The sequence below is a fragment of the Xanthomonas albilineans genome, from assembly GCF_009931595.1.
Classification (GTDB): domain Bacteria; phylum Pseudomonadota; class Gammaproteobacteria; order Xanthomonadales; family Xanthomonadaceae; genus Xanthomonas_A; species Xanthomonas_A albilineans.
In genome coordinates this window covers 441,289-554,117 of record NZ_CP046570.1, presented here as the reverse complement: position 1 = coordinate 554,117, position 112,829 = coordinate 441,289, and the positions used below count along the sequence as shown (strand labels likewise).

The following is a 112,829-nucleotide window of genomic DNA, read 5'->3' as shown; positions in this document are numbered from 1 at the left end:
CGCTGATCGCGACCAACCGCATCAATATGCCCGACGTGGCCGAACACATCCTCGCCAGCGGCGGCGCCGATATGGTCTCGCTGGCGCGTCCATTGCTGGCCGACCCGGAATGGGTCAACAAGGCGCGGCATGGTCAGGCGCAGGCGATCAACACCTGCATCGCCTGCAACCAGGCTTGCCTGGATCACGTGTTCGAGAACAAGACCGCCAGTTGCCTGGTCAATCCGCGCGCGGCCGCCGAAACCGAACTGAACTACGTGCCGACCCGCACGCCCAAGCGCATCGCCGTGGTCGGCGCTGGCCCGGCCGGCTTGGCCTGTGCCACCGTGGCCGCCGAGCGCGGGCACCGCGTCACCCTGTTCGACAGCGCCGCCGAGATCGGCGGCCAGTTCAACCTGGCCAAGCGGATCCCCGGCAAGGAAGAATTCCATGAGACCCTGCGCTACTTCCGCCACAAACTGGACACCACCGGGGTAGAACTGCGTCTGCATACCACCGCCGATGCGGCGCGGTTGGCTGGCTTCGACGACGTGGTACTGGCCACCGGCATCGTGCCGCGCAAGGTAGATTTCCCCAGCGCCGACCATCCCAATGTGGTGGGCTATCTGGATGTGCTGCTGGGACGGGTGCAGGTGGCAGACAAGGTCGCAATCATCGGGGCCGGCGGCATCGGTTTCGATGTCGGCGCATTCCTCGTACATGCCGGTGCATCGACTGCACTGGACCCGGCACGCTGGATGGCCGAATGGGGCGTGGATCCGCAGTTCGAGGGACGCGGCGCACTGTGCAAGCCGCACCCGGAACCGCCGGTGCGCAAGGTGTGGCTGTTGCAACGCAGCCCAGGCCGTCCCGGTGCGCGGCTGGGCAAGACCACTGGCTGGATCCATCGCGCCGCATTGAAGGCCAAGGGCGTGACCATGCTCGGTGGGGTCGAGTATCTGAGCATGGACGACACCGGCCTGCGGATCCGGGTGAACGGCACCGAACAGCTGCTGCCGGTCGGCACCGTCGTGGTCTGCGCCGGCCAGGAGCCGCGCCGCGAGCTGCAGACACCGCTGCTAGCCGCCGGATGCACCCCGCACCTGATCGGCGGCGCCGACCTTGCAACGGAACTGGACGCCAAGCGCGCCATCGCCCAGGGCAGTTGGCTGGCGGCGCGCCTGTAGGCACGCACCTGTCGCAATGGCCGTGAGGCCTGTTGCTATGCCGAACGATGGCGACGGCCCTATTCATGCAGGGCTCGCCGGGCCTGCTGCTCAGGCGAAAAAGGCACGCTGCAATGGCATCAGTGCCGCACCCAGGGTGACCGCATCGCCGACCGTGCGCGCAATGCACACCTGCGGCAGCGGTGGCGACAGACCATGCCGATTGGGTGCGCGCGGGATGCGGATGCGCTCGATCAGGCGCGTGCCAATCACCGCCGGTAGCCGTCCTCCAATGACGATGGCCTGCGGATCCAAGGTATAGGCGAGATAAGCGCACAGTTGCGCGAACGGCGCCTCGGCCATGTCCAGCCAGGCGTCCACGCCCGGCGTATGCGCATCGATCGCGCCCAGCATCTGCTCCACCCCGATGTAGTCCTGACCCGCCGCGCGCACCAGCGCCAACAACGCGTCCAGGTTCGGATAGGCCATGCCGCCAACAGTCCAGATACCGCCGAACTCGCCGGCATTGCCGCGATGGCCACGGAACAGACGGCCATCGGCGATGATCCCGCCACCAAAACCGTTCGTCAGGTGCAGATAGACGAAATCGCGGCAGTCCCGGCCGACCCCGTACAGGCTCTCGGCCACCGCCGCCGCCGCGCCATCGTTCTCGACGATGACCGCGTAACCCAACGCTTCTTCCAGAATGGGGGCCAGTTCCACCTGGGTCCAATCCTCCAGGGTCGGCGGTCCGACCATCTGCTGGCCCCGCCCGGTGAAGAATGCCGAAATCGCCATGCCCGCACCGACGATCCGCCTCGGGTCCACCCCGGTCTCGGCCAGAAGTTCCGCGCGGAACCGCAGCAAGTGCGCCAGCACCGATCCGCGACGCATGTCCGCCAGAGCGATCCGCCGTTGGCTGCGCACGCCACCAGCGAAATCGACCAGTGCCAGCGCCACCACGTCGCCCATCAGGCCGATGCCGAACGCGTAGGCGTAATCCGGCGCCAGACGCACGTCCACGCTGGGATTGCCTGGTCCGCCAGCAACGCGAGCGCTGAGCAGAACCATGCGTTCCTGGACGAAGCCCTGCAGCAAGCGCGCCACAGTGGGCTGCGACAAATCCAGATCCCGGCTCAACGCCGCTTGCGTCTGCACCCCGGTCTTGAACACACGATTGAGCAACTGGCGGCCGCCAGCGCTGACGCGCGGCGGGAAATCGGGATGCAGCATGGACAGACAACACAGGACGGCGCGTGCGCGAATCGAACCACGCTAGCATGTCGACATACAAGTTTCATACATGGTAAATAGTATTACCCCCATATACATCCAATGGGGGTTTCATGCGTTCCACTCATCTGCACCCGAGCCTGCTGGCCCTGGCGCTCGCATCCATTCTTTCCGCCGCTCCTGCCGTGCATGCCGAAGTGTCGGCGGCACCGCCAACCGACAGCACCACCACACTGGACCAGATCGTGGTCACCGGTACGCCGCAAGGCCAGTCGCAGAAAGACGCGCCGTTCGCGATCAGCGTGCTGTCCAAGGAGCGACTGGACCGCAGCACGCCGGCCAGCAGCGTGGACATGCTGCGCGCGGTGCCCGGCTTCTCGGCCGAACCCTCTGGTGGGCAGGGAGGGGGGCAGAACCTCTACGTGCGCGGCCTGCCTGCCGGTGGCTGGTATTACGTGCAATACCAAGAAGACGGCATGACCCTGTTCGACGAGCCACAGGAAAGCTTCTTCAACGTCGACACGCTGTTCGCGCTGGACATGATGACCGAGCGCCTGGAAGTGGTCCGCGGTGGCACCTCGCCGCTGTTCGCGACCAACGCACCGGGCGGCACGGTCAACGCCATCACCCGCCACGGTACCGCCACACCCGAAGGCGCGGTGCGCATGACCGTCGGCAGCGACGGCCTGCGCCGCGAGGATGCCTACAGCTCCGGCCCACTCAGCGAGAACGTGCTGTACAGCATCGGCGGCTACCACCGCAGCGACGACGGCCTGCGCCGCACCGGCTATACCGCCGACCAGGGCGGCCAGTTGCGCGGAAACCTAACCTTTTTGATGGACGATGCGGTCTTGGACGTCGATGCCAAATACCTCAACGACCACACCGCGTTTTATAACCCGATCCCGCTCGCCGACCCACGCAATCCCTCGCAGTCGCTGTCCGCCCTGATCGATCCGCTGGACGGCACTCTGCTGTCGGACGACCTGCGCCACACCACCGCGCTGACCTTCAACGGCAACAACACCCTGGCACGCAACCTGGATCTGGCAGACGGCATCCACAACAAGGTCAAACAACTCGGCACGCACCTGGAGTGGAACCTGACCGATAGCGTGACATTGAATAACCGGATGCGCTTCGTCGATGCGCAAGTGGACTACACCTCACTGTTTTCCGGTGCGGCGCCTTACGATGCGAACGCCTATCTGGCCACCCAACTCGGTCGCGCGCGCAACGGGTTCGGCAATCGCGTCGCCCAGGCCGGCTATGTGCTCGACCGCAACGGTGCCCCCTACGACCCCGCCACAGCCGACGGCCTAGTGCTGGAAAGCGGACTGTGGAACGCACGTACCCATCTGCGCACGCTCTCCGACGATCTGCGCTTGAGCAAAGCGTTCGACGAGTCGGCACTGGGCAAGCACACCCTCACTGCCGGCATCAACGTACAGCACTTCGAGTACGCCCAGGACCGGCTCCAGAATACCGTGCTCACCACATTGCAGAACAACGCACAGCGGCTGGATGTGCTGGCCTACGACGCGGCGGGCAACGTGGTCGGCTCGGTCACCCAGAACGGCTTCGTGCGCTACGGCAACGGCGTCACCCGCGGCTTCGCCAACGGCACCTACCTGTCGCCGTACCTGTGGGACTCGGTCCGCCTTGGCCGCCTCGGCCTGGATGCCGGCGTGCGCTACACCCGCTACAACGCCGGCGGCGGCGTATACGCCAATACCACCCGTAACCTGGGCGATCCGACCACGTTGGCCGATGACAATGTCGGTGGCCTCAGCGGTGCGTTCAACGCGCGCACAGACCACCGCCATGCCACGCAGTGGACGCTCGGCGCCGAATTCGCGCTGACCCCGCAATTGCAAACGTTCGCACGTTATACCGAATCGCAACGCCTGCCACGGCTGCAGAACGTCTATCAGACTCAGAACGCGGCGGTCACCGACATCGACCAGGCCGAGGCCGGCCTGCGCGGCAGTTTCGGCGATACCTTCTCGTTCTCGACAGTGGGCTTCTGGAGCCGCTTCAACGCGCTGTCGATCAGCGCGATCGTGCTCAACGATGCAGGCGCGGTACAGAATCTGGCCCTGGTCGGCAAGACCCGCACCGTCGGTCTGGAATCGGAGTTCACCTGGCGTCCGTTACCCCTGTTCGGCATCACCGGGTCGGTCACGCTACAAGACCCGCAGACCCGCGGCCTGAGCAATGCCACCACCGGCATCAGCTACGGCAATTTGGACGGCAAGCAGATCTCGCGCATTCCCAAGTTCATGGCCTCGCTCAGCCCGACGCTGTACTTCGACATCGCCGGTCGTCCACTGCAAGTGTCAGCCACCGCGTACCGCATGGGCCAACGCTACGTCGACTACACCAATGCCACCGCCCTGCCCGCCTACACCACCTACGACCTGGGCGTGTTCGCGCAACTGAGCGACCATCTGGAACTGCAACTGCACGCGGCCAACGTCGGTAACGACCTCGGCCTGACCGAAGGCAACGCACGCGTGGACACGCTGTCCGGGCAAGGCACCGCCAATGCGATCTACGCGCGACCGATCTTCGGCCGCAACTACAACGCCTCACTGACCTGGAGATGGTGAACATGCACTATCGAAAACTCCTGATGAGCGCGGCGATTTCGCTACCAATGCTGGCCCTCGCAGCGACGCCGAGCCTGCCCGATCGCCTGCGCGATCCGCATGGCGAAGCCTTGGTGGTGTCGCATCGCGCCTGCTGGAAGTTCGCCTCGGAGAACACGCTGGACGGCATCGCCGCGTGCATCGCGCGTGGCGTGGACATGGTCGAGATCGATGTCCGCACCACGCGCGACGGTGCGCTGGTGCTGATGCACGACGAGACCGTGGACCGCACCACCGACGGCCACGGCGCGGTGGCCGACCTGGACGCGGCACAGATTGCCGCGCTGCACGTGCGCAGCCAGGGCGGCGGTAGCGCCAGCACCCTGACCGAACGGCATCCACCGACGCTGACCCAGGCGCTGGCACTGGCGCACGGACACGTCCTGGTGAACCTGGACGTCAAAGCCGCGTCGCTGGACCAGATCATGGATGAAGTCGAGGCCGCCGGAGCGCAGCGCGATGTGTTGTTGAACGTGCCGCTGGACGTACCAGAGGCCGTCCTGCAACGCGCACACAAAGCCGACATCGCGGTGCAGGCGCTGTACTCACAGCGCGACTCGGCATTGTCGCCGCAGCAGGCGTTGCGCCACGCCGCGGCACTGCGACCGGCAGTGGTACAGCTGATGTTCGACGACCCCGCAGTGCTGGGCATCGCTCAGCGCGAACTGGCGCAACACGCGCGCCTGTTCGTCAACACGATGACCAGCGACATCGCCAGCGGTCGGCCAATGCGCTTGTCGGCCCACTACACCGACCAAGGCGCGCTGCGCGATCCGGCCAGCGTCTGGGGTGCACTGCGCAACTACGGTGTCAGCATGATCCAGACCGACGAAGTCCTGGCACTCCAACACTACCTGCACGCAACAGACACCACACGGTAGTTAATCGGCCCACATCCTGGCGATGCCCGTGCAGCACTCAAGCGCGGCGCCGCCAGGAATTGGGCACTATCAGCACAGCAAACACCGCGCCGCTGCAAACTGCGGCAATACCGACGATTCCATCCTGCTGGACATCGCCCGGCGCGAACTTGCTTAGCGTACGCGCCTGTACGTCAACACGCTGGCAATGACATCGCCAACGGCAGGCCAACGCATATATCTACACACGACACCTGCCAGCGCGCGCTGCCCGATACCGACAACGTGTTGAACACACTGCGCACGCATCGCGCATGCGTGGCGCATATATGATCCAAACGACGAACGGTGCGCCACCTGCACGTAACTGACACGTAACTGTCGTCAGCATCTGCCCCAATACTGACGATACCGCGCGATAGCCGCGCACAACGTCTTATCAGACGGGTGGCATGCAACACCGGGACGACACCCGTCACTTCGAGCAATCCGCCACAAACGATGACGCACGAACGATTGCGGCGGCGTTGTGCTTGTTTCACTTCATTCCATCAACCCATGAACGGAAGAGAATCAATGAAACTGCTCAGAAATTCCTTGAAAACCCTCAGCTTGACGTTCGGCTTCGCGTCCTTGGCAGCGCTGCCCGGCCTAGCATCGGCTGACAACGACTGGAATCCGCAATTCATTCTCAGCGTAATGATGAACCCCTATGCAACCCCTGAATCGCACAGTCCCAATATCGTCGTGATCTCGCATCGTGGGGTGATCCGTAGAGGCTGCCCGGAAAATTCCATCTGCTCGATCATTAATACCTACAGGCACGACGTCGAAGCGATCGAATTGGACGTCAAGCAGAATGCCGACGGCCAACTCTGGCTGTTTCACGACCAGAACGCCGGCCGTGTCGTCGACCACAATCCGAACTTCAACATCTTCCAGCCGGCGACCAATCCAGTCGGCTGGGATCCCGACATCCGCACCATGCACAACGAAGATTTGGACTATGCGTACTTGCGCGACAGGTTCTTTAACGTTACCCACTTCCATCCAACATCGCTAGAAACAGCGTTGAATACTGTCTTAAACGGCGCCAACCACATGGTGGTGGTGCTTGACCTGAAGACCTTGGACGATGTCTCGCGCGCGGCAGACATCATCAAGGCCTTTCACATGGAAAACCAGGTGGTGCTGAAATTCAGCGCATCGCTGGTGGCAGCGACTCCCTACGGCATCGAAAACTACACCAAGGGCGTGCGGTTCGCGCCGACCATCTACGCCCGCGACATGGACAACATCGCCGACGGCGGTTACCTCGGTTTATGCGGGTCGATCACACCCAACACACCGTTCTGCCGCGTCAACGCCTGGATCGACGAAGCGAAAGGTACTAACAATGGCGGCTTCGCTTGGCTGGAGATCGGTAACAAGCAGCCGCGCCGTGGCGACCCGACCGCCGAACTGCTGGCCGATAAGCAAGCGCAACGATATGCAATCGGCGCATTCTCGCCAGTGCCGGAGTACCGCTTCCGCAACCACGATGGTCGCCACTACGTGCGTACCAACGGTACCTGCTGCGCGTCGCTGGACGACTACCTGTCGACCACCAAGTACTTCGGCAATGAGATCGCGGACGATCGTCCCAATTTCCGGGCGCAGGTGGTCTCAGGCTTCACCAGCATCATCACCGACGATCCGCTCGGCGTGATCGCTGCCAACTTGAACCGCAACACCTCGTTGTACCACTGACCCTTGCATGGTCGCGTCGGGGAGCGTCGCTTCCCGACACTGCACGGCGCCCCTGCGCCGTGCAGCCCTCCTATTCCTTCCAGGAGCATCCCCCGATGCGTTCCGTTTTCCGCCCCCGTTATCTGTTGCTCGCACTGCTGATCGCTGGCGTCAGCCTGCCGTTACTGCAACGCGCGGCGACCGCGCACAGTCCACAGAGCGCCACCGCACCCTCCCGCGGTGCGATACGCCAACCCGTCAGCGCCGATACAAGACAGATGAATGCACCAGCACCCACGTCATCCACCACCAGCGGCACCGTGCCAGGCCCTGCGGCGCGCGATGTCATCGCTGCGGCGCAAGCACTGCCATCCGACTTCCAGGCCGACGTGCTGCTGCGCATCGCCACCGCCACCGACGTGCCAGTGGATGCCAGCGGTAACCGCACTGCCGCGACACAGCGGCTGGTACAACAGGCATCCATCCTTGCCGAACGCGCGCAACGGCGTCTGCCCGGCTTGGCCAGCGTCGGCTACATCAGGGAAGAGCACGCCGATGAACTGCACGCGCCGTTTACCGCTGGTCTGGACCGCTTGTCGCTGCAGACGCGAGCGGCACAACTGGCACCGCCGGCGCAACCAGAAACGCTATTCGCCGCCCTTCCAAAACCACAGGCCGGCAGCTGCGATGCACCCTACCTGGACGACCCCAGTCCGACCTATGCGCTGGCCAGCGCATTGCTACCGGCGCAGGCAGCGGCGCGCGCGGCAGCACTGGCCAAGCGCGTGGACGCAGCGCAACACGAAACCGACGTGGCTCCAGCACTGAAGATGATCCTCGCAAGCGCGGTGCTGGAGAAAGCCGAACAAGCGCAGCTCGCCGACAATCTGGCGCGCATGTTCGACCGCATTCGCAACGACGATCCAGGCTTCACCGCCACCGAACTGAGCATCGCCGGCGACGTACCGCTGCTGCTGCAACAACTGCAAGACCCAGCATTGCGCGAGCGACTGCAGCGTGCCTACCGTGGCTATGTTGCGGCACATCTGGCGCAGAACCGCTGCCCGACCAGCGTGCAGGGCAACCACTGGATGCTGGAGCAACTCTACGTCGCCGAACTGCCCGACGAGCGCATCGTGGACGCACCGCCGGCCGCCGCGCCGTCGCTCGACGATCAAGCGGTCTCGCTGATCCGCCAGGCAGGCCACAACATCCGCACGCAACTACTGGATCCCTCGGTCCACGGGAACGATGCCGATGTGGAAAAGGCATCGATGGAATTCCTCGACCAGCTCGACCACGGCGTACTTCAGCAAACTGCGAGCAACGACGATAGCGGTCGCGTGCAGCGCGCGCGCCTGCGCGAGTTACTGCGCTATCTCGAGTACGCGCCCGCCAGCGCCGCACGCGACCGTGGCATGGGCATTCTCGCGCCGCTGCTGTCAGGCCCTTACTACGCGCGCGACCACGACACCTGGTTCGGTGATCTGCGCATGGTCGCCGACCAACTGCAACGCTGGCCGGATCGCGATCAGCGGCTCGCGCAACTGGTCGAACACGCCGATCCGGTGGTCAAGGTGTACGCCATGCTGATGCAACGTCGGCAATTTCCCTGAGCCCATCGCGCCGCATCGTGGCGCTAACGCCCACCGCCGCCCGGCGCGGCGGCGGCTTCACTCCAGAAAACCCAACTCCTGTCAAGCACCAAAGTTCAGTTGCGATTGGGGAGCTGCCCCCTATTGTGCGCGCCACTTCCGATCCGCCCGCTGTGGCGGATCCGCCGGACTTCGAATACTTCGAATGACGCCGGCACCCGGGCGGCCCGTGACAGGCCGCCTCCCCATGACGCCAAGTCATCGCTCTTGCTGTGCCAACCGGCGCAGCAATGCGACGACCCATACGGAGCAAGGAGTAATATGAAACTGGCCTGGATTCTCTGGCTGTCGCAATTGTTACCGCAAACTGCCGCCGACTCGTTGTGCCTGAGTACCACCGTGTATCTGGAAGCACGTGATCAGACCTTGCGCGGGCAGCAAGCCGTCGCCGAAGTCGCGCTGCGCCGCTTGGACAGTGGCCTATGGGGCGATTCGATGTGCCAGGTGGTGACTGCACGCAAGCAGTTCGCGCCGACGCTGGTGAAGCCAGGCACCGAACTAAAGAACACCGACGCCTGGGCCGACGCGGTCAAGATCGCTTTCGCCGCAGAGCGCAACTGGGCCCTGCCGCAAGGCCAGCGCAAGGAAATCGTGCCCGGCGCCAGCCATTTCGCCGCGAATGCGATTGCTAGCCCGAGTTGGCGCAATGCCTATCAGGTCGCGACCATCGGCGACCATACGTTCTACCGCGTTCAAAAGTTACGACGGCGCAACGCGTCCTAGTCTTCAGCATGGTTACACGCCGTAGATCGCAGGCTCTGCGTCCTGACAGGATGTGCTTGCGGCCATCGCCAAGTACCCCGCGCTGCGGGTAGGCTCTTGCCTCCCGATAACCTTGCGGAGTTCTGCAATGAAACTGTATGCCAAGCCCGGCGCCTGTTCGCTGGCCGATCACATCGTCCTGCGCTGGGCGGGATTGCCGTTCGAACTGCAACTGCTCGATGCCGCCGCGATGAAGGCACCCGCCTATCTGGCCATCAATCCCGCAGGTGCGGTGCCGGCGCTGCAGATGGACGACTGGGTGCTCACCCAGAATTCGGCGATCCTCAACTACATCGCCGATTTAGCTCCCGACGCACACTTGGCCGGCGACGGCAGCCCGCGCGGACGCGCCGAAGTGCAACGCTGGCTGGCTTTCCTCAACGCCGATCTGCATATGGCCTTCCCTCCTCTGTTCGGTAGCACGCGTTACCTGGACGACCCGGCAGCGATCGCACGTACTCAGGAGCATGCGCGCGAGCGCGTGCGCACGCTGTACGCGCGCGTGGACGCGGCACTGGAGCAGAAAACCTGGCTGGGCAGCATGCGGCGCTCGATTGCCGACGCCTACCTATTCGTCACCATGCGTTGGGCGCGTGCGCAGCAGATTCCGCTCGGCGCCAACCTGCAACTGCATTTCGAGCGCATGTCCGCCGATCCGCAGGTGCAGGCCGCACTGCAGGCCGAGGGCCTGAGCTGAGCCCACGGCACGGCGGCGCCGCTGCGCATCAGCCGTCCAGCGCGCGGCGGATCTTCTCCAGCGCGGCACAGGGTCAGGAACAAGCGCGCGGTGCGCGGGCAGAGGCGGGTGGATTGCGTTGTCGCACACGTGAATCAGGCCACCGACAAGCCCGTGCGGGAACGAAACGGTAACGGGCGGCGCAACAACACCGCCCGTCCTGTGCAGATGGATGATTACTTGGCCTTGACCGCCGCCGCACGCGGCGGCGCATGCTTCACGTAATGGTCGAACCACGCCAGCATTTCCGCCACCACGTCCTCGTTCGACTCGCGCGCGGTGTACCAGTGCGGCTCGAACGGCAACAGCACCAGCCGCGCGGTACCGCCGTTGCCGCGGATCGCCTGGAACAGGCGTGGCGCCTGGGTGGTCTCGGTACCGGGGTTCGCATCGTCCATGCCATGCACGATCAACAGCGGCTCATCGATCTTGTCGGCATGGAAAAATGCCGAGGCCTGCGCATAGACCTGCGGCGCGGCCCAGAACGAACGGCGCTCGTTCTGGAAACCGAACGGCGTCAGAGTCTTGTTGTAGCTGCCGCTGGTGGCCACGCCGGCACGGAACAGATCGGTATGCGCCAGCAGATTGACCGTCATCAGCGCACCATGGCTGTGGCCGGTCACCCCGATCCGGTCGCGGTCCACCACTCCCAGCGCCACCGCCTTGTCCACCGCTGCCTGGGCGTTTTCCACCAATTGCTGCAGATAAGTGTCATAGGCGTTCTTGGGGTCGCCGACGATCGGGAACGCGGCATCGTCGATGATCGCGTAGCCAGCCAGCAACAACAGTTGGTAGGAATGCAGGCGGGTGAAATCGCGCGCCTCGGCGCCACTGACCTGGCCGGCCTTGGAGGCATCGGCGTAGTCCAGCGGATAGGCATACAGGATCGCCGGCACCCGCGTGCCCTCCTTGTAGCCGGGCGGCGTATACAGAGTGAACGACAGTTCCACGCCGTCCTTGCGGGTATACGTCACCAATCGCTTCTTGATCTGCCGTACCAACGGCGTGGGGTCGGGGAAATGGGTGACCGGCACGAGGCTGGAGGCGTACGCCATCTCACCCGCCGCCACAGTCGGTTGCGCCTGGCCCAGCGTGCGCAGATATACATTCGGCGGATCCACCGGCGACTGCCGCCAGGTCAGCAGCCGAGTGGTGTCGTCACCGGCAAAGCCGTCGAATATCTCGTCCACGTCCGCATCGCTGCGGAACAGACGCTGGGTCTTGCCGGTCGCCAGGTCGTAGCGGTCCAGGAATGGGCGATCACCGGACGGCGTGGCACCATTGCCGCTCAAAAACAGGGCGCCGTGGTCTTCGTGCAACACCGGCTCGCCGTTGGCCAACAGACGCATGACCGGGCTACCGGGATCGGCGTACAGATCGTCGGTGGACAGGTCGAACAATACACGCCCGGGGCTGCCGGGATGGTCGGCATCCAGCAGCGTGGTGCGGCGCCAGTGGCGGTTCTGATCGTATTCGTCCAGCAGCGCCTGCCCGCCCTGCGCGAACCAGCTCAAACCGGCATAGCGCTGGGTCACACGCACCCATTCGCGTGGCTTGCCGGTGAACGGTGCCGCCAGGGTCAACAGCTTGTCGCGCGCCGGGACATTGGCCTTCCAGTCGCCGCCATCCAGGGCCTCGGCCCAGATCAGGGTGGCCGGCTGGTTGGCACGCCAGGAATAAGCGCGCGGCCCGGTCGGTACGCCTTGCACCGGCACCCGATCGGCCACCGGCAATTGCGCCAGCACCCGCTCACTGCCGTCGCTTAGGTCCAGGACCGCCACGTCGTGGGCAAAACGGCCATAGGTGGTGACATAAGAGTAGGGCCGCTGCAGGCGCGCCACGAGGACGTGGCGACCGTCCGGCGCGCCATCGACCGCCGAATACAACGCCGGCACAGCGACCTTGCGCTGACGCCCGCTGGCCACATCGACGGTCATCAATTGCGAGGTGGCGTAATAGGTGAACTGTGCTTCGTCCTCGGGACTGGAGAGCGTGTCGCGCGCCTCGTAGGTGCTGCTCTCGCCCTTGCCACGGATCGTCTCCTTCACCTCCGGCCCCGGCGGCACCATCGCCTTGACCGGCGCCGGCCCCAGATCCTGCGGCACCGTCAGCACCAGCAACGTCTGGCTGCCACCGAGCCACTGGATCTCGCCACCCAGCACTGGATTGAGCTGCACGCCGTCGATGCGATGCACCGCGCCGGTGGCAACCTCGCCCACCCAAAGTTCGACACGATCAGCGGCGGTGTTGTTGAAAGCGAAGCGGCGGCCATCCGGCGACCACACCGGTTGCGCCGGGCAGGCACCGGCAGGCAAGTTGACCGCGGTCTGGCGACCAGTGGCCACGTCGACCAGACTAAAGCCATCCAAGCATGCGCGGATCCCGTAGCCACTGGACATGTCGTGACGACTGTGGGTACGCGGCTCCACGCGTACCCCGGCCAGTTTGAGATACGGCTCGGCAACGCGGGCGATCGGCGGATACGCCTGGCGCTGTACGAGCAACAGCGTCGTGCCGGTCGGGTCCAACCGCGGCGAGGGATTGAGCGGCGCGCGCATCACGCTCAACAGCGGCTCGGGCGGTTGTCGATAGCCGCCATCGGCGGCATGGGCGACGACGGCAGGCAACGCACTGGCAAGCGCCAACACACCGATCCAACGCAACGGCATGAGCATGATCCGATTCCCCTCAGAAATGGCGCCGGCAACGTAGCACATCAATTCGCAACCGCGATACGCACCAACGACATCCCCGCGCTGCACGTTGTCCCAAAACGCGCAACGCCGGGCAATGCCCGGCGTTCAGTGCCACCACCATCGCGACAGCGATCAGCCCAACAGGTGGGCCACGCCGCTGCGCTCTTCTTCCAGCTCGGCCAGCGTCTTGTCGATGTAGGTGCGACTGAATGCATCGATCGGCAGATCCTTGACCAAGGTGTACTCGCCATTGACGGTGGTGACCGGGAAGCCAAACATCACCCCTTCCGGGATGCCATAAGACCCATCGGACGGCACCCCCATGGTCACCCACTTGCCGTGGCTGCCCAGCACCCAATCGCGCACATGATCGATGGCAGCATTGGCCGCCGAGGCCGCCGAGGACGAGCCGCGTGCTTCGATGATCGCCGCGCCGCGCTTGCCCACGGTGGGGATGAAGGTCCCAGCATTCCATTCCTGATCGTTGATCGCCTCCGCAATCGAAGCGCCGTCGGCGGTGGCGAAACGGTAGTCCGGGTACATGGTTGGACTATGGTTGCCCCACACCACCAGCTTCTCGATGCCACCGACCGGCTTGCCGAGCTTGGCCGAGAGTTGGCTCAACGCGCGGTTGTGGTCCAGGCGCAGCATGGCGGTGAAGTTCTTCGGATTCAGATCGGGGGCCGACTTCATGGCGATGTAGGCGTTGGTGTTGGCCGGGTTGCCGACCACCAGCACCTTGACGTTGCGCTTGGCGACCTTGTTCAGCGCGGCGCCCTGCGCGGTGAAGATCTTCGCGTTCTCCAGCAACAGATCCTTTCGCTCCATGCCCGGACCACGCGGACGCGCACCCACCAGCAGGGCGATGTCGGCATCCTTGAACGCAACTTCGGCGTCATCGGTACCGACCATGCCGGCCAACAGCGGGAACGCGCAATCTTCCAGCTCCATCATCACGCCCTTCAGCGCGGCCTGGGCCTTCTCCATCGGCAATTCGAGCAACTGCAAGATCACCGGCTGGTCCTTACCGAGCATTTCACCGGAAGCAATGCGGAACAACAGGGCATAGCCGATTTGGCCGGCAGCGCCGGTCACGGCAACACGGACGGGTGCTTTCATGTGGGGTCCTCTGCTAAGAAAGTAATAGTGATGGGGTCAGGGGAGATAGGAGCACGAGACGCGGGTAACGCAACGACGACAGCCGCAGGCTCAGGGCCGCGACGGCACCATCTTCGACCGTGTGCTGAACGACCTCTGTGATCGGCACGCCTTCGCGGCCGAGCGCAGCGAGGATGCAGCGCCCGACCTCATATTCCATGCCTGGGTTCACGTGACGGACCTGAGCGCGCGTGCGCGCCGTCTGCTGGCAGCGGCAATCCCCGCACCAGTGGGCTGCAAACATGCCGATGCCGGCGAGGCTTGTCAGTTGATGATATGTCTCGACAACCACCGGCACTGGCGCCTGCGGGGCCGACGTACCATCCGCCCCGGAGTGCGCACCATTGCCGATAGACAGCAGCGACAAGCACAACACTAAGGGACGCATCGTCATCGGCAGCCGGGGGCGGGTCAACCGATAAATGGTAACACGCAGGCCCGATGCGACCGGCCACAGAGCCGGCCGCGCGGTCCGCGACGGATCAGGCGCTGAGCAGGCGGTTCCACTCGGCAACACGATCGGCCTTGGCCGCCAGCACCGCCTCGGCATCGCCTTCAATGGTGATCGTGTTGATCACGTCGCCCTGGGCGACGCTGTCCACCACTTCCAGACCCTCAAGCACCTTACCGAACACGGTGTGCTTACCATCCAACCACGGAGTGGCGACATGGGTGATGAAGAACTGGCTGCCGTTGGTGCTGGGACCAGCGTTGGCCATCGACAACACGCCACGCTCGTGACGCACACCGTTGTCGGTCTCGTCCTCGAAACGGTAGCCAGGGCCGCCGCGACCCGAACCCTCCGGGCAACCGCCCTGGATCATGAAGTCGGCGATCACGCGATGGAAATTCAGCCCGTTGTAGAAGCCGCGCTTGGCGAGGTTGACGAAATTAGCCACGGTCAGCGGCGCCTTGTCGGGATACAACTCGATCTTGATCGTGCCGCGGGCGGTGTCGAAATGGGCAATCAGAGACATGGGGTTCCTTTAGGAAACGGGGACATCATGAAGGTGGTATAGGATACACGCCCGTCCGTTAGGACTCTGCGCGTAGGTGCGACCGCCGCGCGAACGCCCCCCACCCGGCCAACCGCCACAGCGCACCGGCAGCCGCGACGGGATGCAGGTATACTCGCCAACTTCCTTTCCTCCCTATTCTGGCGCCGGCTGGCCCCCTTTCGCATGTCCATCGAAAATCTCCGCAATATCGCCATCGTCGCCCACGTCGACCATGGCAAAACCACCCTCGTCGACTGCCTGCTAAAACAGTCTGGCACCCTGTCCGAGCGCACGGTACTCGCCGAGCGGGTGATGGACAGCAACGACCAGGAAAAGGAACGCGGCATCACCATCCTGGCCAAGAACACCGCCATCACTTGGCGCGGCAATCGCATCAACATCGTCGACACTCCGGGACACGCCGACTTCGGCGGCGAGGTGGAGCGTGTGCTGTCGATGGTGGACACCGTGCTGATCCTGGTCGATGCGATGGACGGGCCAATGCCACAGACCCGCTTCGTGACCCAAAAAGCATTCGCGATGGGCTTCAAGCCCATCGTGGTGGTCAACAAGATCGACCGCCCCGGCGCGCGCCCGGACTGGGTGATCGACCAGGTGTTCGACTTGTTCGACAAGCTCGGCGCGACCAACGAGCAGTTGGACTTCCCGATCGTCTATACCTCGGCACTGAACGGTTATGCTGGCCTGGAAGACAGCGTGCGCGACGGCGACATGACCCCTCTGTACGAAGCGATCATGCGCCATGCGCCCAAGCCGGAAGTGGACCCGGACGGCCCGTTCCAGATGCGCATCAGCCAATTGGATTACAACAATTTCGTCGGCGTGATCGGCATCGGCCGCATCCAGCGCGGCGTACTGAAGAAAAACATGCCGGTGTCGGTGATCGACCGCGAAGGCAAGAAACGCCAGGGCAAGGTACTTCAGGTGCTGGGCTTCCTGGGCCTGGAGCGCATCGAGCAAGACAGCGCGCAAGCCGGCGACATCGTCGCCATCTCCGGCATCCAGGAGCTGACCATCTCCGACACCGTGTGCGCGCTCGATACCCCAGAAGCGCTGCCGCCGCTGACCGTGGACGAGCCGACCATCTCGATGACCTTCCAGGTCAATAATTCGCCATTCGCCGGCAACAAGGATCTGTCCGGTGGCAAGTTCCTCACCAGCCGCCAGCTCAAGGATCGTCTGGAACGCGAAACCGTGCACAACGTGGCACTGAAGGTGCAACAGCTCGAAGACGCCGATAAATTCCTGGTGTCCGGTCGTGGCGAACTGCATCTGTCGGTACTGATCGAGAACATGCGCCGCGAAGGATTCGAACTGGCGGTGTCGCGCCCGGAAGTGATCATCAAGGAAATCGATGGCAAGCTGATGGAGCCGGTCGAGCAGTTGGTGGTCGACATCGAAGAGCAGCACCAAGGTGGCGTAATGGAAAAGCTGGGTATCCGCAAGGGTCAGCTGAAGAACATGGAGCCAGATGGCAAGGGCCGCGTGCGCCTGGATTACATGATTCCGGCGCGTGGCCTGATCGGCTTCCAGAACGAATTCCGCACCCTGACCCAGGGCTCGGGCCTGTTGTTCCATGTGTTCGACCATTACGGCCCGAAGGAACAGGGCGCAATCGCCAAGCGCCAGAACGGCGTGATGATCGCCAACGCCCCCGGCGCCACTCCCGCCTACGCGCTGGGACCGCTGGAAGAACGCGGCCGCCTGTTCGCTGCCGAAGGCGACAACGTGTACGAAGGCCAGCTAGTCGGCATCCACTCCAAAGACAACGACCTGACGGTCAACGCGATCAAAACCAAACCGCTGACCAACATGCGCGCCTCGGGCAAGGACGACACGATCAAACTGACGCCGGCGATCAAGTACACATTGGAACAGGCGCTGGACTTCATCGAAGACGACGAACTGGTCGAAGTCACGCCAAAGGAGATCCGCCTGCGCAAGAAGCACCTGACCGAGAACGAGCGCAAGCGCGCCGGTCGCGCTGGCTGACCACCCCGCTCCCATGGCCGCCAATAAAGCGTACAACCCGGATCCACACGCGCACCCGGGCCTGCACGTGATCGCACTGCTGGAGGCCGGCAAAGGTCTGCTCGCGGTACTCGCGGCCACGGGGCTGGAACTACTGGGCCCACTCCCCCTGCGCGCGGGGGTGGACCGGCTGATCGTGCGCTTCAGCTTGGACCCGGAGCACGGCGCACTGCCGTCGCTGCTGAACATGATCAGCCCCGGCGCAGTGCATCTGGCCGCCGCCGGCATGCTCGCCTACGGTGCGCTGCACATCATCGAAGCCTGGGGTCTGTGGCGCGCCAAGGCCTGGGCCTCCTTGTTGGGCTGCATCTCCGCCGCCATCTACCTGCCGTTCGACGTCTACGCAATCGTGCGGCATCCCGGCTGGGCCTCGTGGGCGGTGCTTGCGATCAACCTCGCCGTGGTCGGCATCCTGGCGCGCGATCTGGTCCGACGGCGGCGGCGCCCCACGACATGATCCCCAGCGCCGCGCCGGCGCCTGGTCTGGTGTATCGCCGAAATGCGCTACATGGCATGGGCGATGCACGCATCTGCGCGCGAAGGCTCCGCCTGCTCCACAGCACACCAGTCAAACATCGCTGTACCACGCTCAGATCCACGCTGCGTCGCAGAGTCTGAGATGCGCTTGCCGTGCCACTGCGCCACTGTCAGACCGACAGCGACGGCATGCTACGTCCGTTCTGCTTGCGTACGATCGCCAGCGCGATCTCCAGCGACTGCTCGTAGTTCAGGCGCGGGTCCACGCTGGAGCGGTAAGCACGTTCCAGGTCGCGCTCGGTCAGTTCGCGCGCGCCGCCGATGCATTCGGTGACATCTTCGCCGGTCAATTCCAGATGCACGCCACCCAGACGGGTTCCCGCCGCAGCATGGATGTCGAACGACTGTTCCACCTCGTCCAGCACGTTCTGGTAGCGCCGGGTCTTGTAGCCGTTACTGGTGCTTTCGGTATTGCCGTGCATCGCATCGCATACCCACAACACGCGGCGTCCATCGCGACGGACCGCATCCAGCAGTGACGGCAGCTTTTCGGCGATCTGCGCCGCGCCCATGCGATGGATGAAGGTCAATCGGCCCGGCTCGTCCTCCGGGTTGAGCACGTCGATCAGGCGCAGCAACTGATCCGGCTGCGCCGACGGACCAACCTTGATCGCGATCGGATTGCGAATGCCACGGAAATACTCCACATGCGCGCCATCCAGCGCCGCGGTCCGCATGCCTATCCAGGGATAATGCGTACTCAAATTGAACCAACCCCACTGCCGCGGCACTTCGCGGGTCAAGGCCTCTTCGTAGGGCAGCAGCAACGCCTCGTGCGAGGTGTAGAAATCGACCCGGTTGAGGTTGTACAGCTGCGCGCCGGACAGCGTCTCCATGAAACGCACCGCGTCGCCAATCGAGGCCACCATCTTTTGGTACTCCTCGGCCAGCGGCGAACAGCCGACCCAACTCAGGTTCCAGTACTCGGGATGGTGCAGGTCGGCGAAACCGCCATCGATCAGCGCACGCACGAAGTTCATCGTCATCGCCGAGCGGGAGTGCGCGGTGATCATGCGTCGCGGGTCCGGCACCCGCGCCTGCGCGGTGAATTCCGGCGCATTGACCACATCGCCGCGGTAGCTGGGCAAGCTCACGCCATCGCGGGTCTCGGTGTCGGCCGAACGTGGCTTGGCATACTGACCAGCGTAACGACCCACGCGCACCACCGGCAGACGCAGACCGTGCACCAGCACCAGACTCATCTGCAGCAGCACCTTGAGCCGGTTGGAGATGGTGCTGGACTCACAGTCGCTGAAGTTCTCCGCGCAATCGCCCCCCTGCAGCAGGAAGCGCTTGCCTTCCTGCGCCTCGGCCAACTGCTTTTTCAAGGCAAAGATTTCCCACGATGTCACCAGCGGCGGCAATTCGCGCAGTTCCCCGAGCGTCTCCTCCAATGCCTGCGGATCCGGATACACCGGCATCTGCAGCGCAGGCTTGCCACGCCAACTCACGGGTGACCAGGGCGATGTGGCGGATTCGGACAATGCGGCGGAGGCGGACAGCGTCATGAAAAGGCTCCTTGTAAGCATGCGATGTTCGCAGAGCCAGGGCGCGACGCATAGCGCGACGCGCGCCTGAGTACGACAAAAGCACCACTGACATGAACAATACGTAACACAACGGTTACCACCATGACTTCCGGCTGACGCAAGCACCGCGCAGAACATTGAATGTTATCTAGTAACATCTCCTTTACTTATCCCTCTGGTCAGCCTTGTCATGACACCACACGCTCTCTCCACTGCTGTTGCTCTGGTCCTACTGGCGTCCCCGGGACTCACCCTCGCTGCCGACGCCTCCAACAGGGCTATCGACCTCGACCCGGTCACCGTCACCGCCAAACTCGAAGCCGCGCGCAACGCGCTATCGCCGGACATCGGCAGCAGTCAGTACGCGATCACCGCCGCAGACATCGATCGTCTGCCGCTGGGTGCCTCCACGCCGCTCAACCAGGTGCTGCTGCAAGCGCCGGGCGTGGTCCAGGACTCCTATGGTGGGATCCATGTGCGCGGCGACCACGCCAATCTGCAATACCGCATCAATGGCGTGATGATTCCCGAATCCATCTCCGGCTTCGGCCAGAGCCTGGACCCACGCACGATCAAGAACATCCGCCTGCTCGACGGCGCGCTGCCGGCGCAGTTCGGCGACCGCACCGCCGCGGTCATCGACATCACCACCAAGAACGGCGTGGAATTGGGTAACGGCGGCAGCGTCGGCATCACCGCCGGCTCGTACGGCACGCTCAACCCGAATGCCTCCTGGTGGGGCAGCGAAGGCCGCCTCAGCTGGTTCGGCAGCGGCAACTACCTGCAAAACCGGATCGGCCTGGAAAACCCGACCAACAGCAGCAATCCATACCACGATAAAACCCACCAGGGCAAAGCCTTCGCCGATCTCAACTACCTGATCAACGAAAGCACCCGGCTCAGCCTGATGGTCGGCTATGCCAACAACCGCTTCCAGATCCCCAATAACCCTGGGCAAACGCCCGCGTTCACCTATCTGGGCAACAGCGACTTCGATTCCTCGCAACTCAACGAGAACCAGCGCGAGAACACCCGCTTCGGCAACTTGATACTGCAAGGTGAGCTAGGTACCACCAGCTACCAGTTGTCGGCCGGTCAACGCTACAGCAGCGTCGCGTTCTCCCCCGATATCGCCGGCGACCTGATCTTCAATGGCGTCGCCTCGCAGGTCCAGCGCAGCAACCGCGCCAACACCGTGCAGGCCGATTTCTCCACCCCGTGGGGCGGATCGCACACCCTGCGCTACGGCGTGTATGGCAGTTTCGAACACGTCATCGCCAGCAACAACGCTTACGTCTTCCCGGCCAACGACGACGGCAGCCAGAGCAGCGATGTGCCACTGTTCATTCCCGATGCCAGCCGCTTCCACGCCAGTACCTACGCGGTCTACCTGCAGGACGAGTGGCAGCCCAGCGACGCCTGGACCATCAACTACGGCGTGCGTGGCGATCGTTACAAAGCCTTCGGCATCACCGAGGGCCAGCTCAGCCCACGCCTGGGCGTGGTCTGGCATGCCAGCGACACCACCACCTTGCATGCCGGCTATGCCCGCTACTTCACCCCGCCGGCCAGCGAGCTGATCTCCACCAGCGACATCGCCTTGTACGACGGCACCACCAATCAGCAATCGGCCGCAGGCGGCCCGACCACGCCACTGAGCGAACGCAGCAACTACTTCGACCTCGGGATCTCGCAGGCCGTTGGCGATCACCTCACACTGGGCCTGGACACCTACTACCGCAAGGCCGATCGCTTGCAAGACGAAGGCCAGTTCGGTGCCGCCTACGTCTACTCCACCTTCAACTACCGCTACGGCCGTATCCGCGGCGCCGAATTCAGCGCCGACTACACCAATGGCCCGGTCAACGCCTACTTCAACGCGGCCTACAGCAAGGCGATGGGCAAGCGGGTGATGACCAGCCTGTACAACTTCGACCCGGATGCGCTGGCCTATGTCTACGACCACTGGATCCATCTCGACCACGACCAGAAGCTGACGTCTTCCGGCGGCCTCACCTACGCGCTGACCGACGATAGCCGGATCGGCGCGAACTACCTGTTCGGCAGTGGCCTGCGCACCGATGCCAACGGTGTCCCCAACGGCGGCACGGTCGCGTCCTACTTCCAGTTGAACCTCAGCGCCGGGCACGACTTCGGCCTCGGCAGCGGCCACCCGCTGCATGCGCAGTTAGCCGTGCTCAATGTGCTCGACCGCCACTATCAGCTACGCGATGGCGGCGGCATCGGCGTCTTCGCACCCCAATGGGCGCCGCGCCGCGGCATCTACCTGAGCCTGCAGCAGGATTTCTAAACAGGGCGAAACCTACTAGGCCGCGCCCGAGCCGGGCCGGCCTGGCGGGAAGAGGGAGAAACGGCGGCAGGCAGCTCCAGGTACCTGCCGCTACAGCGCCGGGAGCGAGATCGGCTCCCGCGCTGACTGTGACCGACGACATCGGCGAGGAATGACCTCAGATAGCTTCTACGCGGGCAAGCGCAGTCCAATGGCCATCTGCAAACTCAGTGCAGCGAGCGCCGCCTGGCCTTGAAACCTGCATACAACGCGAACATACCCAACAACACGAAACAGATCAGGCACCACATCGGCATCGACAGGCCCAGAAAACGCCAATCGATATTGCCGCAATCGCCGGTGCCGGTCAGCACCCGCCGCATCACCTCGAACGGCCCCAGCGTCTGCCGCAGAAAGCTCAGCGGCGGACCACAAGATGCCATCGGATCGGGAAACACCTGCACGTAGACATGTTTAGCGGCGATACCCGCCCCTACGCCCGCCGCCAGGAATGCCAGTACACCGTAGACCTTACGACCTCCGCTGCGTACCGGTCCGTGCAATGCACCGATCAGGAACAGCAAGCCCAGCGCAGCGAATGCGATCCTTTGGAAGATACACAGCGGACACGGCTCGATCCCCAATTGCAACTGCACAAAAATCGCATAACCAAGCAATGCGGCGCAGCTTAGGAAGCCTAGCAAAAACTGTGCTCGGAAACGCCAGCGGAACAGGTTCATTGGAATCGGACTCGCAGCGACGATCCAATCATTATCCCCCATCCACTCGCTTACCATGCACCATCCATCGGTGGGAATTCAGATCGTGACGACTCACGACACGTTCTGGCAGAAGAGACACGCACGCACAAACGCAAAAAAGCCCGGATATTCCGGGCTTTTTGCTACTTCCGTTGGAAACAGACTTAGAGTAGCTAACAAAACAACTGCGTCGCCGCCGGATGGGCGCGGGCAGTGCCCGGAATCCTCATGCACCTATGTACACCGCAGTTCCTGCGCGCTGTCCGCACCCACCCGACAGCGACTCGCGACGTTTTGTCAACCACGCTTACTCGGCGACGGCCTCGGCCACGAGCGGGCGATCAACCAGCTCGACATACGCCATCGGCGCATTATCACCGGCGCGGAAACCGCACTTGAGGACGCGTAGGTAGCCGCCCGGACGCGATTGGTAACGCGGGCCAAGTTCGACGAACAGCTTGCCCACCGCTTCCTTGTCGCGCAGACGGGCGAAGGCCAGACGGCGGTTGGCGACGCCATCGACCTTGGCGATGGTGATCAACGGCTCTGCGACACGGCGCAGCTCCTTGGCCTTCGGCAGGGTGGTCTTGATCAACTCGTGCTTGAACAAGGACGCCGCCATATTGGAGAACATCGCCTGGCGATGCGCACTGGTGCGGCTGAACTTGCGACCGGATTTCTGGTGACGCATGGGTTTGGATTCCTATGAAAGATTGGAACTATTGGAGATCGCTGTCGCCGTCCTGGCGTTGAACAATGGACTGCGGATGGTCCGAGCCGGCCGTCCTTGACCGGGCGACGCCGCAGGCATGGCGACCCGTCGGCGGAATGATGCAGTGGTACAGGCCGTGGTATGCATGCAGCGGCTCAGGGATTAGCTGACGCTGCGGCATCACGCGACAGAATCTTTACCGGCGCTCCATCGCCACGTCCACATCTGGATCACGACCGCTGTCTTACGACAGCGATCGGATCCGAGGGACTTAGCCGAGCATGCCGTGCTGGGCGACACCAGCCGGCGGCCAGTTCTCCAGCTTCATCCCCAGCGACAGGCCCCGTTGCGCCAGAACTTCCTTGATCTCGGTGAGCGACTTCTTGCCAAGATTCGGGGTCTTGAGCAACTCCACTTCGGTTTTCTGGATCAGATCGCCGATGTAGTAGATGCTCTCGGCCTTCAGGCAGTTGGCCGAACGCACCGTGAGCTCCAGATCGTCGATCGGACGCAGCAGCACCGGATCGACACCGTTGCTCGCCGGCTTGACCGCGCCACGATCGCGATGAGTAAAGTCGCCGAATACCGACAACTGATCGCTGAGGATGTCGGCGGCGGTCCGCACGGCTTCCTCGGCATCGATCGTGCCGTTGGTTTCGATGTCCAGAACCAGCTTGTCCAAGTCGGTACGCTGTTCCACACGTGCGGACTCGACGGCATAGGCGACGCGACGCACGGGCGAGAACGACGCATCCAGGACCAGCCGGCCGATGGTGCGGGTTTCTTCGTCCGGACGGCGCCGCGCGGCGGCAGGCTGGTAACCGAAGCCACGCTCGATCTTCAGACGCATGTTGAGTGCCGTGTCCTTGGTCAGGTGGCAGATCACATGATCGCTGTTGAGGATCTCGACGTTATGGTCGGTCTTGATGTCGGTGGCAGTGACCGTGCCCGGCCCCTGCTTGGACAGCGACAAGGTGGCGCTGTCACCGGTATGCATCCGGATGGCAACGTCCTTGAGGTTGAGCAGGACTTCCAACACGTCCTCCTGCAGCCCTTCGACCGTGGTGTACTCGTGCAAAACGTTGTCGATTTCGACTTCGGTGATCGCGAAGCCGGGAATCGAGGACAGCAGCACGCGACGCAGGGCGTTGCCCAGCGTGTGCCCGTAACCACGTTCCAAAGGTTCGATCACGACCTTGGCGCGGTTGTCGGTAAGGCGTTCGATCTGCGGCCCACGCGGACGCAAGACCTGGTTGGCGGTAACCGTCATGTTGCGGGTTCTCCTGACGAGCTTCCGCACGGGAAGCTCTCCAATGTGATTACTTCGAATACAACTCGACGATCAGCGCTTCGTTGATGTCGGCAGGCAAATCCGCACGATCCGGTACGGCCTTGAAGATGCCGCTGAACTTCTTCGAATCGACCTCGACCCAAGAAGGGGTCAGATCGTGCGTGTCGGCAACGCTCAGCGCTTCCTGTACACGCAGCTGCTTCTGTGCTTTTTCCGACAGCGCGATCGCGTCGCCGGCCTTGACCTGGTAAGACGCCAGATTCACCGACTTGCCGTTGACCAGCACCCCGCGGTGCGACACTAACTGACGCGCCGCAGGACGAGTGACAGCAAAACCCATGCGGTAGACAACGTTGTCCAGACGGGTTTCCAACAACTGCAGCAGGTTCTCGCCGGTGTTGCCCTTCTTGGTCGAGGCCTTCTTGTAGTAGTTGCGGAACTGACGCTCCAACAGACAATAGATACGCTTGACCTTCTGCTTTTCACGCAGCTGAGTGGCGTAGTCGGACAGCTTGCCCTTGCGCGCAGTCGCGCCGTGCTGGCCGGGCTTCTGCTCGAGCTTGCACTTGGAATCCAGCGCACGCGCCGGGCTCTTGAGGGAAAGATCGGCGCCTTCGCGGCGCGCGAGCTTACAGGTAGGACCGATATAACGAGCCATTTCTTATCGCTCCTTTAGACGCGACGTTTCTTCGGCGGACGGCACCCGTTATGCGGGATTGGCGTCACGTCGATGATGTTGGTGATCTTGTATCCGACGTTGTTCAACGAACGGACGGCGGACTCGCGACCCGGACCCGGGCCCTTGATGCGCACTTCCAGCGACTTCACGCCGTAGTCGAGCGCGGCACGCCCGGCCTTCTCGGCGGCCACCTGCGCCGCGAACGGCGTGGACTTGCGCGAACCGCGGAAACCGGCACCACCGGAGGTCGCCCAGGACAATGCATTGCCCTGCCGATCGGTGATGGTCACGATGGTGTTGTTGAACGAGGCGTGGACGTGGGCGACGCCATCGGTGACGACGCGCTTGATCTTCTTTTTGGTCTTTGCTGCTGCGGGCTTAGCCATGTCTGTCCCTTACTTCTTGATCGCCTTGCGCGGACCCTTGCGGGTGCGGGCGTTGGTCCGGGTGCGCTGACCGCGCAGGGGCAGGCCACGACGATGACGCAGGCCGCGGTAGCAGCCCAGGTCCATCAATCGTTTGATAGCGATGCCGATTTCACGACGCAGATCGCCCTCGACGATGTACTTGCCGACTTCGAGACGCAGGCGCTCGATTTCCGGCTCGGACAGATCGCGGATCTTGGTAGTCGAGGTCACGCCTGCGGCTTCGCAGACCTTCTTCGAACGGGTACGGCCGATGCCGTAGATGCTTTGCAACCCGACCCAGACGTGCTTCTGGGCTGGCAGGTTGACGCCTGCAATACGCGCCATGACGCGGTTCTCCAACTGAGTGATGGCCCGACAGTGCAGCATGGCACTACCCGGCAGGATGGATCAAAAAGTGAACTTGTAAGTCTAGCAAGGTCTCGGGTTACATGGAAGCCTGCGGAACGTTTTGGTTCCGCAAGCCCGGCATGGGGAGTGTGCCCATGCTCCGGCGCCGGACATCGTTGACGAGCGCGCAATTTGCGCCCCGCCGCCCGCGCGACTCCAGCGCAGGACAACGACATCTCACCCGCGCACGAGACCGCTGCACGGGCCGCCCTTCAAGTCGCAAGAGCGCTCCAAGAAATGGAGCGTCTTCGCGGAAGGATTCATACAGTATAACAATCACCCGCGGGCAAAACCGCCGCCGCGTGCGCCACCCTTTAAGTTGGCCTTCTTCAAAAGGCTTTCGTATTGGTGCGACATCAAGTGCGCCTGGATCTGCGCGATGAAGTCCATCACCACTACCACCGCAATCAGTAGCGAGGTGCCGCCGAAGTGGAAAGTGGTACCGAATTGGGCACGCATCACCTCAGGCAGCAGACACACGATCACCAAGTACAGCGAGCCGGCCGCAGTCAATCGAGTCAAAACGGAATCGACGTAGTCGGCGGTGGCCTTGCCCGGACGGATGCCCGGAATCAGCGCACCGGACTTCTTCAGGTTGTCCGCCGTTTCCTGCGAGTTGAACACCAGTGCCGTGTAAAAGAACGCAAAACCGATGATCAACGCAGCGAACACCATCATGTGTACCGGCTCGCCTGGGCCAAGCGCATTGGCGATACGCTGCAACATACTGCCGAAGGTGGTATTGGAGGCCGCCTGACCCGACCACATCGATAACGTCGCGGGGAAGGCAAGAATGCTGGAGGCGAAGATCGGCGGGATAACGCCGGCCATATTCAACTTGAGCGGCAGGAACGAAGTCTGGTTCATGTACGCATTGCGACCGCCTTGGCGCCGTGCGTAATTGACCGTGATCCGACGCTGCCCGCGCTCGACGAACACCACGAACAAGGTGAAAGCCAGAATAGTCAGCACGATCAGCAACAGCGAGATAAAGCTCATGTTGCCGTCGCGATAGGCTTCCAAGGTATGGATCGCCGCCGCCGGCAAGCCGGCGACGATGCCAGCGAAGATAACCAGCGACACGCCATTGCCGATGCCACGCTCGGTCACCTGTTCGCCAACCCACATCAGGAAAATGGTACCTGCGGTCAACGCGATCACGGCCGTGAGTACGAAGCCTATGCCGGGCGCGTAGACCACCGGCGCGCCACCTGGCGCCGTCTGATGTTGCAGCGCCAGGGCAATGCTGCCGCCCTGCACGACAGCCAGCAATACTGCACCGATGCGCGAATACTGGGTGATCTTGCGCCGCCCGGACTCACCTTCCTTCTGCATCGCCTTGAACGACGGGAAGATGTGCGTGGCCAGCTGGATCACGATCGATGCCGAGATGTACGGCATCACGTTCAACGCAAAGATACTGAAACGGTGCAAGGCGCCGCCCGAGAACATGTTGAACATGTCCACGATACCGCCGCCCTGCGCCTGCATCAGCGCCAGCATGGCTTCGGGATTGACCCCCGGCACCGGCACATAGCAACCGATGCGGTAGACGATCAATGCGCCGATGACGAACAACAGGCGCTGGCGAAGTTCAGTGAACTTGCCAAGCCCGCCGCCGAGTTGCCCCATGCCCGCTTGCGCCATTTGCGTGTTACTCCTGCACGCTGCCGCCGGCAGCTTCGATTGCCGCTTTGGCACCGGCAGTCGCCGCAACGCCCTTCAGTACGAACTTCTTGGTCAGCTCGCCCTTCAGCACCACCTTGGCCTTCTTCGCAGTGCTCGGAACCAGCTTGGCGGCGCGCAGCGCGGCGAAATCGATCTCGCCTTCCTGCAGGTTATCGAGCTGGTAGGACAGCACTTCGGCCGTGTCCTTGGCCAGCTTGGAGCGGAAGCCGATCTTCGGCAGACGGCGCTGCATGGGAGTCTGCCCGCCTTCGAAACCGGCCTTGATCTTGCCGCCACCCTTGCGCGCGAACGAGCCCTTATGGCCGCGACCGCAGGTCTTACCCAAGCCCGAACCAATGCCACGACCGACGCGGGTGCGCTCGGTCCGGGCGCCGTCGGCGGGCTTCAGATCATTCAGATGCAACGTCATGGTCGATTACTCCTCAACCTGAACGAGGTACTGAACCTTGTTGATCAGGCCGCGCACTTGCGGGCTGTCCTTCAGTTCACGCACATCGTTGAGTTTATTCAGGCCCAGCGCACGCACCGACAAACGGTGACGCGACTGAGTCCCACGCAGGCCGCGCACCAGGCGCACCTTCACTGTTTTGCTGGACGCATCAGCCATGGGTGAGATCCTCCACCTTCTTGCCGCGCTTGGCCGCGATACGGGCCGGCGACTGCATATCTTCCAGGCCGCGCAGCGTGGCGCGCACCAGGTTGATCGGGTTACGCGAACCGACCGCCTTGGCCAGCACGTTCTTCACACCAACCGCTTCGAGCACCGCGCGCATAGCACCGCCGGCGATCACGCCGGTACCTTCGGAGGCCGGCATCATGAACACGCGCGCCGCACCGTGGCCAGACTTCACCGTGTGCCACAGGGTACCATTGTTCAGATCGATGTTGAGCATCCCCTTCCGCGCATATTCCATCGACTTCTGGATCGCGACCGGCACTTCGCGCGCCTTGCCGTAACCGAACCCGATCTTGCCATTGCCATCGCCGACCACGGTCAGCGCGGTGAAGGTGAACTGACGACCGCCCTTGACCGTCTTACTGACGCGATTGACCGCGACCAGCTTCTCGATCATGCCATCGTCGACTTTTTCTTCGCGGTTGCGGTCGCGTTCACGACCCCGCGGTGCACGCTGTTCTTCAGCCATTGTGATGCCCTTGATGATGGAAAAATTGACGGCTCGCATGCCGCTTATCGTTGTGGTATGGAACGGAACGCCCCAGGTGCGTGCAGAAGACGCACCTGGATCCGATGCAACCCGCATCGGCAGGACGGGCGCGGCAACGCCGCACCCACAAGGATCAGAATTGCAGGCCGCCTTCGCGTGCCGCTTCAGCCAATGCCTTGATACGGCCGTGATAACGGTAGCCCGAGCGGTCGAAGGCGACCTTCTCGATGCCTGCGGCCTTGGCACGTTCGGCGATCAGCTTGCCGACCTTTGCTGCGGCGTCGCTATTCTTACCGTTCTTCAGGCCATCCTTGACGTCGGCCTGCAAGGTATTCGCCGCAGCGAGTACCTTCGCGCCATCGGCAGTAAAGACCTGCGCGTACAAATGTTGCCCAGTGCGCAGCACCGACAGGCGGGCAACGCCGAGATCGCGGATATGGGCGCGGGTCGACTTGGCACGACGCAGGCGGGCAATGTTCTTGTTGATGCTCATGGTTATGTGTCCTACGGAAGCGGATCGACATTGGGCGAGGCATCTGTCGGAACCCGGTCATGGCAGACCGCATTCCGAGCAGAAGAAAACCTGCCTTATGCCTTCTTGGCTTCCTTGCGAATGATGGCTTCACCGGCGTACTTCACACCTTTACCCTTGTAGGGCTCTGGCGGACGGAAACCGCGGATCTTGGCGGCGACTTCGCCAACAAGTTGCTTGTCGGCGCCTTGCACCAGAATTTCGGTCTGGGTCGGGGCCGCAAGGGTAATGCCTTCAGGTGCCTGGAACACAATCGGGTGCGAGAAACCGAGCGCCAGGCTCAGATCCTTGCCCTGCATCGTGGCACGGTAACCGACGCCCACCAGTTCGAGCTTGCGCTCGAAACCGGCGGAGACGCCGTGCACCATGTTCGCCAGGATGGCACGCACGGTACCGGTGATGGCAATGTGCGAGTCGGCATTCGCCGACAGGGTGGCGACACCGTTTTCCTGCTTGATTTCGACACCAGCCGGCTTCGGCAGCGACAAGGTCCCCTTCGGACCCTTGACACTCACCTGATCGGGCTGAACGGTCAGTTCGACGCCCTTCGGGAGGGAAATCGGCTTCTTGGCTACACGGGACATGTGAGTACTCCTTCCCTTAGGCCACGAAGCACAGGACTTCGCCACCGACGCCGGCCTGACGGGCCTGCGCATCGGTCATGATGCCCTTGGACGTGGAAATGATGGCAACACCCAGGCCACCGAGAACCTTCGGCAGCTCGGTCTTGCCGCGATATTGACGCAGACCCGAACGCGACACGCGCTTGAGCGTATCGATGACCGGACGGCCTTCGAAATACTTCAGCACGATTTCCAGCTCGGACTTATTGTTCTCGATTGCGTTGACCCGCAGATCACTGATGTAGCCTTCGGCCTTCAGCACTTGCGCGATCGCAACCTTGATCTTGGAGGACGGCATCTTTACCGTCGGCTTACCGACCGCGGCCGCATTCTTGATGCGGACCAGCAGGTCGGCGATGGGATCAGTCATGCTCATGGTATCTACCTTTGAGTGCACCGATATCCGCTTTCGCGAAAATCTTGTGTGGTGAAACGTGTGGAATGACGCACGGGAGGTAACCGCGCAAGGTCTTGGAGAAGATCATGTGCGTTTACCACAGCAGCCCCGCCCTTGCCGTGCTGCAAGGAGCGGGAGTATACGACAAAACGTCCGATTTGCATCGGACGTGTTGACCCAATCGCAGGCGAACGCCGAGGTTGCTGAACCCACTCCCCGAGCGGAAGTGGGGAGCCGACTGGCGTTTTACCAGCTGGCCTTGCGCAGGCCGGGCACGTCGCCGTTCATGGTCGCCTTGCGCAGCATGTTGCGACCCAAGCCGAACTTGCTATAGACGCCACGCGGACGACCGGACAGTACGCAGCGGTTGCGCTGGCGGCTCGGCGAAGAATCCCGCGGAAGTTTCTGCAGCTTGGTCACCGCTTCCGCCTTCTCGTCATAGGACGCAGTGCCGGAGGCGATGATCTTCTTCAGCGCTTCGCGCTTGTCGGCGAACTTCTTCGCCAGCTTTTTCCGCTTGATGTCGCGGTTGACCATGGAGGTCTTTGCCATATGTATGACCTTTTCGATTAGAAAGTCCGGCCATGGATGGCCGAACTCTTGATCACGGACGATCGTTAATTGCGGAACGGGAACTTGAACGCTTCGAGCAGCGCCTTGGCTTCGGCGTCGGTCTTAGCGGTGGTGGTGATGGCGATATCCATCCCGCGGATCGCGTCGACAGCGTCGAAATCGATTTCCGGGAAGATGATCTGTTCCTTCACGCCCATGTTGAAGTTGCCACGGCCATCGAACGAGCGGCCGGACACACCACGGAAGTCGCGCACGCGCGGCAGGGAGATGTGGATCAAGCGATCCAGGAACTCGTACATCTTGGCGCGACGCAGCGTGGTCTTGCAGCCGATCGGCCAGCCATCGCGGATCTTGAACGATGCCACCGAGATGCGGGACTTGGTCACGACCGGTTTCTGGCCGGAGACCTTGGCCATGTCGGCAACAGCGTTTTCCAGGATTTTCTTGTTCGTCGCCGCCTCGCCCACGCCCATGTTCAGCGTGATCTTGACCAGCTTCGGCACTTCCATCGGATTGGTGTAACCGAACTTCTTCATCAGAGCCGGTGCCACTTCGTCCTTGTAGATCTTTTCGAGACGGGAAGTCATTGTGTCATTCCTCAGGCGTCGAGCGCCTCACCGCTGGAGCGGAACACACGCAGTTTGCGTCCATCCTCCAGCACCTTGAAGCCAACGCGCTCGCCCTTGCCCGTCACCGGGTTGAGGATCGCCACGTTGGAGATATGGATCGACGCTTCGCGCTCGACCACGCCGCCGGCGACACCCGCCTGCGGGTTCGGCTTGGTATGGCGCTTGACGATGTTCGCGTTGGCGACGATCACGCGATCGCCATCGACGCGGACGATTTCGCCCTGCTTGCCCTTGTCCTTGCCGGTGGTGACGACGACCTGGTCGCCCTTCTTGATACGGTTAGCCATATGTATGTCCTCCGCTCACAGCACTTCGGGAGCGAGCGAGACGATCTTCATGAACTTCTCGGAACGCAGCTCGCGGGTCACAGGCCCGAAGATACGTGTACCGATCGGCTCCTGCTTGTTGTTGAGCAACACGGCGGCGTTGCCGTCGAAGCGGATCAACGAACCATCATGACGACGCACCCCCTTGCGGGTACGCACCACGACGGCATCGTAGACTTCGCCCTTCTTGACCTTGCCGCGCGGGATCGCGTCCTTGACGGTGACCTTGATGATGTCGCCAATGTGCGCATAACGGCGCTTGGAGCCGCCGAGCACCTTGATGCACATCACTTCCTTGGCACCTGAGTTGTCGGCGACGTCGAGGTAGCTCTGCATCTGGATCATGATTCAGATCTCCCTTATTCGACCGCGCGGGTGACGATTGCCACCACCCGCCAGTTCTTGGTCTTGGACAGCGGCGCAATCTCGGTCACGCGCACGACATCGCCTTCGTTGCAGGCGTTGTCGGCATCGTGGGCATGGAGCTTGGTCGAGCGCTTGATGTACTTGCCGTACAGCGCATGCTTGACCTGACGCTCCACCAGCACGGTGACGGTCTTGTCCATCTTATTGCTGACCACACGGCCTTCGACCGTGCGCAGTGTTTTGTTTTCGTTATTATCGCTCATCACGGCCATCCTTACTTCGTGCTGCCGAGCAGGTGCTTGACGCGAGCGATCTCGCGGCGCACCCGGCGGGTTTCGTGAGTCTTCGGCAGCTGCCCGGTGACCCGCTGCATGCGCAGAGCGAACTGCTCCTTGCGCAGATCGGTCAGATGGGCCTTCAGATCGTCGGCCGACTTCTCGCGGAGTTGTTTGATGTCCATCAGCGTACCGTCCGGGTCACGAAGGTGGTGGTCACCGAAAGCTTGGCAGCGGCCAGACGGAACGCCTCGCGCGCGATATCTTCGCCAACACCTTCGATTTCATAGATCATGCGACCGGGCTGGATCTGCGCGACCCAGTACTCGACGTTACCCTTGCCGGAGCCCATTCGCACTTCGATCGGCTTCTTGGTGATCGGCTTGTCCGGGAACACGCGGATCCACATCTTGCCGCCGCGCTTGACGTAGCGGCTGATCGAGCGGCGCGCCGCTTCGATCTGGCGCGCGGTCAGCTGACCGTGCGCGGTGGCTTTCAAGCCGTACTCGCCGAAGCTGACGGCGTTGCCGCTCCACGCCAGGCCATCGTTACGGCCCTTGTGCATCTTGCGGTATTTGGTTCGCTTAGGTTGCAACATTGCCGTTACCTCGCTTCACGGGCCGGACGCGACGGACGGTCGCCACGATCATTACGATCGTTGCGCGGGGAGTCGTCCTGCTTTTCCTGGCCAACCTGGGAGAAATCGAAGATCTCGCCATTGTTTATCGTCACCTGGACGCCAATGGTGCCGTAGGTCGTATTGGCTTCGGCGAAGCCATAGCCGATGTCGGCACGGAGCGTATGCAACGGCACACGGCCCTCGCGGTACCATTCGGAACGGGCGATTTCCGCACCGTTCAAGCGACCGGAAACGCTGACCTTAATCCCCAGGGCGCCCAGGCGCATCGCGTTACCGACCGAGCGCTTCATCGCGCGGCGGAACATGATGCGGCGCTCCAGCTGCTGCGCGATCGACTCGGCGACCAACTGCGCATCCAGCTCCGGCTTGCGCACTTCGGTCACGTTGATGTGGGCGGGAACGCCCATCATCTCGCTCACTTCCTTGCGTAACTTCTCGATGTCCTCGCCACGCTTGCCGATCACCACGCCCGGACGGGCGGTGTAGATCGTCACGCGCGCGGTCTTGGCCGGACGCTCGATCAAGATCTTGCTGATGCCAGCCTGCGCCAACTTCTTGCGCAGCATTTCACGCACCTTGAGGTCGGCTGCCAGGTACCCGGCAAACTCGCCTTTGTTGGCGTACCACTTAGAATTCCAGTCCTTGGAGATACCGAGGCGGATTCCGACCGGATTAACTTTATGACCCATCGTCTTTTCCTTTCCGCTTACTTGGCAGCGCCCACAACCACAGTGATGTGGCTGGTGCGTTTGAGGATGCGGGTACCGCGGCCTTTCGCCCGCGCCATGAAACGCTTCAGGCTCGGACCTTCATCAACCATGATGGTCTTGACCTTCAACTCGTCGACATCCGCGCCTTGATTATTCTCGGCATTGGCAATCGCCGACTCCACGACCTTCTTAATCAGGTGCGCGGCTTTTTTGTCCGAGAACTTCAGCAGGTTGACTGCCCGCTCGGCGGAAAGACCACGCACCTGGTCAGCGACCAGTCGGGCTTTCTGCGGGGAGATGCGCGCGGTGCGCAGGATTGCTTTCGCTTCCATCGTCATCTCTCCTTAGCGGCTCGACTTCTTGTCGCCACCGTGACCCTTGAAGGTCCGGGTGACGGCAAATTCGCCGAGTTTGTGGCCGACCATGTTCTCGTTGACCAGCACCGGAACGTGGTTCTTGCCGTTATGCACGGCGATGGTGAAACCCACCATTTCCGGCAGGATCATGGAACGCCGCGACCAAGTCTTGATCGGACGCTTGCTGCCGGCCGCGGCCTCCACCTTCTTGATGAGGTGGTGATCGACGAACGGGCCCTTCTTGAGTGAACGTGCCATGGTCGATTAGCCCCTACGATCGCGGACGATGAATTGTTCGGTGCGCTTGTTATGGCGCGTCTTGTAACCCTTGGTCGGCACACCCCACGGGGTGACCGGATGCGGATTACCCTGACCGGCTTTCGCTTCGCCACCACCGTGCGGGTGATCGACCGGGTTCATGGCCGCACCGCGCACGGTCGGGCACACGCCGCGCCAACGCTTGGCGCCAGCCTTGCCCAGCTTCTCGAGATTGTGCTCGTCGTTGCCGACTTCGCCGATGGTCGCACGGCACTCGGACGGCACCTTGCGCATTTCGCCGGAACGCAGGCGCAGGGTGGCATAGATGCCTTCGCGCGCGACCAACTGCACCGCCGCACCGGCGGCACGTGCAATCTGCGCGCCCTTGCCTGGCTTCAACTCGATGCCATGCACCGTCGTACCGACCGGAATATTGCGCAATGGCAGGGTGTTGCCGGTCTTGATCGGCGCATCGGAACCGGCGATCACCTGATCGCCAGCCTTCAAGCCCTTCGGGGCGATGATGTAGCGACGCTCGCCATCGGCATAGCACAGCAGGGCGATATGGGCGGTGCGGTTGGGATCGTATTCGATCCGCTCCACACGCGCCGGGATACCTTCCTTGTTGCGCTTGAAGTCGATGATGCGGTAGTGCTGCTTGTGACCACCACCGACGTGACGGGTAGTGATGCGGCCGTGGTGGTTACGACCACCGGACTTGCTCTGCTTTTCCACCAGTGCAGCGTGCGGGGCGCCTTTGTGCAGATCGGGCGTGACCACACGCACGGCCGAACGACGGCCTGCGGAGGTGGGTTTGAATTTCATCAATGGCATGGGATGTACCTCAGGCCTTGGCCGTTACGTCGATGGACTGGCCTTCGGCCAGACGCACGTACGCCTTGCGCCAATCGCCGCGGCGACCGCTGCGCGAACGGAAGGACTTATTCTTGCCCTTGACGTTCAACACGTTGACCGACTCGACCTTGACGTCGAACAGCTGCTCGACCGCAGCCTTGACATCGGCCTTGGTGGCTTCGCTCGAGATCTCGAAGACGTATTGATTGGAGAGTTCCTGCAGGCGCGCGGTCTTTTCCGAGACACGCGGGGCACGCAGCACGCTGAAGATTTTTTCGTTGCTGCTCATGCCAGCCACTCCTCGACCTTCTTGACCGCATCGGCGGTGATCACGACCGTATCGGCCCCGACCAGCGACACCGGATCCAGGCCCTGCACGTCGCGCACTTCCACATAAGGGATGTTGCGAGCGGACAGGTACAGATGCTCGGACGCCTCTTCGGTCACGATCAGTGGGCGCTTGCCCACGTCCAGACCCTTCAGCTTCTCGATCAGACCCTTGGTCTTGCTGGCTTCGAGATCGAACGCGTCGACAACCTTGAGACGGCCCTGACGATTGAGTTCCGAGAAGATCGCGCAGATCGCCGCACGGTACATTTTGCGGTTCACTTTCTGCTCGAAGCTGCGCGGCTTGGCCGCAAAGGTCACGCCGCCACCGACGAAGATCGGAGCGGTCAGCGCGCCGTGGCGAGCGCCACCGCCCTTCTGCTTCTTCGACTTCTTGGTGGTGCCGTTAACTTCCGAACGTGTCTTCTGCGCCTTGGTGCCGGCGCGACCGGCGTTGCGATAAGCAACGACGACCTGGTGCACCAGATCCTCGCTGAAATCGCGACCGAACACGGCGTCGGAAACCGAGACCTTGTTATTGCTACCCGTGATAACGAGTTCCATCGTCATCTCTCCTTATGCCTTGCTAGCCGGACGCACGATCACGTCGCCACCGGCAGCGCCAGGCACCGCGCCGCGAATGGCGATCAGGCCACGCTCGACGTCGACCTTGACCACTTCCAGATTCTGCGTGCTCTGCTGCACCGCGCCCATGTGCCCGGACATCTTCTTGCCCAGGAAAACGCGACCTGGGGTCTGGCGCTGACCCAGCGACCCGCCCACGCGATGCGACAGCGAGTTACCGTGGGTGGCATCGCCCATGCGGAAGTTATGCCGCTTGATGGTGCCCTGGAAGCCCTTACCCTTGGTAACACCCTGGACGTCGACCTTCTGGCCGACCGCGAAGATGTCCACCTTGATCTCGCCACCGATGGCGAAGTCGCCCAGCTGCGCGTCTTCGACGCGGAATTCCCACAGGCCGCGACCCGCTTCCACCTTCGCCTTGGCAAAGTGGCCAGCCGCCGGCTTGTTGACCAGCGCGACACGACGGGTGCCCACAGTGATCTGCACAGCGCTGTAGCCGTCGTTCTCGACCGTCTTGAGCTGGGTGATACGGTTCGGGGTCGCTTCGATCAGGGTCACCGGAATGGAGCGGCCATCTTCGGTGAAGACGCGGCTCATGCCGGCCTTGCGGCCCACGAAGCCCAACGAATATTTCTTCGTCATGGTCGCAGTCCTCAGGTCAACTTGATCTGGACATCGACGCCAGCCGCGAGTTCGAGCTTCATCAGCGCGTCCACGGTCTTGTCGTTGGGGTCGACGATGTCGAGCACGCGCTTGTGCGTGCGGGTCTCGTACTGGTCGCGCGCGTCTTTATCGACGTGCGGAGAAACGAGGATGGTGTAGCGTTCGATCTTGGTCGGCAACGGGATCGGGCCACGCACTTGCGCGCCGGTCCGCTTGGCCGTCTCAACGATCTCGCTGGCCGAACGGTCGATCAAACGATGATCGAACGCCTTCAACCGAATCCGGATCTTTTGGTCCGCCATGACGGTGGTTCCTTCGTTAAAAGAGCGACGGGCAAGGCCTCTGGGATACCTGCCCCGGTGATGTCCTGATGTCGTATGCGTCAAGTCTTCCGACTCGGCGAGGGCACTCCTGCACCCCAAAAACTGAGGCAGACCAGTCGACCCGGCCTGCCTAGAACGGAAAAGTATAATGCGATGCTAGAGCAACGTCAACAACCTAAGGTTGTGCGCTCTCAATGCAACGCGACCTTCCCGGTCTTGCGAACACGAGCGACTTCCTGCCCCTCTTTTCGCTGTCTTGTCAGCGCCCTACCCAGGAACGCCGAGCCGCGCATTATAGGGGGGGTTTGACCTGATCGCAACACTTCTGTGGTGAGAAATTTAGACCGGTGCATGGCGTGACCACGAACGACAAAGGGCCGATTTGCGCCGGCCCTTTGCTTTCGCGGCGACATCTGTCGCCGGCTATCTCTACCGCATCCCGCAGCCCAGGCTGCCGGAGGGCATTACTTGATGATCTTGGCCACCACGCCGGCGCCGACCGTCCGGCCGCCTTCGCGGATCGCGAAACGCAGGCCTTCGTCCATCGCCACCGGATTGATCAGCGTCACCGTCATCTTGACGTTGTCGCCCGGCATCACCATCTCCACCCCTTCCGGCAACTGCACCTCGCCAGTGATGTCGGTGGTGCGGAAGTATAACTGCGGACGATAGCCCGGGAAGAACGGCGTGTGACGACCACCCTCGTCCTTCGACAACACGTACACCTCAGCCTCGAACTGGGTGTGCGGCTTGATCGTACCCGGCTTGCACAGCACCTGGCCGCGCTCCACGTCGTCACGCTTGGTGCCGCGCAGCAACAGACCCGCGTTGTCGCCCGCCTGACCCTGGTCCAGCAGCTTGCGGAACATTTCCACGCCCGTCACCGTGGTCTTCTGCGTCGCACGGATACCCACGATCTCGATTTCGTCGCCCACCTTGATCACGCCGCGCTCGATACGACCGGTCACCACCGTGCCGCGACCGGAGATCGAGAACACGTCTTCCACCGGCATCAGGAACGGCTTGTCCACGTCGCGCTGCGGCTCCGGGATGAACGTATCCAGCGCTTCCACCAGCTTCAGAATCGCCGGCACGCCGATCTCGCTCTGGTCGCCTTCCAGCGCCAGACGCGCCGAACCGTGGATGATCGGCGTGTCGTCGCCCGGAAAGTCGTACTTGCTCAGCAGCTCGCGCACTTCCATCTCGACCAGTTCGAGCAACTCGGCGTCGTCGACCATGTCGGCCTTGTTCAAGAACACCACGATGTGCGGCACACCGACCTGACGCGACAGCAGGATGTGTTCGCGCGTCTGCGGCATCGGGCCGTCGGCAGCCGAACACACCAGGATCGCGCCGTCCATCTGCGCCGCACCGGTAATCATGTTCTTCACGTAGTCCGCGTGCCCCGGGCAATCCACGTGCGCGTAGTGGCGCGTCGGGGATTCGTATTCCACGTGAGCGGTCGAGATCGTGATACCGCGCGCTTTCTCTTCCGGCGCCGCGTCGATCGCGTCGTAGGCTTTGAATTCGCCGCCGAAGCGCTCCGCGCCGACCTTCGTCAGTGCTGCCGTCAGCGTGGTCTTGCCGTGGTCGACGTGACCGATGGTGCCGACATTGACGTGCGGCTTGGTGCGCTCGAACTTACCCTTGGCCATGGTGTTTTACCTTTGTTTCGTATTGGGGGACAAGGAAGCGGGATGCGGGCGGGACTGTGTCCGCGCACCGCACCCGTCCCGCTATTCTCAATTCTTCTTGATGACAGAATCGGCGATGTTGGCCGGTGCTTCGGCGTAGTGGTCGAACTCCATCGAGAACGTGGCGCGACCCTGCGACATCGAGCGCAGCGTGGTGGCATAACCGAACATTTCGCCCAGCGGCACCATCGCGTTGATCACCTTGCCGGACGGACTATCGTCCTGGCCTTGCAGAATGCCGCGACGACGACTGACGTCGCCCATCACGTCGCCTAGGTAGTCTTCCGGGGTGACGATCTCGACTTTCATGATCGGCTCAAGCAGCACCGGATTGGCCTTGTTGAAGCCTTCCTTGAAGCCCATCGAGCCGGCGATCTTGAACGCCATTTCCGAGGAGTCGACGTCATGGTAGGAACCGTCGATCAGACGGACCTTGACGTCCACGATCGGATAGCCGGCCATCACGCCATTGGCCACCGCTTCCTGGATGCCCTTGTCCACCGCCGGGATGTATTCCTTCGGCACCACACCGCCGACGATCGCGTTCTCAAAGGTGTAACCCTTGCCGCGTTCCTGCGGTTCGATCTCGAGCACGACGTGGCCGTATTGACCCTTACCACCGGACTGGCGCACGAACTTGCCTTCCTGCTTGACCGCCTTGCGGATGGTCTCGCGGTACGCCACCTGCGGCTTGCCGACGTTGGCCTCCACGTTGAACTCGCGCTTCATGCGGTCGACGATGATTTCCAGGTGCAACTCGCCCATGCCACGGATGATGGTCTGCCCGGACTCTTCGTCGGTGTTGACGCGGAACGAGGGATCTTCCTGTGCCAGACGGCTCAGCGCGATGCCCATTTTTTCCTGGTCGGACTTGGTCTTCGGCTCGACCGCCATCGAGATCACCGGCTCCGGGAACACCATGCGTTCCAAGGTGATGATGTCGCTCTGCGCGCACAGCGTGTCGCCGGTGGTGACGTCCTTCAAGCCAACCGCCGCCGCGATGTCGCCCGCGCGCACTTCCTTGATTTCTTCGCGGTTGTTGGAGTGCATCTGCAGGATGCGACCCACCCGCTCCTTCTTCGACTTGACCGGGTTGTACACTTGGTCGCCGGAGTTGAGCGTGCCGGAATAGACACGGAAGAACGTCAGCGAGCCGACGAACGGATCGGTCATGATTTTGAACGCCAACGCCGAGAACGGCGCGCTGTCGGTGGCCGCGCGACTGTCTTCCTTTTCGTCCTCGTCGATGCCCTTGACCGGCGGACGATCGCTGGGCGACGGCAGCAGCTGGATGACGCCATCGAGCATCGCCTGCACACCCTTGTTCTTGAACGCGGTACCGCAGTACACCGGCACCACTTCCACTTTCAGGGTACGCTCGCGCAGACCGCCAAGGATCTCAGCCTCGGACAGGTCACCTTCGTTGAGGTACTTGTCCATCAGGTCTTCGTTGGCTTCGGCTGCGGCTTCGACCATGAACGCGCGCGCCTCGGTGGCCTTGTCGACCAGATGGGCCGGGATGTCGCGGTACTCGAACACGGTGCCCTGCGAGGCGGTATCCCAGTGGATCGCCTTCATCTTGACCAGATCGACCACGCCCTCGAAGCCGTCTTCGGCGCCGATCGGCACTTGCATCGGCACCGGATACGCACCCAGGCGCGCCTTCAACTGCTCGACCACCTTGTCGAAGTTGGCGCCGGTGCGGTCCATCTTGTTGACGAACGCAAGACGCGGCACGGCGTACTTATTGGCCTGGCGCCACACGGTCTCGGACTGCGGCTGGACACCGCCGACCGCGCACAACACGAACACCGCGCCGTCGAGCACGCGCAGCGAGCGCTCCACTTCGATGGTGAAGTCGACGTGCCCGGGGGTATCGATGATGTTGAACCGGTGCTGCGGCATGGATTTGTCCATGCCGGTCCAGAACGCAGTGGTGGCCGCGGAGGTGATCGTGATGCCACGCTCCTGCTCCTGCTCCATCCAGTCCATCGTCGCGGCACCGTCATGCACCTCGCCAATCTTGTGACTGACGCCGGTGTAGAACAGGATACGTTCGGACGTAGTGGTCTTGCCGGCATCGATGTGGGCCATGATGCCGAAATTGCGGTAACGCTCGATGGGAGTGGTACGGGCCACAGGGAGCCTCTCAAATTTCCTGGATTTCGGATGGCCGAACGCCGCCTTACGGCGGCTTTCGGATTTGTGCCGCGCGCAACGGCGCGACTAAGCGGCACTCAGATGGTGCCGACGGACCCCGTTGCCGAGGTCCGGAAGATCACCAGCGGTAGTGCGCGAACGCCTTGTTCGCTTCCGCCATGCGGTGGGTTTCTTCGCGCTTCTTGATGGCACCACCACGGTTTTCCGAGGCATCCAACAGCTCGGCCGCGAGCTTGCGCGGCATCGAGTTCTCGCCGCGCTTACGCGCCGAGTCGATCAGCCAGCGCATCGCCAGCGCCATGCGACGGGAGGAACGCACCTCGACCGGCACCTGATAGGTGGCACCACCAACGCGACGCGACTTGACTTCGACCGCCGGAGCGACGTTGTCCAGCGCCTTCTGCACCAGTTCGATGGCGTTGGGATTCTTCTCGCCGATGACGTCCATCGCACCGTAGACGATCTTTTCGGCAACCGACTTCTTGCCGCTCAGCATCACCATGTTGATGAAGCGTGCAATGGTTTCGCTGCCGTGCTTGGGATCCGGCAGAACAGTGCGCTGCGGCGTATTACCTTTACGAGACATATGAACTTTTCCTTAGCTCTTCGGGCGCTTGGCGCCGTACTTGGAACGACCCTGACGACGCTTGGCGACGCCGGCAGCATCGAGCGAACCGCGCACGGTGTGGTAGCGCACACCCGGCAGATCCGGGACGCGACCGCCACGGATCAGGACCACGGAGTGTTCCTGCAAGTTGTGGCCTTCGCCACCGATGTAGCTAATGACCTCTTCCTGGTTGGTCAGGCGCACCTTGGCGACCTTGCGCAACGCAGAATTCGGCTTCTTCGGAGTAGTGGTGTACACGCGGGTGCAGACGCCACGGCGCTGCGGGCACTTATCCAGCGCCGGAGAGGAACTCTTGTAGGTGGTCGCCTGCCGCGGCTTGCGGACCAGCTGATTGATCGTCGCCATCAGTAGATTCTTCTGATTGAGGCCATCGGGCCTGGATGCGTGAAAACGAAGGCAGGCCGAAGGACGGCCTGCCGAGACAGGAAAGTATAGCGGGAAAGTCAAACTTCCGTCAACTCAACGGAAGCCGTACTTGCTGGCCGATCCTCGGCCTGACAAACGAGGAGCGCCTCCATTGCGCCCCCTTTCGCTTGCAACAACCGACTCCGCAGGCGAGGCCGATCCGACTCAATCGTCGCTGCTGGCAGCTGCTGACGTGGCAGTCTCGACCGTCGACTCGGCGCTGCCGCCAGACAGGGTCTGCATCTCCGACTCGGTCAGGCCACTGGAGTTGCGGCGACGCAGGCTGTGGTATGCCAAACCGGTACCCGCCGGGATCAACCGCCCCACGATCACGTTCTCCTTCAGACCGCGCAGCGTATCGCTGGTGCCACGCACCGCCGCCTCGGTGAGGACACGGGTGGTTTCCTGGAACGAGGCCGCCGAAATGAAAGACTCGGTTGCCAGCGACGCCTTGGTGATGCCCAGCAACACCGGCTCGTACTTGGCCTGCAACTCGTTGCGCGCGGCCAGGCGGGAATTTTCCTCGATGACGCGCTGGCGCTCGGCCTGCTCGCCATTGAGGAACTTGCTGTTGCCCTGGTCGGTGATCTCGACCTTGCGCAGCATCTGCCGGGTGATGACCTCGATATGCTTATCGTTAATCTTCACGCCCTGCAGGCGGTACACGTCTTGGATTTCCTTGACCAGGTACGCAGCCAGCGGCTCGACACCCAGCAGGCGCAGGATGTCCTGCGGGCTCGGCTCGCCGTCTACCACGGTTTCGCCCTTGGCCACGTGCTCGCCTTCGAACACGGTGATATTGCGGTACTTCGGGATCAGTTCTTCGTGCTCGGACCCGTCGGCGTCCTTGATGATCAAGCGCTGCTTGCCCTTGGTGTCCTTACCGAAGCTGATGATGCCCGAACGCTCGGCCAGGATCGCCGGATCCTTCGGCTTACGCGCTTCGAACAGGTCGGCCACGCGCGGCAGACCACCGGTGATGTCGCGGGTCTTGGAGGCTTCCTGCGGGATCTTGGCAACCACATCGCCCACGCCGACCGGCGCACCGTCTTGCAGGTTGACGATCGAGCGCGGCGGCAGCAGGTACTGCGCCGGCAGATCGGTGCCCGGGATGGCCAGGTCGTTGCCCTTGGCGTCGACGATGCGCACGATTGGGCGCAGGTCCTTGGCCTGGGTACCACGGCGCTTGGGATCGGTGATCTCCCGCGAGGCCAAACCCGTCAGCTCATCGGTCTTTTCGATGACGGTGACGCCGTCGATGAAATCGATGAAACGAATGAAACCGGCCACTTCCGAGACGATCGGGTGGTTGTGGGGATCCCAGTTCGCCACTGACTGACCCGCTTTGACCGCATCACCATCCTTGGCGGTGATGGTGGCGCCATACGCCAGCTTGTAGCGCTCGCGCTCGCGACCGTGGCCGTCGAGCACCGACAGTTCGCCGGAACGCGACACCGCCACCAGCGAGCCATTGGCGTGCTCGACCGACTTGAGGTTGTTGAACTTGATCGAACCGGTGGTCTTGACCGTGATGTTGTCCACCGCCGCCGCACGCGAGGCCGCGCCGCCGATGTGGAAGGTACGCATGGTCAACTGGGTGCCGGGCTCGCCGATCGACTGCGCGGCGATGACGCCAACCGCTTCGCCGATATTGACCAGGTGACCACGGGCCAGGTCGCGACCGTAGCAACGCGCGCACACGCCGAAGGGCGATTCGCAGGTGATGGTCGAGCGGACCTTGACCGATTGCACGCCAGCCTCTTCCAACTTGGCCACCCACTGCTCGTCGAGCAAGGTGTTGCGGGTGACGATCGGATCCTCGTCGTTGCCCGGCAGGAACACGTCCTCGGCCACCACACGGCCGAGCACGCGGTCGCGCAGCGGCTCGACCACATCGCCGCCTTCCACGATCGGGGTCATGGTCAGGCCATCGGTGGTGCCGCAATCGGGCTCGGTGATCACCACGTCCTGCGCCACATCGACCAGACGGCGGGTCAGGTAACCGGAGTTGGCGGTCTTCAACGCGGTATCGGCCAGACCCTTACGCGCACCGTGGGTGGAGTTGAAGTACTCCTGCACGTTCAAACCTTCGCGGAAGTTCGCCTTGATCGGCGTCTCGATGATCGAGCCGTCCGGACGCGCCATCAAACCACGCATACCAGCCAACTGACGGATCTGCGCCTGGCTACCGCGCGCGCCGGAGTCGGCCATGATGTACAGCGAGTTCATCGACTTCTGGTCGATGGTCTCCCCCTTGGCGTTGACCACCTTCTCGGTGCCGATGGTGTCCATCATCGCCTTGGCGATACGCTCGTTGGTGCGCGACCAGATGTCCACAACCTTGTTGTAGCGCTCACCAGCGGTGACCAGACCGGACTGATACTGCTCCTGGATTTCCAGCACTTCCTGTTCGGCCTCGCCGAGGATGCCCTTCTTTTCCGACGGAATCAGCATGTCGTCGATACCGATCGACACGCCGGCGCGCGTGGCATAGGCGAAGCCGGTGTACATCAGTTTATCGGCGAACACCACGCTGTCCTTCAGACCCAACTGACGGTAGCTGGAGTTGATCAGGCGACTGATGTTCTTCTTGGTCAGCTCGGTATTGGCCAGCGCGAAGGGCAGGCCTTCCGGCAGGATTTCGGCCAACAGCGCGCGACCGATCGTGGTGTCCACGATCGAGGTCTTCTTGCTACGGCCGCCGTTCTCGTCGATCACCGTCTCGGTGATACGGACCTTGACCTTGGCGTGCAATTCCACCGCACGGTTGTCGTAAGCGCGCTTCACTTCGGCGATGTTGGCGAACACCATGCCCTCGCCTTTCTTGTTCTCCAACGCACGGCTCATGTAGTACAGACCCAGCACCACGTCCTGGGACGGCACGATGATCGGCTCGCCGTTGGCAGGCGACAGGATGTTGTTGGTGGACATCATCAACGCACGCGCTTCCAACTGCGCTTCCAGCGACAACGGCACGTGCACAGCCATCTGGTCGCCGTCGAAGTCGGCGTTGAAGGCAGTACAGACCAGCGGATGCAACTGGATCGCCTTACCTTCGATCAGTACCGGCTCAAACGCCTGGATGCCCAAGCGGTGCAGGGTCGGCGCACGGTTCAACAGCACCGGATGCTCGCGGATCACTTCTTCCAAGATGTCCCAGACATCGGCTTCTTCGCGTTCGACCAGCTTCTTGGCGGCCTTGATGGTGGTGGCCAGACCACGGCGCTGCAGCTTGGCGAACACGAACGGCTTGAACAGCTCCAGCGCCATCTTCTTCGGCAGGCCGCACTCGTGCAGACGCAGGGTCGGGCCGACCACGATGACCGAACGACCGGAGTAGTCCACGCGCTTGCCGAGCAGGTTCTGGCGGAACCGGCCCTGCTTGCCCTTGATCATGTCGGCCAGCGACTTCAGCGGGCGCTTGTTGGTGCCGGTGATGGCACGACCGCGGCGACCATTATCCAGCAGCGCATCGACCGATTCCTGCAACATGCGCTTTTCGTTGCGCACGATGATCTCCGGCGCATTGAGTTCGAGCAGGCGGCGCAGACGGTTATTGCGGTTGATGACGCGGCGGTACAGATCGTTCAGGTCGGAGGTCGCGAAGCGGCCACCGTCCAACGGCACCAGCGGGCGCAGATCCGGCGGCAGCACCGGCAGCACGGTCATCACCATCCACTCCGGACGGTTGCCAGACTCGATGAACGCCTCGATCAGCTTGATGCGCTTGGTCAGACGCTTGAGCTTGGTTTCAGAACCGGTGCTGGCAATTTCTTCGCGCAGGCGCGTCATTTCCGACTGCAGATCGATGGTGCGCAACAGCTCGTACACCGCCTCGGCGCCCATGGCGGCATCGAAGTCGTCGCCATGTTCCTGGCGGGCAGTCAGGTACTGCTCTTCGGTCAGCAGTTGGCGGCGCTCCAGCGCGGTCAGGCCCGGCTCGGTCACCACATAGGCTTCGAAATACAGGACGCGCTCGATGTCGCGCAAGGTCATATCCAGCATCAAGCCGATACGCGACGGCAACGACTTCAGGAACCAGATGTGCGCGACCGGCGAGGCCAAATCGATATGTCCCATGCGCTCGCGGCGCACCTTGGCCAAGGTGACTTCGGTGCCGCATTTTTCGCAGACCACGCCGCGGTGCTTCATGCGCTTGTACTTGCCGCACAGGCACTCGTAGTCCTTGATCGGGCCGAAGATGGCCGCGCAGAACAGGCCGTCGCGCTCAGGTTTGAAGGTGCGATAGTTGATGGTTTCCGGCTTCTTCACTTCGCCGAAGGACCACGAGCGGATCAGGTCCGGCGAGGCCAGCGCGATCTTGATCGCGTCGAAGTCCAGCGTCTGGCGCTGCTGGTTGAAGAGGTTGAGCAGATCTTTCATTGGATATCTCCGGGTCGGAGGAATGCGTAGCGAGGACGGGGTGGGGGCAGAGTCTTGTCGGGACCGGGGATCCGGGACCGGGGACCTGGAAAAGCAGAGCGGCGACGCTCCTCGCTTTTCCGAGTCCCAGGCCCCGGGCTCCGAGTCCCGGCCTCTCAGTCTTCCAATTCCATGTTGATGGCCAGCGAGCGGATTTCCTTCACCAGCACGTTGAAGGACTCCGGCATGCCGGCCACCATTTCGTGCTCGCCATCGACGATGTTCTTGTACATCTGGTTGCGGCCCTGTACGTCGTCGGACTTCACCGTCAACATTTCCTGCAAGGTGTAAGCCGCACCGTAGGCTTCCAACGCCCACACTTCCATTTCGCCGAAGCGCTGGCCGCCGAACTGCGCCTTGCCGCCCAACGGCTGCTGGGTGACCAACGAATACGGACCAGTGGAACGCGCGTGCATCTTGTCGTCGACCAAGTGGTTCAACTTCAGCATGTGCATGTAGCCGACGGTGGTACGGCGATCGAACGCTTCGCCGGTACGGCCATCGTAAAGCTGGGTCTGGCCGCTGATCGGCAGATCGGCGAGTTCAAGCATGTGCTTGATCTCCGCTTCGGTCGCGCCGTCGAACACCGGGGTCGCCATCGGCACACCGTCGGTCAGGTTCTTCGACAGGGACAGCAGCTCGGCGTCGCTGAACTGATCCAGGTCCACGCGGTCCTCGCCCAACTTCTGGTCGTGGTTGTAGATCTGGGTCAGGAACTTGCGCAGATCGGCCACATTGGCCTGAGCGTCGAGCATGTTCTGGATCTTGCGTCCCAGGCCCTTGGCCGCCCAGCCAAGGTGCACTTCCAGCACCTGACCGATATTCATACGCGAGGGCACGCCCAGCGGGTTCAATACGATGTCCACGGTCTCGCCGTTGGCCATGTACGGCATGTCCTCGATCGGCTGGATCATCGACACGACACCCTTGTTGCCGTGGCGACCGGCCATTTTGTCGCCGGGCTGGATACGCCGCTTCACCGCCAGGAACACCTTGACCATCTTCAGCACGCCCGGAGCGAGGTCGTCGCCAGCGGTGATCTTGCCGCGCTTATCGGCAAAGCGACGTTCGAACTCCTGTTCATGCGCCTGGATCTGCTTCTGCGCGCGCTCGATCGCGTCGGAGGCATCCTCGTCCTTCATGCGCAGAGCGAACCACTCGGACTTCTTCAGACCATCCAGGTAGGCATCGCTGATGGTGTCGCCCTTCTTCAGGTTCGGGCCGCCGTTGGCGACCTTGCCGATCAGTTGGCTGCGCAGGCGTGCGTAGATGGCGCTCTCGAGGATGCGGAACTGATCGTCGAAGTCCTTCTTGACCCGCTTGATCTCGTTTTCCTCGATCTGGCGGGCGCGCTTATCCTTCTCGATGCCGTCGCGGGTGAACACCTGCACGTCGATGACGGTGCCGTCCATGCCAGGCGGCACACGCAGCGAGCTATCCTTCACGTCCGAGGCCTTCTCGCCGAAGATCGCGCGCAGCAGTTTCTCTTCCGGGGTCAGTTGGCTCTCGCCCTTGGGCGTGACCTTGCCGACCATGATGTCGCCGGCACGCACTTCCGCACCGATGTACACCACACCGGATTCGTCGAGACGGTTGAGCGCCTGCTCCGAGACATTGGGGATATCGGCGGAAATTTCTTCCGGCCCCAGCTTGGTGTCGCGCGCCACGCAGGTGAGCTCTTCGATATGGATCGTGGTGTAGCGATCCTCTTCCACCACACGCTCGGAGAGCAGGATGGAGTCTTCGAAGTTGTAACCGTTCCAAGGCATGAACGCGATCAGCATGTTCTGGCCCAGGGCCAGTTCGCCGATATCGGTCGAGGGACCATCGGCGAGCACGTCGCCGCGCGCGATCGCGTCGCCCACATTGACCAGCGGACGCTGGTTGATGCAGGTGTTCTGGTTGGAGCGCGTGTACTTGATCAGGTTGTAGATGTCGACGCCGGCATCGGTGCCGCCGCCGATCTCGGCCTCGTTGACCTTGACCACGATGCGGCCGGCGTCGATCTGCTCGATCACGCCGCCACGGCGCGCGTTCACGGTCACACCCGAGTCGCGCGCCACCGCACGTTCGATACCGGTGCCGACCAGCGGCTTCTGCGCGCGCAGCGTCGGCACGGCCTGGCGTTGCATGTTCGCGCCCATCAGCGCGCGGTTGGCGTCGTCATGCTCCAGGAACGGCACCAACGCGGCCGCGATGGACACGGTCTGCATTGGCGAGACGTCCATGAAATGCACTTCCGCCGGCGGCTTGAGCAGCGATTCGCCCTGGTAGCGGCACGGTACGAACTGTTCGGTCAGGCGGTTCTTGGCATCGTGCAATGCGTTGGCCTGGGCGATGACGTACTCGTTTTCTTCGATCGCCGAGAGGTATTCGACCTCGTCGGTGATCTGGCCGTCCACCACCTTCCGGTACGGCGTCTCTAGGAAGCCATACTGGTTGGTGCGCGCGAACACCGCCAGCGAGTTGATCAGACCGATGTTCGGGCCTTCCGGGGTTTCGGTGGTGCAGACGCGGCCGTAATGGGTCGGATGCACGTCGCGCACTTCGAAGCCTGCGCGCTCGCGGGTCAGACCGCCCGGCCCCAACGCCGAAACGCGACGCTTGTGCGTCACTTCCGACAACGGGTTGTTCTGATCCATAAATTGCGACAACTGCGAGGAACCGAAGAACTCCTTGATCGCGGCAGCCACCGGCTTGGCGTTGATCAGTTCCTGGGGGGTCAGGCCCTCGGACTCGGCCATCGACAGGCGCTCCTTGACCGCGCGCTCGACGCGGACCAGGCCAACGCGGAACACGTTCTCGGCCATTTCGCCGACCGAACGCACGCGACGATTACCCAGGTGGTCGATATCGTCGACCACACCGCGACCGTTGCGGATTTCGGTCAGCACCTTGATCACATCGAGGATGTCGGAACTGTCGGCGCGCTCGGCAACCAAGCGCTTGGACTCCTCGTCGCTGCGCTCGCCGAAGTACTTCTTGTCGTACAACACCGACTCGCCGATGACCTCCTTGCGGCCGACGCGGCGGTTGAACTTCATGCGGCCAACCGTGGACAGGTCGTAACGCTCGAAGGTGAAGAACAGGTTGTGGAACAAGTTCTGCGCGGCATCCTTGGTCGGCGGTTCGCCCGGACGCATCATGCGGTAGATCTCGACCAAGGCTTCGAGCTGGGTCTTGGTCGGGTCGATGCGCAGGGTGTTGGACAGATACGGACCACGGTCCAGATCGTTGACCCACAGGGTCCCCACGGCGTCGACGCCGGCCTTACGGAACGCATTCAACTGCTCTTCGGTGATTTCGTCGTTGGCATTGGCCAGCAGTTCGCCGGTCGCGGCATCGACGACGTCGTGCGACAGGATGCGACCGACCAGGTACTCATCGGGCACGGCCAGCGCGGCGATACCGGAGGCCTCCAGTTGCTTAACGTGACGCGCGGTGATGCGCTTGCCAGCCTCGACAATGACCTTGTCGCCATCGGCCAGATCGAAGTCCAGCGTCTCGCCGCGCAAGCGCTCGGCGACCAATTCCAACTGCACGCCTTCCTTCGGATCGATGTGGAAGGTGTTGATCTCGAAGAACTCCGACAGCATTTCTTCGTTCGAATAACCGAGCGCGCGCAACAGGATCGACACCGGCAGCTTGCGACGGCGGTCGATACGGGTGAACAACGCGTCCTTCGGGTCGAACTCGAAGTCCAGCCAGGAGCCGCGGTACGGAATGATGCGGGCGCTGTACAGCAATTTGCCCGAGCTGTGAGTCTTGCCGCGATCGTGATCGAAGAAGACGCCCGGCGAACGGTGCAACTGGGAGACGATGACGCGCTCGGTGCCATTGACGATGAAGGTGCCGTTGTCGGTCATCAACGGAATTTCGCCGAGGTAGACCTCCTGCTCCTTCACGTACTTGATCGCCTTGGTCGAGGACTCGCGGTCGTAGATCACCAGGCGCACGGTCACGCGCAGCGGCGCGCCGTAGCTCATACCGCGCTGACGGCATTCACGCTCGTCGAACACCGGATCGCCGAGCTTGTAGCCAACATACTCCAGCGCGGCGTTGCCGCTGTAGCTGGAGATCGGGAACACCGATTTCAGAGCCGCGTGCAGGCCATGGTCCGAGCGCTTGTTCGGGTCGGTGTTTTCCTGCAAGAACTCACGGTAGGAATCCACCTGGATGGCGAGCAGGAAGGGCACTTCCAGGATCGAGCGCTGCTTGCCGAAATCCTTGCGGATACGCTTCTTTTCGGTGAACGAATAGGACGTCATGAGGTATCACCTTGGCTGATGCGGGCCACGCGTCCGCGGCCCTGAGTGAACATAAATTGTCAGTTGGAAGTCGCTGGTATTGCCGGCACCAGCACGCCTTCTCCCGCTACTTCCAACTACCAACTCGGTAAGGCCGAGACTGGGTCGCAGAGCCCGCATCGGTCGAACGACCGCGCAGACTCCCATGCCGAATCTAACCCGGCTGTACAACGGCCAAAGGCCGGGGACTCGCGCCCCCAGCCTTCAGTGCACCGCCTCGAACGACTGGCGATGCAAGGGACTGCTTACTTGACTTCGACCTTCGCGCCAGCGGCTTCCAGGTCTTTCTTGAACTTCTCGGCGTCTTCCTTCGACACGGCTTCCTTCAGCATGCCGCCGGCCTCGGTGAGGTCCTTGGCTTCCTTCAGGCCCAGGCCAGTGATGGCGCGAACGGCCTTGATGACGTCGACCTTCTTGGCGCCGGCATCGATCAGGATGACGTTGAATTCGGTCTGCTCTTCGACCGGAGCGGCAGCCACGGCCGGACCGGCAGCGGCGACCGGAGCGGCGGCGGAAACGCCGAACTTGTCTTCGATGGCCTTGACCAGCTCCATCACTTCCATGAGGGTCTTTTCGGCGATAGCGTCGACGATCTGCTCGTTAGACAGGGACATTGTGATTACCTTTGGAATTTTTTCTGGATGAGGTTCTTGTGAACCGTTTCAGGGATCGCGAACTTAAGCCGTTTCGACCTGGGCTTGGGCATCGGCGGGGGCGGCATCGCCACCTCCCTGCTTGTCGCCCACGGCCTTGACCGCACGGGCAAACATGCTTGCCGGCTCGGCCAAGACGCGTGCCAACATGGCCAGTGCCTGCTCGCGGGTCGGCAGCGACGCCAACACTTCGAGGTGAGCGGCCGGATACAGCTGACCGCCCAGCGACACGACCTTGGCCTGCAGCTTGTCGTTACCCTTGGCGAATTCCTTGATCAGACGACCGGCAGCGCCGGGTTCTTCCGTCGAGAACGCATACAGCAGCGGACCGACCAGCGCGTCCTGGACGCACTCGTATTCGGTACCGGCCACCGCGCGCGCGGCCAGGGTGTTCTTGACAACACGCAAGTACACACCGGTTTCGCGCGCTTTTTTGCGCATCGCGGTCATCTGCGAGACCGTGATGCCGGCGTACTCGGCAGCGACCAAGGAGTGAGCCTTCGCGGCAACGTCGGCCAATTCGGCGACGACTTCTTGCTTCTGGGACAGATTGAGAGCCATTGCACTCCTCCGTTAAAGCCGGGAGTTGGGACTAGCGATTCGGAATGCATCAGGAGCGACCGTGCCGCTCTTGCCAATCCCCAACCACGAATCTCGAAATCCCTGCTTCAAACACATTCCGCTCGCGGCTCCTGCCGCTTGCGGTCCTAGGCGGCCTCCATCCTGGATGCCGGGGACGCCGCATGGCATCCCAGTTGGTGGCCGTTCCAGACCTGGAGTGAGCGCGTCCGGGAAGTCCCGGATTGGCCTGAACCAGAAAAACTCCAGAAAGGCGGCACCATCTACGCCGGCGCGTCCCCAAGGGGACTGGATTAAGCGATCCCGCCGCACTGACGGCGATTCCTTGCCATCTAGAACTTCCCTGCCCGTCGTCGGTGTGCGCAGACCGCGCCTGCGGTCTTTGACGGCTTCGCGTCGGGTTGCCCCTGGCGACGCCTTCAAAAGGGTGACACCGACGCCGCACCTCGCGGGCGGCGCCGTGTTGCAATTACTTCAGGGACAGCGACGCCTGATCGATGGTGACACCCGGACCCATGGTCGAGCTCACCGAGATCTTCTGCAGGTAGTTACCCTTGGAGGTCGCCGGCTTGGCCTTGACCAGATCCAGCAACAGCGCATGCAGATTGCTCTTCAGCGCATCGTCTTCGAAGCTGGCCTTGCCGATGGTGCAGTGGATGATGCCCGCCTTGTCGGTGCGATAGCGCACCTGGCCGGATTTGGCATTCTTCACCGCTTCGGCCGGGTTGGCGGACACGGTCCCGACCTTCGGGTTCGGCATCAGGCCGCGCGGGCCCAGCAGCGTGCCCAGCTTACCGACGACGCGCATCGCGTCCGGCGTCGCGATGACCACGTCGTAGTTCAGATCCCCGCCCTGCATCTTCTCGGCCAGATCGTCCATGCCAACGGCCTCGGCACCCGCAGCCAGGGCTTCGTCCGCCTTGGCACCGGCCGGGGCGAACACCGCCACGCGCACGCTCTTGCCGGTACCGGCCGGCAGCACGGTGGAACCGCGCACCTGCTGGTCGGACTTCTTGGCATCCACGCCCAGGCGCACGGCCACGTCGACGGCTTCGACGAACTTGGCCTTGCTGGTGGTCTTGATGATCTTCAGCGCTTCGTCGATCGAATACGCCTTGCCCGGCTGCACCGCAGCACGGATCGCTTTCTGTCGCTTGGTCTGTGCCATCGCTTAACCCTCCACCGTCAGGCCCATGCTGCGGGCGGAACCCGCAATCGTACGTACCGCCGCTTCCAGCTCCGCGGCCGTCAGGTCGGCTTCCTTCGCCTTGGCGATGTCTTCCAACTGCTTGCGGGTGACCTTGCCCACCTTTTCGGTGTTCGGGCGCTTGGAGCCGGAGGTGATGCCGGCCGCCTTCTTCAGCAGCACGCTCGCCGGCGTGCTCTTGGTGACGAAGGTGAAGGTACGGTCCGAGTAGGCCGTGATGATGACCGGCGTGGGCAAGCCCGGCTCCAGCTTCTGCGTGGCCGCATTGAAGGCCTTGCAGAATTCCATGATGTTCAGGCCGCGCTGACCCAGCGCAGGACCGACAGGCGGCGAGGGGTTGGCCTGACCGGCCTTCACCTGCAGCTTGATGTAACCGACGACTTTCTTTGCCATGTTGAGTCTCTCCGGGTGCTAGCGCCTGAACGACAGGCTCCCCATCGCGACGGGAAAATCACGTGTCCCGCCATCACGTTTTGGATTGCGCAGAAAGCCGCCTCGCGTCGGCTCCCGACTCTGCCCGACGACTGCTTGGGCAGCCAGCCGCGCAGTATAGCAGAGATTCGAGCGTGCGGCGCAGACACGCCGATAGCAGGACTCAGGCTTTCTCGACCTGACCGAATTCCAGTTCCACCGGGGTAGAACGGCCGAAGATCAGCACCGCCACACGCAGCCTGCTCTTTTCGTAGTTGACTTCCTCGACCACACCATTGAAGTCGTTGAACGGACCATCGGTGACGCGCACCATTTGCCCCGGTTCGAACAGCACCTTCGGACGCGGCTTTTCAACGCCATCTTGAACGCGCTGCAGGATCGCATCGGCCTCCTGGTCGCGAATCGGTAACGGCCGATCGGCGGTGCCGCCAATGAACCCCATCACCTTGGGCGTCTCCTTGACCAAGTGCCAGCTCTCGTTATCAATCCGCGGGATGCCGCCTTCGTCGTGGGTCTCGATCTGCACCAACACGTAACCCGGGAAGAACTTGCGCTCGGAACGGCGCTTCTGGCCGGAGCGCATCTCGATCACTTCCTCTGTGGGCACCAACACGTCGCCGAAGCGCTCCTGCATCTCGTCACGCACAATACGGTCGCGCAGCGCTTGCGCCACGGACTTCTCGAAGCCTGAATAGGCGTGGACGACATACCAACGCTTCACTGCTGCACTCTCCTCAACGGCTAACGAACCACTGCATCAGCTTCTGGATCACGAAATCGAACCCACCCAGCAGCAGACTCAGAATGATCACCACCACGATCACCACCCAGGTGGTCCGAATGGCCTCCTGACGGGTCGGCCACACCACCTTGCGCAGTTCGAATCGCGATTCGGACAGGAACTCACGAGCCTCGCGCCCCTTGGCGGTCAACAGGAACACCGCACCGCCAGCGACCAAGCCCGCCACCACGGCCAACCCACGCAGCGGACCGGACCAGTTGCCCAGTTGCGTCGCGCGACTGGGATCGGCGAACCAGAACCACACGAACAGGCCAGCCACCACCAGCAACGCCGCGATGCCGTACTTGACGACATCGCCACCGGAGGAGGCTGCGGAACTCTTGGAATGCTCGATCTTGCTGTTCATCCGACTCTTGTTGCGATGCGACCGAGGTCACTGGATAGGGACCGGCAAATTGGCACGCCAGGAGGGACTCGAACCCCCAACCTGCGGTTTTGGAGACCGCTGCTCTGCCAATTGAGCTACTGGCGTGTAGTAAAAACGACCGCACTTCCCTGAGACAGCGAAGGCGGACCGAAGGTTCCGGCCCGCCCTTCGCTCAACCCGGCAACCGAAGCCGCCTGCACCTCGTCGGATTTGGGCGACCGCAGCCACCACGATACCAACGAGTCCGGCAGCCCAGGCTGCCGGAGGGCATTACTTGATGATCTTGGCCACCACGCCGGCGCCGACCGTCCGGCCGCCTTCGCGGATCGCGAAACGCAGGCCTTCGTCCATCGCCACCGGATTGATCAGCGTCACCGTCATCTTGACGTTGTCGCCCGGCATCACCATCTCCACCCCTTCCGGCAACTGCACCTCGCCAGTGATGTCGGTGGTGCGGAAGTATAACTGCGGACGATAGCCCGGGAAGAACGGCGTGTGACGACCACCCTCGTCCTTCGACAACACGTACACCTCAGCCTCGAACTGGGTGTGCGGCTTGATCGTACCCGGCTTGCACAGCACCTGGCCGCGCTCCACGTCGTCACGCTTGGTGCCGCGCAGCAACAGACCCGCGTTGTCGCCCGCCTGACCCTGGTCCAGCAGCTTGCGGAACATTTCCACGCCCGTCACCGTGGTCTTCTGCGTCGCACGGATACCCACGATCTCGATTTCGTCGCCCACCTTGATCACGCCGCGCTCGATACGACCGGTCACCACCGTGCCGCGACCGGAGATCGAGAACACGTCTTCCACCGGCATCAGGAACGGCTTGTCCACGTCGCGCTGCGGCTCCGGGATGAACGTATCCAGCGCTTCCACCAGCTTCAGAATCGCCGGCACGCCGATCTCGCTCTGGTCGCCTTCCAGCGCCAGACGCGCCGAACCGTGGATGATCGGCGTGTCGTCGCCCGGAAAGTCGTACTTGCTCAGCAGCTCGCGCACTTCCATCTCGACCAGTTCGAGCAACTCGGCGTCGTCGACCATGTCGGCCTTGTTCAAGAACACCACGATGTGCGGCACACCGACCTGACGCGACAGCAGGATGTGTTCGCGCGTCTGCGGCATCGGGCCGTCGGCAGCCGAACACACCAGGATCGCGCCGTCCATCTGCGCCGCACCGGTAATCATGTTCTTCACGTAGTCCGCGTGCCCCGGGCAATCCACGTGCGCGTAGTGGCGCGTCGGGGATTCGTATTCCACGTGAGCGGTCGAGATCGTGATACCGCGCGCTTTCTCTTCCGGCGCCGCGTCGATCGCGTCGTAGGCTTTGAATTCGCCGCCGAAGCGCTCCGCGCCGACCTTCGTCAGTGCTGCCGTCAGCGTGGTCTTGCCGTGGTCGACGTGACCGATGGTGCCGACATTGACGTGCGGCTTGGTGCGCTCGAACTTACCCTTGGCCATGGCTGCTTCTTCTCGATGATCTTGGAAAGAATTTGACGATTAAATTATGGTGCTCACGAAAGGAATCGAACCTTCGACCTCCTCCTTACCAAGGAGGTGCTCTACCGACTGAGCTACGTGAGCGTTGTTCTGTCGCTCTATTGTGACACACGCGCGTTCAATGGAGCGGGAGACGGGAATCGAACCCGCACCATCAGCTTGGAAGGCTGAGGTTCTACCGTTGAACTACTCCCGCGACGGGATGACACACTGCCACAACACAATTACTGGTGGAGGGAGGTGGATTCGAACCACCGAAGGCGTAAGCCAGCAGATTTACAGTCTGCCCCCGTTGGCCGCTTGGGTATCCCTCCAACTACCCGCCACAACCCGGTAGCGAAACCGGATCAAAGCGGGGTGAAACAGCCCGCTATTCTTCCCTGACACCCTTGCCTTGTCAACAGCCTTTTGACGCAGGCAGGCACGACAGCGCGACCATCTGTGTGCGCCTGCGCAAGGCACGCGCAACGGCTCAGACCGGGTCAGACATTGAAGCGGAAATGCAGGATGTCGCCCTCCTGCACACGGTATTCCTTGCCTTCCAGACGCAAACGCCCAGCCTCGCGCGCGCCGGCCTCGCCCTTGTACTTGATGAAATCGTCGTAGGCGATGGTTTCGGCCCGGATGAAGCCTTTCTCGAAATCGGTATGGATCACCGCCGCCGCCTGTGGCGCGGTTGCGCCCACCTTCACCGTCCATGCCCGCACTTCCTTCACCCCAGCGGTGAAATACGTCTGCAGCCCCAGCAGCGCATAGGCGGCGCGGATCACCCGGTTCAAACCCGGCTCCTGCAACCCCAGATCGACCAGAAACGCATCGCGATCAGCATCGTCCAGTTGCGACAATTCTTCCTCGATCGCCGCCGACACCGGCACCACTTGGGCGCCTTCGGCGGCGGCACGCGCACGCACCGCCTCCAGGTGCGGATTGTTCTCGAAGCCATCCTCCAACACGTTGGCGATGTACATCACCGGCTTGAGGGTGAGCAGAAACAGATCGCGCACCAAGGTTTTCTCTTCTTCGTCCAGCCCGGCGCTGCGCCCAGGTTTGCCGTCGGCCAGCGCGGCCTGCAGCTTGGCCAACACCGGCTTGCGCGCCGCCGCGTCCTTGTCGCCGCCCTTGGCCGCGCGCTCGGCGCGGTTGAGCGCCTTTTCCACGCTATCCAGATCGGCCAGGGCCAACTCGATATCGATCGTCTCGATATCGGAAACCGGATCGACCTTGTTGTTGACGTGGATGATGTCGCCATGCTCGAAGCAGCGCACCACATGGGTGATCGCATCGACTTCGCGGATGTGCGCCAGGAACTTGTTGCCCAATCCCTCGCCGCTGGCGGCACCGGCGACCAAGCCGGCGATATCGACGAATTCGACCGCGGTCGGCACGACTTTCTGCGGATGGATGATCGCAGCCAACGCGCCAAGCCGCGGATCCGGCACCGGCACCACGCCGACGTTAGGCTCGATGGTACAGAACGGGAAATTGGCCGCAGCGATGCCGGCCTTGGTCAATGCATTGAACAGGGTCGACTTGCCGACATTGGGCAACCCAACGATGCCGCACTTAATGCCCATGATTCACTTCCAGGATTTGGGATTCGGGATTGGAGATGCGCAACGCATTATTGTGGAGGCGCATCCCCAATCCCCAATCACGAATCCCTGCTCGTATGCAGCCGCTTCATCGCTTCGTTGAAATCGCCCTGCACCGCCAGTGGCAGCACCGCGAGGGCGTCGTCGATGGCACGATCGATCAAAATTTGATCGGCCTGGCTCGCACGGCTCAATACCCACGGCACGACCTTGTCCTTGTGCCCCGGATGCCCGATCCCGATACGCAAGCGATGGAAACCGGCATGCCCAAGCAGGCGAATGGTGTCGCGCAGGCCGTTCTGGCCACCGTGGCCGCCATCGAACTTGAGCCGCACCGTGCCCGGCGCCAGATCGAGATCATCGTGCGCCAGCAGTGCCTGCGCAGGCTCGATCTTCCAATACCGCAGCGCCGCCGTCACCGACTTGCCGCTGAGATTCATATACGTGGCCGGCTTCAGCAGCCACACGGACTGCCCAGCGACATCCACCTTGGCGATCTCGCCGAACAACTTGGCCTCCACGCTCCAGCGCGCACCGGCCTGTTGCAACAGATGATCGACAAAACGAAACCCGGCGTTGTGCCGGGTATTCGCATGCTCGGCCCCGGGATTGCCCAGACCGACGATCAGACGCAGACCAGTCATGCCGCAGCACAGCGCCGCGGCGCCCGAACCACGATGGTCCAGGCACCGCACAGACGCTTACTTGCCGTCCTTCTTCGCCGGCTCGGCCGCCGCCGCATCGGTCGCCTCGGGCTCTTCCTCGACCCGACCATGCTTGGCGATGACCACCGCCACGTCGTGCTCCTTGCCCAACTTCAGTTGCGGCAACTCAACCCCGGCCGGCAGCTTCAGATCGGACAAGTGAATCACGTCGCCGACCGACAGCGTGGACAGGTCGACTTCGACGAACTCCGGCAGGTCCTTGGGCAAGCACACGACCTGGATTTCGTTCAATTCGTGGGTGACGACCACTTCGGCCGACTTGCCGGCCGGCGACACATCCTCGTGGAGGAAGTGCAGCGGCACCGAGGCGTGCAACACCTCGTTGTCGTTCACGCGCTGGAAGTCGATATGCATGATCAGCTGCTTGTACGGATGACGCTGCATATCGCGCAGCAGCACCTTCTGCACATCGCCGTTCAAGCTCAAGCTGAGGATGGACGAATAGAACCAGTCGTTCTGGCTGGCCAGCCAGACTTCGTTGTGGTCGAGTTGGATGTTGACCGGTTTCAGGTCGCCACCGTAGACGATAGCCGGGATCACGCCGTCGCGACGGAGGCGGCGGCTCGCACCCTTACCCTCGACTTCGCGGCGCTGAACCTTGATTTCATGCGTGGTTGCCATTTTGCGTTTACTACCTTGGTTGAATGAACCGCCTCGCGACAGTTTGAAAGACTCTCCCGCGACCAGAAGAGCCGGAACGTAAGTTGGGACAGGCAACGCCCATCCCAACCCTCAATCGACGTACAACGAACTGACCGACTCGCCGAAGGCGATACGGCGAATGGTTTCGGCGAGCAGCTCGGCAACGCTGAGCTGGCGGATCTTGCCGCAGGCGCGCGCCGCTTCCGAGAGCGGAATGGTATCGGTGACGACCAGTTCATCGAGTTGCGAATTGGTAATGTTGCTCACCGCCGGGCCGGACAGCACCGGATGCGTGCAATACGCGGCCACCTTCAGCGCGCCCTGCGCCTTCAGCGCGGCCGCCGCGGCGCACAGGGTGCCGGCGGTGTCGACGATATCGTCGACCAGCACACAGGTCTTGCCCTCGACGTCGCCGATGATGTTCATCACCGTGGCCACGTTGGCGCGCGGACGGCGCTTGTCGATGATCGCCAGATCGGCATCGTCCAGGCGTTTGGCCACGGCGCGTGCGCGCACCACACCGCCGACGTCGGGCGAGACCACGATCAGGTTGTCAGTTCCGTAGGCACGCCAGATATCGGCCAACAGCAGCGGCGAGGCATAGACGTTATCGACTGGGATATCGAAGAAACCCTGGATCTGGTCGGCATGCAGATCGACGGTGAGCACGCGGTCGGTGTTGACCGCACTGAACATCTTGGCGGCGACCTTGGCGGTGATCGGCACGCGCGAGGAACGCATGCGCCGATCCTGTCGCGAATAACCGAAATACGGTACCACCGCAGTGACGCTGGCGGCACTGGCGCGCTTGAGCGCGTCGATCAGCACCAGCAATTCCATTAGGTTCTCCGCGCTCGGCGCGCAGGTCGGCTGCAGCACGAATACTTCCTGCCGACGCACGTTCTCCTCGATTTCCACCTGCACTTCGCCATCGGAGAAGCGCGACACCATCGCCTTGCCCGCACGCACGCCCAACTCGCGACAGATGCTCTTGGCCAAAGGCTTGTTGGCATTGCCACAGAACACCAGCAGGTTGCGTTGGTCTTGCATGAGAAATCACTCGGGTGGCGGCAAAAAGCGTGTGGCGAAAATAGCGATGTAACACTGGAGAAACCCAGGCGAAACCGCGCTTCGCCTGTTGCATCCACGCACACGAATGTGCCGGACCTTGCGAGAGACTCGCATCAATGGCAGGGGCGGTAGGATTCGAACCTACGAATGCCAGGATCAAAACCTGGTGCCTTGGGCCTCTTGGCGACGCCCCTGCGTAAAACCTGTCAAACCTCCAGCGCGTCGAGCAGCGGCGAGCGAGCCACGCCGCCTGCCACCCAGGCGCGCATCCCGTTCGGCAAGTCCGCCAGCGCACGCTGTGCGGCGGCGCGATCAGCGAACTCGACGAAACAACCGCTTCCCGATCCGGTCAAGCGCGGCGTTCCGATCCGTGCCAGCGCCTGGAACGCCGCCTGGACAGCGGGTTCGCGGCGAAGCAGGACCGGCTCGAACGCATTCCCGAGCAGGAAACCTGAAACGAAGTCGGCTATTTTCGCGGGCGCGGCATCCCGCGTCAAATCCGCAGACTGGAACAGGGTCGCCGTGGGCACATGAACGCCCGGATCGACCAGGACATACCAGGCCGGAGGCAACGCGATCGGAGTCAAGCGCTCGCCAATGCCCTCGGCCCAGGCATCGCGGCCGCGCACGAACACCGGCACGTCAGCGCCCAGCGACAGCCCCAACCGGGCCAGTGCGTCTTCATCCAGACCGGCACCCCACAGCGCGTTCAGCGCGACCAACACCGTGGCCGCATCCGACGATCCGCCACCAAAACCGCCGCCGGCAGGAATCCGCTTTTCGACGCGAATATCCACCCCTTTGGCGATTTTGGCTTCTTTTTGCAGCAAAATGGCCGCCCGCACCAGTAGATCGTCGGCCTCGGCGACACCCGCCACGGAAGGGCCGATGCGCACCACCACGCCGTCGGCGCGCGGCCGCACAGACACCGTGTCGCCCCAATCGAGCAGGCGGAACACGGTCTGCAACTGGTGATAACCGTCGGCACGGCGGCCCGTGATCTGGAGAAACAGGTTCAGCTTCGCCGGGGCCGGCCAATACGACCAGCCCCCGTCCGACGCCTGGATCATGACGCCGGAATGTCCCATTGATCGACCAGCAGCCGCACCTTGGCATCCCCGCTGCGCGCTTCGATGCGCCGTGGCAGCGGCGGACGCCCCGCAGCAGGCGGATACCACTCCTGGAACTCGATGTCCCACCCCATCTGCCGCAGCAGATGTGGACGTCCCTGCGCGTCGTCGTCGAGCCGCTCGGGCGCCCGTGCATTGCGCGCCACTAGGCCACGCACCCAATCGGGCAGCAAATTGACCGGAATCTCCCAACCGGTCGCCTGCAGCAATACCTGCTGCGCATCCTCGCCGGCACGCACCCCACCCTCCAGGCCGTCCAGACGCCCCGCCCCGGATTGGCTATCGCCGCGCAAGCGCCAGCTCTGCCGGGTCACCGGCGCGCTGAGCTGCACGTCGTAGCCGCGCCCGTGCTGGGCCCAGTCGATGCGTCCACTGCCGCCGTTACGCCCGTTGCTGACGGCGACGCGCCCCTGGAACGACCAGTTCGGCTGTGCCTGCAACCATTGCGCACGGGCCTTTTCCGCCTGCCGCGCGGCCATATCGGGCGCACCGACGACCGGCGCCGGCGGACGCGACGGCATCCCTGCACAACCAGCCAACGCAAGGACCGCCAGCCCACCCCATGCAGCGCACAACAGCGCCTTCATGGAACCGCCTTTTCCATCGCCCGCTGCAACGCGCGATTGTTCGGGTCGAGCTTACGCGCCGCTTCGAAATACGTATTGGCTTCCTCGTGCTTCCCCTGCTCCCACAGTAACTGGCCGATGTGCGCGGCGATCTCCGGATCCTTCAGTAGGCTCCAGGCGCGACGCAGTTGCACAAGCGCTTCCTGGGTCTTGCCGAGTCGGTACAACACCCAGCCGTAGCTGTCGATGATCGCGGCATTGTCCGGATCGGCGGTGCGTGCGCGATCGATCAACTCCAGCGCTTCGCGGTAACGCTTGGTGCGATCGGCCAGGGTGTAGCCAAGGGCGTTCAACGCGGCCACGTTGTCCGGCTCGGTGACCAGGATCTTGCGTAAATCGGCCTCGGCGCGGTCGATGCGGTCGCGGCGCTCCCAGGCCAGTCCACGCGCGTACAACAACGCACTGTCGTCCGGATATGCGGCCAGACCACGTTCGAACACTTGTAGTTCGCCAGCATCGTCGCCGCTACGCTGGCGCAATTCCGCCTCCAGCACGTAGGCGTCGCGGCGCGCGGCATCATCGGCATTGGCGTCGTCCTGCAACGCGCGCGCCTCGGCGAATGCGGCGTCCTTCTGCCCCAGACCATACAGCGCATCGGCCATGCGCAAACGCGCCTCGCTGCGCAAGGGGCCGCTCGGCACGCCACGATACCAGTCCACCGCTTCCTGGTTGCGCTTGAGGAATTCGGCGATCTTGCCGAGCAACAGCCGCCGTTCGGGATCGGGCCGGTTCGCCCCCTTGCGCAACTCGTCGTACAGCGCGGTCAACGCCACGTCGTCCTGTAGCTTGGACAGCATCGAAGCGCGCAAACCGTAGTTCTCCGTGCTCTGCGGCCCTAGCGCCAGCACCCGTGCCGCGCTGGCGGTATCGCCGATCGCATCGTAGGCATAGGCCAGCGCAGCGCGCAGCTCCGGATCCATCGCCACCTTCGGCTCCACGCCCTGCAACAACGCGCGCGCCTGTTCGACCTTGCCCGCCTGCTGCAATTGGGTGGCATGCAACAGCGCCACCCGTGGCTCGGACGGGAAGCGCTTGACCAATTGGTCGACGATGCGTTCGGCCAGCTTGGGTTGTTCCAGTCGCAGCGCCAGTCGGCCGAACTCCTGCCAGGCTTCGAGCTGATTAGGAATGGCATTGGCATCGAGCAATTGGTCCAGTGCTTTCGCCGCCACTTCCGGATCGCGGTTACCACTGGCCAGCGCCATCAAGGCGAAGCGCCAACCACGCGGATCTTTGTCGCGCAACAGCGCCACCAGCAGACTCCGCGCCTGATGCAAATTGCCGCCGCGCAGCGCCAGCGCGGCCTCGGCACTACGCATCGCCAACGAGGCGGGCGCGCGCTGCCGCCACAACGCCAGAGCCTGCGCCGCCGCCTTGCTGTCGTTGGCCAGCATCGCGATGCGGGTGACGCGCTCGGCCAGGCCAACATCGCCAGGACTGTCGTTGGCCGCCTGCAGATACCAGCGCGTGGCATCGGCCAGTTGCCCGGCCTGCAGCGCGAACTCGCCGGCCAGCACCGGGGTCAGCACGCCCTGCTCCGGACGCGCGGGCTTGGCGCCGACCGGCGCCGCCACAACGGCGATGACGGACAGCAACAAAAAGGTACGGATGCGAATCAATGCGGGCATCGGAAGCGGCCGGGCCGTAAAATGGGGCCCTGAATAGCCAGCAGCTTATCGCAAGCGACTGAACAGATGACGTTGTGGGTGCTCGGATTGAACCATCAGACCGCGCCGGTCGACCTGCGCGAACGGGTGGCATTCGCTGGCGATGCACTCCCACACGCGCTGCAATCGCTGCGCGCTCTGCCCGAGGTGACCGAAGCGGCACTGCTGTCCACCTGCAACCGCACCGAGCTGTACGCGATCGCCGACGACGCGCAGCAGCTGGCCGATTGGCTGAATTCGCACGCCGCCGACCTGCGCAGTCATCTGTACCAACACCAGGACGCGGACGCGGTGCGGCATCTGTTCCGCGTCGCCACCGGGCTGGATTCCATGGTCCTGGGCGAACCGCAGATCCTGGGTCAGGTCAAGGATGCCTGGGCACTGGCGCGCGAACACGGGGCGATGGGCAACCGTCTGGATCGGCTGTTCCAACAGACCTTCGCCGTCGCCAAGCGCGCCCGCACCGATACGCGTGTCGGCGCCAATCCGGTCTCGGTGGCCTCGACCGCGGTGCGCCTGGCACAAGACGCTTTCGCCCGGCTCAACGAATCGACCGTGCTACTGGTCGGCGCTGGCGAAACCATCGAACTGACCGCCAAGCACCTCAGCGAAGGCCGCGTGCAGCGCCTGCTGATCGCCAACCGCACGCTTGCCCACGCCCAGGAGCTGGCCAGTCGCCACGGTGGCGTGGCACTGCCACTGAGCGAACTGGAACGGCATCTGCACGAGGCCGACGTTGTGTTCTCGGCCACCGCCGCGCCCGCGCCGGTGATCACGCGGGTGCAGGTCGAGCAGGCGCTGCGCGCGCGCAAGCACAAACCGATGCTGTTGTTCGACCTGGCGGTACCACGAGATATCGCGACCGACGTGGCCGAGCTGGCCGACGCCTATCTGTATACCGTGGACGACCTGGAACGCGCGGTCGAGGACAACCGCCGCGGCCGGCGCGAAGCGGCCCAGGCCGCCGAGGCGATCATCGACCTGCAGGTCGTGCGCTACATGGAGACGCTGCAGGCCAGCACCCGTCAGGCGCCACTCAAGCGCCTGCGCGCGCATGGCGACAGCACCCGCGACGACGTACTGGCCAAAGCGCGGCAACAACTGGCGCACGGCAAACCGGCCGAAGAGGTACTGGATTTCCTCGCCAACACTCTGACCAACCGGCTGCTGCACCCGCCCACCGCGGCGCTGCGCGCAGAAGCGCTGCGCGGCGATAGCGAATTGGCACGCGCCGCCGAACGCCTGTTCCCGGAAAAACCGGGCTACTTCCACCCACTGCTGAAACCCGATGACACCGACCCTGCGCCGTAAGCTGGAGGCGCTGGCCGAGCGTCGCGAAGAACTCGAACGCCTGCTCTCCGACCCCGAGGTGGTGAGCGATCACCAGCGCTTCCGCGACTACTCGCGCGAATTCGCGCAACTGCAGCCAGTCGCCACGGCATTGGCCGAGGAAACCGCCGCCAAGGCCAATCTTGCCTCCGCCGAAGCGATGCGTGCCGATCCGGAACTGCGCGAACTGGCCGAGGAAGAAATCGCGGCCGCGCAGGCCCATCTGGCCGACCTGGATGCACAGCTGGCGCTGCTGCTGGTCCCGCGCGACCCACGCGACGACGGCAACCTGTTCTTGGAAGTGCGCGCCGGCACCGGCGGCGACGAAGCCGCGATCTTCGCCGGCGACCTGTTCCGCATGTACGCGCGCTACGCCGAGCGCCAGGGATGGAAAGTGGAAGTGGAATCGGACAACCCCGGCGAACACGGCGGCTACAAGGAAATCGTCGCACGCATCGTCGGTCGCGGCGCTTACTCCAAATTGAAGTTCGAATCCGGCACCCACCGCGTGCAACGCGTGCCGGCCACCGAATCGCAGGGACGCATCCACACCTCCGCGGCGACGGTGGCGATCATCCCCGAAGCCGACGACGTGGAAGAGATCGCGGTCAATCCAGCCGACCTGAAGATCGACACATTCCGCTCCTCCGGCGCCGGCGGCCAGCACGTCAACAAGACCGAATCGGCGATTCGCATCACCCACGTACCCAGTGGCGTGGTGGTGGAGTGCCAGACCGAACGCAGCCAGCACGCCAACCGCGACAAGGCGCTGAAACGACTCAAGGCGCAGTTGCTCGATGCCGAACGCAACAAGCAGGCCGCGGCCGAGGCACAGGACCGCAAGCTTCAGGTCGGCAGCGGCGACCGCAGCCAGCGCATCCGCACCTACAACTTCCCGCAGGGCCGTATCACCGACCACCGCGTCGAGGGCCTGACCCTGTACGACCTGCCGCATGTGATCGAAGGCGATCTCGATGCGCTGATCGAACGCCTGAGCCACGAGCACCAAGTCGACGCACTGGCGCGGCTGAGCGACAGCGCGTGAACCGCCGCGCACCGGCACGCACATGAGCGGCGGCGACGCCGACGCACTGCGCCACCTGCGCGAGACGGTAAGACGCGACCCGCAGGATTTCCTCGCCTGGGTGATGCTGGCCGATGCCGAACTCGGCGCCGGCGCCATCGCCGCTGGCGAACATGCCGCGCTACGCGGGCTGCAACTGCGTCCAGGCCATCCGGAGGCGCTGGCGCGGCTGGGCCGGGTGCGCTGGACCCAGGGCCGCCATGCCGACGCCGCGCACGCCTTGCGCCTGGCACTGCACCAAGCCCCGCAACATCCCGGCATCGCCCTGTGGCTGGGCCACGCCCTGGAAGACAACGGCGAGGCGGAAGACGCCGCCCATGCCTATGCGCATGCGTATGCGCTGCTGCCGCAGGAACCGTCGATTGTCGCGCACTTGCTCAACTGGCGACGCAAACTGTGCGACTGGCGCGATCTCGACGCGCTGTCGCAGCAAGTCCGTGCCGCCGTGCGCCAGGGACATCCGACGATCGAACCGTTCGCCTTCCTCAACGAGGACGCCGCCCCGGCCGAGCAACTGCGCTGCGCGCGCAACCGCGCCGAGGCGCTGGCACACACGCTGACGCCGCTGCCGACCACGGCGATGCGCCAACACGGCCCGCTACGGATCGGCTTTCTGTCCAACGGGTTCGGCGCCCATCCCACCGGCCTGCTGACCGTGGCCCTGTTCGAACACCTGCGCGCGCATGCGGACCTACAGATACATTTGTTCGCCCTGAACGGCGAGGACCGCAGCACAATCCGCGCCCGCCTGCAGGCGGCGGCGCACACCTGGCACAGCGTGACCGCGCAAGCGCATCGCACGATCGCCCAGCGTATCCGCGAAACCGGCATCGACGTACTGCTCGATCTGCGCGGCTGGGGCGGCGGCGGCACGCCCGAGGTGCTGGCGCTGCGTCCGGCACCCGTGCAGATCAACTGGCTCGCCTACCCTGGTACGTCGGGCGCGCCATGGATGGACTACGTCATCGCTGATGGCTACGCCTTGCCACCACCACTCACTGCACATTACAGCGAGCGGGTCCTGCGGCTAACGCGTGCATTCCAGCCATCCGACACCACCCGCCACGTGGGCACCCCGCCGTCGCGGCACGACTGCGGCCTGCCCGAAGCGGGTACCGTGTTTTGCTGCTTCAACAACAGCTACAAACTGAGTCCACGCAGCATGGCACGGATGCTGGCGGTGCTGCGTCAGGTGCCGGACAGCGTGCTCTGGCTGCTGTCAGGTCCCGGCCAAGCGGATGCGCGGCTACGCGAGGCCGCATGCAAAGCCGATCTGGAACCGACGCGCTTACGCTTCATGCCAAAACTGGCGCACCCCGAATACCTGTCACGCTACCGGCATGCCGATCTTTTCCTAGATACACACCCCTATAACGCACACACCACCGCCTCCGATGCACTGTGGGCCGGCTGCCCAGTCCTCACCTGTCCCGGCAACACTTTCGCCGCACGCGTGGCCGGCAGCCTCAACCACCACCTGAACATGGATGACATGAACGTGGTCGACGATGACGCTTTCATCGCCACGGCGGTGCGCCTGGGACGCGACCCGAGCGCGCTGCACGTCCTGCGCGAACGGTTGCGGCAACGCCGCGCAAGCAGCGGCCTGTTCGACATGCAAGGCTTCGCCGCAGATTTCGCCGCACTCCTGCGCGCAGTGGCGCGTGAGCATGGGTGGCGCCATTTCGCGTGAGCTGACGCACACGCGGCACGGCAGCAAGCCTGTCAAAACAGCGCCTAAAACGCCTTGCACTGTGCAAGCAATTCCCTGACATCCAGCTCGCCTCTATCCAATGGTCACTGGCGCAAATTGCGGCTGCGTGGCCCATCCTGTCTTCGCTGTAGCGACGCCGGAGAGGTATTTTCACACCCGGCCATTTGCGCACTTACGCAAGGGTAAGCATTATCGGACCCCGATTTGGCGTAAAGGTTTCACCAGCAAGCATGTATTGCGCCATTCGTTCGGTATCTGGCGTCACATTATTTTAGGAAACTGATAAGCACTTCATCAGTTTGTATTCAAGCTTAATTCATTTCTTGAGCCCGCTCACAGAATGCAGCATCTCGAAATTGATCTTCTGTTCGAAAGCAGCAAGGCATTAAGGCGTCGTGGCATGTAGACCCGCTTCTCTTGTTCACTTGCCGCATTGATGCCCCTTCTCAAAAGCATATTGGTAGCACAAAGAGAAACTCATCCCGAAAACACCCTGGCGACGATACGCGTCTCCGGCGATGACCCGCATCAGCGGTCTGTCCACTTTTTTCTTGAGAGCCAGTAAAGCGAATAACAGCAGATTGTTCGTTCATTTTAATAGTTTCCTAAGAAACGACTGAATACAAAACATCCAACTGACCAGGGCTGCCCGATCCATTTATCGGCTGCGCTTCGGGGACTGCTACGCCAAAATTTTATTCCTCTACACACCAATCGCTAAGGGGGTCATCCAAAAAGTGATCGAAACAGCCAAAGCGCTACGCCATGCTCGCAATAAATAACAACCCTTATAACACCTTAAAATAGAGAGACGACGATGAAAACATCTAAATCCACCGGCAATCGCTTGAAATACAAAGCGACTGCGTCATTATTGAGCGTATGCCTACTGTCCAGCCTGTCCGCTCACGCTCAATCTCGTGTAGACAATCCGTTCGTCGGCGCGACCAGTTATGTGAATCCAGACTACACCGTGGATATCGACTCGTCGATTGCGAAGGTGAGCGACCCCGCGCTGATCGCAAAAATGCAAACGGCCAAGACTTACCCAACCTTCATCTGGCTCGACTCGATCGGCGCGATCTATGGCGGGAATAGAAACGCGGGGCTGCTTGGCCTGAGAGATCATCTGAATTCCGCCCTTGCGCAGAAAACAGCTGGTCAGACTATGCTAGTCGGACTAGTCATTTATGACATGCCTGGACGCGACTGCCACGCACTGTCCTCCAATGGCGAGCTGCCTTTGACACAAGACGCGCTGGCCCGCTACAAAACTGAATATATCGATGTCATCGCCGGGATCCTAGCAGATCCACAATACAAAGATTTGCGCATCGTCAACGTTGTCGAACCAGACAGCTTGCCGAACCTCGTCACCAACTTGAGCACCCCGGCCTGCGGCCAAGCCTCCTCCACAGGCATTTACGAAGCCGCCATCAAATACGCCATCAATAAGCTTCATGCGATTCCAAATACATACAATTATCTGGATATCGCGCATAGCGGCTGGCTGGGATGGCCCAACAATATGGACAAAACCATCCCTCTGTATACTCGGATCTTTCAAGACACCACGGCGGGCCTTGCCAGTATCGATGGGTTTGCCACCAATACCGCAAATACGACGCCAACCACCGAACCGAACCTACCAAACTCCGATATGAATGTGGGTGGGCAGCCGCTCAGATCGTCGACGTTCTACCAATGGAACCCCATTTTCGACGAAAACCATTATGTGCAAACGCTATATAACAACTTCGTTTCCGCAGGTTGGTCAAGCCAGATCGGATTCCTCATCGACACCAGCCGCAACGGCTGGGGCGGCCCCAATCGCCCGACATCCGCCAGCGGAAACGATGTCAACACGTATGTCAATTCCGGTCGTGTGGATCAACGCCTTGCTCGTGGCAATTGGTGCAATCCAAGTGGAGCAGGCATGGGCGCGCCTCCGACTACCGCACCTCTCCCACATGTGGATGCTTTTGTTCACATCAAAGAGCCCGGCGTCTCGGACGGCTCCAGCAGATACATCCCGAACGATCAAGGCAAAGGCGCTGATGGGATGTGCGATGAGAGATACACAACACCGGATGGTGTGTTGACAGGCGCACTGCCCAATTCCCCGATCTCTGGCGCATGGTTCCACAATCAGTTCGTCATGCTGGTCCAGAACGCCTATCCGGCGATCCCCGGTTCCACTAGCGGTGGTAGCACCGGCGGCGGCGGCTCCACGGGTGGTGGCGGCTCCACGGGTGGTGGCGGCTCCACAGGTGGTGGCGGCTCCACCGGTGGCGGCGGCTCCACCGGTGGTGGCGGCTCCACAGGTGGTGGCGGCTCCACAGGTGGCGGCGGCTCCACGGGTGGTGGCGGCTCCACAGGTGGTGGCGGCTCCACAGGTGGTGGCGGCTCCACGGGTGGTGGCGGCTCCACGGGTGGTGGCGGCTCCACGGGTGGTGGCGGCTCCACGGGTGGTGGCGGCTCCACGGGTGGTGGCGGCTCCACGGGTGGCGGCGGCTCCACAGGCGGCGGCGGCTCCACGGGTGGTGGCGGCTCCACAGGTGGTGGCGGCTCCACAGGTGGCGGCGGCTCCACGGGTGGCGGCGGCTCCACGGGTGGTGGCGGCTCCACAGGTGGCGGCGGCTCCACCGCCAATCCCTTCGACGTCCAGTACACCGTCAATAGCGACTGGGGTGCCGGCTATTGCGAAACCATCTCGGTGACCAATAAGAGAGGCAGCACCAAAGCCCAGTGGAACATCACTGTGCCAATTCTCGGCAAGGTCAGCAGTAGCAATATCAATCTATGGAGTGGCATGTGGACGCCTAATACCGATGCCTCCGGCGCCGTCCAATCCCTCCAAGTCAGTGGTATGGATTGGAACCGTTACGTGGACCCTCAGCAAACCACCACACTCGGCTTCTGCGCCACGCGTTCGAACTAATCCCTCGCCGCGTCGATCTAGCGAGGTCATGCAAGACCGTCACCACGCACCGCGTGGTGACCGCGAACGGCAGCGTCTTGCGACGCTGCCGTTCGTGCTTCCGAGCCCCGCAACGGGGATCGCATCGTCCTACGTTCCAGGGCCAATCATTCAAAATTAGCAGCGACGCGAAACTGCCCTGCCACCACGTCATGTCGACAGGAAAATCATCGCCAGCACCCACTTCAGCAAATGTAATGTGAGGCAAGCCGACGCGAACACCGCCAACATCAGGCTGTACGCCAACCAGGCGAACCGCTAGGCTGAAGGCATGAGCGCCAACACTAATTTCATCCCACTGCACGTGTGCGTGCTGACGGTATCGGACACGCGCACCCTGGCCGAGGACAGCTCGGGCAACTATCTCGTGTCGGCACTCGGCGCAGCGGGCCATCGCCTGTCCGCACGCGAACTGCTCCCGGATGACCGTTACCGGATCCGTGCGGTCGTGTCGGCCTGGATCGCCGATCCGCAAGTCGATGGCATCCTGGTCACCGGCGGCACCGGCTTCACCGGCCGCGACTCCACACCCGAAGCACTACTACCGCTACTGGACAAACAGATGCCCGGCTTCGGCGAGCTGTTCCGTGCGATCAGCGTGGAGGAGATCGGCACCTCCTCGCTACAATCGCGCGCCTTTGCCGGCCTAGCCAATGCCACCTTCCTGTTCTGCCTGCCCGGCTCCACCTCGGCCTGCCGCACCGCCTGGGACAAGATCATCGCCGCGCAACTGGATGCCCGCACCCGCCCTTGCAACCTGGCCACGCTGCGTCCGCGGCTGAAGGAATAACCTGGAGACCCGCATGCCTCTGGACACCACGTTGCGCCTGCTCGCCAAGGCCAGCGGCATGAGCGCCGCAGACATCGCCGCAGCCATCCCACGCGCTGGCGCGACCACTGTGAAGGCGTGGATGGCCGGCGAGAAGATGCCCGGCCGCACCCAACTCAATGCGCTGGCGCGCACCTTCGGCGTTCCTGCCGGCGCGTTGCTCGGCGAGCTAGCCAACCAACTGGATCCCGCACGCACCCGTGGCGAGCACGATTTGTTGCTGGCCTTCCGCAAGCTCGACACCCGCCAGCAAGCCGCACTGTTGGAAGTGGCACGCAGTATGGCCGGCACCCGCAAGCGCAGCGGCGGCAATAAGTAAACTAACGCGAACAGTGGAAGGCGCGGATCATGCCATCCGCAGCCAATCGCTCTACCGCTCTACAGCGGCACCGCAATAAAGTCCGCGGCGGCTAGGGACCATCAACCCGCGGCCTTGCCCGGCGCCGGCGCACCTGCTGCGGCGATCGCCGCCTCGATGTCCCGCGCAGTGACTGGCCCCAGGAATTGTTTGACGAGCTTGCCATCGGGGCCGATCAGATAGGTCATCGGCAATCCGCGCGGCGTAGCGAAATCGGCCGGCGGTTTATAGGTGTCCACGATGACGATCGGATAAGCCACCGGATGCTGCTTCAGGAATGCCTGCATCTGCGCCAGCTCGATGTCTTCGTAAGCCAACCCCACGACCTTGATGTTGTCGCGCATCACGTGCAACGCCGACAACTCCGGCATCTCCTTCAGGCACGGTGCACACCAGGTGGCCCAGAAATTCACCACCACCCATTGCCCCCGATGCGCGGCCAGATCGTATACGTGACCGTCCACCGCCATCATCTTCAGCCTAGGCTGGGCACGGGTCTGCTGCACCACCTCCGGCCCAGCCACCGGCGGTGCGGCAGGCGCGGTCGAAGGCGACGCCGATGCGCTGGTGGCGCGGTCATCGGTCCGTGTGGGCGCCGGCTGCCGATTGCAACCGGTCAACAATGCGGCGGTGGCGAACAGCGGGAACAAGATGCGCAAGGCAGTCATGCAAGGTCTCCGATCTCGGGATAAAGGTCGCCGACACGGCGCTTGAGCGTTTCGCGCAGTGGCAGGCGCAGTTGGTCCAACGCACAGCAAGCCGCCTGCCCGAGGGCGTCGTCGCGACACGGCAGGTAGGCTTCGACAATAGGGATGCGTAACTGGCAATTCTCGTATAACTCGGCCAACGGCACCTCGGCCAGATCGCGGGCGAGGATCCAGTCCCCCTGTTCGGTACGGCTGAGCAGACGGATGCGTTCCAGCTCGCCCAGCAGTTGCTGCACCAATGCATCGGTAAGCATCGGCTCCAGTTGCAGAATCCGTTCTTGCTGCAAGCCAAGGCCCTGCTTGCGCGCCTGCACAAAACGCCCGAGCAGACGCAGTAAACCGTAGATCTCATAGCCGGCGGGCAGCCGCATCGACGCCGGCTGATAGCGAAACGCGGAAATCGAAGAGGACACCGACGCGCCAAGCAGGATCGCGATCCAGCTCATGTAGATCCACAGCAGGAAAATCGGCACGAACGCGACCGTGCCATAGATACGCTGGTAAGACTGAAAACCACCCAGATACAGACTCAGCCCACACTTCACCAGTTCCAGTAACACCACTGCCAGCAATGCGCCCGGCAGCGCATGGCGCAACCTGACCGTGTGGTGCGGCACCACCCGGTACACCAAGGTGATGCAGACGCACTCGATCAGCACCGGGGCCATACTCAGCACCAGTTGCGCCAACCACTGCCCCTGGCTGGTCTTGAACAAGGGCAGTGCGAAGAACCGCGCCGACACCGCCAGCGACGCCGCAGCCAGCAACGCGCCCAGGGTCAGTACCGTCCAGTACACCAGGAAGCGACTCAACTGCGGCCGGGCCGACACCACGCGCCAGATCTGGTTGAAGGTCTGCTCGATGCTGTGCAGGGTAATCAGCAACGACACCATCAGCGCGATCACGCCGGCAGTGGTCAGTTGCCCGGCGCTGGCGGAGAACTGGCGCAGATACGCCTCCACCGAACGCGCCGCCGCCGGAACGAAATGGGAAAAGATGTAATCGCTGAGCTGGTCGCTCCATTCGTTGAACACCGGAAATGCCGACAACACCCCGAAGACCACCACCGCCAACGGCACCAGCGCGAAAATGGTGGTATAGGCCAGCGAGGCCGCCGCCTGGAACAGGCGATCGTCGAGGAAACGCTGCCACAAAAAAGCGGCAAAGCTGCGCATGCGCGCGTGATCGCGGACGCGCTCGGTCCAGAGATTGACAGTATCCAATGGCTGCATCTGGCAAGGGTACCCGATGCGCGTGGACGTCGGCATCGTCGATACTGGCGTCCGTTCTGACGCATGGGAGGGCCGCATGGCCGAGATTCTGGTCCTGTACTACAGCCGTGGCGGCTCGGTGGCGCGCCTGGCCCGGCACATCGCGCGTGGCGTGGACGAAGTGCCCGGCATGGCCGCGCGCCTGCGCACGGTGCCGCCGGTAGCCGCGGTCACCCAGACCAGCGCGCCGCCGGTCCCCGACAGCGGTGCACCCTACGTGGGCACCAACGACCTGCACGAGTGCGTCGGTTTGGCGCTAGGTAGCCCGACCCGTTTCGGCAACATGGCCGCACCGATCAAACACTTCATCGACGGACTCGGCGCCGAGTGGGCCAGCGCCACCCTGGCCGGTAAGCCTGCGGCGGTCTTCACCTCCACCGCCTCGCAGCACGGCGGCCAGGAGGCGACCCTGCTGTCGATGCACCTGCCACTACTGCACCATGGCTGCCTGATCGTCGGGATTCCCTATACCGAACCGCTGCTCAGCAGCACGCGCAGTGGCGGCACGCCCTATGGCGCCAGCCATGTCGCTGGCGCCGACGACGACCCGCAGCCCAGCGAGGAAGAAGCGCACTTGGCGCGTGCGTTGGGACGGCGTCTGGCCGACATCGCCCAGCGGTTGAGCGGCGCGTGAACACGCTACGCCCGCATCTCGCGCTGAGCGCAGCCTTGCTGGCGCTGGCGACGCTATTCGCGGTCTGGTTCTACGACGATCGCCAGCGCCTGGCTGTGTTGGTGGTCTTCGCCCTGCCGCCGCTGTTGCTGCTGATCGGCGTGCTGCGCGGCGCGGCACTGGCACGCTTCTGGAGCGGCGTGGCGGCGCTGCTGTGGTTCAGCCATGGAGTCATGATCGCCTGGAGCAGACCGACGCAGCGCGGCTTCGGCTGGATCGAACTGTTGCTGGCAGTGCTCGTGGTGGGCCTGTCCAGTGCACCTGGCATCCGCGCACGCTTCGCGCACAAACGCGCTGCAACTGCACACCGCGACAAAGGCGCCTGAGCGAGCGCATCGGCACACCCATTATCATGACGACCTGCGCGACAGCGAACGCGCTCGGGCATGCGTGAGGAACGGCAATGGAACAACTCCTGATCGTCACCACTGGCGGCACGATCGACAAGATCTACTTCGACGATAAGTCCGATTATCAGATCGGCGACCCGCAGATCGGTCAGATCCTCAAGGAACTGGGCGTGACCTTCCGTTTCAGCGTGATCCCGATCCTGCGCAAGGATTCGCTGCACATCACCGATGCCGACCGCGAACTGATCCGCGCCACCGTGGCCGCACAATCGGCCCGCCATGTGCTGATCACCCACGGCACCGATTCGATGGTGCAGACCGGCAAGGCATTGCAGACGCTCCAGAACAAAACCATCGTGATGACCGGCGCGCTGAATCCGGCGCGCTTCCGCGGCTCGGACGCCGAGTTCAATATCGGCTGCGCGGTCGGCGCGGTGCAATCGCTGCCGCCGGGGGTCTACATCGCGATGAACGGGCAGATATGGGATCCGCAGAAGGTGCGCAAGAACGTGGCTGCAAATCGCTTCGAAGCCATCTGAGCAACCGCGATATCCGAAGGCCATCGACGCAATCAGAGCGCCGGATCGCGCGCATGCGCCGCCGAAAAATCCGAGGTATTGGACCAGAAACGCTTGGCAGCTACCTGGACGTCGTCGCCTACACGCGCATCAATCCAGGCGGACCAGCCAGCCATGACGATCGGCCACGCGACCGTACTGAATATCGGTCAACTCCTGGCGCAACGACAAGGTCACCGGGCCGGCCGGCGCACTCAGATCGCCGACCGAAAAATCCGTGCCTTTCAACTGCCCGATCGGCGTCACCACCGCGGCCGTGCCGCAGGCGAAGACCTCGGTGATCTCAGCAGACGCCACGCCGTCGCGCCATTCGTCAATGCTGACCTGGCGTTCCACCACCGGCATGCCGCGGTCGCGCGCCAATTGCAGGATGCTGTCGCGGGTGATGCCGTCGAGGATGCTGCCCGACAACGCCGGCGTGACCAGACTGCCGTCGCGCATCACCAGGAACACATTCATACCGCCGAGTTCCTCCAGATACTTGCCCTCGACTGGGTCCAGGAACAGCACCTGCGAGCAGCCCTGGGCCTGCGCTTGTTGCTGCGGCAGCAGCGAGGCGGCGTAGTTACCGCCGCACTTGGCCGCGCCGGTGCCACCCTTGGCCGCGCGCGCGTAGTCGGTGGATAGCCAGATCGCCACCGGCGCCACGCCCTTGGCGAAATAGGCACCAGCTGGGCTGGCGATGACGTAGTAGCTGGCCTGGTGTGCCGCACGCACGCCCAGGAACGCCTCGTCGGCGATCATGAACGGACGGAAATACAGGCTGGTTTCAGGCGCCGAAGGCACCCACGCCGCATCGACCGCGATCAACTGCCGCAGCGACTCGACGAACAACTCAACTGGCAACTCTGGCAGCGCCAGACGCTGCGCCGAGCGCTGCAGACGCTTGCCGTTGGCCTCCGGGCGGAAGGTCCAGATCGAAGCATCGGCATGCCGGTAGGCTTTGATGCCTTCGAAGATCTCCTGGCCGTAGTGCAGCACCGAGGCGGCCGGATCCAACGCCAGTGGGCCATAGGCGCGGACCTGGGCGTCATGCCAGCCCTGCTCGCGGCTCCACGCGATGGCGACCATGTGGTCGGTGAAGAAGTGACCAAACCCAGGTGCGGCGAGAATACGCGCACGCTCCTCGGCACTGCGCGCAGCGGTGGACGGAATCAGGCGAAAGTGCATAGACGGCTCGGGAGCGGGCACCGGGGATTGCTATGGTAGTCGAGGAACGGCCATCGCCTGTGCATGGCGTGAATCGATCGCAGCGGCGACGCCTTGTTCACTAACACGGCACGACGCTCCTGCGCGGGTCAAAGCATACCGGTTTCCAGGCGCGCGGCCTCGGACATCATATGCCGGCCCCACGGTGGATCGAAGACCAGCTCGACGTCGGCCTGCGCCACGGTCGGGATCATCTCCAACTTGCTGCGCACGTCGTCGACCAAGATCTCGCCCATGCCGCAGCCCGGTGCGGTCAGTGTCATCTTGACCTCGACGGTGCGCTTGCCATCCTCGCGCGGCCGCATCGCCACGTCGTAGATCAGCCCCAGATCGACGATGTTGAACGGAATCTCGGGATCGAAGCAGGTCCGCAACTGCTGCCAGATCAGCGTCTCGACCTGCTCGTCGCCCGCATCCTCGGGCAGTTCCAGGCCCGGTGGCGGCTCCTTGCCGATGGCGTCGCCATCTTTACCCGCGATGCGGAACAGGTTGCCTTCCACGAATACCGTGTAGCTGCCCCCCAGCGCCTGGGTGATATAGCCATAGCTGCCCGCTGGCAGGGTCACCGCGTCGCCCTGCGGCACCATGACAGCCGCGCAATCGCGTTCGAATTGGACAGGTTCGCTACTGCGTGAGTACATGAAGGCGATATGGGGGCCGAGCCCGCCGCTGCAAGTCGTGCAGTGTATCCGAGCGCGCGGCGCACACGCCGAAGAGTATCCTGTATGGATTCTTAAGGAATCTCCCATGCCGCCTTCCTCAACGCCGGCCAGGCCCGCGCACTGGCTGTGGCCCTTGCTGCTCGGCTTGGGCTGCTTCACCGCCCTGATCGCCTGGCTGGTGGCGGCATTGTCGCTGGGCCATCAGGCGGGATGGATGGCGGTCCTGGTCGCGCTGGAGATCGCCTGGATGCTGCGCGTGGGCACGTTACCGCGCGGCACGCTGCGCGCCGCCTTGGCCGTGATCGCCACCGTGCTGGTGATCGTTGCCGCCAACTGGGGCATCGCCGCCGCGCAAATAGGCGCAGCGTTGGGCCTGAACGTGTGGGATTCCGCGCTCAAAATGGGCGCGCAGTACGCCTGGACCCTGACCGTGCTGGCCAATCGCCCCGGCGACCTGCTGTGGCTGTGCATCGGCGTGTGCACTGCCTATTTCAGCGCGCGCTGAGGACGAGCGCGGCAGGACGCGCGGTGCCGACAACGCTCAGTGTCCGCCACCATCGAGCATCTTCAGTGCACTGACCAGCGCACCCGCCGCCTCGGCACCGTCGCCGTACAACATGCGCGTGTTGTCGGCGTAAAACAGCGCATTCTCGATGCCGGCGAAGCCAGTCCCTTTGCCGCGCTTGATCACGATGACGTGCTTGGAGGCGATCACATCGAGGATCGGCATGCCGTAGATCGGGCTGGCCGGATCGGTCTTGGCAACCGGGTTGACCACGTCGTTGGCGCCGATCACCAGCGACACGTCGGTGCTGGCGAACTCCGGGTTGATGTCGTCCATGTCGGCGATCAGGTCGTAGGGCACGCCGGCCTCGGCCAGCAGCACATTCATATGCCCCGGCATGCGCCCGGCCACCGGATGGATCGCGAACTTCACCTTGACCCCGCGCTCGCTCAGCCGCTGCGCCAACTCCCAGATCTTGTGCTGGGCTTGCGCCACCGCCATCCCGTAACCGGGCACGATCACCACGCGTTCGGCGTAGGCCATCATCGCCGCCACGTCGTCGGCCTCGATCGGTTTCTGACTCCCGTCGATCGCCTGCGCCTGGCCGCCACCACCGAAGTGGGAGAACAGCACACCGCGGATCGGCCGGTTCATCGCCTTGGCCATCAAACGGGTCAGCAGGATGCCCGCCGCACCGACCATCATCCCGGCAATGATCAGCGCTTCGTTGCCGAGCACATTGCCTTCGAACGCCACCGCCAAGCCGGTGAAGGCGTTGTACAACGAAATCACCACCGGCATGTCGGCACCGCCAATCGGCAGCGTCATCAACACCCCCAGCGCCAGCGCCAGCACGAAGAAGACCAGGATCGCCAGCGGACTCAGGCTCACCACCGCCCATCCGCCCACACCCAACATCGCCACCAAGACCAGCAGGTTGAACGGCTGCTGGGCTGGGAAGACGACGCGCTTGTCCAGGCGTCCATCGAGCTTGGCCCAGGCGACGATCGAGCCAGACAGCGACACCGCGCCGATCGCCGAGCCAACCACCGCAAGCACCAGTGTGATCATACCGGGATGACGCGCGGCCAATGCGGCGATCGCATCCGCGCTCCAGTACGTGGTGTCGCGCTGCATCAAGAACGCATAGCGCAACAACTCCACCGCACCGATCGCCGCCGCCGAGCCGCCGCCCATGCCGTTGTACAAGGCCACCATCTGCGGCATGTCGGTGATCGCCACCTTTTTGGCCGACATCCAGGCCGCGCCGGTGCCGAGCACGATTGCCAGCACGATCAACGGCAAATTATGCAGACCCGGCAGCAGGAAAGTGGCAACGGTCGCCAGCAACATGCCACTACCCGCCCAGTGGATGCCGCTGCGCGCGGTCCTGGGCGAAGCCATGCGCTGCAGGCCAAGCAAAAACAGTGTGGCAGCCACCAGGTAGCTGCTCTTGATGAGGATCGGCAACAGTTCCATCAGCAGTTACTCTCCGGAGAAGAACATCTACTCGCACGGCGGCAAGCAGAAAAGCAGGTCCAACACGAAGCCGGGCAGCAACGCCAATGCACCCCAGGCCCGTATTGCGATACTGTGCCAGCGTCGCACATCAATCCTGCGCCTTGGTCTTGTGCGGGTCCGGTTTGCTGGACTTGAACATGTCGAGCATACGTTCGGTCACCACGTAGCCACCAGCGGCATTGCCGGCACCAAGCAGTACCGCGACAAAGCCGAGCACTTTCTCCAATGGCGTATTGGCATGACCAAGCACCACCATCGCACCGATCAGCACGATGCCATGGATGAAGTTGGAACCGGACATCAACGGGGTATGCAGGATCACCGGCACCCGCGAAATGATCACATGGCCTGCGATCGCCGCAAGCATGAAGATATACAAGGCCACGAACCCATCGTTCATCGCATTCGCTCTCCAGGGCACCACGCCCGTCCGCCGCATCATAACCACCTGCTGAACCGTTGTGCGATGACATCCGCGACGACATCGCGCGGTCAACCGTGACCGCTGCGATGCGTTTACCAAGGTATCCCTCCGTCAGGAAGCTAAGCTGTGCTGGTGAGTCCCCCTGCCCTGCTACCGCCGCTGCCCGAGGCCGACGATGCCGCCACGCGTCCGTCACCGGCATCGTTGGAAGCGTTTCTGGCCGACATCGGACCACGCGCGTTCCGTTTCGCCGAAGCCGGCCTGCGTCAGCGCGAGGATGCGCTGGACGCGGTGCAGGACGCGATGATCAAACTGCTGAGTTACCGCGCGCGGCCGGCACAGGAGTGGACGCCGCTGTTCTGGAGCATCCTGCGCAGACGCATCATCGACCTGCAGCGTCGCCGCAATTTCCGCCTGCGCTTCTGGGCACCGGCCAGCGACCGCGACGCGGACAACTTCCCGGAATGGGCCGACGACAGCCCCAATCCTGCCCAACAGCACGAGCAACGGCAAACCCATGCGCGACTGGTGGCCGCATTGCGCACGCTACCGGCACGACAGCGCGAAGCCTTCACCTTGCGCGTACTGGAAGAGCTCGATGTGACCACCACCGCCCATGCCATGGGTTGTTCCGAAGGCTCGGTCAAAACCCATCTGTCGCGCGCCCGCGAGGCGCTGCAGAAACATCTGGAGGATCTGCGATGACATCCGACCCCACCCGCTCCGCCGCCTTCGACGCACGGATGCGTGCCCTCCATCAAGCTGGACTGCGGGCCCTGCCTGCATCGACCCTTGCCCGCTTGCGCGCCGCGCGCCAGCAAGCCGGTCACCTCGACCAGGCCAAGCGCTCGCACGCCCGGCGCCTGGGTTGGCTGCTGGCGGCGGCACCGGCCCTACTCGGCGTTGTGCTGGGCATGCAACAACTATTGCAGCCACGCTCGGCACCGGAAACGGCCTCCGCCACGGCCGCCAACGCAACGACATCGACGACGTTCGCCGCCGTGACGACCGACGCCGAGGAGACCACGCCTCCCGGCATGCTGGACGAAAACCCCGACCTGTACCTGTGGTTGGGCTCCGATACCGCGTTGGCAATGGAATAAATTCGATGAATCGCCCGATCCGCTTTTCCCTGGCACTCACGCTATTGGCCAGTCACGTGATACCTGCCGTCTGCGCCACACCGCCGACGCCACCGGCTCCCGCCGTCGTCGATGCCCAGTCCGGCTCTCCCTTACCGGACTGGGAGCACCTGAGTCCGCAACAGCGCGAACTGTTGATCGCACCGCTGCGCCAACGCTGGAACGATGCCCCGTCACAACGGCAGCGGATGTTCGAGCATGCTCAGCGCTGGCAATCGATGACCCCGGAGCAGCGCGCGCACGCGCGCGAAGGCGCACGCCGCTACGAGGCCATGACCCCGCAACAACGCGAGGAGGCACAGGCAGTATTCGCCTACATGCGCACGCTACCGCCAGAACAGCGCAAGACGCTGCGCGACCGCCTGGACGCGATGACTCCTGCGCAACGTACGGCCTGGATCAAAGCCAATCTCGGTGCGAGCGCGCCTATGCCCGATCCCGCACGACCGCTTCCATAGCCGGCGCTCAGGCAGGATGCCAGCGCGTCTTCGCCAGCAACTCGTCGTTCCAGTCGTAGGTAATCGTCCCATCCTTGAGAAACAGCGCGACAAAGTTGTAGACGTTGCGCGCATACATCTCGCTGGCATGCACAGCGCCCATGCTGGCCAGATGCAGCGGCCCGGCGACGATCACACCGCCGTGTTCGATGGTCTCGCCAGGGCGAGTCAAGGCGCAGTTGCCGCCCGTCTCGGCGGCCAGATCCACCACCACACTGCCGGGCCGCATACCGGCGACCATCTCGGCACTGAGTATCTTCGGCGCCGGCTGTCCCGGCACTGCGGCGGTACACACCACTACATCGATGCCTTTGAGGTGTTCGGCCAGGCGCTGCTGCTGCTCGACACGCTCGGCATCGCTGAGTTGCCGCGCATAACCGCCCTCGCCTACTGCACTGACACCTAGGTCGAGAAACTTGCCGCCCAACGATTCGATCTGCTCGCGTGTCTCCGGGCGCACATCGAAGCCTTCGACCTGGGCGCCCAGGCGCTTGGCTGTGGCGATGGCCTGCAAGCCGGCCACGCCTGCACCGACGACCAGCACCTTGGAGGGACGGATGGTGCCGGCCGCGGTGGTCAACATCGGGAAGAAGCGCGGCGCCAATTGCGCAGCGATCAGCGTCGCCTTGTAACCGGCCATGCCGGCCTGCGAACTGAGCACATCCATCGCCTGGGCGCGAGTGGTGCGCGGCAAGCGCTCCAGCGGGAACGCGACCAGGTGTCGCGCCTGCAGCGCCGCGGCGCGCGCTGGATCGGCCTGCGGCTGCAACATGCCGACCACACCGGCACCCTCCTTGAGTTGTTCCAGCGCTTGGACCGGCAACGGCTGCACGCACAACACCAGATCCGCCTGCGCCGGACTCTCGGCATCGGCATGCTGCGCACCGGCGGCGAGATACGCGGCATCGACGAAGCCCGCCGACGCACCGGCATCCGGCTCGATCCGCACTTGGGCGCCCAACGCGCACAACTTCTTCACCGTTTCAGGCGTCGCCGCCACGCGGCGCTCGCCCGGCGCCGACTCCTTCACTACCAAAACCTGCACTGCCATGCGATTTCCCGTGCGCTGCCCGTCAGTCCAGTGCCGATGCTACAGGGTCCAGCGCATGATCGCAGCGGTTGGCGAGCGGCATGAAGATGCCTGTGCGGAAGAGACGGAAACGCAGACTCGCCAAGTGAGGCAATCGCGGAACGGAACCCGGGCAGACGTTCGCTCGACGCGGTCACTCAATGCAGGGTGACACTGCACGCATCGAGCCGTTCGACGACGCACTGCAAAGCGCTGTCGAAAGCGCCATCATCGACATGATTGCGCAGGCGACCGAGCCGCACCATCAGCGCTAATTCCTCCGGCGAGGCCACGCATAACCGCGCACCACGACGGTTGACGAACAACAGCCGCGACGAAATCGGGCTCACCCACGACAACTTACCGGCCTGCACATTGCTGTCGCGGTCGACGAAATCCAGCCAAGTGCCGGTGTCCATCGCGCGGAAACGGTCGGCGTCGGCACTGTCGAAATCGTCCACGGCCTCTGGCGCGGCCACTTCCACCGGCTGTACCTCCTGCGCCAGCGCTTGCGGCAGCGCCAACTGCGGCAGTTCCGGCAACCGACGCTCCAGTTCCGGACGCAGTTCGGCCACCGCCCGCAAGGTGTCGTGCAACGCATCGAATGCCGCCGTGACCGCTTCCGAATGTAAGCCAACGCTGGCGAAGATCTTGTACAGCGGCTCCTGCCAAGCCTGCAGCCAGGGTCTGCCGACGATATGCCGTTGCGCTTCGGCGGCTTCCTCCAGCAAGCCATCGGCCAGCGCGATGGCCTCGCGCACGTTGGGGCTATCCGCGTATTCACGCAGCATGACCATGGTCAAGTAGTGCTGCCAAGGCCGCCGCAGAAAATCCTCCAGTGCCTGCGGTAACTGTCGATTGTGCAGGCGCGCCTGTAACTCGGCTTCGGCGCGCTGCCGCGCCAGTTCCAGCTTTTCCTGGCCTCGCTGAGTCTCGGCGGCACGACGTTCAGCGATTTCGACCCGACGCCGATGCTGGGCCAGAAATTCGCGAAACTCCTCTTCCAAGGTCAGGAAGATCGCCATATTCTCGTTGAACTCGGCGAGCAGCCGCTCGATGATCTCCTCGACCTTGACCATCAGCACGCGCTCGTTCTGGGTCTCCCCGGTGTTGCCCTCGCAGGCCTCGGTCAGCGAGTTGAGCAAACGCCGCGCCGGATGCGTTTTCTGCACGAACATCCGCCGATCTAGCAGCGCGACCTTGACCAGCGGTACCAACAGCCGCCCGATCAACTCGCCCGAGCGACCGTCGAGTTCACGCTCGTCGAGCATCACGTCGAACAGCATGCCAACCAAGTCGATGGCATCTTCATCCACCGGATCCAGCCGCGCATCCGCCGGGTCCAGGCCACATTGAGCAACAGTGGACAACATCTCGCTCTTGAGCCGATGCGCCAACGACTCGCTTTCGTCGCCGACCACCGCACGCTGCGTAGCGCTGGGCGTGGCCTGCAACAATGACAACACCGACATCATCTCGCGCGGGCTAAGCGCGCGCTGCTGGCCGACCGCAGTGCGTGCCGCCGAGGTCGCGGTATCGCGCGCATTGCGGGTCTGCTGCAAAAGATCTTGCAACGCCTCAAGCAATACGTCCTGAGCGTCCTCGGGCAGGCGTGCAGTCCCATCGCGGGTGGCGGCCGGCGCACTACCGCGACGCTCGGCCCAACGTTTGACAAAACGTCTCGCCCAGGCCGGGGAATAGATCGCGTCATCGTCACCCTCGGCGTCGGCCTGAACGCTTGACACCTCGTGGTGCGCCGGATGTTTCGGCGGCGGCGGTGAGCGCGGGATCTCCGGCATCACCCCGGCCTCGGCAAGACGGTCGTCCAACTCCTGGTAGAACTGACCGATGCCGACGGCGAGATCGCGCTCGCACAACTTGATCAGCAGCAGGCGCACCTCCGGCTCCAGATCGCTATTGGAGAATGCCGCGTGTACGGCGACACCGATATGTTCGGGACCAACTGGATTGGTGTCGGCATCCAGTTCCAGACCACCGGCGATCCAACCCAGGCGAAGGTCAATGCGACCGAGTACGGACTTCCATTCGCGCAGCAGTACGCTGGCCAAGTTGCGCACCGCCAATCGCAACTCAAGCTCGTGCTCGGAGACTAGGCTCAAACTGTGTTCGTACCCGGCCATGGCCACCTCGGCCGAAAGCGGCGCACCCGCTTCCAGTGCCTGCCAAGCCGCCTGCAGTTGTGCATGGAAGCGCGCGGCGATGTCTTGGCGACGGCGTCGCAACTCGCGCATACCGTCCAGGAACAGCAACTGCGACGTACCAGCAGTTTCGGCATGGTCGAACAATACATCGTCGAAATGCGTCAGTGCCTCTGCAAACGCGGTATCCAGCACGGACAGCATGCCCTCGCGCGCCTGCGTCAACAGGCGCGGATCGCGCGCGGTGTATGCGTGCGGGCTGGGGCTGAAACTCATTATGAAATGGCTCCGCGCCGTCAACGGCACTCGACAGAAGTGAAGACAGAAGGCAAACGGACACGCCCTCTGCCTCTAGTTTTTCATAGTAGGCATACCACATGAACGTCAACTGTTTCACAAGAAGTATCTCCCACTCGGAACGTGATATTCACCATGATTCCAGACTGTAATTGCGTGATCGTGGCGACAGTCTTGCCTGAATAGACCTGTACGGACCAGGCACTCTGCCTCGACACCCCATCCTTTTCAGTCGCCCAAACTGCGCCATCATCGCGCCCCTCGGCGGAAGCGACACACAGACAACGGACGCGACGATTGCCGCACATGAAACGCGCGCCAATCGAGTTCACGCCCTGGCGCATACCAAGCCGCACGCGGCTGTCGCAATCGATGCAACTCCATCACGAGGCCATTCGTCTGCGAGCAACTAATCGGCAACGCAACACGACGGTGGTGCCACGGCAAGATCCACTTAGGCATGTCGACGAAGGAATATAATTTGCATCGGCCCAATCGGATTCAAAGCAGATGCACACACTTCATTCGCTGCAAGCGCTGGATGCACGGCGTTCGGTGCCGTCCATGCAATTGGGCGAGCCAGGACCGGACGCGGCGACGCTGCTGGCGATGCTGCAATCGGCCGTGCGCGTCCCCGACCACGGCAAGCTGGTACCGTTCCGGTTCCTGCGTATTGCCGGTCAGGCGCGTCTGACGCTGGGCGACTTCCTCGCCGAACGCAGCCTGCAGCGCGATCCCGCCGCGCCGGCCGCGGCGGTGGAAAAGGATCGCCAACGCTTCGCCCATGCGCCGGTAGTGATCGCGGTGATCGCGTGCCTGCAACGCGGACACAAGGTGCCGGAGATCGAGCAATGGCTGACCGCCGGCTCGGTATGCTTCGCACTGCTGCAAGCGGCGCAGGCCTACGGCTTCGGCGCCCAGTGGCTGACCGGATGGATGGCCTACGACGACGCGGTGGCCGCACGCCTGGGCCTGGCCGAACACGAACGCATTGCTGGCTTCATCCATCTAGGAACGGCGCAGATACAAGCGCCGGAGCGCGAGCGTCCCGATCCGCGGCGGCTGCTCAGCGACTGGACACCGTGAACCCGGCCACGCCCGCCTCGCGGCCGCTGTACCTGATCGACGCAAGCCTGTACGTCTTCCGCGCTTGGCATGCGATTCCCGACGAATTCCAGGACGCGCAGGGCTGGCCGACCAACGCCGTGCACGGCTTCGCCCGGTTCCTGCTCGACCTGCTCGAACGCGAGCGCCCGCAGCACATCGTGGTGGCGTTCGACGAAGCCCTGGACACTTGCTTCCGACATCGTCTGTACCCCGCATACAAGGCCAACCGCGCACCAGCGCCGGATGCGCTACGGCGACAGTTCGCCCATTGCCAGGCGCTGTGCGCGGCATTGGGCCTGTGCGTGCTGGCGGACCACCACTACGAAGCCGACGACCTGATCGGTAGCGCGCTGCACCGCGCGCGCGGCGACGGTTTTCACGGTGTGATCGTATCGGCCGACAAAGACCTGTCGCAGTTACTGCTGGAGTGCGACGAGCAGTGGGACTACGGGCGCGGCCAACGCTGGGGCGCGGCCGGAGTCAAGGCACGATATGGCGTGCATGCGCAGCAGATTGCCGACTACCTGGCACTGAGCGGCGATGCGATCGACAACATCCCCGGCGTCACCGGCATCGGCACGAAATCCGCCGCGATCTTGCTGGCGCATTTCGGCGATCTGGACACCTTGTTGGCACGGGTCGACGAAGTGGCGTTCCTACGCCTGCGTGGCGCGGCGCAGATGGCCGTGCGCCTGCGCGAGCAACGCCAACACGCACTGCTATGGCGGCAGCTGACCACCATCGCACTGGATGCGCCGCTGCACACGGCCACGCCCCAATTTACCCGTGGCACAGCCGACACCGACATCCTGCTGGGACTGTGCGAGACACTGCGCTTCGGGCCGTTGACCCGACGCAGGCTGCTGCAGGCGGCCGGCCTGGAGACCACGCCCAACTGAGCAGCCACCGCAGCGCGGTGCGCGCAACGCCGCAACAGCACTGGCACTACACTGCACAAAAGCGCCTCAGCGTCGCGTGCGCATCGGCGTCTTCTTCCTCTATGACCCGCGAGCTGCCCATGAACCACCAAAACTCCCCGCCCCGCATCGTCTACGAAGGCAAATACCAACGCATGGTGGTGCGCGGCACCTGGGAATACTCCGAACGCGTGCACGCAGGCGGACTGGCGGCGATCATCATTGCCGTGACACCGGACGACGAAGTGCTGTTCGTCGAACAATTCCGCGTACCTCTGCAGGCGCGCACCATCGAGATGCCAGCCGGTCTGGTCGGCGACATCGACGCTGGCGAATCGATCGAAGTCTCGGCGGTGCGCGAACTGGAGGAAGAGACCGGCTGGACCGCCGCGCATGCCGAAGTGCTGATGATCGGCCCGACCTCCTCCGGCGCCAGCAGCGAAAAAATCGCCTTCGTCCGCGCCACCGGCCTGCGCAAGGTCGGCGATGGCGGCGGCGACGCCAACGAGGACATCACCGTGCACACGGTGCCGCGCGCACGCGCCGCCGCGTGGCTGGTACAGAAAATGGACGAAGGCTACGCATTGGACCCGAAACTGTGGGCAGGCCTGTGGATGATCGAACACCACCTCGACGGCACTGCGCGTGGTTGAACCCGCCCCGGCACAGCTAACCCCACTGCTCGGTGCAGACGACCCGGACGTCTTCGCGATCCATCGCCCACAGGGCACCTCGCCATTCGTCCTGCTGGCCGATCATGCCGGTCGGACCGTGCCGCGCGCCCTGGCCAACCTGGACCTGCCCCAGCACGAACTGGACCGGCACATCGGCTGGGACATCGGCATCGTCGGCGTCACCCGTGCGCTGTCCACGCTGCTGGACGCGTGGGCGATCGAACAGACGTATTCGCGCCTGCTGATCGACTGCAATCGTCCGCTGACATCACCGACGCTGATTGCCGAGACCAGCGACGGCACTGTAGTGCCGGGCAATGCAGGGTTATCGGCCGCGCAGCGGCAGCAGCGCATCGCCGCAGTGCATACGCCCTACCACGCGCGCATCGCCGCCGAGCTGGATGCACGGCGCGCGAGCGCGCGTCCCACCCTGTTGGTGATGATGCACAGCTTCACTCCGGTCATGCACGGTGTATCGCGGCCATGGCATGCCGGCGTGCTGTACCACCGCGACACGCGCTTCGCCCATCCATTGCTGCAAGCGCTGCGCGAAGCCGGCGATCTAATCATCGGCGACAACGCGCCCTATGCGGTCAGCGACACCAGCGACTACGCCGTCCCAGTGCACGGCGAAGGCCGCGGCCTGCTGCATGCCGAGCTGGAAATCCGCCAGGACCTGATCGCCGACGACGCAGGGCAGCACGCCTGGGCGCAACGTCTGGCACGGATATTGACGACGCTGCAGCCGCAACTGCTGGCGATAGCCTGATCCCGATACACACAGCAACAACCGACCAGCGCGATTGCACCACCACTGCACCATCGCCCTCTCGGAGCATCGTCGCGGACTCCCGGATGCTGCTCAGGCGAAAGAGTCGGTCGCACGTATCAGCGCATCCGTATTCTCCGCTTCGAAGGCCGAATGACCCGATGCCGGGGTGATTTCCAAACGCGCCTTCGGCCACGCCTTGGCCAGATCCCAGGCATTGGCCAGCGGGCAGACCACATCGTAGCGACCGTGCACGATCACGCCGGGGATATCGGCGATGCGGTGCGCATCGCGCAACAACTGGTCTTCCACTTCCAGGAAACCGCCGTTGACGAAGTAATGATTTTCGATGCGCGCGAAGGCCAGCGCGAAGTGCGGGTCTTCGTGGCTATCGACGAAATCGGCGTCCACATGCAGGAAGCTGGTCGCCCCTTCCCACACGCTCCACGCCTTGGCCGCCGCCAGGCGGATGGCCTGGTCGTCGCTGATCAGGCGCCGATGAAACGCGGAAATCAGATCGGCACGTTCCACCGGTGGAATCGCGCCGACATAGTGCGCCCAAGCATCCGGAAACAGCCGGCTGGCGCCTTCCTGATAAAACCACTCCAGCTCCCAACGCCGCAGCAGGAAGATGCCACGCAGCACCAACTCGGCCACGCGCTGCGGATGCGTCTGCGCATAGGCCAATGCCAGGGTCGAACCCCAACTGCCGCCGAACACCTGCCAACGATCGATACGCAGGTGCTCGCGCAATCGCTCGATATCGGCAACCAGATCCCAAGTGGTGTTATCGACCAGATCCGCATGCGGCGTGGAGCGGCCGGAACCGCGCTGATCGAACAACACGATGCGGTACTTGGCCGGATCGTGGAAGCAACGCATTTTGGCGTTACAACCACCACCTGGTCCGCCATGCAGCACCAGCACCGGCTTGCCGCCAGGGTTACCGCACTGTTCGTAATACAGGGTGTGGCGCGCGTCCACCGGCAACAGGCCGCTATCGAACGGCTCGATCTTGGGATACAGCGTGCGCATGGGGACTCCTGCGGAAAATCCCGATTCTACCTATGGACCGCCGCGTCGCGTGCGCTGCCACGGCGCGCGTCTTCGGCACTCAACAGACCACGCATTGGACATGCCAGGGCAGAACCTGTACCGCCACTCATGCAAGCGGCCAACAACCCAGTGTGACCCGATCGCGGAGTTCTAGATCTTGGTAAGTCTCCACTGCGATGAAGCGTGCAGCCGTCAGCAGCGCGCGCACGGCGTTGCCCTGGTCCCAACCATGCTCCAGCAGCAACCAACCGCCCGCCCGCAGGTGCGCCGGTGCGCCGGCGACGATCTGCCGGATGTCGTCCAACCCATCGACACCGGAGGTCAAGGCGCTCAGCGGTTCGTAGCGCAGGTCGCCCTGGGTCAGATGCGGATCGCCGGCGGCAATGTAAGGCGGATTGCTGGCGATCAGGTCGAAACGCTGCCCGGCCAGCGGCACCAGCCAGGCGCCATGCGCGAAGGCCACATTGTGCAGACCGTGCGCCAGCATGTTGGCCTCGGCCACCGCCAACGCCGCGGCACTGAGATCGGTCGCCAGCACCTGCGCCCGCGGACGTTCGCTGGCCAGCGCCAGCGCGATCGCGCCGCTGCCGGTGCCCAGGTCGGCGACGCGGCGGCCCGGCTGCATGTCCAACCGCTCCAGCGCCAGTTCCACCAAACGTTCGGTATCGGCACGCGGGATCAGGGTGGCCGGGCCGACCGCCAGATCCAGGGTCCAGAAGCCGCGCCGGCCCGTCAGGTAAGCCACCGGCTCGCCCTGCGCGCGCCGGGCCACGAGCCCTCGGAATACCGCCACCGTCTCCGCCGACAGTGGCTCGCGCGCATGCGCGAACAGCCAGGCGCGGTCACGCTGCAGGGCATGGATCAACAGGACTTCGGCATCGCCACGCGCGACCTGGGTGCAGGCCGCGCGCAGCAGGGACTCGGGAGTGGGCGCATTCATCGGTATCACGATGACCCAGCGAGCTGGAAAAGCCAACGTGGTAGAACCTTCTCTGCTACCTGCAGCTGTCAGGCGGCACCCGATGGCATCACCGCAGTGCAGCAAAGAGCCAGACTTGGCTAACGATAGAGAAATTCTATCTATTTAATTCCATTAATCGATTTGAGAAACCTATCCTCTGCTCCTATCATCGCCCTTGCTCCATCCCCCACCCCCTCTCCCCCAACCACGAGGAAACTCCATGTCGTCTTTGATCAACACCCAGGTCCAGCCATTCAAGGCCAACGCCTACCGCAACGGTGAATTCATCGAAGTGACGGATGCGGATCTGAAGGGCAAGTGGTCGGTCCTGATCTTCATGCCGGCCGCCTTCACCTTCAACTGCCCGACCGAAGTGGAAGACGCTGCCGAGCACTATGCCGAGTTCCAGAAGATCGGCGCCGAGGTCTACATCGTCACAACAGACACCCATTTTTCGCACAAGGTGTGGCACGAAACCTCCCCTGCGGTGGGCAAGGCCCGCTTCCCGCTGGTCGGCGACCCGACCCACCAACTGACCCGTGCTTTCGGCGTGCACATCGAGCACGAGGGTCTGGCCCTGCGGGGCACCTTCGTCATCAATCCGGAAGGCGTGATCAAGACCGTCGAAATCCACGACAACGCCATCGCCCGCGACGTCACCGAGACCCTGCGCAAACTCAAGGCCGCGCAGTTCGTCGCCTCGCACCCGGGCGAGGTGTGCCCGGCCAAGTGGAAGGAAGGCGAAAAGACCCTGAAGCCGTCGCTGGACCTGGTCGGCAAGATCTAAACCACGTCCACTCCCATCTCCGCCGCTCTGGCGGGGGTGGGGGTGAACCGCAGCCGGTGATGGCGCAACGCGCGCCTGTCGGCTGCGGTTCACCCCTCCTCCCAGTTGCTTGGCGACCGGCTGCCCGTGCGGCAGTCGCGCCTCCCCCTCGCTTTGCCCAACGTCAGGAGTCCGCCATGTTGGATGCCGATCTGAAAACACAGTTGAAAGCCTATCTGGAGCGGGTCGTGCGGCCCATCCATATTGCCGCGTCGGTGGACGACGGTGCCAAATCGCGCGAGATGCTCGATCTGCTCGAAGAACTGGTGCTGCTCTCGGACAAGATCACCTTGGATGTGCACCGCGACAGCGACGAGCGCACGCCCTCGTTCGCACTCAACAGCCCCGGTCAGGACATCCACCTGCGCTTCGCCGGGCTCCCGATGGGCCACGAATTCACCTCGCTGGTGCTGGCGTTGCTGCAAGTCGGCGGTTATCCGTCCAAGGCCACCGCGGAGCTGATCGAGCAGGTGCGCCACCTGCCCGGCGAATACCGTTTCGAAACCTATTTCTCGCTGTCCTGCCAAAACTGTCCGGACGTCGTGCAGGCGCTGAACCTAGCCGCGGTGCTGAACCCGAACATCCAGCACGTGGCCATCGATGGCGCGCTGTTCCAGGAGGAGGTGGAAACACGGCAGATCATGTCGGTGCCCACCGTCTACCTCAACGGCGAAGTGTTCGACCAGGGACGTATGAGCCTGGAGCAAATCGTCGCCAAGCTCGACACCGGCGCGGCCAAACGCGAGGCGGTGGCGATCGCGGCCAAGGCGCCATTCGACGTGTTGGTGGTCGGCGGCGGCCCAGCCGGCGCGGCGGCGGCGATCTACGCCGCACGCAAGGGCATCCGCACCGGCGTGGCAGCCGAGCGGTTCGGCGGCCAGGTGCTGGACACCATGGCAATCGAAAATTTCATTTCGGTGCAGGAAACCGAAGGCCCGAAGATGGCCGCGGCACTGGAGCAGCATGTGCGCCAGTACAACGTGGACATCATGAGCCTGCAGCGCGCCGAGCAATTGATTCCGGCCGGGGCCGACGGCCTGGTCGAGGTCAAACTGGCCAATGGTGCGTCGCTGAAGAGCCGCACGGTGATCCTGTCCACCGGCGCGCGCTGGCGGCAGATGAACGTGCCGGGCGAGGATCAATATCGCAACAAGGGCGTGGCCTACTGCCCGCACTGCGACGGCCCGTTGTTCAAGGGCAAACGCGTCGCGGTGATCGGCGGCGGCAACTCCGGCGTGGAAGCAGCAATCGACCTGGCCGGCATCGTCAGCCACGTCACCCTGGTCGAGTTCGACAGCAAGCTGCGCGCCGACGACGTGCTGCAGCGCAAGCTGCGCAGCCTGGGCAACGTGGACATCATCGTCAACGCGCAGAGCACCGAGGTGCTCGGCGACGGTCAGAAGGTCACCGGCCTGATGTACAAAGACCGTGTCGGCGACGCTGTCCACCAATTGGCGCTGGAAGGCATCTTCGTGCAGATCGGGTTGCTGCCGAACACCGAATGGCTGCAAGGCGCGGTCGCCTTGTCGCCACGCGGCGAAATCGTGATCGACGAGCGCGGCCAAACCTCGCAACCGGGCGTGTTCGCCGCTGGCGACGCGACCACGGTACCGTACAAGCAGATCATCATCGCCATGGGCGAAGGCTCCAAGGCGGCGCTGAGCGCGTTCGACCATCTGATTCGCCACAGCGCGCCGGTCGCCGGCGGCATCGCCGAGGCGGCTTGATGTCTTCGCCCCACGCCGCCGACCGGCGTGGGGCTATGCTGTGGCTCTGCGCCGTCTCCCCGCCTTGCGTGCCAAAGGAACTCGCCGATGAACCTGCGTGATCTCAAATACCTGGTAGCGCTGGCCGATCACAAGCATTTCGGGCGCGCCGCCGCCGCATGCTTCGTCAGCCAACCGACGCTGTCGACACAGATCAAGAAACTCGAAGACGAACTCGGCGTACCGTTGGTCGAGCGTGCGCCACGCAAGGTCATGCTGACTCCGGCCGGACGCGAGGCGGCCAGCCGGGCGCGTAGCATCGTCGCCGAAATCGAGCAGATGAAAGAAGCCGCGCGGCGCAGCCAGGATCCAGAGGCCGGCACGGTACGCCTGGGCATTTTCCCGACACTGGGGCCGTACCTGCTACCGCACGTGATCCCGAAGGTGCGCGCACGCTTCCCGCACCTGGAACTGCTGTTGATCGAAGAAAAGAGCGACGTACTGCTGAGCCGCCTGCGCGAGGGTCGCCTGGACGCGGCCCTGCTGGCACTGCCACTGCACGACGAGCAGTTGCATGCCGAATTTCTCTTCGAAGAGCCGTTCGTGCTGGCCGTCTCCGATCCGCATCCACTGGCCGAGCAGCAGGCGCCACTCACCCTGGACGCACTGCACGCGCAACGCCTGCTGTTGCTCGAAGACGGGCACTGCCTACGCGACCAGGCATTGGACGTATGCCACCTCGCCGGGGCGACGGAAAAAGCCGAATTCCAGGCCACCAGCCTGGAAACGCTGCGCCAAATGGTCGCCGCCAATGTCGGCGTGACCCTGCTGCCGTTGCTGGCGGTACAGCCGCCGGTAACCAACCCGTCCAACATCCGCCTGCTCAATTTCGATCACAGTTGCGGACCAAGCCGCCGCATCGCCATGCTGTGGCGGCGCAGTTCGGCGATGAGCGAGTTTCTGCAACAACTGGCGCAGCTGTTCAAGACCTTGCCGAGCGAGTTGTTCGTGCTGCCGCCGCAGACGCACGCGGCGGCACAGCAGCAAGCCGTCACCTGAGCGGCGAGGGCTCGTACGCGCAGTCGCCTGACATCGCATCGATGCCGGCGTGTCTGCACAACGACCTCGCACGCACAGCCGCATCACGCTGCAACCTCGCGCGGGACAGCACCCTGCCCAGCCTGAATCTCGGTCGCACCATCGCGACCGACACGCCTCCAACAACACGTGCTTCATCGCGGCCTGTGGCCGCGATGAAGCACGTCGAAGGCGACAACACTCACGCAGCGCGTTAACGTAGCAGGTCATCCGCCTTCTTTTCACTCGTATCGAGAGTTACCGATGACCTCTTCCGCTTCCTCCAAACTGGCCCAGTTGCGCGAATTGTCCGTGGTCGTGGCCGATACCGGCGACTACGACGCGATCAAGCGACTCAAGCCGGTGGACTGCACCACCAACCCGACCCTGGTGAAAAAGGCGCTGGACCTGCCGGTCTATGCCGACCTGATCGACGAGGCACTGGCCTGGGCGCACAGCCAAAATGGCGAGCGTGCCACCCTGATCGACGAAATCGCCGACCGCCTGACCATCGGCGTCGGCAGCCGACTCAGCACACTGGTGCCCGGGCGCGTGTCCACCGAAGTGGACGCCGACCTCGCCCACGACACCGCCGCCACAATCGCCAAGGCGCATAAATTCATCGCCATGTATGCCGAGCGCGGCATCGCCAAGGAACGGATCCTGATCAAGGTCGCCGCCACCTGGGAAGGCATCGAAGCGGCGCGGCAATTGCAGAAGGACGGCATCGACTGCAACCTGACCCTGGTCTTCAACCGCACCCAGGCGCTGGCCTGCGCCGAGGCCGGGGCGTTTCTGCACTCGCCATTCGTCGGCCGCATGCTCGACTGGTACGTGGCGCATGGCCAGACCCCAGCCAGCATCGACGAGGACCCTGGCGTGCAGTTCGTGCGCGACGTGTACGCCGAGTTCAAACGCCGCGGCTTGCAGACCGTGGTGATGGGGGCTTCGTTCCGTTCCACCGCGCAGATCGAGGCGCTGGCTGGCTGCGACCGGCTGACCATCTCGCCGGACCTGCTGGAAAAGCTCGACGCCGACTACGGCCCACTACCGCGCAAGCTCTCGCCGGGCCGGGCCGACGGCGTCAGCGTGCCCCCGATCGACGCGCAGCGCTTCGCGGCCGACCTGGCCGCCGATCCGATGGCGACCGAAAAGCTGACCAGCGGCATCGACACCTTCGCCAAGGATCTGCAAGCACTACGCGATACCATCCGGCAGAAGTTGGCCGGCTGAATCGGCTGCCCAGACGCCGCCGCTCAGACTTCCAGACCGAGCGGACAACCGACGCCGGTCCCACCCAGGCCGCAATAGCCCCCTGGATTCTTGGCCAGATACTGCTGGTGTTCGTCCTCTGCGTAATAGAACGGCGGCGCCGGCAGACGAATCTCGGTGGTGATCGCGCCATAGCCGGCCTCATGTAGACGCTGCTGATAGGCATCGCGGCTGGCGATTGCCGCAGCGTACTGCTCCTGCGTGGCGCAATAGATCGCCGAGCGGTACTGGGTCCCGAGGTCGTTGCCCTGGCGCATGCCCTGGGTCGGATCGTGGCTTTCCCAAAAGGTCTGCAACAGCTGCGCGAAGCTCGTGACGTGCGGATCGAACACCACCAGCACCGCCTCGGTATGGCCGGTCTGGCCCGAACACACTTCGCGGTACGTCGGATGCGGGGTTTCGCCGCCGGCATAGCCCACCGCCGTGGTGAACACGTCTGGCAGCGACCAGAAGGCACGCTCGGCGCCCCAGAAGCAACCAAGGCCAAACTGCACCTGCTGCAGACCGGCGAAGACATCGCGCAACGGCTGGCCGTTGACGAAATGACGGTTGTGCAGCGGCAGCGGTTCCGCCCGCCCGGGCAGGCTCTCGCCCGGACGCGGCAGGCGCTGCTTGAAGGCACCGATTCCCAACATGGCATGGACTCCTGGCAGCGACGGGGCGATGCCCTGTGGATGGCGCTGCCGGGCCTGGCTTTCAAGTGCGCCCCGGGGCCGCGGTGGCGACGGCGACCGGCTCCGGCATCACTGAGCTATGGTGGTTGATGATCAGCCAGCGGCCATTGCGCTTCTCGTACACGAAGCTGTAGCGCGCCTGCACCTGAACAATGCTGCCGTCAGCATTGTTCAGGGTGAACGTGTAGACGCCGGCATCGACCGCGCTGTCGTCGTCGAGCCGCCGCACCTGGCGATAGTTGATGGTGCCGCGCGGCTTGGCCGCGAGGAAGTGGCTGAAGTCGTCCTCGATCTCGGCGCGGCTGGCGCGGACCTTGTTTTGGACACGGTCGGCAGCAGCACGGCGTTCGCGGGCGTACAGGTCGCCACGCGCTTGCGCCAGCGCCGCGTTCCAGCGGCGGTACCGGAGTGGCGCGGTGAGGGCGCTGGCACGGCGCTGGAACGACTGGCCGCTGACCCGCAAGAGCCTGGCCCTGGTGGCGCTGCCGCTGTTGCTGCTCGTGGCAGCGCTGGTGGCGATCTACAGCGTCGAACGGCAGAACATCGCCGCCGAGTTCGCGACGGCGACCCCCACCCCCGCTTTTGCCAATCCCCAATCCCAGCTCCCAAACTACATGGCCCGCGTCACCACCCCACCCAGGCCCAACGCCATCAGCACTTCCTGGGCCTTTTCCAGCAGTTCGTCGGCCACGCAGACCTGGACCACGCCGAACGGCAGTTCGCCGGCGCCGCCGAGCAATGCCTCGCCGAACACGAAGGCGGTGATGCCGGCATCCTCCAGCGCGTGCTTGGCCAGATGCGCATCGATCAGGTGCTGGGCACGGTAGGCGATCTGCACGTGCGGCCCTCAGCGTTGCCTACCGAACCCAGGCGTGGTCTGGACCGACGGCAGGCGGATCGGTGCTGCGCACAGGCCTGGCGAACAGGCAACGCACCTAGCGTCAGCAGCAAGACAGGAAGACGGCATGCGGACATCTGGCACGTGGATTGATCCGCAGCCTACGCGCCGGGACCGTCGTCCGCCAGTGTGGCGCAAACCAAGACAGCGCTTTACTTATAAACTTACGCTCTATTTATTCGCTGAAGCGCGCATGTCCGACACCCCCGCCACCGACGCCTCCGCCCCGGCCGAGAAGAAAGACTTCATCCGCCAAATCGTCCGCGAGGATCTGGCCAGCGGCAAACACGCCTCCATCCGCACCCGCTTCCCGCCCGAGCCCAATGGCTACCTGCACATCGGCCACGCCAAGGCGATCTGCCTAGACTTCGGCATCGCCGCCGAGTTCGCCGGGCGCTGCAACCTGCGCCTGGATGACACCAACCCCGCTAAGGAAGATCCCGAATTCGTCGCCGCGATCCAGGACGATGTGCGCTGGCTGGGTTTCCAGTGGGCCGAACTGCGCCACGCCTCGGACTACTTCGAGGTGTACTACCTGGCCGCCGAGAAGTTGATCCGCGACGGCCAGGCGTTCGTGTGCGATCTGTCCGCCGAACAAGTGCGCGACTACCGCGGCACGCTCACCGAGCCGGGGCGTCATTCGCCCTACCGCGAACGCAGCATCGAGGAGAACCTGAAGCTGTTTCGGCGCATGCGCGCCGGCGAATTTCCGGACGGCACCTGCACCCTGCGCGCCAAGATCGACATGGCCAGCGGCAACATCAATCTGCGCGACCCCGCGCTATATCGGATCAAACACGTCGAACACCAGAACACCGGCAACGCCTGGCCGATCTACCCGATGTACGACTTCGCCCACGCCCTGGGCGATGCGATCGAAGGCATCACCCACTCGCTGTGCACGCTGGAGTTCGAGGACCACCGGCCGCTGTACGACTGGTGCGTGGACAAGGTCGACCTGGCCGGGCACCCGGACCTGCTGCAACCGCTGCTGGCCAAGGGGCTGCCACGCGAGGCGGGCAAACCACGGCAGATCGAGTTTTCGCGCCTGAACATCAACTACACGGTGATGAGCAAGCGCAAGCTCACCCAACTCGTCACCGAAGGTCTGGTCGATGGCTGGGACGATCCACGCATGTACACGCTGCAGGGCCTGCGCAGGCGTGGCTATACGCCGGCCGCACTGCGCCTGCTGGTGGAGCGTGTCGGCATCAGCAAGCAGAACTCGGTGATCGACTTCGCGGTGCTGGAAGGCTGCCTGCGCGAGGATCTGGACGCCCATGCCCCACGGCGCATGGCGGTGATCGACCCGCTCAAGCTGGTGCTGAGCAACCTGCCGGACGACCACCGCGAGACCCTGACCTTCTCCAATCATCCCAAGGACGACAGCTTCGGCACGCGCGCCGTGCCGTTCTCGCGCGAAGTGTGGATCGAGCGCGAGGATTTCGCCGAGGTTCCGCCTAAAGGCTGGAAACGGCTGGTGCCCGGCGGCGAAGTGCGCCTGCGCGGTGCGGGGATCGCCCGCGTCGACGAGGTGATCAAGAACGCTGCTGGCGACATCGTCGAACTGCGCGGTTGGCTCGACCCGAACTCGCGCCCCGGGATGGACGGCGCCAACCGCAAGGTCAAAGGCACCCTGCACTGGGTCAGCGCCGCGCATGCGGTGGAGGCCGAAATCCGCCTGTACGACCGCCTGTTCTCCGTGGAGAAGCCAGACGACGAGTCCGACGGCAAGAGCTACCGCGACCACCTCAATCCTCACTCCAAGCGCAGCGTGCGCGGCTACGTCGAACCGGCCGCAGCGCACGCTGCGCCGGAGCAAGCGTTCCAGTTCGAACGCAGCGGCTATTTCGTCGCCGACCGCCACGATCACCGCGCCGAAACGCCGGTATTCAACCGCAGCGTGACGCTACGCGACACCTGGAGTGGCGGCCAAGATGGCGCCTGAGCGCTCGCGCGCGGCTCGTCACGGTCCCCGATCGTCGAATGCCACTACGGCATTGGACGATGATGCTCTGGAACCCCCGTGCCAACATCCACGCGCGTCCACATGCCCGCGCGCGCGAAGCAAAGCTGGGTTAAGCCAGACGATCTAGACTGCGAAACAATCCTTCTAGGAATCGCCTCATGAACGAGATTTTGCGCGGCAGCTGCATCGGTTTCGCCCTGGTGGCGCTACTGGCCGGCTGCAAACCGGCCACCACCGCGTCCACAACGGCGTCTTCAACAACCGCCAGCACCACGCCCACCGGCAAGTGCGACAGCGTTCCCGATCACACCTACAACCTGCCAACCGGGCGCTTCGATGAAGTTTCCCAACAACTGGCCCACGCCACCGGCTGCATGATCGTCTACCGCGACCCCACGCTGGCCGCCGTGCAGGTCAATGCCGTGAAGGGACAGATCAGCATCCGCCAGGCAATGCACCAGGCACTGGAAGGCACCGCGCTACGGATCGAGCAGGAACAAGCGGATACGATTCAGGTCGGGCGCCGCTGACCCTCGCGACGTTGCCATGCGCGGCCCCATGCAATCGAATCGCCCAAGGTTTCCTAGCCATCCTCAGTGATGCGCAGGCAGCTCGAGGCCGGCGCAAACATCATTCACAACGGCGCAACGGTTTCGTGCATCGCCTTACGTGCACAACGCCGCACTGATCTGCGCTGCCGCCGCGCACACCGCCTGCATCGCCACCTGCGCATCCATCTGTTGTGGACGGCGTTCGATGAAAGGAACGGTGAGCGTATAGCGCGCAATGCCGTGTTGCAGAATCGGCGCAGTCAGGTCGATCACCCCGACCACGGCCTCGCTGGGACGAATGCTGTAGCCAAGCGCCTGCACCTCGCACGCAGCCGCCAGGAAGAGTGCGCGGTCGTATTCCACCGCACCGGCATCTAGCCGCTGCAACAGCCGCTCCTGCACATCGGCGGGCTGAAAAGCGAACAACACCAGACCGGAGGAGGAATGCGCGAACGGACGGCGGTGACCGGGACGCACCACCAGGCCCAGGTCGCTGGGCACATCCATCTGCGCGATGACCACGATTTGATCGTCCGACGGCGCCACCAGATGGCAAGGCTGACGGATCGCGTCGGCCAAGCGGCGCATCACCGGCAGCGCCACCTCGGTGACGTTCTGCACCTGCGGCTGCTGCATGCCGAGCATGAACAGGCGGTTGGTCAGCGTATACCCCCCATCGCCCGCAGCCTTGGTCAGGTAACCACGTTCCTCCAACACTTGCAGCATGCGGAAGATTTCCCCGCGCGAGCGGCCGATGCCCTGCGAGATCTCGGCCATGGTCATCGGCCGCGCATCGCGTGCCAGCAATTCGAGGATATCCAGTCCTTTGTCCAAAGCAGGAGCGCGGTATTTGGGCGGTGGGATGATCATTGCGTCAAGGCCCGGCAGCCGTTGCGAAGAGAAAACGCGAGCATGTCGTGATCGTTGCGTTGCAGTGCGCGCGAAGCCAGCCTTGACGCATTGCGCCATGGCGTACGCTGTGCCCGCCAGTGAAGGCCGCACCACACGACAGCACCAAGGCACCGCGCACGCCCAACGTCTCTCGCTTCAACGTGCATGAAACGCTCCAGGATTCAGTGATCGCATCCGAACACACCGCAGATGACCCGTGCCGAATATGCACCATGCAAATTTGAACTCAAATTTTATATTTGCATGGTAACCGCAAGCACAGTACGCTCCGGCCCGAATTCGACCGTGACGCAGCACACCTTGGGAGGGGTAGGCGGCATGCACTACAGCAGCGATACCGCCACCTCGGCGCCCGCTAATCCGACCCGTACCGCACTCGCGCCGCTGGTCCTGATCGTCAGCCTGTTCTTTCTCTGGGGCATGGCGAACAACCTCAACGACATCCTGATCAAGCAGTTCAAGAAGGCGTTCGAGTTGACCGACCTGCAGGCTGGACTGGTGCAGAGCGCGTTCTACCTGGGCTATTTCGTGTTCGCGATCCCGGCGGCGATGTTCATGCGTCGCTATAGCTACAAGGCAGCGGTGGTACTGGGGTTATTGCTATATGCCACCGGCGCGTTGCTGTTCTATCCGGCGGCGCAAGTGCACACTTACGGGCTGTTTCTGTTGGCACTGTTCGTCATCGCCAGCGGCTTGGCGTTTCTGGAGACCACCGCCAACCCGCTGGTCACTGTGCTCGGTCCCGCCGACGGCGCGGCGCGGCGGTTGAATCTGGCGCAGGCCTTCAATCCGCTGGGTTCGATCACCGGCGTCCTGGTCGGCCAGCACTTCATTTTCTCCGGCGTGGAGCACACGCCGCAGGAACTGGCCACGATGGCGCCGACCGCGCGCGCGGCCTATTTCGCGACCGAATCGACGGCGGTGCAGACGCCATACCTGATCATCGGCGCTGTCGTGGTGCTGTGGGCGCTGCTGATCGGGCTGACCCGCTTCCCGACCACCCGTGCCGCCGCGGGTGTCGTGGCGAGCGGCAAGGCCAACTTCGGCCAACTGTGGCACAACCGGCGCTTCGTGTTTGCGGTGATCGCGCAGTTTTTCTACGTCGGCGCACAAGTCGGCATCTGGAGCTACCTGATCCGCTACTTGCAGGACAGTGTGCCCGGAACCCCGGAGAAGACCGCCGCCAATTTCCTCACCGTCTCGCTGGTCCTGTTCATGGCGGGCCGCTTCATCGGCGCGGCACTGCTGCGCTATCTAGCGCCGGCGCGACTGCTCGGCGGGTTCGCCCTGCTCAACCTGCTGCTGTGCGGCGTGGCGGTCGCGTTGCCAGGCTGGATCGGCCTGTACGCGCTGGTGGCAAGCAGTCTGTTCATGTCGGTGATGTTCCCAACCATCTTCGCGCTGGGCCTGGAGGGGCTGGACGACGATGCACGCAAACTGGGCTCGTCGCTGATCGTGATGGCAATCATCGGCGGTGCCGCGTTGACCGCACTGATGGGCGCGATCTCCGACCATGTCGGCATTCACTGGGCAATCGCGGTGCCAGGGCTCGGCTTCGCGGTCATTCTGGGGTTGGCGCTGTATGCCACCGCACGCCGCCGCAGTGCGCACGCGACCGGAGCCTGAGCCATGCCCCGCCATTGCTATCTGCTGGACCTGCACGACGATCCGACGCTGATCGCCGAATACGAGCGCTGGCATCGGCCCGATACGGTGTGGCCGGAAATCGTCGCCTCGCTGCGTACGGCCGGGATCCGCGAGTTGGACATCCATCGCTGCGGCAACCGCCTGGTAATGCTGATGGAGGTGGACGACGATTACTCGCCCGCCGCCAAGGCCGCCACCGATGCGGCCGACCCCCGCGTGCAAGCCTGGGAAGAACTGATGTGGCGCTTCCAGAAGCCACTGCCCGGCTCCGCGCCCGGCGAAAAATGGCGCGAGGCGCTACAGATCTTTTCGCTGCAAGCGGCCGTGGCGGAACAGCAACGCCAGCGCTGACACTGCTGGAGCGGTGCTGAGCGGAGATAGCCGCATCGATGCCGCACGCTTCCACCGCACATGCCACGACTCGCCTGCGCGTGGCGTAAACAGAAAGCCACAGCGACGACCGCGCCTACGACACCAGCACCGCAGAGCGCTTGCGCACAGGCAGGCAAGCGCTCTCCACGGATCTGTTGCGCGCTAAGCGCGCTGCGCGGCCAGATCCGCGCTCCAGAACGGGCCATCCGGATACAGGAACTGGTCCACCGACGAGGCATGCATCTGCGCGGAAAAACCCGGCAGCGTCGGCGCCAGATAACGGCCATGCACGATCCGCACCGGATCGACGAAGTGCTGGTGCAGATGATCGACGAACTCGATCGCACGGTCCTCCATCTTGCCGGTGATGGCGACAAAGTCGGCCATCGCCAGATGCTGCACCAACTCGCACAGCCCCACACCGCCGGCATGAGGGAACACGCGCACGCCGAACTTCGCCGCCAGCAGCAGGATCGCCAGATTCTCGTTGACCCCGCCCACGCGTGCGGCGTCGATCTGGATCAAATCCACCGCGCCGGCTTGCAGCAACTGTTTGAACACCACCCGGTTTTGGGTGTGCTCGCCCGTGGACACCGGCACCGGGGCGATGCCCCGACGGATCGCGGCGTGGCCGAGCACGTCGTCGGGGCTGGTCGGCTCCTCGATCCAAGCGATGTCGAATTCGGCAAGCTGACGCATCCAGGCAATCGCCGGGCCCACGTCCCAACGCTGATTGGCGTCCACCGCCATCGCCACGTCCGGACCGATCGCCGCGCGCGCCAGGCGGCAACGGCGAATATCGTCCTGCACGTTGGCGCCGACCTTGAGCTTGATCGTGCGAAAACCGTCGGCCACTGCTTCCTTGGCCAGACGCACCAATTTTTCGTCCGAATAACCGAGCCAGCCTGGCGAGGTGGTATAGGCCGGATAGCCCTGTTCGAGCAGGGTGCGGATACGCGCCGCGCGCGAAGGCTCGGCAGCGCGCAACATCGCCAACGCTTCGTCCGGCGTCAGCGCATCGGTCAGATAGCGGAAATCGATGGCGGCCACCAACTGTTCCGGCGACAGCTCGGCGATATAGCGCCACAGCGGCTTGCCGGCGCGGCGCGCAGCCATGTCCCAGGCCGCGTTGACGACGGCGCCGATGGCCATGTGCATCACGCCCTTCTCCGGGCCCAGCCAGCGCAGTTGCGAATCATCGGTGAGACTGCGCGCGAAGCCGCCCAGGTCGCCGATCACCGCGTCCACGTCACGCCCCACCACATGGTGCGCCAACGCCGCCACCGCCGCGCTCTGCACGTCGTTGCCGCGACCGATGGTGAAGGCCAGGCCGTAGCCGGCCAGCCCATCGTCGGCGTCGGTGCGCAGGCACAAATAGGCGGCCGAATAATCCGGATCCGGATTCATCGCATCGGAACCATCCAGTTCGCGCGAGGTGGGAAAACGCACATCGAAGGTTTCGAGCGCAACGATTTTGCTCATGAGGATCCTGGTCTCGACAAGGCAGAAAAACGACGCTGGACGAGTCCAGTCATCGGCAAAGTGTGCAGCCACGACGCCCCACCCCAGCGGGCGACGCCATCACGACCTGCGCCGCCGCACAACGCAGCGCGAGCGCACGCGCGAAGGTTGTGTCCCGCCAGCGAGCGACATGGCATCGCATCACCGCACGCCTGCGACAATGCAGGCAACCTTCGCCGCACGCTCCCCGCTGCGTCGGGCAGCAAGCCGCGTTAGCGGGCGTCGCGCGGGTGGGCGACCACGGCCTGGCGCTGCTGGCCCAGCCCTTCGATCCCCAGTTCCATCACGTCGCCCGGCTTCAGGTAAACAGGCGGCTTCTGGCCCAGCCCGACACCCGGCGGCGTACCGGTACTGATCACATCGCCCGGCATCAACGTCATGTAGCGGCTGATGTGACTGACCAGCTCGGCCACGCCGAACACCATCGTGCGGGTGCTGCCGTTCTGGTAACGGTGGCCGTTGACCTCCAACCACATCGACAGGTTCTGCGGGTCGGGGATCTCATCGCGGGTGACCAACCATGGGCCGATCGGGCCGAACGTGTCGGCACTCTTGCCCTTGACCCACTGGCCGCCGTGCTCAAGTTGGAATTCGCGCTCGGACAGATCGTTGATCACCGCATAGCCAGCGACGTGATCCAGCGCCTGTTCCACGCTGACATCGCGCGCCACATCGCCGATCACCACGCCCAGTTCCACCTCCCAATCGCTCTTCACCGAGCCGCGCGGGATGATCACCGTGTCGTTGGGGCCGCACACCGCCGTGGTGGCCTTCATAAACAGGATCGGCATCTTGGGCACTTCCATGCCGGATTCGGCGGCATGGTCGGCATAGTTCAGGCCGACGCAGATGAACTTGCCGATGCGGCCAACCGCCGCGCCGTAACGCGGCGCGCCGTCGATGATCGGCAACGTCGCGACATCCAGCGCGCGCAGCTTATCCAGGCCGGCACGGGTGAGGTGCTCGCCGGCGACATCGTCGATCACACCGCGCAGATCGCGGATGCGGCCTTCACCATCGATCAAGCCGGGGATTTCCTGGCCTGGGGAACCAATGCGTACGAGTTTCATGCAGGTGTCCTATGCAGAAAGGAAATCAGTTGGACCAGCCGCCATCGATGATGTGGGTCTGGCCAGTGGTGAAGGAAGATTCGTCAGAAGCCAGATAGACCACCAACTGCGCAATTTCGCGCGGGTCGCCCAGACGGCCCATCGGCTGGCGGTCGGTGAAACTCTTCCACACCGCCTGCTCGTCGCCACCCAACGCCTTGACACGCTCGCCCAGCGATGGCGTCTTGATGGTGCCCGGGCAGATCGCGTTGCAGCGCACGCCCTTGGCGACGTAGTCGGCGGCGATGGCCTTGCTCAGGCCGATCACCGCGGCCTTGGTCGCCCCGTAAACGAAGCGGTTGGGCACGCCCTTGATGCTGGACGCCACCGAGGACATGTTGACGATGCTGCCGCGCCCCTGCGCCAACATGCCCGGCAACACCGCCTGGCACAGGTAGTACATTGCATCGACGTTGATCGCGAACGAACGCCGCCAGGCGGACGCGTCGCATTCCAGGATGCTGCCCTGGTGCACGTAGCCGGCGCAATTGAACAACACATCGAAGGTCGGATGCGCCGCCACCAGCGCCTGGATCGCGTCGGCGTCGGTGACATCGAGTACCTGGGTGGTGATCGCGCTGGACTCGGCAGCTAGGCGCTGCAGCGCCGCGCTATCGATGTCGGTGGCCAACACCTGCGCGCCTTCGCGCGCACAGGCCAGTGCGCTTTCGCGGCCGATGCCGGCGCCGGCGGCGGTCATCAGGCACCGCTTACCTTGCAACCGGCCGCTCATGCGCGGATCCCGGGGATGAACAATGACATGGTCATGCTGCAGTACTCCTGGTCGTGGGGGAAACAATCGGATCGGACAGACGATAAAAACGCTGCGCGGTGGAGGCAAACACGGCATCGGCATGGCCGGCGGCATAGCCAGCGACCAGCGCCTGCGCCAGCGTGATCCACGTACCGTAGTCGGCACGCTGGGTCAGCACCGGCCAGTCACTGCCCCACATCACCCGCTGGGGGCCGAAGTTGGCGAACAGTTGTGCCACGTAGGGCTCCAGCCCAGCGCTATCGGCGGCGACATCGGCCGGCAACTCGGTGAGCAAACCGGACAACTTGCACACCACTCCCGGATATTGCGCCAACTTTGCCAGACCATCGGCCCAGGCATCGAAGCCGGAGCCACCGATCATCGGCTTGGCTGCATGATCCAGCGCCACGCGCAAGGTCGGATGGCGTTGCAAGCGCGCCAACAGGGCAGGCAAGTGCTGTGGGCGGATCAGCGCATCGAAGGCGAGGTCGTGCTGCAACACCGTATCGAACGCCGCGTCCAATTTCGGCCGTGCGAGCCACTGCGGATCGTCCAGATCCTGCACCATCGGTCGCAGCCCCTTGAGCAGACCGCCGCCCTCCGCGCACAACGCGCCGATGCGCGCGGCGGCATCGGCGGCCTCGAAATCCACCCACCCAACCACGCCAACGATGCGCGGTTGCGCACGCGCCAATTGCAGTAAATACCGTGTCTCGGCCTCGGTCTGCGCCGCCTGCACCGCGACCACCGTGGACACGCCGTGGGCATCCAGCGTATCGAGCAGATGCTCCGGGCCACAGTCGCGGTAAAGCGCACCCAGCGCCGGCGTCAGCCAAACATAATCGCCACGCGCCAACGACCAGAAATGCACATGCGCATCGATCATTCGCACAGCGTCGGCACCGGCCCTTGTAGCAGTCCCTGGTCGTGCAAGTCCTGCCACAGCGAGGCAGGGATCGGCGTGCGTAAGCGCGTCGCGGCGCTGCTCACCTCCGCGGGCGTGCGCATACCGGCCACCACGCTACTGACCGCCGGATGCGCGAGCGGGAACTGCAGCGCCGCCGCACCCACGTCCACGCCCCACGCCGCGCAGGCGGCGAATAGGCGCTGCGCATGCCGTAGGGTGGCCGAATCCACTGGCGCGTAATTGTAGGTCTTCCCAGGGCCACTCGCATCGCTCAGTAGACCCGAACTGTATGGTCCGGCGACCAGAATGCCGACCTGCTGCTGCACTGCCTGCGCCATGATCCGTTGCGCGGCGTGTTGTTCCAGCAGGGTGTAGCGGCCCGCCAACATCACGCAGTCGAGCGGAAACAATGGCAGCAGTTCCACCGCGACGTCTTCTTCGTTGACACCGATGCCGATCGCGCGACAGGCCCCTTGGGACTTGAGCTCCGCCATCGTCGGCAACGCCTCGTCCAGCGCTTGCCGCAACATCGCCGCGTGTGCCTCGCCATGGGTCAGGCCACCGATGTCGTGCAGCAGCAGAACATCGATGTGGTCGGTGGCGAGCCGCTGCAAACTGGACTCGAACGCACGCAGCACGCCGTCGCGACTGTAGTCGAACTCGGCGCGGCGCCCGGCCACGGCGAAACCCTCGCACCCGATCGCAGCCGCGGCATCGTCGTAGATACAGCGCCCGACCTTGGTCGAAAGCGTATAGCTGGCGCGCGGCACGCCGCGCAGCCCCTGCCCCAGACGCTGCTCGCTGAGTCCATAGCCGTAGTAAGGCGCGGTATCGAAATGGCGAATGCCGGCGACATACGCATCGGCAACGGCGGCCAGCGCCACTGCGTCGTCCACTTCCGCATACAGATTCCCGATCGGCGCGGCGCCGAAACCGAGCGTGGCGATGTGCACACCACTGCGCCCCAGCGCGCGTTGTGCGACAGGGATGGTCTCTTGTTCGACGGCCGCAGCGCTCACTGGCATGCACCTGCGCGCAGGCCAACACTCGCGGCGCAGCGCCCGCCGACGCCCCGGGAGCGATTGCTGCTGGTGTTGCGCATGACACGCCTCCGCCCATGTCGGGCTTGATCGGATAAGGCCAGAGCGCACGGCAATGCCATAGCAGGCAGCCGCCGCCGGCTGTTCGTATATGAATATAGCAATCACGAATAAACAATCACGCTGCATCGCAACAATCCAGATCCCACCCTGAGCGACGCGACAGGCCGGCGAGAAACGTATCGCCCGGCCCTGCATCGCAGCAGCACACAGCGCACACCAAATCAGCGAATACGAAAACCCATCGTCGCCTCCACCGCCTGTTGCCAGCCCGCGTACAACGCCTCGCGGCGCTCGGCCGGCATGGTCGGTTCGAAGCGGCGATCCACCGCCCAGTGCTGCGCGATCTCGGCACGGTCCTTCCAAAATCCCGTCGCCAAGCCCGCCAGATAGGCAGCGCCCAACGCGGTGGTCTCGGCCACCTCCGGGCGCAACACCGGCACGTCAAGGATGTCGCTCTGGAACTGGGCCATGAAATCGTTGGCGATCGCGCCGCCATCGGCGCGTAGTTCCTTCAACTTGATACCGGCATCGTTCTGCATCGCCGTCAACACGTCGCGGGTCTGGTAGGCCATCGACTCGATCGCGGCACGAATGAAATGTTCCTTGGTGGTCCCACGGGTCAGGCCAAACACCGCGCCACGGATGTCGCTGCGCCAGTACGGTGCCCCCAGGCCGACGAAGGCCGGCACGAAGTACACGCCGTCGTTGTCGCCGGCACGCTCGGCGTAGGCCTGCGAATCGCTGGCTTTGCCGAACATGCGCAGGCCATCGCGCAGCCATTGCACCACCGAGCCGGCGACGAAGATCGCCCCCTCCAGCGCGTATTCCACCTTGCCGTCCACGCCCCAGGCGATGGTGGTGAGCAGGCCATTGTTCGACACCACCGCCTTCTCGCCAGTGTGCATCAGCATGAAACAGCCGGTGCCGTAGGTGTTTTTCGCCATGCCCGGCTCGAAACAGGCCTGACCGAACAAGGCCGCCTGTTGATCACCCGCGATGCCCGCGATCTGCACCCCGTGGCCGTAAAAATACTGGCCCTGCGTGCTGCCGTAGATTTCGCTGGACGAGCGCACCTGCGGCAACATCGATGCAGGAATGTCGAGCATTCGCAGCAGGTCTTCGTCCCAACACAGCGCATAAATGTTGTACAGCAGGGTGCGCGAAGCATTGGTGTAATCGGTGACATGCACCTTGCCACCGGTGAGATTCCAGATCAGCCAAGTGTCGATGGTGCCGAACGCCAGCTCGCCGCGCTGCGCGCGCAAGCGCGCGCCCTCAACATGGTCGAGGATCCACTTGATCTTGGTGCCGGAAAAATACGCATCGATCAGCAGCCCGGTCTTGGCCCGCACCATGTCCTCGTGGCCATCGGCCTTGAGCTGCTCGCAGATGTCCTTGGTCTGCCGCGACTGCCAGACGATGGCGTTGTAGATCGGTTGGCCGGTGGCACGGTCCCACACCACCGCGGTCTCGCGCTGGTTGGTGATGCCGATGCCGGCGATCGCGCTCGCGTCCAACTGATGGGTGTTCAACAACTCGGTGATCGTGGTGTAGACGCTGGTCATGATCTCGCGCGGGTTGTGCTCGACCCAGCCCGGCTGCGGGAAGATCTGCGCGAACTCGCGCTGGGCCATGCCGACGCTGCGACCATGGCGGTCGAACAGGATCGCGCGCGAACTGGTGGTACCTTGATCGATGGACAGGATGAATTGCTTCTCCATCGGTGACTCCTGCGAGAGATGCGGCGCGCGGCATGGCGACGCCGACTGGGAAAGGATCGCGCATGTGGCGCGCGGCGAGAAATGGCATGGACGCTAACTGCGGCGCACAGCGACGTCTTCTTCCTGCTCCCTAAGCCTCGCCGGCAGAAACGGGTAAATCAACGTCTGGTACGCGGCACCGCCGATCACGCCACCGATCAACGGGCCGACAATCGGGATCCACCAGTAATAGCCGGCGGCAGGAAACGCCGAGGCATCCCAGCCAGCGAAATAGGCGAACAGACGCGGCCCGAGGTCACGCGCCGGGTTGATCGCCCACGCCTCCAGGTAACCCATCGAAGCACCGATGGTTGCCACCAGCAAGCCGATGATCAATGCACCGGAATTTGCGCCGGGCGCGGCTTCGTTGTAACGCTCGGTGATGGCGAAGATGCCGAATATCAACAACGCCGTCAGAATCACCTGATCGCACAACGCGTGCAGCGGCGTGATCGCCAAGCCCGGCGCGGTGAAGAATACGCCGGCCGCGCCGCCACCGGCACGGGTCAACTGTTGTACCTGATTGTAGTGGTCGATCACCGGCGCGAACAACAGATAGACAATGCCGGCGCCAAGAAACGCACCGAGCACCTGCGCCGCGCAGTACGGCAGTACCTTGCGCCATGGAAAACCACGGAAGAGCGCCAATGCCAACGTCACCGCCGGATTGGCATGGGTGCCGGACACCGAGCCGGTAACGTAGATCGCGATGGTCACCCCCAGCCCCCAGGCGATGCACACACCCCAATAGGCATGCTGATAGGGACTGGGATCGTACAGCACATACATGCACGCCACCGAGCAGCCGAAGGCGATGATGATCAGCATCGCGATCGCCTCGGAGATCAGTTCACCCAGCAGTTGCCGGTTCATGCGCGCAATTCCCCAATGGCCGGCGTCCTGTCTGTCAATGTGCTCATCGCTGCCAACCTCCACGGTTGCCTCCAGAAGCATGCGCCACGGCGGAAACCGCACGCACGACCATTGTGACCAGCCGTCGCACACCATCCCGAGACGACGATGGCATCGACGTCATGGGTGTTTACGCCGTCGCCAGCCTGGCCGAGGCCTGTTGCAGATAAGCAATCAGGCGCTGGCAGCCATTCGCATCGATGCGCAGGCCGAGCTTGCTGCGTCGCCACAACAGGTCGTCGGCTTCGATCACCCATTCGTGTTCGCACAGATAATCCACTTCCGCCTGGTACAGATCCGCACCGAAATGCTCGCCCAGTTGCTGCAGCGAGGTCGCCGCGCCGAGCAACGCGCTGGCACGGGTGCCGTAATTGCGCGCCAGCCGCTGTGCGGTGGCCTCGGACAGCCATGGCCGGGCCGCGCGCAACTCGCGCGCGAGCACGTCGATATCGGCCCGCTCGCCGCCAGGCAACGGCGCGCCATGCGCGGTCCATGCCGGCGCCTTGCGTCCGACATGCGCGGTTAACCGGTCCACCGCTTCTTCGGCAAGCTTGCGGTAGGTGGTGAGCTTGCCACCGAACACATTGAGCAAAGCGGCACCATTGCGCGCGTCCAGTTCCAGCAGGTAATCGCGGGTGACCTCGGCGGCGTTGTCCTGCGCATCGTCGAGCAGTGGGCGCACGCCGCTGTAGCTCCACACCACATCGTCCGGGGCGATCTGCTTGCGAAAATACCGGTTGGCCGCCGCGCACAAATAGTGCGTTTCCTCCGCATCGATGCGCGGCGCGTCCGGATCGGCGCGGTAGTCGACATCGGTGGTGCCGATCAAGGTGTAGTCCTGTTCATAGGGAATGGCGAACACGATGCGCCGATCCGGTTGTTGGAAGATGTAAGCATGGTCATGGTCGAACAGCCGTGGAACCACGAGATGGCTACCCTTCACCAGACGCAACGCATGGTCGTGCCCGACCTGCGCCACCTGATCCAGGAACTGCACCGCCCACGGCCCGGCGGCATTGACCAGCGCACGCGCCTGCACCTCCTCACTGCGACCGTCCGCGAACTGCAACCCCACGCGCCACACGCCGTCCGCACGCTGCGCACTGACGCAGCAGGTACGGGTGAGGATACGTGCACCGCGTTGCGCCGCATCCATCGCATTGAGCACCACCAGCCGCGCATCCTGCACCCAGGCGTCGGAATAGACGAAACCCGTACGGAACTCCTCGCGCAACGGTGCGCCCACCGGATGCGTGCGCAACGCCAGACGCCGCGAGCCCGGCAAGGTGCGGCGACCACGACCAAGATGGTCGTACAGGAACAGGCCCGCGCGGAGCATCCACGCCGGGCGCAAATGCGGCTGGTGCGGCAGCAGAAAGCGCAGCGGCCAGATGATGTGCGGCGCCAGTCGCAGTAGTACCTCGCGCTCGGCCAGCGCCTTGCCGACCAAAGCGAATTCGTACTGTTCCAGATAGCGCAGCCCGCCGTGGATCAGCTTGGTGCTGGCGCTGGAAGTATGCGCGGCCAGATCGTCGCGCTCGCACAGGCACACCGACAGCCCCCGGCCCACCGCATCGCGGGCGATGCCAACGCCATTGATGCCACCACCGATCACCAGTACATCGTAAGTCTCGCGCATTACCGACTCCGAAGATGTCGCGCCCTGGATCAGGCGCATCACCTGGAGCAGGACAAAGTAACGAAAAATCGCAAACGACTATTTGCAAACATATCACGCTACACAACAACGCGATGCCGACAGCATCGTGCATCACCTGAAGCGCGCCGAAACAGCGGCTTACATCTTGACGCACCCCAGTTGGCTTC

At 63.5% G+C, this 112,829-nt stretch carries 111 protein-coding genes, 5 tRNA genes and 1 other RNA gene (1 of these 117 running past the window's edge); 36 read left to right on the top strand and 81 right to left on the bottom strand.

Annotated elements, in window-relative coordinates; all coding sequences use genetic code 11:
- Positions 1 to 1,166: the 3' portion of an NADPH-dependent 2,4-dienoyl-CoA reductase gene (locus XaFJ1_RS02465; RefSeq protein WP_012915095.1), read on the top strand. The gene continues 880 nt to the left of window position 1, outside the view; 1,166 of the gene's 2,046 nt are visible here — the last part of the coding sequence; its start codon lies beyond the left edge, outside the window; the stop codon is at positions 1,164 to 1,166.
- Positions 1,167 to 1,256: 90 nt separating this feature from the next.
- Here XaFJ1_RS02465 and XaFJ1_RS02460 read toward each other — a convergent pair whose 3' ends face one another.
- Positions 1,257 to 2,378, bottom strand: coding sequence for an ROK family protein (locus XaFJ1_RS02460; RefSeq protein ID WP_012915094.1), 1,122 nt, complete (start codon positions 2,376 to 2,378; stop codon positions 1,257 to 1,259).
- A gap of 113 nt (positions 2,379 to 2,491) precedes the next feature.
- Here XaFJ1_RS02460 and XaFJ1_RS02455 point away from each other — a divergent pair, with 113 nt between their 5' ends.
- The 6 genes from XaFJ1_RS02455 (at position 2,492) to XaFJ1_RS02430 (ending at position 10,731) form a co-directional block, all read left to right on the top strand.
- The gene (locus XaFJ1_RS02455; protein WP_012915093.1) at positions 2,492 to 4,990 is read left to right on the top strand and encodes a TonB-dependent receptor; all 2,499 of its coding nucleotides are present in this window, start codon (positions 2,492 to 2,494) and stop codon (positions 4,988 to 4,990) included.
- 2 nt (positions 4,991 to 4,992) lie between these two features.
- Positions 4,993 to 5,910 (top strand): glycerophosphodiester phosphodiesterase family protein, encoded by a 918-nt coding sequence (locus tag XaFJ1_RS02450; RefSeq protein WP_012915092.1) that lies wholly within the window; start codon positions 4,993 to 4,995, stop codon positions 5,908 to 5,910.
- Positions 5,911 to 6,390: 480 nt separating this feature from the next.
- The gene (locus tag XaFJ1_RS02445; protein WP_238988314.1) at positions 6,391 to 7,638 is read left to right on the top strand and encodes a glycerophosphodiester phosphodiesterase family protein; all 1,248 of its coding nucleotides are present in this window, start codon (positions 6,391 to 6,393) and stop codon (positions 7,636 to 7,638) included.
- A gap of 95 nt (positions 7,639 to 7,733) precedes the next feature.
- The gene (locus XaFJ1_RS02440) at positions 7,734 to 9,233 is read left to right on the top strand and encodes a hypothetical protein (RefSeq protein ID WP_012915090.1); all 1,500 of its coding nucleotides are present in this window, start codon (positions 7,734 to 7,736) and stop codon (positions 9,231 to 9,233) included.
- 300 nt (positions 9,234 to 9,533) lie between these two features.
- Positions 9,534 to 9,995 carry a cell wall hydrolase gene (locus tag XaFJ1_RS02435; protein WP_012915089.1) on the top strand — a complete coding sequence of 154 codons (462 nt, stop codon included), beginning with the start codon at positions 9,534 to 9,536 and terminating at the stop codon, positions 9,993 to 9,995.
- A 127-nt stretch (positions 9,996 to 10,122) separates the two neighbouring features.
- A complete protein-coding gene (locus XaFJ1_RS02430; RefSeq protein WP_012915088.1) occupies positions 10,123 to 10,731 on the top strand; it encodes a glutathione S-transferase N-terminal domain-containing protein in 609 nt (202 codons plus the stop codon).
- 215 nt (positions 10,732 to 10,946) lie between these two features.
- On the opposite strand, the gene XaFJ1_RS02425 is transcribed toward XaFJ1_RS02430, so the two are convergent.
- The 4 genes from XaFJ1_RS02425 to XaFJ1_RS02410 form a co-directional block, all read right to left on the bottom strand.
- Positions 10,947 to 13,445: a S9 family peptidase gene (locus tag XaFJ1_RS02425; RefSeq protein ID WP_045756711.1), complete on the bottom strand. Its 2,499-nt coding sequence runs from the start codon at positions 13,443 to 13,445 to the stop codon at positions 10,947 to 10,949.
- Between the two features lie 153 nt (positions 13,446 to 13,598).
- Positions 13,599 to 14,585, bottom strand: coding sequence for a malate dehydrogenase (locus tag XaFJ1_RS02420; RefSeq protein WP_012915086.1), 987 nt, complete (start codon positions 14,583 to 14,585; stop codon positions 13,599 to 13,601).
- 13 nt (positions 14,586 to 14,598) lie between these two features.
- Positions 14,599 to 15,018 carry a hypothetical protein gene (locus XaFJ1_RS02415; protein WP_045756710.1) on the bottom strand — a complete coding sequence of 140 codons (420 nt, stop codon included), beginning with the start codon at positions 15,016 to 15,018 and terminating at the stop codon, positions 14,599 to 14,601.
- A gap of 88 nt (positions 15,019 to 15,106) precedes the next feature.
- Positions 15,107 to 15,601, bottom strand: a complete 495-nt coding sequence (locus tag XaFJ1_RS02410) for a peptidylprolyl isomerase (protein ID WP_012915085.1) — start codon at positions 15,599 to 15,601, stop codon at positions 15,107 to 15,109.
- Between the two features lie 204 nt (positions 15,602 to 15,805).
- Here XaFJ1_RS02410 and typA point away from each other — a divergent pair, with 204 nt between their 5' ends.
- Positions 15,806 to 17,635, top strand: a complete 1,830-nt coding sequence (gene typA, locus XaFJ1_RS02405; RefSeq protein WP_012915084.1) for a translational GTPase TypA — start codon at positions 15,806 to 15,808, stop codon at positions 17,633 to 17,635.
- Between the two features lie 13 nt (positions 17,636 to 17,648).
- Positions 17,649 to 18,131 carry a DUF2127 domain-containing protein gene (locus XaFJ1_RS02400; protein WP_012915083.1) on the top strand — a complete coding sequence of 161 codons (483 nt, stop codon included), beginning with the start codon at positions 17,649 to 17,651 and terminating at the stop codon, positions 18,129 to 18,131.
- A 190-nt stretch (positions 18,132 to 18,321) separates the two neighbouring features.
- Here XaFJ1_RS02400 and XaFJ1_RS02395 read toward each other — a convergent pair whose 3' ends face one another.
- The gene (locus XaFJ1_RS02395; protein ID WP_012915082.1) at positions 18,322 to 19,719 is read right to left on the bottom strand and encodes a class II 3-deoxy-7-phosphoheptulonate synthase; all 1,398 of its coding nucleotides are present in this window, start codon (positions 19,717 to 19,719) and stop codon (positions 18,322 to 18,324) included.
- Positions 19,720 to 19,930: 211 nt separating this feature from the next.
- Here XaFJ1_RS02395 and XaFJ1_RS02390 point away from each other — a divergent pair, with 211 nt between their 5' ends.
- Positions 19,931 to 22,051 (top strand): TonB-dependent receptor, encoded by a 2,121-nt coding sequence (locus XaFJ1_RS02390; protein WP_012915081.1) that lies wholly within the window; start codon positions 19,931 to 19,933, stop codon positions 22,049 to 22,051.
- A gap of 206 nt (positions 22,052 to 22,257) precedes the next feature.
- Here XaFJ1_RS02390 and XaFJ1_RS02385 read toward each other — a convergent pair whose 3' ends face one another.
- Positions 22,258 to 22,770, bottom strand: a complete 513-nt coding sequence (locus XaFJ1_RS02385; RefSeq protein WP_012915080.1) for a disulfide bond formation protein B — start codon at positions 22,768 to 22,770, stop codon at positions 22,258 to 22,260.
- A gap of 249 nt (positions 22,771 to 23,019) precedes the next feature.
- Between XaFJ1_RS02385 and XaFJ1_RS02380 the strand changes: the two genes are divergently transcribed.
- A non-coding RNA gene (locus XaFJ1_RS02380) (sX9 sRNA) lies at positions 23,020 to 23,094 on the top strand.
- 4 nt (positions 23,095 to 23,098) lie between these two features.
- Here XaFJ1_RS02380 and rplQ read toward each other — a convergent pair.
- The 52 genes from rplQ to XaFJ1_RS02115 form a co-directional block, all read right to left on the bottom strand.
- Positions 23,099 to 23,482 (bottom strand): 50S ribosomal protein L17, encoded by a 384-nt coding sequence (gene rplQ, locus XaFJ1_RS02375; RefSeq protein WP_012915079.1) that lies wholly within the window; start codon positions 23,480 to 23,482, stop codon positions 23,099 to 23,101.
- 292 nt (positions 23,483 to 23,774) lie between these two features.
- Complete coding sequence (locus XaFJ1_RS02370) at positions 23,775 to 24,773, bottom strand: DNA-directed RNA polymerase subunit alpha (RefSeq protein WP_012915078.1); 999 nt, start codon at positions 24,771 to 24,773, stop codon at positions 23,775 to 23,777.
- 49 nt (positions 24,774 to 24,822) lie between these two features.
- Positions 24,823 to 25,452 (bottom strand): 30S ribosomal protein S4, encoded by a 630-nt coding sequence (rpsD, locus tag XaFJ1_RS02365; protein ID WP_012915077.1) that lies wholly within the window; start codon positions 25,450 to 25,452, stop codon positions 24,823 to 24,825.
- A gap of 14 nt (positions 25,453 to 25,466) precedes the next feature.
- Entirely contained in the window at positions 25,467 to 25,859 is a 393-nt protein-coding gene (rpsK, locus tag XaFJ1_RS02360; protein ID WP_003470632.1) for a 30S ribosomal protein S11, read from the bottom strand.
- A gap of 9 nt (positions 25,860 to 25,868) precedes the next feature.
- Positions 25,869 to 26,225: a 30S ribosomal protein S13 gene (gene rpsM / locus XaFJ1_RS02355; RefSeq protein ID WP_010340453.1), complete on the bottom strand. Its 357-nt coding sequence runs from the start codon at positions 26,223 to 26,225 to the stop codon at positions 25,869 to 25,871.
- 339 nt (positions 26,226 to 26,564) lie between these two features.
- Positions 26,565 to 27,935, bottom strand: coding sequence for a preprotein translocase subunit SecY (gene secY / locus XaFJ1_RS02350; RefSeq protein ID WP_012915076.1), 1,371 nt, complete (start codon positions 27,933 to 27,935; stop codon positions 26,565 to 26,567).
- A gap of 7 nt (positions 27,936 to 27,942) precedes the next feature.
- A complete protein-coding gene (rplO, locus tag XaFJ1_RS02345) occupies positions 27,943 to 28,386 on the bottom strand; it encodes a 50S ribosomal protein L15 (protein WP_012915075.1) in 444 nt (147 codons plus the stop codon).
- Between the two features lie 6 nt (positions 28,387 to 28,392).
- Complete coding sequence (gene rpmD / locus XaFJ1_RS02340) at positions 28,393 to 28,584, bottom strand: 50S ribosomal protein L30 (protein WP_012915074.1); 192 nt, start codon at positions 28,582 to 28,584, stop codon at positions 28,393 to 28,395.
- Positions 28,577 to 29,122 carry a 30S ribosomal protein S5 gene (gene rpsE / locus XaFJ1_RS02335; protein ID WP_012915073.1) on the bottom strand — a complete coding sequence of 182 codons (546 nt, stop codon included), beginning with the start codon at positions 29,120 to 29,122 and terminating at the stop codon, positions 28,577 to 28,579. The genes rpmD and rpsE overlap by 8 nt, the downstream gene beginning before the upstream one ends.
- Positions 29,123 to 29,276: 154 nt before the next feature.
- A complete protein-coding gene (rplR, locus tag XaFJ1_RS02330; RefSeq protein ID WP_012915072.1) occupies positions 29,277 to 29,636 on the bottom strand; it encodes a 50S ribosomal protein L18 in 360 nt (119 codons plus the stop codon).
- A gap of 95 nt (positions 29,637 to 29,731) precedes the next feature.
- The gene (gene rplF, locus XaFJ1_RS02325; protein WP_012915071.1) at positions 29,732 to 30,259 is read right to left on the bottom strand and encodes a 50S ribosomal protein L6; all 528 of its coding nucleotides are present in this window, start codon (positions 30,257 to 30,259) and stop codon (positions 29,732 to 29,734) included.
- Between the two features lie 16 nt (positions 30,260 to 30,275).
- On the bottom strand, positions 30,276 to 30,674 hold the full coding sequence (gene rpsH, locus XaFJ1_RS02320) for a 30S ribosomal protein S8 (protein ID WP_012915070.1): 399 nt from the start codon (positions 30,672 to 30,674) through the stop codon (positions 30,276 to 30,278).
- Positions 30,675 to 30,941: 267 nt separating this feature from the next.
- A complete protein-coding gene (gene rpsN / locus XaFJ1_RS02315; protein WP_012915069.1) occupies positions 30,942 to 31,247 on the bottom strand; it encodes a 30S ribosomal protein S14 in 306 nt (101 codons plus the stop codon).
- A 65-nt stretch (positions 31,248 to 31,312) separates the two neighbouring features.
- A complete protein-coding gene (gene rplE / locus XaFJ1_RS02310; protein ID WP_012915068.1) occupies positions 31,313 to 31,855 on the bottom strand; it encodes a 50S ribosomal protein L5 in 543 nt (180 codons plus the stop codon).
- An 11-nt stretch (positions 31,856 to 31,866) separates the two neighbouring features.
- The gene (gene rplX / locus XaFJ1_RS02305; protein WP_012915067.1) at positions 31,867 to 32,184 is read right to left on the bottom strand and encodes a 50S ribosomal protein L24; all 318 of its coding nucleotides are present in this window, start codon (positions 32,182 to 32,184) and stop codon (positions 31,867 to 31,869) included.
- 15 nt (positions 32,185 to 32,199) lie between these two features.
- Entirely contained in the window at positions 32,200 to 32,568 is a 369-nt protein-coding gene (gene rplN, locus XaFJ1_RS02300) for a 50S ribosomal protein L14 (RefSeq protein WP_012915066.1), read from the bottom strand.
- 14 nt (positions 32,569 to 32,582) lie between these two features.
- Positions 32,583 to 32,852, bottom strand: coding sequence for a 30S ribosomal protein S17 (gene rpsQ, locus XaFJ1_RS02295; protein ID WP_012915065.1), 270 nt, complete (start codon positions 32,850 to 32,852; stop codon positions 32,583 to 32,585).
- An 11-nt stretch (positions 32,853 to 32,863) separates the two neighbouring features.
- Positions 32,864 to 33,049 (bottom strand): 50S ribosomal protein L29, encoded by a 186-nt coding sequence (gene rpmC, locus XaFJ1_RS02290; protein WP_012915064.1) that lies wholly within the window; start codon positions 33,047 to 33,049, stop codon positions 32,864 to 32,866.
- Positions 33,049 to 33,462 carry a 50S ribosomal protein L16 gene (gene rplP, locus XaFJ1_RS02285; RefSeq protein ID WP_012915063.1) on the bottom strand — a complete coding sequence of 138 codons (414 nt, stop codon included), beginning with the start codon at positions 33,460 to 33,462 and terminating at the stop codon, positions 33,049 to 33,051. Before rplP ends, rpmC begins: the two co-directional genes overlap by 1 nt.
- Positions 33,463 to 33,467: 5 nt before the next feature.
- A complete protein-coding gene (gene rpsC / locus XaFJ1_RS02280; protein WP_012915062.1) occupies positions 33,468 to 34,193 on the bottom strand; it encodes a 30S ribosomal protein S3 in 726 nt (241 codons plus the stop codon).
- 17 nt (positions 34,194 to 34,210) lie between these two features.
- Positions 34,211 to 34,546, bottom strand: a complete 336-nt coding sequence (rplV, locus tag XaFJ1_RS02275; RefSeq protein WP_003486710.1) for a 50S ribosomal protein L22 — start codon at positions 34,544 to 34,546, stop codon at positions 34,211 to 34,213.
- Between the two features lie 12 nt (positions 34,547 to 34,558).
- A complete protein-coding gene (gene rpsS, locus XaFJ1_RS02270; RefSeq protein WP_012915061.1) occupies positions 34,559 to 34,828 on the bottom strand; it encodes a 30S ribosomal protein S19 in 270 nt (89 codons plus the stop codon).
- A gap of 6 nt (positions 34,829 to 34,834) precedes the next feature.
- On the bottom strand, positions 34,835 to 35,662 hold the full coding sequence (gene rplB, locus XaFJ1_RS02265; RefSeq protein WP_012915060.1) for a 50S ribosomal protein L2: 828 nt from the start codon (positions 35,660 to 35,662) through the stop codon (positions 34,835 to 34,837).
- Positions 35,663 to 35,672: 10 nt separating this feature from the next.
- Positions 35,673 to 35,972 (bottom strand): 50S ribosomal protein L23, encoded by a 300-nt coding sequence (gene rplW, locus XaFJ1_RS02260; protein WP_003470672.1) that lies wholly within the window; start codon positions 35,970 to 35,972, stop codon positions 35,673 to 35,675.
- Positions 35,969 to 36,574, bottom strand: coding sequence for a 50S ribosomal protein L4 (rplD, locus tag XaFJ1_RS02255; RefSeq protein WP_012915059.1), 606 nt, complete (start codon positions 36,572 to 36,574; stop codon positions 35,969 to 35,971). The genes rplW and rplD overlap by 4 nt, the downstream gene beginning before the upstream one ends.
- Before the next feature lie 12 nt (positions 36,575 to 36,586).
- Positions 36,587 to 37,237, bottom strand: a complete 651-nt coding sequence (rplC, locus tag XaFJ1_RS02250; RefSeq protein WP_012915058.1) for a 50S ribosomal protein L3 — start codon at positions 37,235 to 37,237, stop codon at positions 36,587 to 36,589.
- A gap of 11 nt (positions 37,238 to 37,248) precedes the next feature.
- Positions 37,249 to 37,560: a 30S ribosomal protein S10 gene (rpsJ, locus tag XaFJ1_RS02245; RefSeq protein WP_010341589.1), complete on the bottom strand. Its 312-nt coding sequence runs from the start codon at positions 37,558 to 37,560 to the stop codon at positions 37,249 to 37,251.
- Between the two features lie 485 nt (positions 37,561 to 38,045).
- Complete coding sequence (tuf, locus tag XaFJ1_RS02240; protein ID WP_012915046.1) at positions 38,046 to 39,236, bottom strand: elongation factor Tu; 1,191 nt, start codon at positions 39,234 to 39,236, stop codon at positions 38,046 to 38,048.
- Positions 39,237 to 39,323: 87 nt separating this feature from the next.
- Positions 39,324 to 41,414, bottom strand: a complete 2,091-nt coding sequence (gene fusA / locus XaFJ1_RS02235) for an elongation factor G (protein WP_012915057.1) — start codon at positions 41,412 to 41,414, stop codon at positions 39,324 to 39,326.
- A gap of 139 nt (positions 41,415 to 41,553) precedes the next feature.
- On the bottom strand, positions 41,554 to 42,021 hold the full coding sequence (rpsG, locus tag XaFJ1_RS02230) for a 30S ribosomal protein S7 (RefSeq protein WP_012915056.1): 468 nt from the start codon (positions 42,019 to 42,021) through the stop codon (positions 41,554 to 41,556).
- 12 nt (positions 42,022 to 42,033) lie between these two features.
- A complete protein-coding gene (gene rpsL, locus XaFJ1_RS02225) occupies positions 42,034 to 42,408 on the bottom strand; it encodes a 30S ribosomal protein S12 (RefSeq protein ID WP_012915055.1) in 375 nt (124 codons plus the stop codon).
- A gap of 225 nt (positions 42,409 to 42,633) precedes the next feature.
- Complete coding sequence (gene rpoC / locus XaFJ1_RS02220) at positions 42,634 to 46,851, bottom strand: DNA-directed RNA polymerase subunit beta' (RefSeq protein ID WP_012915054.1); 4,218 nt, start codon at positions 46,849 to 46,851, stop codon at positions 42,634 to 42,636.
- A gap of 155 nt (positions 46,852 to 47,006) precedes the next feature.
- Positions 47,007 to 51,158: a DNA-directed RNA polymerase subunit beta gene (gene rpoB / locus XaFJ1_RS02215; RefSeq protein WP_012915053.1), complete on the bottom strand. Its 4,152-nt coding sequence runs from the start codon at positions 51,156 to 51,158 to the stop codon at positions 47,007 to 47,009.
- 284 nt (positions 51,159 to 51,442) lie between these two features.
- Complete coding sequence (rplL, locus tag XaFJ1_RS02210; RefSeq protein WP_012915052.1) at positions 51,443 to 51,811, bottom strand: 50S ribosomal protein L7/L12; 369 nt, start codon at positions 51,809 to 51,811, stop codon at positions 51,443 to 51,445.
- 63 nt (positions 51,812 to 51,874) lie between these two features.
- Entirely contained in the window at positions 51,875 to 52,411 is a 537-nt protein-coding gene (gene rplJ, locus XaFJ1_RS02205; protein ID WP_012915051.1) for a 50S ribosomal protein L10, read from the bottom strand.
- A gap of 487 nt (positions 52,412 to 52,898) precedes the next feature.
- Positions 52,899 to 53,597, bottom strand: a complete 699-nt coding sequence (rplA, locus tag XaFJ1_RS02195) for a 50S ribosomal protein L1 (protein ID WP_012915050.1) — start codon at positions 53,595 to 53,597, stop codon at positions 52,899 to 52,901.
- Positions 53,598 to 53,600: 3 nt separating this feature from the next.
- Positions 53,601 to 54,029 (bottom strand): 50S ribosomal protein L11, encoded by a 429-nt coding sequence (gene rplK, locus XaFJ1_RS02190; RefSeq protein WP_012915049.1) that lies wholly within the window; start codon positions 54,027 to 54,029, stop codon positions 53,601 to 53,603.
- Between the two features lie 202 nt (positions 54,030 to 54,231).
- Positions 54,232 to 54,789, bottom strand: coding sequence for a transcription termination/antitermination protein NusG (gene nusG, locus XaFJ1_RS02185; RefSeq protein ID WP_012915048.1), 558 nt, complete (start codon positions 54,787 to 54,789; stop codon positions 54,232 to 54,234).
- Positions 54,790 to 54,802: 13 nt separating this feature from the next.
- Positions 54,803 to 55,216 (bottom strand): preprotein translocase subunit SecE, encoded by a 414-nt coding sequence (gene secE, locus XaFJ1_RS02180; protein ID WP_012915047.1) that lies wholly within the window; start codon positions 55,214 to 55,216, stop codon positions 54,803 to 54,805.
- Between the two features lie 50 nt (positions 55,217 to 55,266).
- Positions 55,267 to 55,342, bottom strand: a tRNA-Trp gene (locus XaFJ1_RS02175).
- A gap of 165 nt (positions 55,343 to 55,507) precedes the next feature.
- Positions 55,508 to 56,698: an elongation factor Tu gene (tuf, locus tag XaFJ1_RS02170; protein ID WP_012915046.1), complete on the bottom strand. Its 1,191-nt coding sequence runs from the start codon at positions 56,696 to 56,698 to the stop codon at positions 55,508 to 55,510.
- A 47-nt stretch (positions 56,699 to 56,745) separates the two neighbouring features.
- A tRNA-Thr gene (locus XaFJ1_RS02165) sits at positions 56,746 to 56,821 on the bottom strand.
- A gap of 38 nt (positions 56,822 to 56,859) precedes the next feature.
- Positions 56,860 to 56,933: transfer RNA gene (locus XaFJ1_RS02160), tRNA-Gly, on the bottom strand.
- Positions 56,934 to 56,965: 32 nt separating this feature from the next.
- Positions 56,966 to 57,051: transfer RNA gene (locus tag XaFJ1_RS02155), tRNA-Tyr, on the bottom strand.
- A gap of 168 nt (positions 57,052 to 57,219) precedes the next feature.
- On the bottom strand, positions 57,220 to 58,311 hold the full coding sequence (gene ychF / locus XaFJ1_RS02150; protein ID WP_012915045.1) for a redox-regulated ATPase YchF: 1,092 nt from the start codon (positions 58,309 to 58,311) through the stop codon (positions 57,220 to 57,222).
- 77 nt (positions 58,312 to 58,388) lie between these two features.
- Positions 58,389 to 58,973: an aminoacyl-tRNA hydrolase gene (gene pth, locus XaFJ1_RS02145; protein WP_012915044.1), complete on the bottom strand. Its 585-nt coding sequence runs from the start codon at positions 58,971 to 58,973 to the stop codon at positions 58,389 to 58,391.
- Positions 58,974 to 59,030: 57 nt separating this feature from the next.
- Positions 59,031 to 59,675: a 50S ribosomal protein L25/general stress protein Ctc gene (locus XaFJ1_RS02140; RefSeq protein ID WP_012915043.1), complete on the bottom strand. Its 645-nt coding sequence runs from the start codon at positions 59,673 to 59,675 to the stop codon at positions 59,031 to 59,033.
- Between the two features lie 111 nt (positions 59,676 to 59,786).
- Positions 59,787 to 60,746: a ribose-phosphate diphosphokinase gene (locus XaFJ1_RS02135; RefSeq protein WP_012915042.1), complete on the bottom strand. Its 960-nt coding sequence runs from the start codon at positions 60,744 to 60,746 to the stop codon at positions 59,787 to 59,789.
- 138 nt (positions 60,747 to 60,884) lie between these two features.
- Positions 60,885 to 60,961, bottom strand: a tRNA-Gln gene (locus XaFJ1_RS02130).
- Between the two features lie 12 nt (positions 60,962 to 60,973).
- Positions 60,974 to 61,837, bottom strand: coding sequence for a 4-(cytidine 5'-diphospho)-2-C-methyl-D-erythritol kinase (gene ispE / locus XaFJ1_RS02125; protein WP_045756709.1), 864 nt, complete (start codon positions 61,835 to 61,837; stop codon positions 60,974 to 60,976).
- The gene (lolB, locus tag XaFJ1_RS02120) at positions 61,834 to 62,484 is read right to left on the bottom strand and encodes a lipoprotein insertase outer membrane protein LolB (protein WP_012915040.1); all 651 of its coding nucleotides are present in this window, start codon (positions 62,482 to 62,484) and stop codon (positions 61,834 to 61,836) included. Before lolB ends, ispE begins: the two co-directional genes overlap by 4 nt.
- Entirely contained in the window at positions 62,481 to 64,151 is a 1,671-nt protein-coding gene (locus XaFJ1_RS02115) for a tetratricopeptide repeat protein (RefSeq protein ID WP_012915039.1), read from the bottom strand. Before XaFJ1_RS02115 ends, lolB begins: the two co-directional genes overlap by 4 nt.
- 66 nt (positions 64,152 to 64,217) lie before the next feature.
- Here XaFJ1_RS02115 and hemA point away from each other — a divergent pair, with 66 nt between their 5' ends.
- From hemA to XaFJ1_RS02085, 6 genes are all read left to right on the top strand, one after another.
- Positions 64,218 to 65,501: a glutamyl-tRNA reductase gene (hemA, locus tag XaFJ1_RS02110; protein ID WP_012915038.1), complete on the top strand. Its 1,284-nt coding sequence runs from the start codon at positions 64,218 to 64,220 to the stop codon at positions 65,499 to 65,501.
- Positions 65,479 to 66,564, top strand: coding sequence for a peptide chain release factor 1 (prfA, locus tag XaFJ1_RS02105; RefSeq protein WP_012915037.1), 1,086 nt, complete (start codon positions 65,479 to 65,481; stop codon positions 66,562 to 66,564). The genes hemA and prfA overlap by 23 nt, the downstream gene beginning before the upstream one ends.
- 22 nt (positions 66,565 to 66,586) lie before the next feature.
- A complete protein-coding gene (locus tag XaFJ1_RS02100; RefSeq protein WP_012915036.1) occupies positions 66,587 to 68,296 on the top strand; it encodes an O-linked N-acetylglucosamine transferase, SPINDLY family protein in 1,710 nt (569 codons plus the stop codon).
- Between the two features lie 838 nt (positions 68,297 to 69,134).
- Positions 69,135 to 71,258, top strand: a complete 2,124-nt coding sequence (locus XaFJ1_RS02095; RefSeq protein ID WP_012915035.1) for a glycoside hydrolase family 6 protein — start codon at positions 69,135 to 69,137, stop codon at positions 71,256 to 71,258.
- A 310-nt stretch (positions 71,259 to 71,568) separates the two neighbouring features.
- The gene (gene moaB, locus XaFJ1_RS02090; RefSeq protein WP_012915034.1) at positions 71,569 to 72,087 is read left to right on the top strand and encodes a molybdenum cofactor biosynthesis protein B; all 519 of its coding nucleotides are present in this window, start codon (positions 71,569 to 71,571) and stop codon (positions 72,085 to 72,087) included.
- Between the two features lie 13 nt (positions 72,088 to 72,100).
- The gene (locus XaFJ1_RS02085; protein ID WP_012915033.1) at positions 72,101 to 72,445 is read left to right on the top strand and encodes a helix-turn-helix domain-containing protein; all 345 of its coding nucleotides are present in this window, start codon (positions 72,101 to 72,103) and stop codon (positions 72,443 to 72,445) included.
- Positions 72,446 to 72,546: 101 nt separating this feature from the next.
- Here XaFJ1_RS02085 and XaFJ1_RS02080 read toward each other — a convergent pair whose 3' ends face one another.
- Together XaFJ1_RS02080 and XaFJ1_RS02075 are read right to left on the bottom strand one after the other, a co-directional pair.
- The gene (locus XaFJ1_RS02080; protein ID WP_012915032.1) at positions 72,547 to 73,152 is read right to left on the bottom strand and encodes a TlpA family protein disulfide reductase; all 606 of its coding nucleotides are present in this window, start codon (positions 73,150 to 73,152) and stop codon (positions 72,547 to 72,549) included.
- Positions 73,149 to 74,423, bottom strand: a complete 1,275-nt coding sequence (locus tag XaFJ1_RS02075; RefSeq protein WP_012915031.1) for a YihY family inner membrane protein — start codon at positions 74,421 to 74,423, stop codon at positions 73,149 to 73,151. Before XaFJ1_RS02075 ends, XaFJ1_RS02080 begins: the two co-directional genes overlap by 4 nt.
- A gap of 76 nt (positions 74,424 to 74,499) precedes the next feature.
- Here XaFJ1_RS02075 and wrbA point away from each other — a divergent pair, with 76 nt between their 5' ends.
- From wrbA to XaFJ1_RS02060, 3 genes are all read left to right on the top strand, one after another.
- Complete coding sequence (gene wrbA / locus XaFJ1_RS02070; RefSeq protein ID WP_012915030.1) at positions 74,500 to 75,096, top strand: NAD(P)H:quinone oxidoreductase; 597 nt, start codon at positions 74,500 to 74,502, stop codon at positions 75,094 to 75,096.
- Positions 75,093 to 75,461, top strand: coding sequence for a DUF2069 domain-containing protein (locus XaFJ1_RS02065; protein ID WP_012915029.1), 369 nt, complete (start codon positions 75,093 to 75,095; stop codon positions 75,459 to 75,461). The genes wrbA and XaFJ1_RS02065 overlap by 4 nt, the downstream gene beginning before the upstream one ends.
- A gap of 77 nt (positions 75,462 to 75,538) precedes the next feature.
- The gene (locus XaFJ1_RS02060) at positions 75,539 to 76,024 is read left to right on the top strand and encodes an asparaginase domain-containing protein (RefSeq protein WP_012915028.1); all 486 of its coding nucleotides are present in this window, start codon (positions 75,539 to 75,541) and stop codon (positions 76,022 to 76,024) included.
- A gap of 129 nt (positions 76,025 to 76,153) precedes the next feature.
- Here the strand turns inward: XaFJ1_RS02060 and XaFJ1_RS02055 are convergent, their stop codons facing one another.
- Complete coding sequence (locus XaFJ1_RS02055) at positions 76,154 to 77,233, bottom strand: branched-chain amino acid aminotransferase (RefSeq protein WP_012915027.1); 1,080 nt, start codon at positions 77,231 to 77,233, stop codon at positions 76,154 to 76,156.
- Between the two features lie 128 nt (positions 77,234 to 77,361).
- Positions 77,362 to 77,913: a putative Fe-S cluster assembly protein SufT gene (gene sufT, locus XaFJ1_RS02050; protein WP_012915026.1), complete on the bottom strand. Its 552-nt coding sequence runs from the start codon at positions 77,911 to 77,913 to the stop codon at positions 77,362 to 77,364.
- Between the two features lie 106 nt (positions 77,914 to 78,019).
- On the opposite strand from sufT, the gene XaFJ1_RS02045 reads away from it, so the two are divergent.
- Positions 78,020 to 78,439, top strand: coding sequence for a hypothetical protein (locus tag XaFJ1_RS02045; RefSeq protein WP_012915025.1), 420 nt, complete (start codon positions 78,020 to 78,022; stop codon positions 78,437 to 78,439).
- A 36-nt stretch (positions 78,440 to 78,475) separates the two neighbouring features.
- Here XaFJ1_RS02045 and XaFJ1_RS02040 read toward each other — a convergent pair whose 3' ends face one another.
- Positions 78,476 to 79,918 (bottom strand): NAD(P)(+) transhydrogenase (Re/Si-specific) subunit beta, encoded by a 1,443-nt coding sequence (locus XaFJ1_RS02040; protein ID WP_012915024.1) that lies wholly within the window; start codon positions 79,916 to 79,918, stop codon positions 78,476 to 78,478.
- Between the two features lie 130 nt (positions 79,919 to 80,048).
- The gene (locus XaFJ1_RS02035) at positions 80,049 to 80,360 is read right to left on the bottom strand and encodes an NAD(P) transhydrogenase subunit alpha part 2 (protein WP_045756707.1); all 312 of its coding nucleotides are present in this window, start codon (positions 80,358 to 80,360) and stop codon (positions 80,049 to 80,051) included.
- A 171-nt stretch (positions 80,361 to 80,531) separates the two neighbouring features.
- Here XaFJ1_RS02035 and XaFJ1_RS02030 point away from each other — a divergent pair, with 171 nt between their 5' ends.
- From XaFJ1_RS02030 to XaFJ1_RS02020, 3 genes are read left to right on the top strand one after another with little or no spacing between them, the layout of a single operon-like run.
- Positions 80,532 to 81,089, top strand: coding sequence for an RNA polymerase sigma factor (locus XaFJ1_RS02030; RefSeq protein WP_230596006.1), 558 nt, complete (start codon positions 80,532 to 80,534; stop codon positions 81,087 to 81,089).
- Complete coding sequence (locus XaFJ1_RS02025) at positions 81,086 to 81,487, top strand: hypothetical protein (protein WP_012915021.1); 402 nt, start codon at positions 81,086 to 81,088, stop codon at positions 81,485 to 81,487. The genes XaFJ1_RS02030 and XaFJ1_RS02025 overlap by 4 nt, the downstream gene beginning before the upstream one ends.
- A 5-nt stretch (positions 81,488 to 81,492) precedes the next feature.
- Positions 81,493 to 81,984 carry a DUF3106 domain-containing protein gene (locus XaFJ1_RS02020; RefSeq protein ID WP_012915020.1) on the top strand — a complete coding sequence of 164 codons (492 nt, stop codon included), beginning with the start codon at positions 81,493 to 81,495 and terminating at the stop codon, positions 81,982 to 81,984.
- Positions 81,985 to 81,991: 7 nt separating this feature from the next.
- Here the strand turns inward: XaFJ1_RS02020 and XaFJ1_RS02015 are convergent, their stop codons facing one another.
- Both XaFJ1_RS02015 and XaFJ1_RS02010 read right to left on the bottom strand, forming a co-directional pair.
- Complete coding sequence (locus XaFJ1_RS02015) at positions 81,992 to 83,074, bottom strand: NAD(P) transhydrogenase subunit alpha (RefSeq protein ID WP_012915019.1); 1,083 nt, start codon at positions 83,072 to 83,074, stop codon at positions 81,992 to 81,994.
- A 176-nt stretch (positions 83,075 to 83,250) separates the two neighbouring features.
- Positions 83,251 to 85,527 (bottom strand): DUF1631 domain-containing protein, encoded by a 2,277-nt coding sequence (locus tag XaFJ1_RS02010; RefSeq protein ID WP_012915018.1) that lies wholly within the window; start codon positions 85,525 to 85,527, stop codon positions 83,251 to 83,253.
- Positions 85,528 to 86,058: 531 nt separating this feature from the next.
- Between XaFJ1_RS02010 and XaFJ1_RS02005 the strand changes: the two genes are divergently transcribed.
- The 4 genes from XaFJ1_RS02005 to XaFJ1_RS01990 all read left to right on the top strand — a co-directional run bounded on the left by XaFJ1_RS02005 (position 86,059) and on the right by XaFJ1_RS01990 (position 89,015).
- Complete coding sequence (locus tag XaFJ1_RS02005; protein WP_012915017.1) at positions 86,059 to 86,634, top strand: nitroreductase family protein; 576 nt, start codon at positions 86,059 to 86,061, stop codon at positions 86,632 to 86,634.
- Positions 86,631 to 87,554 (top strand): 5'-3' exonuclease, encoded by a 924-nt coding sequence (locus tag XaFJ1_RS02000; protein ID WP_012915016.1) that lies wholly within the window; start codon positions 86,631 to 86,633, stop codon positions 87,552 to 87,554. The genes XaFJ1_RS02005 and XaFJ1_RS02000 overlap by 4 nt, the downstream gene beginning before the upstream one ends.
- Positions 87,555 to 87,673: 119 nt before the next feature.
- Positions 87,674 to 88,225, top strand: a complete 552-nt coding sequence (locus XaFJ1_RS01995) for an NUDIX hydrolase (RefSeq protein ID WP_045757169.1) — start codon at positions 87,674 to 87,676, stop codon at positions 88,223 to 88,225.
- Positions 88,218 to 89,015, top strand: coding sequence for an N-formylglutamate amidohydrolase (locus tag XaFJ1_RS01990; protein ID WP_012915014.1), 798 nt, complete (start codon positions 88,218 to 88,220; stop codon positions 89,013 to 89,015). The genes XaFJ1_RS01995 and XaFJ1_RS01990 overlap by 8 nt, the downstream gene beginning before the upstream one ends.
- 93 nt (positions 89,016 to 89,108) lie before the next feature.
- On the opposite strand, the gene pip is transcribed toward XaFJ1_RS01990, so the two are convergent.
- Both pip and prmC read right to left on the bottom strand, forming a co-directional pair.
- Positions 89,109 to 90,050, bottom strand: a complete 942-nt coding sequence (pip, locus tag XaFJ1_RS01985; RefSeq protein WP_012915013.1) for a prolyl aminopeptidase — start codon at positions 90,048 to 90,050, stop codon at positions 89,109 to 89,111.
- Positions 90,051 to 90,177: 127 nt separating this feature from the next.
- Positions 90,178 to 91,011, bottom strand: a complete 834-nt coding sequence (gene prmC, locus XaFJ1_RS01980) for a peptide chain release factor N(5)-glutamine methyltransferase (protein WP_012915012.1) — start codon at positions 91,009 to 91,011, stop codon at positions 90,178 to 90,180.
- A 241-nt stretch (positions 91,012 to 91,252) separates the two neighbouring features.
- On the opposite strand from prmC, the gene ahpC reads away from it, so the two are divergent.
- The 4 genes from ahpC to XaFJ1_RS01960 all read left to right on the top strand — a co-directional run bounded on the left by ahpC (position 91,253) and on the right by XaFJ1_RS01960 (position 95,874).
- Complete coding sequence (gene ahpC, locus XaFJ1_RS01975) at positions 91,253 to 91,819, top strand: alkyl hydroperoxide reductase subunit C (RefSeq protein WP_012915011.1); 567 nt, start codon at positions 91,253 to 91,255, stop codon at positions 91,817 to 91,819.
- A gap of 176 nt (positions 91,820 to 91,995) precedes the next feature.
- Positions 91,996 to 93,585, top strand: coding sequence for an alkyl hydroperoxide reductase subunit F (ahpF, locus tag XaFJ1_RS01970; RefSeq protein ID WP_012915010.1), 1,590 nt, complete (start codon positions 91,996 to 91,998; stop codon positions 93,583 to 93,585).
- Between the two features lie 87 nt (positions 93,586 to 93,672).
- Entirely contained in the window at positions 93,673 to 94,623 is a 951-nt protein-coding gene (locus XaFJ1_RS01965; protein ID WP_012915009.1) for a LysR substrate-binding domain-containing protein, read from the top strand.
- A 282-nt stretch (positions 94,624 to 94,905) separates the two neighbouring features.
- On the top strand, positions 94,906 to 95,874 hold the full coding sequence (locus XaFJ1_RS01960; RefSeq protein WP_012915008.1) for a transaldolase: 969 nt from the start codon (positions 94,906 to 94,908) through the stop codon (positions 95,872 to 95,874).
- A 23-nt stretch (positions 95,875 to 95,897) separates the two neighbouring features.
- Here XaFJ1_RS01960 and msrA read toward each other — a convergent pair whose 3' ends face one another.
- The 3 genes from msrA to XaFJ1_RS01945 form a co-directional block, all read right to left on the bottom strand.
- Entirely contained in the window at positions 95,898 to 96,548 is a 651-nt protein-coding gene (gene msrA / locus XaFJ1_RS01955; RefSeq protein WP_012915007.1) for a peptide-methionine (S)-S-oxide reductase MsrA, read from the bottom strand.
- 61 nt (positions 96,549 to 96,609) lie between these two features.
- On the bottom strand, positions 96,610 to 97,050 hold the full coding sequence (locus tag XaFJ1_RS01950) for an SgcJ/EcaC family oxidoreductase (RefSeq protein WP_012915006.1): 441 nt from the start codon (positions 97,048 to 97,050) through the stop codon (positions 96,610 to 96,612).
- Positions 97,051 to 97,197: 147 nt separating this feature from the next.
- Positions 97,198 to 97,425 carry a putative signal transducing protein gene (locus XaFJ1_RS01945; RefSeq protein WP_012915005.1) on the bottom strand — a complete coding sequence of 76 codons (228 nt, stop codon included), beginning with the start codon at positions 97,423 to 97,425 and terminating at the stop codon, positions 97,198 to 97,200.
- A 253-nt stretch (positions 97,426 to 97,678) separates the two neighbouring features.
- Here XaFJ1_RS01945 and XaFJ1_RS01940 point away from each other — a divergent pair, with 253 nt between their 5' ends.
- Entirely contained in the window at positions 97,679 to 99,433 is a 1,755-nt protein-coding gene (locus XaFJ1_RS01940; protein ID WP_012915004.1) for a glutamine--tRNA ligase/YqeY domain fusion protein, read from the top strand.
- A 179-nt stretch (positions 99,434 to 99,612) separates the two neighbouring features.
- Positions 99,613 to 99,984, top strand: a complete 372-nt coding sequence (locus XaFJ1_RS01935) for an STN domain-containing protein (protein WP_012915003.1) — start codon at positions 99,613 to 99,615, stop codon at positions 99,982 to 99,984.
- A 135-nt stretch (positions 99,985 to 100,119) separates the two neighbouring features.
- Here XaFJ1_RS01935 and XaFJ1_RS01930 read toward each other — a convergent pair whose 3' ends face one another.
- Positions 100,120 to 100,875, bottom strand: a complete 756-nt coding sequence (locus XaFJ1_RS01930; RefSeq protein ID WP_012915002.1) for an IclR family transcriptional regulator — start codon at positions 100,873 to 100,875, stop codon at positions 100,120 to 100,122.
- Positions 100,876 to 101,235: 360 nt separating this feature from the next.
- Here XaFJ1_RS01930 and fucP point away from each other — a divergent pair, with 360 nt between their 5' ends.
- Together fucP and XaFJ1_RS01920 are read left to right on the top strand one after the other, a co-directional pair.
- The gene (gene fucP, locus XaFJ1_RS01925; protein WP_012915001.1) at positions 101,236 to 102,543 is read left to right on the top strand and encodes an L-fucose:H+ symporter permease; all 1,308 of its coding nucleotides are present in this window, start codon (positions 101,236 to 101,238) and stop codon (positions 102,541 to 102,543) included.
- Between the two features lie 3 nt (positions 102,544 to 102,546).
- The gene (locus tag XaFJ1_RS01920; protein ID WP_012915000.1) at positions 102,547 to 102,915 is read left to right on the top strand and encodes an L-rhamnose mutarotase; all 369 of its coding nucleotides are present in this window, start codon (positions 102,547 to 102,549) and stop codon (positions 102,913 to 102,915) included.
- A 183-nt stretch (positions 102,916 to 103,098) separates the two neighbouring features.
- Here XaFJ1_RS01920 and XaFJ1_RS01915 read toward each other — a convergent pair whose 3' ends face one another.
- From XaFJ1_RS01915 to glpD, 8 genes are all read right to left on the bottom strand, one after another.
- A complete protein-coding gene (locus XaFJ1_RS01915; RefSeq protein ID WP_012914999.1) occupies positions 103,099 to 104,418 on the bottom strand; it encodes an L-fuconate dehydratase in 1,320 nt (439 codons plus the stop codon).
- 251 nt (positions 104,419 to 104,669) lie between these two features.
- Positions 104,670 to 105,527, bottom strand: a complete 858-nt coding sequence (locus XaFJ1_RS01910; RefSeq protein WP_012914998.1) for a fumarylacetoacetate hydrolase family protein — start codon at positions 105,525 to 105,527, stop codon at positions 104,670 to 104,672.
- A gap of 25 nt (positions 105,528 to 105,552) precedes the next feature.
- Positions 105,553 to 106,299, bottom strand: a complete 747-nt coding sequence (locus XaFJ1_RS01905) for an SDR family oxidoreductase (RefSeq protein ID WP_012914997.1) — start codon at positions 106,297 to 106,299, stop codon at positions 105,553 to 105,555.
- A gap of 31 nt (positions 106,300 to 106,330) precedes the next feature.
- Positions 106,331 to 107,206 carry an amidohydrolase family protein gene (locus XaFJ1_RS01900; protein WP_045756706.1) on the bottom strand — a complete coding sequence of 292 codons (876 nt, stop codon included), beginning with the start codon at positions 107,204 to 107,206 and terminating at the stop codon, positions 106,331 to 106,333.
- Positions 107,203 to 108,252 carry an aldo/keto reductase gene (locus XaFJ1_RS01895; protein WP_045756705.1) on the bottom strand — a complete coding sequence of 350 codons (1,050 nt, stop codon included), beginning with the start codon at positions 108,250 to 108,252 and terminating at the stop codon, positions 107,203 to 107,205. Before XaFJ1_RS01895 ends, XaFJ1_RS01900 begins: the two co-directional genes overlap by 4 nt.
- A gap of 299 nt (positions 108,253 to 108,551) precedes the next feature.
- Positions 108,552 to 110,051: a glycerol kinase GlpK gene (gene glpK / locus XaFJ1_RS01890; protein ID WP_012914994.1), complete on the bottom strand. Its 1,500-nt coding sequence runs from the start codon at positions 110,049 to 110,051 to the stop codon at positions 108,552 to 108,554.
- Between the two features lie 93 nt (positions 110,052 to 110,144).
- Positions 110,145 to 110,963 (bottom strand): MIP/aquaporin family protein, encoded by an 819-nt coding sequence (locus tag XaFJ1_RS01885; RefSeq protein WP_012914993.1) that lies wholly within the window; start codon positions 110,961 to 110,963, stop codon positions 110,145 to 110,147.
- 169 nt (positions 110,964 to 111,132) lie between these two features.
- A complete protein-coding gene (gene glpD, locus XaFJ1_RS01880; RefSeq protein WP_012914992.1) occupies positions 111,133 to 112,641 on the bottom strand; it encodes a glycerol-3-phosphate dehydrogenase in 1,509 nt (502 codons plus the stop codon).
- Positions 112,642 to 112,829 lie beyond the last annotated feature (188 nt).

Excerpts from the sequence above, each read along its gene's own strand:
- moaB (WP_012915034.1), top strand. The coding sequence starts at position 71,569 with ATGAGCGCCAACACTAATTTCATCCCACTGCACGTGTGCGTGCTGACG.
- rplO (WP_012915075.1), bottom strand. The coding sequence starts at position 28,386 with ATGACGTTGCATCTGAATGATCTGAAGCCCGCCGACGGCGCCCGGACC.
- tuf (WP_012915046.1), bottom strand. The coding sequence starts at position 39,236 with ATGGCCAAGGGTAAGTTCGAGCGCACCAAGCCGCACGTCAATGTCGGC.
- wrbA (WP_012915030.1), top strand. The coding sequence starts at position 74,500 with ATGGCCGAGATTCTGGTCCTGTACTACAGCCGTGGCGGCTCGGTGGCG.
- XaFJ1_RS02455 (WP_012915093.1), top strand. The coding sequence starts at position 2,492 with ATGCGTTCCACTCATCTGCACCCGAGCCTGCTGGCCCTGGCGCTCGCA.
- XaFJ1_RS01995 (WP_045757169.1), top strand. The coding sequence starts at position 87,674 with ATGAACCACCAAAACTCCCCGCCCCGCATCGTCTACGAAGGCAAATAC.
- rplD (WP_012915059.1), bottom strand. The coding sequence starts at position 36,574 with ATGGAACTCGTTATCACGGGTAGCAATAACAAGGTCTCGGTTTCCGAC.
- sufT (WP_012915026.1), bottom strand. The coding sequence starts at position 77,913 with ATGTACTCACGCAGTAGCGAACCTGTCCAATTCGAACGCGATTGCGCG.
- XaFJ1_RS01940 (WP_012915004.1), top strand. The coding sequence starts at position 97,679 with ATGTCCGACACCCCCGCCACCGACGCCTCCGCCCCGGCCGAGAAGAAA.
- XaFJ1_RS02445 (WP_238988314.1), top strand. The coding sequence starts at position 6,391 with ATGACGCACGAACGATTGCGGCGGCGTTGTGCTTGTTTCACTTCATTC.
- XaFJ1_RS02420 (WP_012915086.1), bottom strand. The coding sequence starts at position 14,585 with ATGAAAGCACCCGTCCGTGTTGCCGTGACCGGCGCTGCCGGCCAAATC.
- prmC (WP_012915012.1), bottom strand. The coding sequence starts at position 91,011 with ATGAATGCGCCCACTCCCGAGTCCCTGCTGCGCGCGGCCTGCACCCAG.
- glpD (WP_012914992.1), bottom strand. The coding sequence starts at position 112,641 with ATGCGCGAGACTTACGATGTACTGGTGATCGGTGGTGGCATCAATGGC.
- fucP (WP_012915001.1), top strand. The coding sequence starts at position 101,236 with ATGCACTACAGCAGCGATACCGCCACCTCGGCGCCCGCTAATCCGACC.
- XaFJ1_RS02115 (WP_012915039.1), bottom strand. The coding sequence starts at position 64,151 with ATGCCCGCATTGATTCGCATCCGTACCTTTTTGTTGCTGTCCGTCATC.
- XaFJ1_RS02045 (WP_012915025.1), top strand. The coding sequence starts at position 78,020 with ATGCCGCCTTCCTCAACGCCGGCCAGGCCCGCGCACTGGCTGTGGCCC.
- rplB (WP_012915060.1), bottom strand. The coding sequence starts at position 35,662 with ATGCCATTGATGAAATTCAAACCCACCTCCGCAGGCCGTCGTTCGGCC.
- prfA (WP_012915037.1), top strand. The coding sequence starts at position 65,479 with ATGACACCGACCCTGCGCCGTAAGCTGGAGGCGCTGGCCGAGCGTCGC.
- XaFJ1_RS02440 (WP_012915090.1), top strand. The coding sequence starts at position 7,734 with ATGCGTTCCGTTTTCCGCCCCCGTTATCTGTTGCTCGCACTGCTGATC.
- XaFJ1_RS01965 (WP_012915009.1), top strand. The coding sequence starts at position 93,673 with ATGAACCTGCGTGATCTCAAATACCTGGTAGCGCTGGCCGATCACAAG.
- XaFJ1_RS02085 (WP_012915033.1), top strand. The coding sequence starts at position 72,101 with ATGCCTCTGGACACCACGTTGCGCCTGCTCGCCAAGGCCAGCGGCATG.
- rplP (WP_012915063.1), bottom strand. The coding sequence starts at position 33,462 with ATGTTGCAACCTAAGCGAACCAAATACCGCAAGATGCACAAGGGCCGT.
- rpsG (WP_012915056.1), bottom strand. The coding sequence starts at position 42,021 with ATGTCTCGTAAAGGTAATACGCCGCAGCGCACTGTTCTGCCGGATCCC.
- XaFJ1_RS02460 (WP_012915094.1), bottom strand. The coding sequence starts at position 2,378 with ATGCTGCATCCCGATTTCCCGCCGCGCGTCAGCGCTGGCGGCCGCCAG.
- rplV (WP_003486710.1), bottom strand. The coding sequence starts at position 34,546 with ATGGAAGCGAAAGCAATCCTGCGCACCGCGCGCATCTCCCCGCAGAAA.
- tuf (WP_012915046.1), bottom strand. The coding sequence starts at position 56,698 with ATGGCCAAGGGTAAGTTCGAGCGCACCAAGCCGCACGTCAATGTCGGC.
- XaFJ1_RS01900 (WP_045756706.1), bottom strand. The coding sequence starts at position 107,206 with ATGATCGATGCGCATGTGCATTTCTGGTCGTTGGCGCGTGGCGATTAT.
- XaFJ1_RS02095 (WP_012915035.1), top strand. The coding sequence starts at position 69,135 with ATGAAAACATCTAAATCCACCGGCAATCGCTTGAAATACAAAGCGACT.
- ispE (WP_045756709.1), bottom strand. The coding sequence starts at position 61,837 with ATGATCCAGGCGTCGGACGGGGGCTGGTCGTATTGGCCGGCCCCGGCG.
- XaFJ1_RS02035 (WP_045756707.1), bottom strand. The coding sequence starts at position 80,360 with ATGAACGATGGGTTCGTGGCCTTGTATATCTTCATGCTTGCGGCGATC.
- rpsM (WP_010340453.1), bottom strand. The coding sequence starts at position 26,225 with ATGGCGCGTATTGCAGGCGTCAACCTGCCAGCCCAGAAGCACGTCTGG.
- rplC (WP_012915058.1), bottom strand. The coding sequence starts at position 37,237 with ATGACGAAGAAATATTCGTTGGGCTTCGTGGGCCGCAAGGCCGGCATG.
- hemA (WP_012915038.1), top strand. The coding sequence starts at position 64,218 with ATGACGTTGTGGGTGCTCGGATTGAACCATCAGACCGCGCCGGTCGAC.
- XaFJ1_RS02075 (WP_012915031.1), bottom strand. The coding sequence starts at position 74,423 with ATGCAGCCATTGGATACTGTCAATCTCTGGACCGAGCGCGTCCGCGAT.
- XaFJ1_RS02100 (WP_012915036.1), top strand. The coding sequence starts at position 66,587 with ATGAGCGGCGGCGACGCCGACGCACTGCGCCACCTGCGCGAGACGGTA.
- XaFJ1_RS02135 (WP_012915042.1), bottom strand. The coding sequence starts at position 60,746 with ATGCAAGACCAACGCAACCTGCTGGTGTTCTGTGGCAATGCCAACAAG.
- XaFJ1_RS02415 (WP_045756710.1), bottom strand. The coding sequence starts at position 15,018 with ATGACGATGCGTCCCTTAGTGTTGTGCTTGTCGCTGCTGTCTATCGGC.
- XaFJ1_RS01895 (WP_045756705.1), bottom strand. The coding sequence starts at position 108,252 with ATGCCAGTGAGCGCTGCGGCCGTCGAACAAGAGACCATCCCTGTCGCA.
- XaFJ1_RS02370 (WP_012915078.1), bottom strand. The coding sequence starts at position 24,773 with ATGACGGTTACCGCCAACCAGGTCTTGCGTCCGCGTGGGCCGCAGATC.
- rplR (WP_012915072.1), bottom strand. The coding sequence starts at position 29,636 with ATGAGCATCAACAAGAACATTGCCCGCCTGCGTCGTGCCAAGTCGACC.
- XaFJ1_RS01960 (WP_012915008.1), top strand. The coding sequence starts at position 94,906 with ATGACCTCTTCCGCTTCCTCCAAACTGGCCCAGTTGCGCGAATTGTCC.
- XaFJ1_RS02080 (WP_012915032.1), bottom strand. The coding sequence starts at position 73,152 with ATGACTGCCTTGCGCATCTTGTTCCCGCTGTTCGCCACCGCCGCATTG.
- XaFJ1_RS02055 (WP_012915027.1), bottom strand. The coding sequence starts at position 77,233 with ATGCACTTTCGCCTGATTCCGTCCACCGCTGCGCGCAGTGCCGAGGAG.
- XaFJ1_RS02430 (WP_012915088.1), top strand. The coding sequence starts at position 10,123 with ATGAAACTGTATGCCAAGCCCGGCGCCTGTTCGCTGGCCGATCACATC.
- rplK (WP_012915049.1), bottom strand. The coding sequence starts at position 54,029 with ATGGCAAAGAAAGTCGTCGGTTACATCAAGCTGCAGGTGAAGGCCGGT.
- XaFJ1_RS01915 (WP_012914999.1), bottom strand. The coding sequence starts at position 104,418 with ATGAGCAAAATCGTTGCGCTCGAAACCTTCGATGTGCGTTTTCCCACC.
- glpK (WP_012914994.1), bottom strand. The coding sequence starts at position 110,051 with ATGGAGAAGCAATTCATCCTGTCCATCGATCAAGGTACCACCAGTTCG.
- rplL (WP_012915052.1), bottom strand. The coding sequence starts at position 51,811 with ATGTCCCTGTCTAACGAGCAGATCGTCGACGCTATCGCCGAAAAGACC.
- rpsC (WP_012915062.1), bottom strand. The coding sequence starts at position 34,193 with ATGGGTCATAAAGTTAATCCGGTCGGAATCCGCCTCGGTATCTCCAAG.
- XaFJ1_RS01930 (WP_012915002.1), bottom strand. The coding sequence starts at position 100,875 with ATGATCATCCCACCGCCCAAATACCGCGCTCCTGCTTTGGACAAAGGA.
- XaFJ1_RS02450 (WP_012915092.1), top strand. The coding sequence starts at position 4,993 with ATGCACTATCGAAAACTCCTGATGAGCGCGGCGATTTCGCTACCAATG.
- secE (WP_012915047.1), bottom strand. The coding sequence starts at position 55,216 with ATGAACAGCAAGATCGAGCATTCCAAGAGTTCCGCAGCCTCCTCCGGT.
- rpsK (WP_003470632.1), bottom strand. The coding sequence starts at position 25,859 with ATGGCTAAGCCCGCAGCAGCAAAGACCAAAAAGAAGATCAAGCGCGTC.
- secY (WP_012915076.1), bottom strand. The coding sequence starts at position 27,935 with ATGGCGCAAGCGGGCATGGGGCAACTCGGCGGCGGGCTTGGCAAGTTC.
- XaFJ1_RS02390 (WP_012915081.1), top strand. The coding sequence starts at position 19,931 with ATGACACCACACGCTCTCTCCACTGCTGTTGCTCTGGTCCTACTGGCG.
- rpsJ (WP_010341589.1), bottom strand. The coding sequence starts at position 37,560 with ATGGCGGACCAAAAGATCCGGATTCGGTTGAAGGCGTTCGATCATCGT.
- rpsN (WP_012915069.1), bottom strand. The coding sequence starts at position 31,247 with ATGGCAAAGACCTCCATGGTCAACCGCGACATCAAGCGGAAAAAGCTG.
- rplQ (WP_012915079.1), bottom strand. The coding sequence starts at position 23,482 with ATGCGTCACCAGAAATCCGGTCGCAAGTTCAGCCGCACCAGTGCGCAT.
- XaFJ1_RS02005 (WP_012915017.1), top strand. The coding sequence starts at position 86,059 with ATGCACACACTTCATTCGCTGCAAGCGCTGGATGCACGGCGTTCGGTG.
- rpoC (WP_012915054.1), bottom strand. The coding sequence starts at position 46,851 with ATGAAAGATCTGCTCAACCTCTTCAACCAGCAGCGCCAGACGCTGGAC.
- XaFJ1_RS02410 (WP_012915085.1), bottom strand. The coding sequence starts at position 15,601 with ATGTCTCTGATTGCCCATTTCGACACCGCCCGCGGCACGATCAAGATC.
- ychF (WP_012915045.1), bottom strand. The coding sequence starts at position 58,311 with ATGGGCATTAAGTGCGGCATCGTTGGGTTGCCCAATGTCGGCAAGTCG.
- rpoB (WP_012915053.1), bottom strand. The coding sequence starts at position 51,158 with ATGACGTCCTATTCGTTCACCGAAAAGAAGCGTATCCGCAAGGATTTC.
- rpsE (WP_012915073.1), bottom strand. The coding sequence starts at position 29,122 with ATGGCTGAAGAACAGCGTGCACCGCGGGGTCGTGAACGCGACCGCAAC.
- rpsL (WP_012915055.1), bottom strand. The coding sequence starts at position 42,408 with ATGGCGACGATCAATCAGCTGGTCCGCAAGCCGCGGCAGGCGACCACC.
- XaFJ1_RS02025 (WP_012915021.1), top strand. The coding sequence starts at position 81,086 with ATGACATCCGACCCCACCCGCTCCGCCGCCTTCGACGCACGGATGCGT.
- rplX (WP_012915067.1), bottom strand. The coding sequence starts at position 32,184 with ATGGCTAACCGTATCAAGAAGGGCGACCAGGTCGTCGTCACCACCGGC.
- rpmD (WP_012915074.1), bottom strand. The coding sequence starts at position 28,584 with ATGGCTGATGCGTCCAGCAAAACAGTGAAGGTGCGCCTGGTGCGCGGC.
- rplW (WP_003470672.1), bottom strand. The coding sequence starts at position 35,972 with ATGAGCAGCAACGAAAAAATCTTCAGCGTGCTGCGTGCCCCGCGTGTC.
- rpsD (WP_012915077.1), bottom strand. The coding sequence starts at position 25,452 with ATGGCTCGTTATATCGGTCCTACCTGTAAGCTCGCGCGCCGCGAAGGC.
- XaFJ1_RS02395 (WP_012915082.1), bottom strand. The coding sequence starts at position 19,719 with ATGACGCTGTCCGCCTCCGCCGCATTGTCCGAATCCGCCACATCGCCC.
- XaFJ1_RS01910 (WP_012914998.1), bottom strand. The coding sequence starts at position 105,527 with ATGAAACTCGTACGCATTGGTTCCCCAGGCCAGGAAATCCCCGGCTTG.
- XaFJ1_RS02400 (WP_012915083.1), top strand. The coding sequence starts at position 17,649 with ATGGCCGCCAATAAAGCGTACAACCCGGATCCACACGCGCACCCGGGC.
- rpsQ (WP_012915065.1), bottom strand. The coding sequence starts at position 32,852 with ATGAGCGATAATAACGAAAACAAAACACTGCGCACGGTCGAAGGCCGT.
- msrA (WP_012915007.1), bottom strand. The coding sequence starts at position 96,548 with ATGTTGGGAATCGGTGCCTTCAAGCAGCGCCTGCCGCGTCCGGGCGAG.
- XaFJ1_RS01905 (WP_012914997.1), bottom strand. The coding sequence starts at position 106,299 with ATGAGCGGCCGGTTGCAAGGTAAGCGGTGCCTGATGACCGCCGCCGGC.
- XaFJ1_RS02435 (WP_012915089.1), top strand. The coding sequence starts at position 9,534 with ATGAAACTGGCCTGGATTCTCTGGCTGTCGCAATTGTTACCGCAAACT.
- rpmC (WP_012915064.1), bottom strand. The coding sequence starts at position 33,049 with ATGGACATCAAACAACTCCGCGAGAAGTCGGCCGACGATCTGAAGGCC.
- rpsS (WP_012915061.1), bottom strand. The coding sequence starts at position 34,828 with ATGGCACGTTCACTCAAGAAGGGCCCGTTCGTCGATCACCACCTCATC.
- ahpF (WP_012915010.1), top strand. The coding sequence starts at position 91,996 with ATGTTGGATGCCGATCTGAAAACACAGTTGAAAGCCTATCTGGAGCGG.
- rplF (WP_012915071.1), bottom strand. The coding sequence starts at position 30,259 with ATGTCCCGTGTAGCCAAGAAGCCGATTTCCCTCCCGAAGGGCGTCGAA.
- rplJ (WP_012915051.1), bottom strand. The coding sequence starts at position 52,411 with ATGGCTCTCAATCTGTCCCAGAAGCAAGAAGTCGTCGCCGAATTGGCC.
- XaFJ1_RS02040 (WP_012915024.1), bottom strand. The coding sequence starts at position 79,918 with ATGGAACTGTTGCCGATCCTCATCAAGAGCAGCTACCTGGTGGCTGCC.
- rpsH (WP_012915070.1), bottom strand. The coding sequence starts at position 30,674 with ATGAGCATGACTGATCCCATCGCCGACCTGCTGGTCCGCATCAAGAAT.
- XaFJ1_RS01920 (WP_012915000.1), top strand. The coding sequence starts at position 102,547 with ATGCCCCGCCATTGCTATCTGCTGGACCTGCACGACGATCCGACGCTG.
- lolB (WP_012915040.1), bottom strand. The coding sequence starts at position 62,484 with ATGAAGGCGCTGTTGTGCGCTGCATGGGGTGGGCTGGCGGTCCTTGCG.
- pth (WP_012915044.1), bottom strand. The coding sequence starts at position 58,973 with ATGACTGGTCTGCGTCTGATCGTCGGTCTGGGCAATCCCGGGGCCGAG.
- XaFJ1_RS02020 (WP_012915020.1), top strand. The coding sequence starts at position 81,493 with ATGAATCGCCCGATCCGCTTTTCCCTGGCACTCACGCTATTGGCCAGT.
- XaFJ1_RS02060 (WP_012915028.1), top strand. The coding sequence starts at position 75,539 with ATGGAACAACTCCTGATCGTCACCACTGGCGGCACGATCGACAAGATC.
- XaFJ1_RS02425 (WP_045756711.1), bottom strand. The coding sequence starts at position 13,445 with ATGCTCATGCCGTTGCGTTGGATCGGTGTGTTGGCGCTTGCCAGTGCG.
- rplN (WP_012915066.1), bottom strand. The coding sequence starts at position 32,568 with ATGATCCAGATGCAGAGCTACCTCGACGTCGCCGACAACTCAGGTGCC.
- rplA (WP_012915050.1), bottom strand. The coding sequence starts at position 53,597 with ATGGCACAGACCAAGCGACAGAAAGCGATCCGTGCTGCGGTGCAGCCG.
- typA (WP_012915084.1), top strand. The coding sequence starts at position 15,806 with ATGTCCATCGAAAATCTCCGCAATATCGCCATCGTCGCCCACGTCGAC.
- XaFJ1_RS02010 (WP_012915018.1), bottom strand. The coding sequence starts at position 85,527 with ATGAGTTTCAGCCCCAGCCCGCACGCATACACCGCGCGCGATCCGCGC.
- pip (WP_012915013.1), bottom strand. The coding sequence starts at position 90,050 with ATGCGCACGCTGTATCCCAAGATCGAGCCGTTCGATAGCGGCCTGTTG.
- XaFJ1_RS02385 (WP_012915080.1), bottom strand. The coding sequence starts at position 22,770 with ATGAACCTGTTCCGCTGGCGTTTCCGAGCACAGTTTTTGCTAGGCTTC.
- XaFJ1_RS01885 (WP_012914993.1), bottom strand. The coding sequence starts at position 110,963 with ATGAACCGGCAACTGCTGGGTGAACTGATCTCCGAGGCGATCGCGATG.
- rplE (WP_012915068.1), bottom strand. The coding sequence starts at position 31,855 with ATGACTTCCCGTCTCGAAAAGATCTACAAGGACGAAGTGGCACCGGCT.
- XaFJ1_RS01935 (WP_012915003.1), top strand. The coding sequence starts at position 99,613 with ATGAACGAGATTTTGCGCGGCAGCTGCATCGGTTTCGCCCTGGTGGCG.
- XaFJ1_RS02140 (WP_012915043.1), bottom strand. The coding sequence starts at position 59,675 with ATGGCAACCACGCATGAAATCAAGGTTCAGCGCCGCGAAGTCGAGGGT.
- XaFJ1_RS02015 (WP_012915019.1), bottom strand. The coding sequence starts at position 83,074 with ATGGCAGTGCAGGTTTTGGTAGTGAAGGAGTCGGCGCCGGGCGAGCGC.
- ahpC (WP_012915011.1), top strand. The coding sequence starts at position 91,253 with ATGTCGTCTTTGATCAACACCCAGGTCCAGCCATTCAAGGCCAACGCC.